This is a genomic window from Trichocoleus sp. ST-U1 (assembly GCF_039961835.1).
GTDB lineage: Bacteria > Cyanobacteriota > Cyanobacteriia > Cyanobacteriales > FACHB-T130 > FACHB-T130.
Genome location: NZ_JAMPJZ010000005.1, coordinates 1 through 115,343, shown reverse-complemented (window position 1 = coordinate 115,343; position 115,343 = coordinate 1). Strand labels below are relative to the sequence as shown.

The 115,343-nt window shown below is 47.8% G+C and carries 96 protein-coding genes, 1 tRNA gene and 2 pseudogenes (1 of these 99 running past the window's edge); 39 read left to right on the top strand and 60 right to left on the bottom strand.

Annotated features, from left to right (window positions below):
• Together NDA06_RS03830 and NDA06_RS03825 are read right to left on the bottom strand one after the other, a co-directional pair.
• Positions 1-371 carry the beginning of a type IV pilin-like G/H family protein gene (locus tag NDA06_RS03830; protein WP_190986397.1) on the bottom strand. 997 nt of this gene lie to the left of the window's left edge, so 371 of the gene's 1,368 nt are visible here — the first part of the coding sequence; its start codon is at positions 369-371; its stop codon lies beyond the left edge, outside the window.
• Between the two features lie 83 nt (positions 372-454).
• Positions 455-1,873, bottom strand: a complete 1,419-nt coding sequence (locus tag NDA06_RS03825) for a serine/threonine-protein kinase (protein WP_190986396.1) — start codon at positions 1,871-1,873, stop codon at positions 455-457.
• A gap of 25 nt (positions 1,874-1,898) precedes the next feature.
• Here NDA06_RS03825 and NDA06_RS03820 point away from each other — a divergent pair, with 25 nt between their 5' ends.
• Positions 1,899-2,036: a hypothetical protein gene (locus tag NDA06_RS03820; RefSeq protein WP_190414378.1), complete on the top strand. Its 138-nt coding sequence runs from the start codon at positions 1,899-1,901 to the stop codon at positions 2,034-2,036.
• An 88-nt stretch (positions 2,037-2,124) separates the two neighbouring features.
• Here NDA06_RS03820 and NDA06_RS03815 read toward each other — a convergent pair whose 3' ends face one another.
• Positions 2,125-3,324, bottom strand: coding sequence for a phosphoglycerate kinase (locus NDA06_RS03815; RefSeq protein WP_190986395.1), 1,200 nt, complete (start codon positions 3,322-3,324; stop codon positions 2,125-2,127).
• Between the two features lie 177 nt (positions 3,325-3,501).
• On the opposite strand from NDA06_RS03815, the gene NDA06_RS03810 reads away from it, so the two are divergent.
• Together NDA06_RS03810 and ylqF are read left to right on the top strand one after the other, a co-directional pair.
• Positions 3,502-3,924 carry a universal stress protein gene (locus tag NDA06_RS03810; protein WP_190414380.1) on the top strand — a complete coding sequence of 141 codons (423 nt, stop codon included), beginning with the start codon at positions 3,502-3,504 and terminating at the stop codon, positions 3,922-3,924.
• 77 nt (positions 3,925-4,001) lie between these two features.
• Positions 4,002-4,865, top strand: a complete 864-nt coding sequence (ylqF, locus tag NDA06_RS03805) for a ribosome biogenesis GTPase YlqF (protein WP_190433307.1) — start codon at positions 4,002-4,004, stop codon at positions 4,863-4,865.
• Positions 4,866-4,912: 47 nt separating this feature from the next.
• On the opposite strand, the gene NDA06_RS03800 is transcribed toward ylqF, so the two are convergent.
• Positions 4,913-6,436 carry a protein kinase gene (locus tag NDA06_RS03800; RefSeq protein WP_190986404.1) on the bottom strand — a complete coding sequence of 508 codons (1,524 nt, stop codon included), beginning with the start codon at positions 6,434-6,436 and terminating at the stop codon, positions 4,913-4,915.
• A 529-nt stretch (positions 6,437-6,965) separates the two neighbouring features.
• Here NDA06_RS03800 and NDA06_RS03795 point away from each other — a divergent pair.
• Positions 6,966-8,576: an adenylate/guanylate cyclase domain-containing protein gene (locus NDA06_RS03795; protein WP_190986394.1), complete on the top strand. Its 1,611-nt coding sequence runs from the start codon at positions 6,966-6,968 to the stop codon at positions 8,574-8,576.
• Positions 8,577-8,707: 131 nt separating this feature from the next.
• Here the strand turns inward: NDA06_RS03795 and NDA06_RS03790 are convergent, their stop codons facing one another.
• Entirely contained in the window at positions 8,708-8,965 is a 258-nt protein-coding gene (locus tag NDA06_RS03790; protein WP_348251681.1) for a hypothetical protein, read from the bottom strand.
• Positions 8,966-8,979: 14 nt separating this feature from the next.
• On the opposite strand from NDA06_RS03790, the gene NDA06_RS03785 reads away from it, so the two are divergent.
• Positions 8,980-10,632, top strand: a complete 1,653-nt coding sequence (locus tag NDA06_RS03785) for an adenylate/guanylate cyclase domain-containing protein (RefSeq protein ID WP_190689045.1) — start codon at positions 8,980-8,982, stop codon at positions 10,630-10,632.
• An 8-nt stretch (positions 10,633-10,640) separates the two neighbouring features.
• Here the strand turns inward: NDA06_RS03785 and NDA06_RS03780 are convergent, their stop codons facing one another.
• Positions 10,641-11,831, bottom strand: a complete 1,191-nt coding sequence (locus NDA06_RS03780; RefSeq protein ID WP_199324157.1) for a glycosyltransferase — start codon at positions 11,829-11,831, stop codon at positions 10,641-10,643.
• Between the two features lie 252 nt (positions 11,832-12,083).
• On the opposite strand from NDA06_RS03780, the gene NDA06_RS03775 reads away from it, so the two are divergent.
• Positions 12,084-12,494 (top strand): VOC family protein, encoded by a 411-nt coding sequence (locus tag NDA06_RS03775; protein ID WP_190986392.1) that lies wholly within the window; start codon positions 12,084-12,086, stop codon positions 12,492-12,494.
• Between the two features lie 52 nt (positions 12,495-12,546).
• On the opposite strand, the gene NDA06_RS03770 is transcribed toward NDA06_RS03775, so the two are convergent.
• Together NDA06_RS03770 and NDA06_RS03765 are read right to left on the bottom strand one after the other, a co-directional pair.
• On the bottom strand, positions 12,547-14,742 hold the full coding sequence (locus NDA06_RS03770; protein ID WP_190986391.1) for a pentapeptide repeat-containing protein: 2,196 nt from the start codon (positions 14,740-14,742) through the stop codon (positions 12,547-12,549).
• 176 nt (positions 14,743-14,918) lie between these two features.
• Entirely contained in the window at positions 14,919-15,269 is a 351-nt protein-coding gene (locus NDA06_RS03765) for a hypothetical protein (protein ID WP_190986390.1), read from the bottom strand.
• Positions 15,270-15,515: 246 nt separating this feature from the next.
• Between NDA06_RS03765 and NDA06_RS03760 the strand changes: the two genes are divergently transcribed.
• Positions 15,516-15,950, top strand: a complete 435-nt coding sequence (locus tag NDA06_RS03760; protein ID WP_190526312.1) for a hypothetical protein — start codon at positions 15,516-15,518, stop codon at positions 15,948-15,950.
• Between the two features lie 58 nt (positions 15,951-16,008).
• Here NDA06_RS03760 and NDA06_RS03755 read toward each other — a convergent pair whose 3' ends face one another.
• The 5 genes from NDA06_RS03755 to petB all read right to left on the bottom strand — a co-directional run bounded on the left by NDA06_RS03755 (position 16,009) and on the right by petB (position 20,222).
• Positions 16,009-16,389, bottom strand: a complete 381-nt coding sequence (locus NDA06_RS03755; RefSeq protein WP_190986389.1) for a hypothetical protein — start codon at positions 16,387-16,389, stop codon at positions 16,009-16,011.
• Positions 16,390-16,503: 114 nt separating this feature from the next.
• Positions 16,504-17,664: a glycosyltransferase family 4 protein gene (locus tag NDA06_RS03750; protein ID WP_190986388.1), complete on the bottom strand. Its 1,161-nt coding sequence runs from the start codon at positions 17,662-17,664 to the stop codon at positions 16,504-16,506.
• A 5-nt stretch (positions 17,665-17,669) separates the two neighbouring features.
• The gene (locus NDA06_RS03745; protein WP_190414391.1) at positions 17,670-18,671 is read right to left on the bottom strand and encodes a GDP-mannose 4,6-dehydratase; all 1,002 of its coding nucleotides are present in this window, start codon (positions 18,669-18,671) and stop codon (positions 17,670-17,672) included.
• A gap of 189 nt (positions 18,672-18,860) precedes the next feature.
• Positions 18,861-19,343: a cytochrome b6-f complex subunit IV gene (petD, locus tag NDA06_RS03740; RefSeq protein ID WP_190414392.1), complete on the bottom strand. Its 483-nt coding sequence runs from the start codon at positions 19,341-19,343 to the stop codon at positions 18,861-18,863.
• A gap of 210 nt (positions 19,344-19,553) precedes the next feature.
• Complete coding sequence (gene petB / locus NDA06_RS03735) at positions 19,554-20,222, bottom strand: cytochrome b6 (RefSeq protein WP_190414393.1); 669 nt, start codon at positions 20,220-20,222, stop codon at positions 19,554-19,556.
• Positions 20,223-20,403: 181 nt separating this feature from the next.
• On the opposite strand from petB, the gene ctpA reads away from it, so the two are divergent.
• The 5 genes from ctpA (at position 20,404) to trmFO (ending at position 28,683) form a co-directional block, all read left to right on the top strand.
• Positions 20,404-21,639, top strand: coding sequence for a carboxyl-terminal processing protease CtpA (gene ctpA / locus NDA06_RS03730; RefSeq protein WP_190414394.1), 1,236 nt, complete (start codon positions 20,404-20,406; stop codon positions 21,637-21,639).
• A gap of 656 nt (positions 21,640-22,295) precedes the next feature.
• Positions 22,296-25,244: an ATP-binding protein gene (locus NDA06_RS03725; protein WP_190676464.1), complete on the top strand. Its 2,949-nt coding sequence runs from the start codon at positions 22,296-22,298 to the stop codon at positions 25,242-25,244.
• Between the two features lie 126 nt (positions 25,245-25,370).
• Entirely contained in the window at positions 25,371-25,616 is a 246-nt protein-coding gene (locus tag NDA06_RS03720) for a hypothetical protein (protein ID WP_190430664.1), read from the top strand.
• 19 nt (positions 25,617-25,635) lie between these two features.
• On the top strand, positions 25,636-27,135 hold the full coding sequence (locus NDA06_RS03715; protein WP_190430663.1) for a site-2 protease family protein: 1,500 nt from the start codon (positions 25,636-25,638) through the stop codon (positions 27,133-27,135).
• Positions 27,136-27,282: 147 nt separating this feature from the next.
• Complete coding sequence (trmFO, locus tag NDA06_RS03710; RefSeq protein WP_190430662.1) at positions 27,283-28,683, top strand: FADH(2)-oxidizing methylenetetrahydrofolate--tRNA-(uracil(54)-C(5))-methyltransferase TrmFO; 1,401 nt, start codon at positions 27,283-27,285, stop codon at positions 28,681-28,683.
• A 107-nt stretch (positions 28,684-28,790) separates the two neighbouring features.
• Here the strand turns inward: trmFO and NDA06_RS03705 are convergent, their stop codons facing one another.
• The 5 genes from NDA06_RS03705 to NDA06_RS03685 form a co-directional block, all read right to left on the bottom strand.
• Entirely contained in the window at positions 28,791-28,958 is a 168-nt protein-coding gene (locus NDA06_RS03705) for a hypothetical protein (RefSeq protein ID WP_190414399.1), read from the bottom strand.
• 258 nt (positions 28,959-29,216) lie between these two features.
• The gene (locus NDA06_RS03700; protein WP_190430661.1) at positions 29,217-30,260 is read right to left on the bottom strand and encodes a UDP-N-acetylglucosamine--LPS N-acetylglucosamine transferase; all 1,044 of its coding nucleotides are present in this window, start codon (positions 30,258-30,260) and stop codon (positions 29,217-29,219) included.
• A 112-nt stretch (positions 30,261-30,372) separates the two neighbouring features.
• On the bottom strand, positions 30,373-31,026 hold the full coding sequence (locus NDA06_RS03695; protein ID WP_190430660.1) for an FHA domain-containing protein: 654 nt from the start codon (positions 31,024-31,026) through the stop codon (positions 30,373-30,375).
• Positions 31,027-31,029: 3 nt separating this feature from the next.
• On the bottom strand, positions 31,030-31,713 hold the full coding sequence (locus NDA06_RS03690) for a hypothetical protein (protein WP_190985354.1): 684 nt from the start codon (positions 31,711-31,713) through the stop codon (positions 31,030-31,032).
• A 109-nt stretch (positions 31,714-31,822) separates the two neighbouring features.
• Positions 31,823-32,746, bottom strand: a complete 924-nt coding sequence (locus NDA06_RS03685) for a hypothetical protein (RefSeq protein ID WP_206755347.1) — start codon at positions 32,744-32,746, stop codon at positions 31,823-31,825.
• Between the two features lie 164 nt (positions 32,747-32,910).
• On the opposite strand from NDA06_RS03685, the gene NDA06_RS03680 reads away from it, so the two are divergent.
• Positions 32,911-34,176 carry a glycosyltransferase family 4 protein gene (locus NDA06_RS03680; protein WP_190985352.1) on the top strand — a complete coding sequence of 422 codons (1,266 nt, stop codon included), beginning with the start codon at positions 32,911-32,913 and terminating at the stop codon, positions 34,174-34,176.
• Here the strand turns inward: NDA06_RS03680 and NDA06_RS03675 are convergent.
• The 6 genes from NDA06_RS03675 to NDA06_RS03650 all read right to left on the bottom strand — a co-directional run bounded on the left by NDA06_RS03675 (position 34,137) and on the right by NDA06_RS03650 (position 43,030).
• Positions 34,137-35,354, bottom strand: a complete 1,218-nt coding sequence (locus tag NDA06_RS03675; protein WP_190985351.1) for a glycosyltransferase — start codon at positions 35,352-35,354, stop codon at positions 34,137-34,139. The genes NDA06_RS03680 and NDA06_RS03675 overlap by 40 nt on opposite strands.
• A 290-nt stretch (positions 35,355-35,644) precedes the next feature.
• On the bottom strand, positions 35,645-36,373 hold the full coding sequence (locus tag NDA06_RS03670; RefSeq protein ID WP_190985350.1) for a PP2C family serine/threonine-protein phosphatase: 729 nt from the start codon (positions 36,371-36,373) through the stop codon (positions 35,645-35,647).
• 39 nt (positions 36,374-36,412) lie between these two features.
• Positions 36,413-38,170: an AarF/UbiB family protein gene (locus tag NDA06_RS03665; RefSeq protein WP_190414482.1), complete on the bottom strand. Its 1,758-nt coding sequence runs from the start codon at positions 38,168-38,170 to the stop codon at positions 36,413-36,415.
• A 140-nt stretch (positions 38,171-38,310) separates the two neighbouring features.
• Entirely contained in the window at positions 38,311-38,637 is a 327-nt protein-coding gene (locus tag NDA06_RS03660) for a DUF6825 family protein (protein WP_190985349.1), read from the bottom strand.
• 69 nt (positions 38,638-38,706) lie between these two features.
• Positions 38,707-40,155, bottom strand: a complete 1,449-nt coding sequence (locus tag NDA06_RS03655) for a serine/threonine-protein kinase (protein ID WP_190985348.1) — start codon at positions 40,153-40,155, stop codon at positions 38,707-38,709.
• Between the two features lie 139 nt (positions 40,156-40,294).
• Positions 40,295-43,030, bottom strand: a complete 2,736-nt coding sequence (locus NDA06_RS03650; RefSeq protein ID WP_190985360.1) for a CBS domain-containing protein — start codon at positions 43,028-43,030, stop codon at positions 40,295-40,297.
• Positions 43,031-43,188: 158 nt separating this feature from the next.
• Here NDA06_RS03650 and psbZ point away from each other — a divergent pair, with 158 nt between their 5' ends.
• On the top strand, positions 43,189-43,377 hold the full coding sequence (psbZ, locus tag NDA06_RS03645; protein ID WP_190414408.1) for a photosystem II reaction center protein PsbZ: 189 nt from the start codon (positions 43,189-43,191) through the stop codon (positions 43,375-43,377).
• Positions 43,378-43,502: 125 nt separating this feature from the next.
• Entirely contained in the window at positions 43,503-44,108 is a 606-nt protein-coding gene (gene ribH, locus NDA06_RS03640) for a 6,7-dimethyl-8-ribityllumazine synthase (protein WP_190985347.1), read from the top strand.
• 126 nt (positions 44,109-44,234) lie between these two features.
• Here the strand turns inward: ribH and serS are convergent, their stop codons facing one another.
• Both serS and NDA06_RS03630 read right to left on the bottom strand, forming a co-directional pair.
• On the bottom strand, positions 44,235-45,527 hold the full coding sequence (gene serS, locus NDA06_RS03635) for a serine--tRNA ligase (protein WP_190985346.1): 1,293 nt from the start codon (positions 45,525-45,527) through the stop codon (positions 44,235-44,237).
• Between the two features lie 135 nt (positions 45,528-45,662).
• Complete coding sequence (locus NDA06_RS03630; RefSeq protein ID WP_190427300.1) at positions 45,663-46,256, bottom strand: DUF3611 family protein; 594 nt, start codon at positions 46,254-46,256, stop codon at positions 45,663-45,665.
• A gap of 136 nt (positions 46,257-46,392) precedes the next feature.
• Between NDA06_RS03630 and NDA06_RS03625 the strand changes: the two genes are divergently transcribed.
• The 3 genes from NDA06_RS03625 (at position 46,393) to NDA06_RS03615 (ending at position 48,162) form a co-directional block, all read left to right on the top strand.
• On the top strand, positions 46,393-46,986 hold the full coding sequence (locus NDA06_RS03625) for a hypothetical protein (RefSeq protein ID WP_242028912.1): 594 nt from the start codon (positions 46,393-46,395) through the stop codon (positions 46,984-46,986).
• A gap of 188 nt (positions 46,987-47,174) precedes the next feature.
• Complete coding sequence (locus NDA06_RS03620) at positions 47,175-47,528, top strand: PadR family transcriptional regulator (RefSeq protein WP_190414485.1); 354 nt, start codon at positions 47,175-47,177, stop codon at positions 47,526-47,528.
• 100 nt (positions 47,529-47,628) lie between these two features.
• The gene (locus tag NDA06_RS03615) at positions 47,629-48,162 is read left to right on the top strand and encodes a cofactor assembly of complex C subunit B (RefSeq protein WP_190414412.1); all 534 of its coding nucleotides are present in this window, start codon (positions 47,629-47,631) and stop codon (positions 48,160-48,162) included.
• A gap of 164 nt (positions 48,163-48,326) precedes the next feature.
• Here NDA06_RS03615 and NDA06_RS03610 read toward each other — a convergent pair whose 3' ends face one another.
• Positions 48,327-48,647, bottom strand: coding sequence for a DUF3155 domain-containing protein (locus tag NDA06_RS03610; RefSeq protein WP_190414413.1), 321 nt, complete (start codon positions 48,645-48,647; stop codon positions 48,327-48,329).
• A gap of 443 nt (positions 48,648-49,090) precedes the next feature.
• On the opposite strand from NDA06_RS03610, the gene NDA06_RS03605 reads away from it, so the two are divergent.
• Complete coding sequence (locus tag NDA06_RS03605) at positions 49,091-50,590, top strand: GAF domain-containing sensor histidine kinase (RefSeq protein WP_190985345.1); 1,500 nt, start codon at positions 49,091-49,093, stop codon at positions 50,588-50,590.
• 317 nt (positions 50,591-50,907) lie between these two features.
• Here the strand turns inward: NDA06_RS03605 and NDA06_RS03600 are convergent, their stop codons facing one another.
• The 3 genes from NDA06_RS03600 to NDA06_RS03590 form a co-directional block, all read right to left on the bottom strand.
• Complete coding sequence (locus tag NDA06_RS03600) at positions 50,908-52,158, bottom strand: S-layer homology domain-containing protein (protein ID WP_190414415.1); 1,251 nt, start codon at positions 52,156-52,158, stop codon at positions 50,908-50,910.
• 336 nt (positions 52,159-52,494) lie between these two features.
• Complete coding sequence (locus NDA06_RS03595) at positions 52,495-52,917, bottom strand: TerB family tellurite resistance protein (protein ID WP_190414416.1); 423 nt, start codon at positions 52,915-52,917, stop codon at positions 52,495-52,497.
• Between the two features lie 72 nt (positions 52,918-52,989).
• Positions 52,990-54,375, bottom strand: coding sequence for a 16S rRNA (cytosine(967)-C(5))-methyltransferase (locus NDA06_RS03590; RefSeq protein ID WP_190985344.1), 1,386 nt, complete (start codon positions 54,373-54,375; stop codon positions 52,990-52,992).
• Between the two features lie 366 nt (positions 54,376-54,741).
• On the opposite strand from NDA06_RS03590, the gene NDA06_RS03585 reads away from it, so the two are divergent.
• The gene (locus NDA06_RS03585) at positions 54,742-55,890 is read left to right on the top strand and encodes a GerMN domain-containing protein (protein ID WP_190985343.1); all 1,149 of its coding nucleotides are present in this window, start codon (positions 54,742-54,744) and stop codon (positions 55,888-55,890) included.
• A 325-nt stretch (positions 55,891-56,215) separates the two neighbouring features.
• Here the strand turns inward: NDA06_RS03585 and NDA06_RS03580 are convergent, their stop codons facing one another.
• Positions 56,216-56,893, bottom strand: coding sequence for a pentapeptide repeat-containing protein (locus NDA06_RS03580; RefSeq protein WP_190676434.1), 678 nt, complete (start codon positions 56,891-56,893; stop codon positions 56,216-56,218).
• A 118-nt stretch (positions 56,894-57,011) separates the two neighbouring features.
• Between NDA06_RS03580 and NDA06_RS03575 the strand changes: the two genes are divergently transcribed.
• Positions 57,012-58,214 carry a Coenzyme F420 hydrogenase/dehydrogenase, beta subunit C-terminal domain gene (locus tag NDA06_RS03575; RefSeq protein WP_190676431.1) on the top strand — a complete coding sequence of 401 codons (1,203 nt, stop codon included), beginning with the start codon at positions 57,012-57,014 and terminating at the stop codon, positions 58,212-58,214.
• A gap of 61 nt (positions 58,215-58,275) precedes the next feature.
• On the opposite strand, the gene NDA06_RS03570 is transcribed toward NDA06_RS03575, so the two are convergent.
• Positions 58,276-59,505, bottom strand: a complete 1,230-nt coding sequence (locus NDA06_RS03570; RefSeq protein ID WP_190985342.1) for a methionine gamma-lyase family protein — start codon at positions 59,503-59,505, stop codon at positions 58,276-58,278.
• A 172-nt stretch (positions 59,506-59,677) separates the two neighbouring features.
• Between NDA06_RS03570 and NDA06_RS03565 the strand changes: the two genes are divergently transcribed.
• Complete coding sequence (locus NDA06_RS03565) at positions 59,678-60,529, top strand: acyl-CoA desaturase (RefSeq protein WP_190414423.1); 852 nt, start codon at positions 59,678-59,680, stop codon at positions 60,527-60,529.
• Positions 60,530-60,610: 81 nt separating this feature from the next.
• Here the strand turns inward: NDA06_RS03565 and NDA06_RS03560 are convergent, their stop codons facing one another.
• The 3 genes from NDA06_RS03560 to NDA06_RS03550 all read right to left on the bottom strand — a co-directional run bounded on the left by NDA06_RS03560 (position 60,611) and on the right by NDA06_RS03550 (position 62,655).
• On the bottom strand, positions 60,611-61,870 hold the full coding sequence (locus tag NDA06_RS03560) for a glutamate-5-semialdehyde dehydrogenase (protein ID WP_190414424.1): 1,260 nt from the start codon (positions 61,868-61,870) through the stop codon (positions 60,611-60,613).
• Positions 61,871-61,874: 4 nt separating this feature from the next.
• Complete coding sequence (locus NDA06_RS03555) at positions 61,875-62,291, bottom strand: hypothetical protein (protein WP_190414425.1); 417 nt, start codon at positions 62,289-62,291, stop codon at positions 61,875-61,877.
• A 292-nt stretch (positions 62,292-62,583) separates the two neighbouring features.
• A tRNA-Gly gene (locus tag NDA06_RS03550) sits at positions 62,584-62,655 on the bottom strand.
• A 261-nt stretch (positions 62,656-62,916) separates the two neighbouring features.
• On the opposite strand from NDA06_RS03550, the gene rseP reads away from it, so the two are divergent.
• The 3 genes from rseP to rpsN all read left to right on the top strand — a co-directional run bounded on the left by rseP (position 62,917) and on the right by rpsN (position 65,175).
• Positions 62,917-64,008 carry an RIP metalloprotease RseP gene (rseP, locus tag NDA06_RS03545; RefSeq protein ID WP_190429329.1) on the top strand — a complete coding sequence of 364 codons (1,092 nt, stop codon included), beginning with the start codon at positions 62,917-62,919 and terminating at the stop codon, positions 64,006-64,008.
• Between the two features lie 89 nt (positions 64,009-64,097).
• Positions 64,098-64,814 carry an endonuclease III gene (nth, locus tag NDA06_RS03540; protein WP_190985341.1) on the top strand — a complete coding sequence of 239 codons (717 nt, stop codon included), beginning with the start codon at positions 64,098-64,100 and terminating at the stop codon, positions 64,812-64,814.
• 58 nt (positions 64,815-64,872) lie between these two features.
• A complete protein-coding gene (rpsN, locus tag NDA06_RS03535) occupies positions 64,873-65,175 on the top strand; it encodes a 30S ribosomal protein S14 (RefSeq protein ID WP_190414428.1) in 303 nt (100 codons plus the stop codon).
• A gap of 63 nt (positions 65,176-65,238) precedes the next feature.
• Here rpsN and NDA06_RS03530 read toward each other — a convergent pair whose 3' ends face one another.
• Positions 65,239-65,568 (bottom strand): hypothetical protein, encoded by a 330-nt coding sequence (locus NDA06_RS03530; protein WP_190985340.1) that lies wholly within the window; start codon positions 65,566-65,568, stop codon positions 65,239-65,241.
• 186 nt (positions 65,569-65,754) lie between these two features.
• Between NDA06_RS03530 and aat the strand changes: the two genes are divergently transcribed.
• Both aat and crtA read left to right on the top strand, forming a co-directional pair.
• On the top strand, positions 65,755-66,330 hold the full coding sequence (gene aat, locus NDA06_RS03525; RefSeq protein WP_190985339.1) for a leucyl/phenylalanyl-tRNA--protein transferase: 576 nt from the start codon (positions 65,755-65,757) through the stop codon (positions 66,328-66,330).
• Between the two features lie 46 nt (positions 66,331-66,376).
• The gene (gene crtA / locus NDA06_RS03520; RefSeq protein ID WP_190433381.1) at positions 66,377-67,216 is read left to right on the top strand and encodes a cyanoexosortase A; all 840 of its coding nucleotides are present in this window, start codon (positions 66,377-66,379) and stop codon (positions 67,214-67,216) included.
• A gap of 506 nt (positions 67,217-67,722) precedes the next feature.
• On the opposite strand, the pseudogene NDA06_RS03515 reads toward crtA, so the two are convergent.
• The 4 genes and pseudogenes from NDA06_RS03515 to priA form a co-directional block, all read right to left on the bottom strand.
• Positions 67,723-69,555: pseudogene (locus NDA06_RS03515) on the bottom strand (VIT domain-containing protein); the annotation flags it as partial.
• A gap of 138 nt (positions 69,556-69,693) precedes the next feature.
• Positions 69,694-70,587, bottom strand: a pseudogene (locus NDA06_RS03510) (serine/threonine-protein kinase); the annotation flags it as partial.
• Positions 70,588-70,669: 82 nt separating this feature from the next.
• A complete protein-coding gene (locus NDA06_RS03505) occupies positions 70,670-71,935 on the bottom strand; it encodes an anhydro-N-acetylmuramic acid kinase (RefSeq protein WP_190985337.1) in 1,266 nt (421 codons plus the stop codon).
• Positions 71,936-72,082: 147 nt separating this feature from the next.
• Positions 72,083-74,701, bottom strand: coding sequence for a primosomal protein N' (gene priA / locus NDA06_RS03500; RefSeq protein ID WP_190985359.1), 2,619 nt, complete (start codon positions 74,699-74,701; stop codon positions 72,083-72,085).
• 808 nt (positions 74,702-75,509) lie between these two features.
• Between priA and NDA06_RS03495 the strand changes: the two genes are divergently transcribed.
• Positions 75,510-76,640: an RNA polymerase sigma factor, RpoD/SigA family gene (locus NDA06_RS03495; protein ID WP_190414486.1), complete on the top strand. Its 1,131-nt coding sequence runs from the start codon at positions 75,510-75,512 to the stop codon at positions 76,638-76,640.
• Positions 76,641-76,708: 68 nt separating this feature from the next.
• Positions 76,709-77,224 (top strand): GNAT family N-acetyltransferase, encoded by a 516-nt coding sequence (locus NDA06_RS03490; protein ID WP_190985336.1) that lies wholly within the window; start codon positions 76,709-76,711, stop codon positions 77,222-77,224.
• Here the strand turns inward: NDA06_RS03490 and NDA06_RS03485 are convergent.
• The 10 genes from NDA06_RS03485 to NDA06_RS03440 all read right to left on the bottom strand — a co-directional run bounded on the left by NDA06_RS03485 (position 77,189) and on the right by NDA06_RS03440 (position 90,201).
• Positions 77,189-78,010, bottom strand: a complete 822-nt coding sequence (locus NDA06_RS03485; protein ID WP_190985335.1) for a phosphate ABC transporter ATP-binding protein — start codon at positions 78,008-78,010, stop codon at positions 77,189-77,191. The two genes, NDA06_RS03490 and NDA06_RS03485, sit on opposite strands and share 36 nt — an antisense overlap.
• A 60-nt stretch (positions 78,011-78,070) precedes the next feature.
• Positions 78,071-78,988 carry a phosphate ABC transporter permease PstA gene (gene pstA / locus NDA06_RS03480; RefSeq protein ID WP_190985334.1) on the bottom strand — a complete coding sequence of 306 codons (918 nt, stop codon included), beginning with the start codon at positions 78,986-78,988 and terminating at the stop codon, positions 78,071-78,073.
• Positions 78,981-79,835 carry a phosphate ABC transporter permease subunit PstC gene (gene pstC / locus NDA06_RS03475; protein WP_242047403.1) on the bottom strand — a complete coding sequence of 285 codons (855 nt, stop codon included), beginning with the start codon at positions 79,833-79,835 and terminating at the stop codon, positions 78,981-78,983. Before pstC ends, pstA begins: the two co-directional genes overlap by 8 nt.
• On the bottom strand, positions 79,816-80,670 hold the full coding sequence (locus NDA06_RS03470; RefSeq protein ID WP_190433397.1) for a phosphate ABC transporter substrate-binding protein: 855 nt from the start codon (positions 80,668-80,670) through the stop codon (positions 79,816-79,818). Before NDA06_RS03470 ends, pstC begins: the two co-directional genes overlap by 20 nt.
• 21 nt (positions 80,671-80,691) lie before the next feature.
• Complete coding sequence (locus NDA06_RS03465) at positions 80,692-81,006, bottom strand: metalloregulator ArsR/SmtB family transcription factor (RefSeq protein WP_190414447.1); 315 nt, start codon at positions 81,004-81,006, stop codon at positions 80,692-80,694.
• Positions 81,007-81,300: 294 nt separating this feature from the next.
• Complete coding sequence (locus tag NDA06_RS03460) at positions 81,301-84,126, bottom strand: GAF domain-containing protein (RefSeq protein ID WP_190985357.1); 2,826 nt, start codon at positions 84,124-84,126, stop codon at positions 81,301-81,303.
• A gap of 364 nt (positions 84,127-84,490) precedes the next feature.
• Positions 84,491-87,112, bottom strand: a complete 2,622-nt coding sequence (locus NDA06_RS03455) for an ATP-binding protein (RefSeq protein WP_190985333.1) — start codon at positions 87,110-87,112, stop codon at positions 84,491-84,493.
• 2 nt (positions 87,113-87,114) lie between these two features.
• Complete coding sequence (locus NDA06_RS03450) at positions 87,115-88,116, bottom strand: ABC transporter substrate-binding protein (protein WP_190414449.1); 1,002 nt, start codon at positions 88,114-88,116, stop codon at positions 87,115-87,117.
• Between the two features lie 34 nt (positions 88,117-88,150).
• Positions 88,151-89,152, bottom strand: coding sequence for an ABC transporter substrate-binding protein (locus tag NDA06_RS03445; protein ID WP_190414450.1), 1,002 nt, complete (start codon positions 89,150-89,152; stop codon positions 88,151-88,153).
• Positions 89,153-89,202: 50 nt separating this feature from the next.
• The gene (locus tag NDA06_RS03440) at positions 89,203-90,201 is read right to left on the bottom strand and encodes an ABC transporter substrate-binding protein (RefSeq protein WP_190985332.1); all 999 of its coding nucleotides are present in this window, start codon (positions 90,199-90,201) and stop codon (positions 89,203-89,205) included.
• Positions 90,202-90,231: 30 nt separating this feature from the next.
• On the opposite strand from NDA06_RS03440, the gene NDA06_RS03435 reads away from it, so the two are divergent.
• Positions 90,232-90,372, top strand: a complete 141-nt coding sequence (locus NDA06_RS03435; protein WP_190985331.1) for a hypothetical protein — start codon at positions 90,232-90,234, stop codon at positions 90,370-90,372.
• A 385-nt stretch (positions 90,373-90,757) separates the two neighbouring features.
• Complete coding sequence (locus NDA06_RS03430; protein ID WP_190414452.1) at positions 90,758-90,964, top strand: glycogen debranching protein; 207 nt, start codon at positions 90,758-90,760, stop codon at positions 90,962-90,964.
• A 34-nt stretch (positions 90,965-90,998) separates the two neighbouring features.
• Here the strand turns inward: NDA06_RS03430 and NDA06_RS03425 are convergent, their stop codons facing one another.
• A complete protein-coding gene (locus NDA06_RS03425) occupies positions 90,999-92,087 on the bottom strand; it encodes an NAD-binding protein (RefSeq protein ID WP_190414453.1) in 1,089 nt (362 codons plus the stop codon).
• A 101-nt stretch (positions 92,088-92,188) separates the two neighbouring features.
• Between NDA06_RS03425 and NDA06_RS03420 the strand changes: the two genes are divergently transcribed.
• Positions 92,189-92,866, top strand: a complete 678-nt coding sequence (locus NDA06_RS03420; RefSeq protein ID WP_190414454.1) for a TrkA family potassium uptake protein — start codon at positions 92,189-92,191, stop codon at positions 92,864-92,866.
• Here NDA06_RS03420 and NDA06_RS03415 read toward each other — a convergent pair.
• Positions 92,863-94,503, bottom strand: a complete 1,641-nt coding sequence (locus NDA06_RS03415; RefSeq protein WP_190531769.1) for a sodium:proton antiporter — start codon at positions 94,501-94,503, stop codon at positions 92,863-92,865. The genes NDA06_RS03420 and NDA06_RS03415 overlap by 4 nt on opposite strands.
• A gap of 282 nt (positions 94,504-94,785) precedes the next feature.
• On the opposite strand from NDA06_RS03415, the gene NDA06_RS03410 reads away from it, so the two are divergent.
• The gene (locus NDA06_RS03410; protein ID WP_190985330.1) at positions 94,786-96,063 is read left to right on the top strand and encodes an acetylornithine/succinylornithine family transaminase; all 1,278 of its coding nucleotides are present in this window, start codon (positions 94,786-94,788) and stop codon (positions 96,061-96,063) included.
• Between the two features lie 70 nt (positions 96,064-96,133).
• On the opposite strand, the gene clpS is transcribed toward NDA06_RS03410, so the two are convergent.
• Both clpS and NDA06_RS03400 read right to left on the bottom strand, forming a co-directional pair.
• Positions 96,134-96,496 (bottom strand): ATP-dependent Clp protease adapter ClpS, encoded by a 363-nt coding sequence (gene clpS, locus NDA06_RS03405; protein WP_190414456.1) that lies wholly within the window; start codon positions 96,494-96,496, stop codon positions 96,134-96,136.
• A gap of 176 nt (positions 96,497-96,672) precedes the next feature.
• Positions 96,673-97,239 carry a hypothetical protein gene (locus tag NDA06_RS03400; protein WP_190414457.1) on the bottom strand — a complete coding sequence of 189 codons (567 nt, stop codon included), beginning with the start codon at positions 97,237-97,239 and terminating at the stop codon, positions 96,673-96,675.
• A 150-nt stretch (positions 97,240-97,389) separates the two neighbouring features.
• Here NDA06_RS03400 and NDA06_RS03395 point away from each other — a divergent pair, with 150 nt between their 5' ends.
• Positions 97,390-98,403 carry a hypothetical protein gene (locus NDA06_RS03395; RefSeq protein WP_190985329.1) on the top strand — a complete coding sequence of 338 codons (1,014 nt, stop codon included), beginning with the start codon at positions 97,390-97,392 and terminating at the stop codon, positions 98,401-98,403.
• A 52-nt stretch (positions 98,404-98,455) separates the two neighbouring features.
• Here the strand turns inward: NDA06_RS03395 and NDA06_RS03390 are convergent, their stop codons facing one another.
• Entirely contained in the window at positions 98,456-100,474 is a 2,019-nt protein-coding gene (locus tag NDA06_RS03390) for an FAD-dependent oxidoreductase (protein WP_190688643.1), read from the bottom strand.
• Between the two features lie 787 nt (positions 100,475-101,261).
• Here NDA06_RS03390 and NDA06_RS03385 point away from each other — a divergent pair.
• Positions 101,262-102,095 (top strand): DUF4142 domain-containing protein, encoded by an 834-nt coding sequence (locus tag NDA06_RS03385; protein WP_242030467.1) that lies wholly within the window; start codon positions 101,262-101,264, stop codon positions 102,093-102,095.
• Between the two features lie 213 nt (positions 102,096-102,308).
• Here the strand turns inward: NDA06_RS03385 and lnt are convergent, their stop codons facing one another.
• The 3 genes from lnt to NDA06_RS03370 form a co-directional block, all read right to left on the bottom strand.
• Positions 102,309-104,012 carry an apolipoprotein N-acyltransferase gene (gene lnt, locus NDA06_RS03380; RefSeq protein ID WP_190667480.1) on the bottom strand — a complete coding sequence of 568 codons (1,704 nt, stop codon included), beginning with the start codon at positions 104,010-104,012 and terminating at the stop codon, positions 102,309-102,311.
• Between the two features lie 23 nt (positions 104,013-104,035).
• A complete protein-coding gene (gene gyrA / locus NDA06_RS03375; RefSeq protein ID WP_190676376.1) occupies positions 104,036-106,618 on the bottom strand; it encodes a DNA gyrase subunit A in 2,583 nt (860 codons plus the stop codon).
• 241 nt (positions 106,619-106,859) lie between these two features.
• Positions 106,860-108,158, bottom strand: a complete 1,299-nt coding sequence (locus tag NDA06_RS03370) for a chloride channel protein (RefSeq protein ID WP_347277017.1) — start codon at positions 108,156-108,158, stop codon at positions 106,860-106,862.
• A 295-nt stretch (positions 108,159-108,453) separates the two neighbouring features.
• Here NDA06_RS03370 and NDA06_RS03365 point away from each other — a divergent pair, with 295 nt between their 5' ends.
• Together NDA06_RS03365 and NDA06_RS03360 are read left to right on the top strand one after the other, a co-directional pair.
• Positions 108,454-108,672 carry a hypothetical protein gene (locus NDA06_RS03365; RefSeq protein ID WP_190526198.1) on the top strand — a complete coding sequence of 73 codons (219 nt, stop codon included), beginning with the start codon at positions 108,454-108,456 and terminating at the stop codon, positions 108,670-108,672.
• Positions 108,673-108,747: 75 nt separating this feature from the next.
• Positions 108,748-109,668, top strand: coding sequence for a histone deacetylase (locus tag NDA06_RS03360; RefSeq protein WP_190985355.1), 921 nt, complete (start codon positions 108,748-108,750; stop codon positions 109,666-109,668).
• A gap of 263 nt (positions 109,669-109,931) precedes the next feature.
• On the opposite strand, the gene NDA06_RS03355 is transcribed toward NDA06_RS03360, so the two are convergent.
• On the bottom strand, positions 109,932-111,539 hold the full coding sequence (locus tag NDA06_RS03355) for a peptide ligase PGM1-related protein (RefSeq protein WP_190667493.1): 1,608 nt from the start codon (positions 111,537-111,539) through the stop codon (positions 109,932-109,934).
• Positions 111,540-111,773: 234 nt separating this feature from the next.
• Entirely contained in the window at positions 111,774-113,063 is a 1,290-nt protein-coding gene (locus NDA06_RS03350) for an aminopeptidase P N-terminal domain-containing protein (protein ID WP_190985328.1), read from the bottom strand.
• A gap of 317 nt (positions 113,064-113,380) precedes the next feature.
• Between NDA06_RS03350 and NDA06_RS03345 the strand changes: the two genes are divergently transcribed.
• Both NDA06_RS03345 and NDA06_RS03340 read left to right on the top strand, forming a co-directional pair.
• A complete protein-coding gene (locus NDA06_RS03345; RefSeq protein ID WP_190688654.1) occupies positions 113,381-113,923 on the top strand; it encodes a carboxymuconolactone decarboxylase family protein in 543 nt (180 codons plus the stop codon).
• Between the two features lie 80 nt (positions 113,924-114,003).
• Complete coding sequence (locus NDA06_RS03340; RefSeq protein ID WP_190985327.1) at positions 114,004-115,254, top strand: adenylate/guanylate cyclase domain-containing protein; 1,251 nt, start codon at positions 114,004-114,006, stop codon at positions 115,252-115,254.
• Positions 115,255-115,343 lie beyond the last annotated feature (89 nt).

The following is a 115,343-nucleotide window of genomic DNA, read 5'->3' as shown; positions in this document are numbered from 1 at the left end:
ACATAGCGTACCTGCTCTGGTGTAAATTTTTTGCCTTGATCTAATAGCTGACGCAGGGAATTGCCGGGAATGTAATCTTGCACTAATCCAAACCAAGGTAAGCCGCCGCCTGCCTGTTCACCGAGAGAAAAATAATCTTGATAGGTCGGAATTCTGGGATGGTTTAAGTTTTTCAAAACTTGAGCTTCCCGTTCAAACAGCTTGAGTTCCTCCCACTGCATTTGAGGGCTGAAAGCTAGCAATTTGACAATTACCGATTCGCTGGGTTCTGCTTCTAAATCTTCTGCCAGCCAGGTTTGACGCCCTGCATTTTGTCCCAGTTGTTGTGTGAGGTGATAACGCCCCTGTAATATCTTTTCTGCTTGCAGCATGATAATTTTACTTAGTTAGTTACTAATTGAAGGATTGAAGGATTACGAATACCTAGTTTGGGATGGTCCTTGGTCATTCGCTCCTATCTCAGCCAGTCTTGGATCTGTCGAGCTATCCAGTTACATTCAGGTTCAGTCAGGTTCTGAGCGAAACAGTATTTCAGCAATCCAGTTTCGAGAGCGACTCCTTCTAAAGGAATTGCTTCAACATTTTTGATGCTGGAAATTTTCCCCCGATGGCTAAGATATTTCAACCCAAACAATTCCCTTTTAATTACAAAGTTATCTTGATAGAATTCGATGCAATAATCTCCCCAATAGTTGAGTATGGGCCATTTCAAATCGGCGGGAATTTTCCACAATTCATTGTGTAGGCTCATCCATAGCCGACCCAAAATAAGTGTTAATAGAATGGAGAAAATGAACAAAAACATCGTAGGAAGCGATGACAACAGGGAGAGGAGCATATAAAATATTGAGAAAGCCAGCGATAACAGCACCAAACCCAGCAAAAATAGAGCGATTATGGAGGTCGCTACTAGCATTAATTTCCCTGTAAAGGCGAGAATGTCTTTAACTAACAAGATTCCCCGCCCAGGAATTTTAATTTTTAACTGAGTAGAAGACTTCCAAAGCTGAACGCGACTGCCAGCAGGCTGACGGATTTGTTGCAGGAGAGCGTTGAGAGAACGATTGGCTTTAAGGTCTTCTAGTGCTTGACGGGCAGTGCGATATCGTTGCTCTAAATCGGGTTCGGCGATCGCTTCAATCCACCGGACAAAATTGGAGTTAAGGCTAACCCTGTCGCTAAAGTGAATCCGTAAATTCTTTTGGGGCAAATCTGCCGGGGCGATGCCGGTTAACAAATGGATCAAAGTTGCCCCCAGCGCATACAAGTCGGATGCCGGAACTGCCTTTCCCCAAAATTGCTCTAGCGGCGCATAGCCAGTCGTTCCCACCACAGTGAAGGTGACTCCCTCCGCCACGGCAGAATCTTGAACTGCGCCGAAATCCACCAGATAAATTTGTTCATCTTCTCCCCAAATCAAGTTGCTAGGCTTGATGTCGCGGTGCAGCAACGGCGGGCTTAACTCGTGCAGATAGATAAGAATATTCAGCACCTCGGTGGCAATCTGCCGCACCTGGGCTTCGGTAAAGCGTTTGCCCTGTTTCAATAATTCTTGCAGGGAGGCACCGGGAATGTATTCTTGCACCAATCCAAACCAGCACAAACCAGCGCCAATCTGCTTATCGAGAGAAAAATAATCTCGATATTGGGGAATTTTGGGGTAATCGAGATTTTTCAGAACTTGCGCTTCGCGCTCAAATAGCTTGAATTCGTCCCACTGCATCTGGGGGCTGAAGGCTAGCAGTTTGACGATGACTTGTTGTGGCGGTGATGCCTCAATGTCAGTTGCTAGCCAGGTTTGACGCCCAGCATTTTGTCCTAATTTCGCTTGAAGTTGATAACGCCCTTGCAATACCTGCTGTGCTTGCAGCATCTCGCCCTTGGTTCCTTAGCGCCGTATGTACTCCAATTTAGCTAGCGATCGCTCTAAGCGCTACCGTTTCGCTACCACCCCGTCAGGTGTCCACTCTATTTCACTTAATACTGAATACAAGCGATCGCCCTCTCTTTCCCAACAAACGCGATCGCTCTGTTGAGGACGGCAGCGAAGCAATATACCCCAAAAAGCGTAGAGACGCGATTAATCGCGTCTCTACAAGAATTTTATTTGTTTACTCTTAGAACTTAGGCATCATTCAACGCCGCAATACCAGGAAGTTCCTTCCCTTCCAGCAACTCCAGACTAGCGCCACCGCCAGTCGAGATGTGGCTCATTTGTTCGCCCAAGTTCAACTGTTCCACGGCTGCCACCGAGTCGCCACCGCCGATAATGGTAGTCGTCCCGCTCTTAGTGAGATCCGCCAGAGTCCGCGCGATCGCTTCCGTTCCCTTGGCAAATTGCGGAAACTCGAATACTCCCATCGGACCATTCCAGATTACCGTCTTGCAATCAGCAAGCGATTCCTGGAAGAATTTCACCGAGTCAGGACCAATATCCAAACCCATCCAACCATCGGGAATGGCGTCAATGCTAACCGTTTGAGCATTGGCATCAGCAGCAAAATTATCTGCAAGGATGACATCTGTCGGCAATAGCAGTTGAACACCACGCTCTTTCGCCTTCGCTTCCAAAGACTTCGCCAGTTCTAACTTATCTTCTTCCACCAGCGACTTCCCGACACTTAGCCCACGAGCCTTGTAGAAGGTAAAAATCATGCCGCCGCCCAGGATCAGCTTATCGCACTTATCCAGCAGCGTTTCGATGACACCAATCTTGCTAGAAACCTTGGAACCCCCGATAATTGCTGCCAAAGGACGCTGAGGACTTTCAATCGCGCTTTGCAGATACTGGAGTTCCTTTTCAATCAAGTACCCCGCCACCGATGGGCTGAGATACTTGGTTACACCTTCTGTAGAAGCATGAGCGCGGTGAGCTGTTCCAAACGCATCATTCACATATAAATCGGCAACTGAAGCCAGTTTTTTAGCGAATTCTGGGTCATTCTTCTCTTCTTCCGGGTAGAAGCGGACATTTTCCAGCAGTAGCACGTCGCCATTTTGCATCGCCCCCACCTTGGCAGCGACATCATCACCGATACAGTCGTCAGTCTTGACAACTTCTTTACCCAACAATTCAGACAGGCGCTTTGCCACCGGCGTCAGGCGGTATTTATCATCGACACCTTTGGGACGCCCAAAGTGACTAGACAGAATTACCTTAGCGCCTTTGGAAGTTAAATCCTGAATTGTCGGCAGAGCTGCCCGAATGCGAGTATCGTCAGTAATGTTGCCATTGTCCAGCGGTACATTAAAATCCGCCCGTACCAGTACCCTTTTGCCGGATAAATCGGATGCCGATAAATTTGCTACAGTTTTCTTGGACACAGCGTAAACCTCCTAATTGCGTCTTTTTATACTCTTCACTAGCAACCGCGTGTCACTGGTCGTTTGCCCTTTTCCCTCAAAAGCTAGATAGACCAAACCAAATGCAGGGGTAAGGTTATTTCTAGCTCTCTAGCCGTCCACATTTTACAAGAGTTGGGGTTTCTACAGGAGCGTGCCATGTTCAAGACTGTTCTGTTTCCTGTCGATCAAAGTCGAGAAGCGCGCGAAGCGGCTGATGTCGTTGTGAATGTTGTGCAAAAGTATGGTAGTAAATTAATTTTGCTTTCGGTGGTAGAAGAACCCAGCCCAGAGCCAGAGGTGTCGCCGCTCAATTCAGATGCTGCAATGACATCGCCAGAAGCAGTCGCCGAACTGCTCAAAACAGCTCAAAATCTATTTGCCGATCAAGGCATCCAGTCTCAAACGATTGAGCGTCAAGGCAAACCAGCTTTTACCATCTGCGATGTTGCTGACGAAATTGACGCCGATTTAATTGTGATGGGCTGTCGAGGGCTGGGTTTGACTGAAGAAGGCATGACTGACAGCGTCACGAACCGGGTAATTAATTTATCTCCTTGTCCGGTATTGATTGTTCCTTAGTCAAAGTTTAGATTTTGGATTTTGGATTTTAGATTCAATCTAAAATCTAAAATCTAAAATCTAAAATCTAAAATCTTATGACGACTCCTTCAATTCAGTGGTATCCCGGACACATTGCCAAGGCTGAGAAAGCGCTTAAAGAACAGCTCAAGCGTGTGGATGTGGTGTTGGAAGTGCGAGACGCCCGAATTCCCATCTCTACGCACCATCCCCGCGTGCCAGAGTGGATAGGCGGCAAGGCAAAGGTATTGGTACTTAACCGCACGGATATGATTTCTCCCGCAGTCCGGCAACTGTGGACTGAGTGGTTTAGGGATCGGGGGGAAACGCCATACTTCACAGATGCCCAGCATGGGAAGGGTGTTGCAGCAGTGGCACAGGCGGCGCAGGCAGCGGGTGTAGAGATGAATCAACGAAGAAGCGATCGCGGGATGCTTCCTCGTCCAGTCCGTGCCGTTGCGATTGGGTTTCCCAATGTCGGTAAATCGGCGCTCATTAATCGTTTATTAGGAAAGCGGGTGGTAGAAAGCGCACGTCGTGCCGGTGTAACGCGCCAGCTGCGCTGGATACGCATTTCCGATGAGATTGAACTTTTAGATGCCCCTGGCGTTTTGCCTTCCAAATTAGAAAATCAGCCTGCTGCCTTCAAGTTGGCGATTTGTGATGATATTGGTGAGGCGTCTTACGACAATCAACGAGTGGCATCTGCGTTAGTCGATTTGCTCAAAACGCTCAACGCCCCCGATGCCGATTTATTTCTATTGAAGTCTTTACAGTCTCGCTACGGAGTAGATCCCACTTCGTTCGCAGGCGACGAATATCTACAAGCTGTGGCAGATGAACGTCATAAAGGCGATGTAGAGCGCACAGCACGACAGCTATTAAATGATTTTCGCACGGGTTTATTAGGTGCGATTCCCCTAGAATTGCCGCCAGTCTGAATAGCAAAAGCTCCGGACAATTAAATGTCTTGGAGTAAGAACTATTCCTATTTAGAAGGACAGGTGTTTTTTGTCCGACCCTTCCAAATCCAACCGGAGACTGGAGAATTAATTTCTATCCAGCCACCTTCTTCTTTTCCAGTGACAGAGACTTTGGTTCCTGCTTTCACAACATCCCCTGTTTTCTTTCGTCCATCCACAGAGCGGACATTGGATGAACTAAGAACAACAACACAAGTGTTTTTCACTTCATTTTTAGCTGGCGCAGTAATTTGATTTTTAGCCGTTTCAGGAGAGGACGGGACTTGACGACTTGCAAAAATTACCCCAATTGCAATGACAAAGATAGCAGTGCCTGCTCCAATTAACAGCGGCAATTTGTTAGGAGATTTAATTCCCGAATCCAGGCTAGACGGCGAACTAATCGGAGCTGGGGCGGGATTTCCAGGCGCAATTGTCACCGTGTTCTGCGTGGGGGGAGCGGTTGGTGGCGTTGCTTCATCAACGGCGCTAGCCGGAGAATCCACTGTCTTTTCCGATGAATTGCCTGTAGCAATGGTTACGGTATTCTCTGTAGGGGGCGCGATCGCCGGGGTGGAAATAGGAGCAGGGGCGTTATTGGGCGAGACGTGGGGATTGGTGCGTTCTTGGAGCGAGCGCAGTGCCTTATTTGCCGACACAGAACCGTCTTTCCAGTAACCGCGCACCTTCTGTCCCAAGACTGCGGCGATCGCTGCCGGGGAATTCGGATGGGTTAGGGAAGCAAGCGATCGCAATGCCTCGGTTGCTGACTGGTAGCGGAATTTGAAGTAGTGGCGTACCATCTGGCTCAGGACAGCGGCTAACCCATCGCTAACTTGAGCCAAGTGCCGCCAGAGAATCTCCCCGCTGTCGGGATCTTCTGCTAATTGCCTGGGATTCAGCCCGGTCAAGGCTTGGATACCAATCATGCCCAGTGCGTAAAGATCGCTGCTAGGGCGGGGTCTGCCTTGTCCCTGTTCGCTAGGCATATAGCCTGGGGTACCAATCGCAACCGTCTCATTCATCCCTTCTTGAGCGATGACGGATTGCATCTGCACCTGTTTGACGGCACCAAAATCTACCAAAACTAACTTCTTATCGGAAGAACGGCGAATTAAATTATCCGGTTTGAGATCCCGATGAATCACCCCGTTCTCGTGTACAAATTCCAGAATAGATAATACTTCAGACAGCAGTTGAATCACCTGACTTTCGCTCCACTGCTGTCCTGGTGGCAGTTCTACACTTAGAGGCTGTCCGTCGATAAATTCCTGCACTAAGTAAAACTCTTCCTGCTCCTCAAAGTAAGCTAACAGCCGGGGAATTTGGTCGTGGTTCCCCAACTTTTCCAGAGTTTCGGCTTCGCTATTAAACAGGCGTCTCGCTGTTTGTAAAAATTCGGGATTGCTAGTGGCGGGTTTGAGGTGTTTAACAACGCAGGTAGGGTTCCCAGGTCGGCGAGTGTCTTGGGCAATGTAAGTATGACCAAATCCACCTTGGCCTAGCGCCTGGATCACCTGGTAGCGCTGGTCTAGTAATATGCCTATCATGGTGTCGCTGCCCTGAGCTGAGGTAAACCGTTTAACATAATTGAGTTTTTCCAAAAAGGAAGCAGTGTTTTCCGGATGTTTCATCAGATATGCACGGATTGCATATCTGATGAAAGAGCTACCCCCTTTCAGGGAATCGCTCTCTCCCGCCGCACTCTTGATTGACTGCGTATGAAAACCGCACTTTCGCGTCTTCTCTGGTGCCCAGTTGTCAAGGCTTCGACGGTCTCGCTAAAACCTCGACCTGACATCGGGAACCAGCGAATACTATGATACTGTTGTTCAAGGAATGAGGGGTATGACCCCCCATTTATATAAGGTAAGGCTGAAGGGCGCAGAGGCATTAACGCTAAAACTCAAACGATTTGCCGATTAAGCTGCCCTAAGCGTGTAGCTTGGGCAGGGTTGCATAAATGCCTTTGAGAATGCCATAACCTTGAGGGGAAGTGAGGGAAACCAATCAAAAGCCCCTTACTTTGCTGAGTTTTTGCACGCCTCGTTCGCTTCGCTTCAAAAAGGGATAGGAGTCATGGCTGAACTCAATCTGCGTCTACGAGAGGGAGATACAGAAAGAACGATTACGGTGAATCGGGATGAATTTACGATCGGTCGTTTGCCAGAATGCAACTTGCATTTGCCTTTCGAGGGAATTTCCCGGTGTCATGCCCGCTTTTTGAAAACGCCTTCTGGGGCGTGGACAATTGAGGATATGGGCAGCAAAAACGGAACGCGATTGAATGAACGCCCTGTCATCTCGCCTCAACAGGTAAATCACGGCGATATTCTTTGGCTGGGAGATATTAGCCTGAATATTCTTTTGAGCCATCCTGCTCAACCCCATCTAACACAGCTGGTGGAACCCGTGGCTCAAGGAACCACCATCTTTCGCAATGTTCAAGAGCTGCAACAGCAGTGGATACAAGCGGAAGGGACGCTAGACGTAGTTAGCAATAAGGAAAAAGCGATCGCTCGGCTCAAAGATTTAGTGAATATCGCCAAGAATTTGAGCGCAGCTGAATCGATCGAAGCAATTTTCTACCAGGTGCAGGAAGTCGTTTTCCGCGAACTTCAAAGCATTGAGCGCTTGGCATTGTTAATTGATGTAGAGGGTTCCGGCAAACTGGAATTGCTGAATGCCGCCGCTAGAGATATTTTGGAACAACAGAATCTAACGGCAAATGGCAGTTGGATTAGCCGCACCATTTGTCAAAAGGTATTTGCCGAGAAAGTCGCAATTCAAACCGCTGATGCCCAGATGGATAAAAGGTTTGAGGGGCAACAGAGCATTTTAGTCAAAGGGATCAAGAGCGCGATCGCCGTCCCGCTTTGGGATGAAAATAAAGTAGTCGGTGTTCTTTATGCCGATGCTCATCTTTCCTCTAGCCATTGGACGAAAGGAGGCGAGGAAGACCTCAGCTTTTTTTCGGCTTTAGCAAATCTGGTCGCATCCGCAGTCCAACGTTGGCTGTTAACGCGGAAACTGAGAAACGAAGAAACCATTCGGACTCGACTAGAGCGCTATCACTCCCCTGCCGTTGTACAGCACATTATGACCCTGGGGGCCTTAGACAACGGTCGTCTCACGCCTGCCGAGGTTGATATCAGCATTCTCTTTGCCGATATTGTTGGCTTCACTGCCCTTTCGGAACGGTTGAGTCCTACAGAAATTGCCCAATTACTCAATGATTTCTTCGAGGAAATGCTACAGGAGGTTTTTACCGCTGGAGGAACGTTAGACAAGTATATTGGAGACTGCATCATGGCATTTTTTGGCGCTCCGGAACCTCAACTGGATCATGCCGACCGAGCTTTCGCCGCCGCCAAGGGAATGCTGACTCGTCTAGAGAAATTAAATGCCGCTCGAGTCTGGCGCGAACCGCTGCAAATTCGGGTTGCTATCAATAGTGGCAGAGCCGTGATTGGAGATGTCGGTAGCTCTCAAAGAGTAGACTATACCGCTTTAGGAGCAACGATTAATTTAGCCTCCCGCATGGAAGGAATCTGCCCCCCCGGTGAATGTGTCGTTAGTGAAGCCACGTATTCATTGCTGAAGCGATCCCAAGACTTGCAGACGGTAGGAGAACACCATTTCAAAGGCATAGACCGACCTGTCAGAGTTTATCAAACCAAGCGGCATTAAAGTGCTGGCTCCCCTCTGAGTTTTAGTGGAGCGAAAGGGCGGATTTTGAGTTTTCGGCTAAGACCAAGCCAAACCCTTTCTCGACGACGAAATCGAGGAGTTTATCGCTTCTCCTCACCAGCCCAAAAAATTTATTCCTCACCTTCCCCGTATCGGGGTGGGTTAGCCAGAGGTGGCAAGAGGTTGAGCAGAAGGTTAACCAAAAAGGTGCTGGGTGCGATTTCCCGGTCGTTGCGACCTATGGCAACACAGCGTATCATCTGTCGAAGGATTTCGTCAGAGTTAAGATGGTGGCAGTAATTGCCGGGAAAACGCATATATTTGTGGGTGCTTTCTTTGACTATTGCTTTGTCCAGGAGTTTTAGCAAGCCTTGTTCGCCTTGGTTCAAGGAGGTTTAGAGTCATGGCTGAACTCAAGCTGCGCCTACAAGTTGAGGAAAATGCTGAAAGCACCGTCACGGTGGATAAAGAGGAATTTATTATTGGTCGTTTGCCAGAATGCGATCTGTACTTGCCTTATTTTGAAATTTCCCGCTGTCATGCCCGGTTGTTAAATACACCGGATGGCGTGTGGGTAGTCGAAGATATGCATAGCACAAACGGAACGCGGTTAAATGACCGTCTGCTAGCAGCGCCCCAAAGAGTGAATCATGGGGATGTTATTCAGATGGGTCATGTTTTCATCCACGTTCTTTTAGCCAGTTCTCCTCAACAAAAAACTCAACTCAATCCCATCAATGCAGATCCGATCCCCGAAGAAGTGACGATTCTTCGCAATGCCAAAGAACTGCAACAGCAATGGATACAAGCGGATGATGAAGGGAGTAATATTGCGAATCCCCACAAAGCGATCGCTCGGCTGAAAGACTTGGTTGATATCGCTAGATGTCTAAATTCTGCCGAATCGATCGAAGCAATTTTCCAGCAGATACAAGAAATTGTTTTCCGCGATCTCATTAGTATCGATCGGTTGGCATTGTTGATTGATGTCGATTGTTCGGGGGAACTTGAATTACTTCAAGCAGCAGCGAGAGATATTTCTCAGCAGGAAAATCTCGCCGCAGATGGCAGTTGGATTAGCCGCACCATTTGTCAAAAAGTATTTACGGATAAAGTCGCCATTAAAACCGCTGATGCCCAAATGGATGAACGGTTTGAAGGCGAACATAGTATTTTAGCAAAAGGCATTCGTAGCGCTCTAGCGGTTCCTCTGTGGGATGAAAATCAGGTAGTCGGCGTTCTTTATGCCGATGCCCATCTTTCTTTTACCCATTGGAACAAAGGAGGAGATGAAGACCTCAGCTTTTTTTCAGCTTTAGCGAATTTGGTGGCGTCGGCGGTGCAACGTTGGCTGTTAGCAGAGAAACTCAGAAGCGAAGCCAACATTCGACACCGATTAGAACGCTATCACTCTCCTTCAGTTGTGCAGCATATTATGAATGTAGGAGGATTAGAAGGCGGTCGTCTTACCCCCACAGAAGGCGAAATCAGCATTCTCTTTGCCGATATTGTTGGCTTTACTGCGCTTTCGGAACGCTTAACTCCGACAGAAATTGCCGATTTGCTCAATAGTTTCTTTGAGGAGATGCTCAAAGAAGTTTTTGCCGCCAGAGGAACGCTAGATAAATTTATTGGAGATTGCATTATGGCATTTTTTGGCGCTCCAGAACCCCAGCCGGATCATGCCGACCGAGCTTTTGCCGCCGCTTGGGGAATGCTGGAACGTCTGGAGCGTCTGAATGCTCGTAAGTTCTTTCAACAACCGCTGCAATTGCGGATAGCGATTAACAGCGGTAAAGCGGTAGTTGGAGATGTGGGCAGCTCTCAGAGGGTAGACTATACCGTCTTAGGCGCTACGATTAATCTTGCCTCGCGGATGGAAGGAATTTGTCCCCCCGGTGAATGTGTCGTGAGTGAAGCCAGCTATTCTTTGCTCAGTCAACCGAAAGATTTGTTTCCGATGGGAGAGTACCGTTTTAAAGGTATTGACCGACCGATACGGGTTTATCAGACTAAGCGGCAGAGCGTTATCCACGATGGTATTCAGTCGGGTTAGAGATGAGATTAAACCTGGAACCCCATTTCTTGCAATCCTTGGCGGAGTCTAGCGGCTTCCTCTGGGTTGTGTTGCTCGTGAAGGGCGATCGCTTTCCCAAATGCTTCTAAACTTTCGATTACGTTCCCCATTTTCAACAGGGCAACTCCCAGATTTTGATACGCCTCTGCATAGTCTGGGTTCAGTTGAATCGCTTGGCGGTAAGCAGCGATCGCATCCGGCAAACGCCCGATTGCTTTTAATGCCATGCCTAGATTGTACTTTCCGACCGCAAAACTAGGGTCAATTTGTAAGGTCGTTTCATAAGCTTTTTGAGCATTAGTAAAATCCCCAGATGCTATCAACAAGTTGCCTAAATTGTTATAAGCCCCTAGTTTAAGTTTGGGCAGAATTGGTTGTTGAATGGCGACTTGATAGTGTGTTGCTGCTTGTGCAAGATCGTTCACACGAATATAGGCATTGCCCAGATGGTAGTGCAGCTCGTATAAAACAGAAGCGTCAGTCTGTGTTGATTTTAAGCCGCGCTTGAGGATTCCGATTCCCTTACTAATTTTCCCTGTTTCTATATAAAGCGCCCCCAATTTACAACAATCATAGGGATCGTTGGGATGGCTTGCCAGATAGCCTTCCATCGCCGCCTGCGCCCTATCGAATTTGTTTAAAGATGCGATCGCTCCCGGTTGATAGCCATAGTGCAAAATTGCGACATCCGACAGAGAAACAATCTGCCACTGGGGTTCTCGCTGCAACAATTCCGCAACCCTATCATCCACGAGCGAATGGTAAGGACGAGAAAAGCGCACGTCTGGGTGATTGCGAAATAGACGAGAAACTAGGGAATAGGGTGATTGGGATGCTCCAACTTCTTGACGAATCAGGTTGATAACGAGGTTGCGATCGCTTTCCATCGCTTGCTTCATCTGCGGCACAATTTCCGGTGTCAGCACTTCATCCGCATCCAGCACCAGCACCCAATCTCCCTGAACGTACTTCAACGACTCATTCCGCGCTGCTGAAAAGTCATTGCACCATTCAAAGTGATAAACCTTCGCCCCAAATTCTCTGGCAATTTCAACAGTTTTGTCAGTGGAGCCGGTATCCAGCACCACCATTTCATCTACCACATCTTTGACACTATTCAAGCATTGTGGTAAAGACGATTCTTCGTTTTTAACAATCATGCAGAAGCTTAGCTTCATTGGACACCATGAACTGGCTTAAGGGACTCGTGGTTATTTTAAATGCGATCGCATAAAGCTAATTAAACAGTAAAAAAAGAATTCTTTTTTTGCCTGCCCTTCGGTAGATAGGGATCAAAACTTATATATTTTTGATGTGTAACAGCATACAAAATTTCGGCTCCTGGCTAAAAATTGGATTTCCTGCTCTGAACCAACTTGCAAAACGGGAGTTTATAATACATTTGTTCTTCCGAAACAGGGTAGATTTGTATGACCCTTGGTACCTTGAATCACCTAAGCTTGACGGTTAGCGATCGCTCGAAATCGGAACCGTTTTATAACGCAATTTTGGAATTCATGGGCTACCAGCAGGTGGAGAAAAATGATGAGTTTATTATGTGGTGGTCAAAGGATGTCGGGGCAATTTTGATTTATGCTGCGAATCCAGATTCCCCGAACAAACTACACGATCGCTACTCGCCAGGACTACACCATCTTGCCTTTAACGCCGACAGCCGCGAACAGGTAGATAACTTATACAACCTGATTCTTGAACTAGGCGCTACAGTCCTCGATCCGCCAGCCGAATATAACCATTACGCACCGGGCTACTACGCTGTCTTCTTTGCCGATCCCGATGGGATCAAACTGGAATTGGTTCATATGCCCAATCTGCCCTAGATGCTTTTTTGCTCGCTGGATCTTGCGGTTTCTAGGTGCCCTTCTGCCTGATTTACTGACAGCGAGGATGACGCCCTCCTTGGTCGCAAATCAAGCCAATTTGCTTGGCATCTAAATTTTTCACTTGAGAAAAATCGACGCCTTGAACGCGAGCCAAGGATGCGGCATTGGGTGCCTCTTGAATGAATTGATCCGACTGCAAGGGTTTTGGGGCGGCAAAGGTTGCCCCCTTCAAATTAGCTCCTGCGAGATTCGCCCCACGCAGGTCTGCCGCACTCAGATTTGTGTTTTGTAAATTGGCATTTTGCAGCTGAGCCTGAGCGAGATTGGCACCAACCAGTCTGGTGGCACTGAGGTCAGCTTTTTGGAGATCGGCGTTCCGAAAATCTGCTTCTGAAAGGTCTGCTCCTTGCCAGTTGGAGTTCCTCAGCAGCGCAAACAGAAACTTAGCCCCGACAGCGCTAACTTGTCCGAGACGGGCGCTAGAGAGATTGGACTGGGTAAAGTTGGCATTCGCTAAATCTGCACCCGTCAGGCTGGCATTTTCTAAGACGGCTTGACGCAAATCTGCACTGATGAGCTTGGCACTGCTGAGGTTGGCTCCTACGAGTTGAGCATTGGCCAAATTAGCCCGATTCAAGGTGGCACGGATTAGGTTGGTGCGATTCAGGGGGACACGGCTCAAAAAAGCGCCACTGAGGTTCGCTTCTTTGAGGTCGGCTCCATTGAAGTCCGCAATCCGATCGTCAAAGGTGCCCAGACGCCCATCCTCACCGGCACCCAAGAAGCGGCTATTCCGTAAACTGGCACCTGTGAGGGAGGCTCCTTTGAAGAGAATCCCAGAAAGATCAGCTTTGTCTAGAACCAGAGTAAATGGAGCAGGCTCTTGGCGTACCTGTGCGAGGTCGGTGCGACTGAGATCGGCCTTGTGGACTTGAGTGGGGTAGATGCTGAGAATTTTAGCGATCGCGCGTTGAGTGCCCACGAGCCGCCTTGCAATCAACTGTCGCTCTACGAATCCACTTCCTTGCAGCAGCGCTTCGTCCTTTTGCAGGGAAAGATTTAAGCGCTGCAAGTAGGGTAAAGCTTCCGGACCCGTACTGACTAAGGTTTGCCCAATTGTCTCCATCAAAGCAGGTACCCTTTCTTGACCCAGCAAATCTACTAAGAAGGGAATCGCCCGCGAGTCGTCCAACCTTGCCAGCGCCAGAATAGCACTCCGTCGTTCTTCTAATTGGTTAGGGGAAGATTGACTTAACCGCTCGACCAGCGCCAAAAACACTTTGTTATTCTGTTGCTTGGACGAGCGCCAATTTGCCTGACTTTGAATGTACATTTGAGTGCCGACGAAGGTTCCCAAGACAGCACTCATGCAAGAAAAGCCGACAATTATCAGCGTCAGACTGGGGTTTTGGCGCATCCAATCCCAAAGATGCAGCGATCGCTTGGAAGAGGGTTTGGAAGATTGAGAAGTCAGGGCAATGCTTGTGATGGTTTCCCTTGCTCGCTTCGCTGGCTGTTCGGTTCCCGGCAATTGGTTGAACTGAGGAGCATTCCGCGACCGATCGGGTACAAAAGCCCTGGCTCCATCGATGACAAAGGTTCCAGCGATTCTATCGTGCAAGGTGCGACGTTCGGGATTAAACAACGCGATCGCATTTTCCCCCAGCCACATCAAAACTGACAATCCCAGCAAAATCCCCAAATCCGGAAAAGCACCGCTGTAGCGCCAAATCAGATAAGCCGTCGAAAGCGGCAATCCCCACCTGCCGACTCCCTCTCTCCAAATAGCGCGAATCAATCCTGGCGGGTCGCCTGATTCTTGCACAACTTGGACGCCTAGCCAGCGCTTGGGCGAGGTTTGTCCGGTTTTTCCCAATTTATACAGTTGCCAGCCTACGACCAGGACAGGAGCCACCAGCGCCCCGCACCAAAACAAATTGGTGAGTGGAGCAACCCGTTGGTTGCTTGCGCGCCGGGGAATTGCCAACGTTTGAGCGATCGCATCCTCGGTGGTTGCTAGCACTGGGTTGAGAGGAACGGTTTCCTGAGAGACACACGCACCAGCATTCGTACAAAACTTGGCGGCAAGACCGATGCTATAGGGAACTAAAGCACTCGCAAGCACCAGCGAGACTTCCACAATCGTGGCAGCACCCCGTCGGGTACCCAGTGGTAGTCGGTGCATCTGTATCCGCCAAGACGGGCTTTTGCGATTCGAGCTTTTTTTCACGCTTTGGGTAGCCATTCGAGCATTCCACAAATAGCAGTTAGCTGTTCGCTTCTAGCAAATTTTGTCCGGGCAGGCAACCCTTATTTTGCTGGTAAAGATCCGCATTAGTAATGAACCTGCCCTACGTCCTTAGACGACTATACCCGTCCGGAGTCCATAGTCCTCATTGCTACCCAAAAAATTAAGACTTGCTAATCGGGGGACTTGGGGGCAATAAACAGTTTGTACGCCAAATACACTAATCCTGCCAAGATGCCGAGACTAATCAGGGATGCAACTAGATACAAAACGCTTCTGATTAGCCCAAAACCAACCAAAGCCGCGACGGCGACAACAGCAACTTTACCAGCACCAGGAAGCCTTTGAAACCAGTTAGCAATTTTGTTGAACAGAGACTGAATTGATTGAGATTCTTTAGGTTGAACCTGGAGAGGTTTCCCCGGTTCGGTTTCTATCATTGGCGCGGGAGGGTTGCTCTGGTTGATTTGAGCATCTAGTTCTTGGAGTTTACGCTCCCAGTCTTGATTTTCTTGAGGATTCATCTTTTGTTTTTATAGTGAGTGACGAAAATGACGGTTACAAATGAAAAACTGACAGTCAAGCATGTATTGTCTTGGTGATTTAAACAAAAGTTTGTTTTAGCAACACCATGACTTAAAAAAGAAGAAATTTTAGCGCCCTCTCAGATACGTGACACTTTAAGAAAAGGAACACACTCGAAACACCTTTATTTACTTCTGTAGGACACTTATAGTAAGACTTCCTTAAAAAGGCAAGGGGATGACGAAATGAAGATGCTTCGCAAATGGATAGTTATTCCCACAACCTTGGCGTTAATCTTAACAGGCGCTGGGGCGGCTCGTAGTGATGCCCCAGTGTTAGAACTGTCGTCGAAGTTGTCGAACGATCCGGTCGTCCTTAACGGAGCTTCTGGCGGTCAAACAAGTAGTAATTGCGGTTATATCTCCCAAACCCCGAATCAAGTTGTTCGGGTAACGGCAGATCGGATCGATTACTTGCGCCTGAGTATCCAAAGCAGTGGCGAGCCTACGCTTCTGGTTGATGGCCCAGGAGGACGATTCTGCGTGTTGGCAGATAGTGTTTCTGGAGATAAGCCGGAGATTTCAGGAGTTTGGCTTCGGGGGGATTATAACGTTTATGTCGGAGATCGCGCGGGTGGCACCCATCCTTATACTCTATCGATTACTGGACAGACTAAATAATCAGTCATTCGTCAGTCGTAATCAATCAAAAACGAGTGACGAATAACTTGATTTTGTTCTAGTCTTCCAAAGAGCGGGCAGATACCTCAACGGCTTCAACGTCAATCGTTCCGGGAGGCGTCAAACGGTTAAAGTGTCCCTGTTCGATTTTGAGCGACTCGCCACAATTGGGGCACTGGCACTCGGTTCGATTCAAAGCTGTAAATTCATAGCTACAGACGGGACACTGGTCGGCAATGAGGTTGCGTTGCAACCACCAGCGAAAGCCCAGGAAGGCAAGGACTGGTGCGACGAGGATTAAACCTATCAGAATTAGAAAAGATTTTACCAACCAGCCAAGCCCAATCGACCCCAGCAACCAAATGATGAGCAGCAAGGTAAGCCAAGAGCCGACGCCAGAAAGCTTGAATTGAAAGGGATTGGGGCTGTTCTGGTTCACGGCAGTCTCCAACAAAAGCAAGGTAGTATGGACTACTTCCATCCTAAATCAGAATCGATTATGTCTGAGAACAGAGGCAGTTCGGCATTGATTTTTAAGCGTGCCTAATCGCATTCAAACAAGCAGATGTTTTAACTGCTGGGCAAGGGCATCTTTGCCGAACAGGGCGAGACTTTGTTCTCGCAACCACTGAGGATCGCAGCGCTGGTCGTCCCCTTTGAGGATTTCAATACAGGCATTTGCCACGGCTTCTGGATTGCGATGGGGGACGCGCCAGCCTAAACGTCCATCCTGAAGGGGGTCAGCGGAGCCATCATCGTTACCCGATAGCACGGGGATACCACAAGCCATTGCCTCTAAATAGACAATTCCGAAGCCTTCTTGGGAAGGCATGATGTAAGCATCAGCGACGCGGTAATGGTCTACCAGGTCTTCGGTGGGAACGAACCCGGCAAAGACAACCCGGTCGGCAACTCCTAAATCTTTGGCAAGCTGCGCCAGTCGGGGTTGATCGTCGCCGCGACCGATCACCAAATATTTGACTTCTGGGAATACTTGAGCGATCGCAGGGATAGCTCGAATAGTAACGTCTACGCCTTTGTAGATATCGCCCGACCACAGCCGCGCTACAGTCATCAAAACTTTGGCACCGCCAAGATTATACCGTTCGATCAATGCGGGTGGCTTCGGACCTGGAGTAAAGTAATTCCCATCCACCGCACAGGGTAGCATTTGCACTTTCTTGGGGTCTAGGTCATTCACCGCGCAGGCGCGATCGCGGCTATAGCGACTAATTGTCCAAATTCCCTCCGCCTGCTTGAGTGCCCTTCGTTCTTGATTGGCTAAGGGTTCCCAAAATTCTTTTCCGTAAGTCAGCACCGTATAGGGAATCCCCAGCGGCTGACACAGCAGCCTCACCAGGGGTGACAGATTAATATGACCGCAAAAAACATGGTGGGGACGGCGTTGTAACAGACAAGCTAGCAGTGAAGTTGCTAGCCTTAAGCGTCCCTTTTGGGGATTTTGGCTTTTGAGATAATGAAATTTGAGGTTTTTTCCCTCAAAGGGATTTGGGCATCCAACGCCATCTCGTAGCAAAAATACCTCGCCTTTGGCTTGATTTCCCAATGAGGTATAAGACTGCAAAATATCCTTAACGTAGGATTGAATGCCCCCTTCGCATCCAAAAACTTCCAGAAAAATAAATATATGGTTAGCGACTGGTTTAACAGTCGGCTCTAAATAATCTATCTTTTCTCCCACTTCAATATCCATGAATTTTAGGAGTTTTGTTCCATCTGGGCGATGGACGGCACCTCAGCACTTTGTAAACGTTCCAAGTCCTTCAACACCATTTTTTCCAAAAGACCCTCGAAGCTAACTTGCGGTTCCCAGTTGAGTTGGCGCTTGGCTTTCTCTGGATTTGCCACCAGATAGAAATGTTCATCCGATCGCAGAAACTTGGGATCGACAACGACATAACGAGTCCAATCTAGCCCCACACACTCAAAAGCAGTCGCCACCAATTCCCGAACGCTGTGTAACTGACCCGTCCCAATCACGTAGTCTTCTGGTTCATCTGCCTGCAACATCCGCCACATTGCTTCCACATGATCGCCAGCATAACCCCAGTCGCGTTTGGCGTCCAGGTTGCCCATTTCCAGGCGATCGCTTAACCCCAATTTAATCGATGCTGCCGCTAAAGACACCTTCCGCGTGACAAAATTTGGAGGTCGTCTCGATGACTCGTGGTTGTATAAAATACCGCTACAGGCAAACCAACCGTAGCGCTGTCGGTGATGTACCATCGTCCAATGGGCGTGCAACTTTGCCGCTGCGTAAGGGTTCATCGGACGAAAAGGTGTATTCTCATCTTGAGGCGACCGATCCACCTGCCCAAACATCTCGGAACTGCTGGCTTGATAAAACCGCGTGTTCAATCCAGCCAGACGCACTGCATCTAACAGCCTGGTCGCCGTACCCGTTACCAAGTCCAGCGTTCCCAGCGGGTCTTGCCACGAATCTGGGACGAAACTGGGAGCGGCTAAATTATAAATTTCTTGGGGCTGTAGTTGTTCCACTACTTCCAACAGAGTTGCGCTATCCCTCATGTCAACCGCACAAACCTCAATTTGGCTGGCGAGGGAACCCAGTTTAGCCAGACTGGATTGGCGGTGCAGCGGTACCAACCCAGCCACCCGATAACCCCGTTCCAAAAGTAAACGGCTGAGATAGTAGCCGTCTTGCCCGGTGATTCCTGTAATTAGCGCTGTCTTTGCCATGAGTTGAGTTTAACCACTTAATGTTGCGTTGGGGCTGGAGTTTGGTTCAGGCAGCTACATCCTATGTTCTTTTATACTTTGCTTTTTCGGAAGCGACCAGATAATACTTAACGCCCGTAGATGCTTCAAAAGCAGCACAAAAGCACTGCTTTTGAAACCCACAGGCGTCAAGGATAACAAATGATTGTCTTAAAACAGACCCAATGTCAGAGATTTGTCAATGGGGAAGGTGGCACCAATACCCAACCAGAGGGTAAAGAAAGTTCCGAACAGGAAAACCGCCGTGGCGACTGGGCGACGGAAGGGATTTTGGAATTTGTTAACGTTCTCAATGAAGGGAACGAGAATCAAGCCCAAAGGAATCCCTGCCATGCAGGCGATACCCAGCAGTTTATTGGGTAGAATCCGCAGAATTTGGAAAACAGGCCAGAAGTACCATTCTGGGAGAATTTCCAGAGGGGTAGCAAAGGGGTTTGCCGGTTCGCCAATCATCGCTGGGTCAAGCACAGCCAGACCCGTACACAGTGCAATCGTCCCCATAATTACTACAGGGAAAATGTAGAGTAGGTCGTTGGGCCAAGCGGGTTCGCCATAGTAGTTATGACCCATGCCTTTGGCAAGTTTTTCACGTAACTGCGGATCGGTTAGATCCGGCTTTTTTTGGGTTCCCATTGTTGTATGTGTTCTCCTATGCGTTTTGAAAGCTTTGAGCTAAGCAAGAGGCAAAGTGGTCAGGGGGTAATAGAGGGATAGATAATGCAGGGAAGAAAAATGACTTTCCCACTTTCTCTCCTCTCCCCATTGGGCGCTGGACAGGGGCTGGATATCTCCTGCCCTGCTGTAGGGACGGAGATATCCCGTCTCTACAGCACTCAGTACTCTTTACAATGGGCCAGAGATGCCTTGCTTGCGAATCATCAAGAAGTGTAGCAACATGAAGACGGCAATCAGCCAGGGCAGCACAAAGGTATGCAGGCTGTAGAAGCGTGTCAGAGTGGCTTGTCCAACGCTGGTACTTCCGCGCATCAGCTCGACGATTTGATCGCCGACCAAGGGAATCGCAGCAGGGACGCCAGAGACAATCTTAACGGCCCAGTAACCAACCTGATCCCAAGGAAGTGAATAGCCGGTGACGCCGAAAGAAACGGTGATCACAGCCAGAGTGACACCCGTTACCCAGGTCAACTCGCGGGGCTTTTTGAAACCGCCGGTGAGGTAAACCCGAAAGGTGTGCAAAATCATCATCAGCACCATCATGCTGGCAGACCAGCGGTGGATGGAGCGAATCAGCCAACCGAAGTTGACGTCCGTCATCAGGTACTGGATGGAGGAAAAAGCCTCGGTGACGGTCGGCTTGTAGTAAAACGTCATGGCGAATCCAGTGGCAAACTGGATCAAAAAGCAAGTCAGTGTAATTCCACCCAGGCAGTAGAAGATATTTACGTGGGGAGGCACATACTTGCTGCTGACGTCATCGGCAAGCGCCTGAATCTCCAGACGCTCCTCAAACCAGTTGTAGGCTTTTGAATCAGTTACCTGCTTAGAAAACATGAACCCAGAGTTCCTAAAAATTTATTGCTGTTTTTGACACGAGCCAACCCCATGAGACAGTTTTCCGCTCTTTTCGGGGGCATGAAGCTGCAATGGGGATCGGTAGACACCGCGATAGAGAGAAGTCTAGGCGTAGCCTCTACAAAAAATGTAACATAGCCCGAAAGGGGGATTCTGTGTCATGCACAAACGAGTGTTAAGGGTTGTATTCGTACTAATCATACAAACTATCTTTACGTTAAGTTGGTGGACTTCGCCAGCGATCGCTTTAACGGAGGAACAGCAGCTTTTATCGGAAGCATGGCGAATTGTCAACTATGCTTACGTGGATGACAGTTTCAATCAACAAAACTGGTGGATGGCTCGTCAGAAGGCGATCAAGCAGCCTCTGTCTAATCGTGAGGCGACTTACACGGCAATTCAAAATATGCTCAAAACTCTGGAAGATCCGTTCACGCGGTTTTTAAAACCCGACCAGTACCGAAGTTTACAGGTGAATACTTCCGGAGAGCTTCAAGGGGTGGGACTGCAAATTGCTCTTGATGCCGAGACGGGCGAGTTGCAAGTGGTGGCACCGATTGACGGTTCGCCTGCTGCGAAGGCGGGAATCCGATCGCGCGATCGCATCCTGGAAATTGATGGCATCCAGAGTGCCCAACTGACCCTCGATGAAGCCGCCGCGAGGATGCGGGGCGCTGCGGGCACAGAGGTAAGGCTCCTGATGCAACGGGAGACAAAAACGCCTGAAGAAATTACGCTAGTGCGATCGCGAATTGCCCTCAACCCCGTTTATGCAGTCTTAGATTCCAGCAGTTCTCGCCTCCCGGTGGGTTACATTCGCCTGAGTCAGTTTAGTGCCAATGCCCCAACTGAGCTGGCGAATGCCGTCACCAAGTTGGAGAAACAAGGGGCACAAGCTTATCTGCTCGATTTGAGAAATAATCCAGGAGGGCTTTTGCAGGCAGGCATTGAGATTGCGCGGATGTGGTTGGATGAAGGCACGATTGTCTATACGGTCAACCGACAAGGCATTCTGGGCAGTTTTGAGGCGTCTGCACCAGCTCTTACCCACGCTCCTCTCGTTGTTTTAGTGAATCAGGGAAGCGCCAGTGCTAGCGAGATTCTGGCTGGGGCACTTCAAGACAATGGTCGTGCCCAATTGGTAGGCGCTCGAACTTTTGGCAAAGGCCTAATTCAATCTTTGTTTGACCTCTCAGATGGGTCAGGATTGGCAGTAACGGTTGCCAAGTACGAAACGCCAAACCATCACGATATCAACAAGCTTGGCATTACGCCAGATCGGGAAGTGCCTCTGGAGCCAATTACGCTTGACCAGGTGGGTACGGAAGCAGACCAGCAATACAAAACGGCGTTGGAGGTGTTAACCGCTAATGCGGTCGTTGCGGATGCGGCTTGATTCAGGAGTCAGGGCTGAGGGCTGAGGACTGAGGACTGAGGGCTGAGGAGTTAGGACTGAGGACTGAGGGCTGAGGGCTGAGGAGTTAGGAGTTAGGACTGAGGAGTTAGGAGTTAGGACTGAGGAACTGAAGAGGCACAGGTGCTTCAGGGGCAGATGGATTGAGAGAATTCTTGCTTAGTGCTTGGTCCGTGCTTGGCACCGAACACAACGACTATAAACATTAACGGATATCGCCTAACGGCTGATAATAACAGCCTTCAGTTTTTTTATTTCTGTTGTGAGTAATACCAAAATCGCAAAAAAAGAAAATCTAGATAAAACTTAATAGTGCATTTACCGAAGCGAGTGCAGTAAGTTTGATTCCACAATGAAAGAGCAGTGTAAATTGGGAATCAAGCAATGCTCGGCTTGAGTGGAAATAGATTCTAGAAAAATCTGAGGCTGAGTGGGTTTTAACTGCGATCGCACGGGCCCATGCGATTGCTTAATTTTTAAGGCACGCCTACCACTGGTGAGAGTTTTTACCCCTAAATATAGCGATCGCGCTCATGGTTTTCCTGGCAAACGATCTTAGATACTCTATCAGTCGGTCAACAGTTTTATCTGTTGCCCACTCATTGCTGAAGTTTTTAGCTTCACAACCAGATTCCAGAGTGGTACTCATCGCCGGGGGTAAGTCTGACTTTACTCCGAGCGACCTGTGCCCGGAGAGACAATCAAAAGGAGCGCGGTGCGGGTATGCATCCCCAGAAGCAGGTGCTTTGGGCTTGCCGGAGCTACTGACCCCGCCCAACTGTTTTTTGAATCTGGCAATGGGGAAGCCATCAGCAACCCATTGCGAGAATAAATGTGAGAATCAACACAGATGGTTGCCTTGTTCGTTGAAGCTGCGGAAGTTAACTCGAACCCTTAGCTCAACTCCAGAGACTCAAAGCAAGGTGCCCTCGTTGGTAATTTTGGGACTGGGCGATCGCTTCAATGTGATGTTGCACAGCTACAAAACCACTGAGAATTCTGAACTAAACGCCAATCCTTACGAGCTGTGTTTTGGCTTCGATCCGGCGATTGTGGGCAGTATTTGCGCCGAAATTTCTCGCGGGTTGCACTTAACCCCAGAAATCTCCCCTCTTTTCGAGCGAGCCATTGCCGATTGGTTCCCTCAACCCAATCTCCCAGCTTTGCAGAGCGAATTCACATCAACGCTGGTGAGTGCTATCTTAACCAGTCAAATTAGCACTCAGACTCCAGAAAAAGCAGATACAAATGCTTGTAGCAGTGCTGGGGCGAGTTTAATCGGCAATCCTACAACCGACATTCAGATTAAAACCGCCTTGTTGAGGGAGCCGGGAATCCAGGCGCACCTTGTCCAACCCCCCATTCCCCAGGCTGTAGTGCCGAGTTGGCAACAGCCAGAAAAGTTACTCCAAGAACTGCTACGAATTAGCTGGTCAAGCCAGGGAGCGCAGGTAATTTTGCAGCGTTCGGCGGTGTTGATTCAAGAGACTTTTGGGGTTAGTCGGTGTTTAATTGCGTTCTATAGCGCCAAAGATGAGCGTACCTTGTGGAGTGCGATCGCCCACGATTCATCTATCCCCCTTTCGGCTCGGCAAACTCACGATCCTGAATGGGCAAACATCGAACAGTGCCTTCTCAAACATCATCAGGGCAATCCTTGGGCAACTGAGCGAAACATTGGCTCAACGGCTGCCGAATCTATCTTTTTGACCTGGTTGCATACACACCCGCAGAAAATCGAGCCGCGAGAGATGGCATCTCTACACGGTGCGTCTGGACTGGTTGGTTTGCTACTGCTTGAGCAATGGGATGAGAAGCGGGAGTGGCAACCGGGAGAGCGGCAATTACTGCATCTGGCGCTGCAATTGGTAGAGCGAGGACACAACCTGGCGACGCTTTACCAGCAAGCGGAGGAACGAATTACTCATGCGGCGCTATTAAATCGGCTGGTTGCCCAAATCCGGGCTTCTTTAGAACTGTCCCATATCTTTGAAACGGTGACGCTGGAACTGGGTCATCTTTTGGTGGCAGATCGATGTTTGATTTTTCAGTATTTAGAGGAACAGCAGTGTTGGAAGCCGCTGACTGAATATCGCGCTCATGCTGATATCCTCACAGCCATGAACTTGATCGTTCCCGATCAAAAAAACTGTTGTTCCAGAACGCTGCGAAATCTACAGGTTGTCCAGGTGAGCGATACGCGCTTAGTGGATGACCCGATGAATCGCTCTTTGGCGGCAAAATATCCGGGCGCTTGGTTAATGGTGCCAATTCACCGACAGCAAAAGATTTGGGGCTGCTTAACCTTCGCTCAGGATCAATTTCCCCGTTACTGGCACGAGTCGGAGTTAAGATTTATCACGACCGTTGCCGACCAACTAGCGATCGCTATCTACCAAGCAACCCTTTACCAACAAATTCAGGCGCAAAACCAAACCCTAGAAGCCTTGGTACGAGAACGCACCGCTGAGCTGGAAAGTTTCTTTGATGCTCACCCAGACTACATTTTTGTGGTCGAGCGCGAGAATCTCCGTCTGCGCTTTTGCAATCATGCTTTTGCTCAAAGGATGGGGTTTGACAACCGATATGCCGTTCAGGATCGGTCGATTCTAGAATGCTTCCCGCCTCTGATTGCTAAGTCGTTTGCCAAACAAAATTTGCGGGTTTTTGAATCGGGAGAAACGCTACACGAACAGGAAACCCTAGTTTTCCCAGATGGGATTCACCACTTCGACACTTCCAGAGTGCCGTTGAAGCACTCTAATGGTGAGGTTTATGCTTGCTTGGGGACTTTCCGTGAAATTACGGAGCTAGTGGAGACGAAGCAGGCGCTATCTCTGAGAACCGAGCAGTTGCAAGATGCCTTGACTGCTGCGAATGCAGCTTCTCAGGCGAAAACTGAGTTTCTAGCAACCATGAGTCATGAATTGCGGACACCGCTCACATCTGTGATTGGGATGTCCTCCGCTTTAATGCAACCGTATTTTGGCGAACTGAGCGGAAAACAGAAAGAATATCTCAAGATTATTCACAATAGCGGACAGCACCTGTTGCAGCTGATTAACGATATTCTCGATTTATCTAAGATTGAATCCGGTAAGGCGTCTTTAACCCTCAGTCAGTTTTCTCTGCGTCAGGTAGGGATTGAAAGTTTGGAACTGCTGCAAGAAAAGGCTCAAGTCCAACAGGTGAAGCTAACAGGGGATTTCGCTGAGTTGCCTCCCGCCGATGAATTTTGGGGGGATGAACGGCGCGTGCGGCAAATCTTGCTGAATCTACTCTCGAATGCGGTAAAGTTCACACCACCAGGGGGTGAGGTATGGCTGCGGATGCAGTGTGAAAGTAACCAGGCGATGATTGAGGTGGCAGACACGGGAATTGGGATTCCGATGGAGAAACAGCATCTTTTGTTTGAGGCGTTTCAACAAATTGATAGCTCTCTGCATCGGCAGCACGAAGGGACTGGGTTGGGATTGGCTTTAACTCGCCAGTTGGTGGAGATGCATGGCGGCACGATTAGCTTCCATTCAGAGGTAGATGCGGGAACGGTATTCGTGGTTTATCTTCTAGCCCAAAATCCAAAGTGAAGGGGTGAGAGAGAATCGGTCGCAAAGAATCAATAAAATCTAGCGACATCTAGCGACTCTCGACTTTGTTTTCGGCAAACCTTCAAAACAATCGGTCGGGATATCCCCTGGGTTTTCTACAATGGAATGGGGTGTTCCATCCGATGTGTCCCGATTGGGTGGAGATGCACAAATGGTGTTAAGGATGGTGTCAAGGATAGCCCGTTAAAGTTTTACGTGCTGGATGCGGCTGTTCCTTCGAGGGGTTATAAGTCGGGATGGTGGCGCTGTATTCTGGAGAATCTGCTTGCACTTTGCTCTTTTAAGCAATTGGCTGGCACGTTAATTGCCAATCTGGAATGGCTAATTGCTAGCCAGTTAATTCTCCTGTAGACCAATTCAGATTTAGATCATGGAACTCTGGTTGCTCCTACTGTTACTAGGACTGTTTACTTACTTCATCGTGAAGCGCAGTGTTGCCAGCATCACCCGAACCCCAATCTGGCTTTTGTGGATGGTGATGATGACACCGGCATTCATTTGGAGTGCCTGGATTTTGGTCTACGGTGAAGATAAGCGAATGCCGCCAGCTTTGGAGATTGCCCCGTTTATCATTTGCCCGATATTGTACTGGCTGCTGATTCAGTGGGGGCGTCGAGATTTTACCCCGCCGCCAAAACCGCAAGAAATGGTGGCGGAACAAGCTCAGAATCCATCTGAGGTACAGCCTGTTTCTGCTAGCGACGCAGGAAGTACTGTCCGTCCGATTGATAAAACGGAAGAAACGAATCTTCGCAATTGCTTTCCCTGGTCTATCTATTACCTCCAGAACATCGATTACCGACCCCAAGCGGTAATTTGTCGCGGCAAGTTGCGAACGAATCCGGAGGTGGCGTACCAGACAATTCGGGAGAATATTGAGAAATTATTTGGCGATCGCTTCTTTGTTGTCTTTCAAGAAGGTTTGAATGGGAGTCCGTTCTTCGCACTGGTTCCCAATCCCCAAGCTCACTCGCAGGCACAGCAGCAAACCGAACCTTTAAAACGACCGGCTTTAGCCTTAGGGCTGCTGCTTGTAACTTTGTTTACCACTACTTTAGTTGGGGTGGAAATTTCAGAAGTTTCTAACGCCGCACTGCAATCTAACCCAGCTTTGCTGTTAAAAGGACTGCCCTATGCTTTGGCATTGGTGGCTATCTTAGGCATCCACGAACTCGGTCATTACCTGAGTGCCCAATATTACAAAATTCGCACCACGCTGCCTTACTTTATCCCCGTTCCTTTTTTCTTGGGCACATTTGGAGCGTTCATTGGGCGGCGATCGCCCGTACCCAGTCGCAAAGCGTTATTCGATTTGGGCATTGCTAGTTCCGTCGCTGGTTTTTTGGTGACGTTACCGCTATTGTTTTGGGGATTAGCCCACTCGGATGTGGTTGCTGTGTCGGAGCAGTCGAGTATCTTAAACTTCACTTCTTTGAATCCCCGGTTTTCCCTGTTATTAACTTTGCTAAGTAAATGGGCTCTGGGATCTGAACTGACAGCAAACATGGCAATCAAGCTTCACCCAGTGGGAGTGGCGGCTTATATCGGTTTTATCTGGACAGCGTTTAAGTTGATGCCGGTAGGACATCTGGATGGCGGTCACATTGTCCATGCCATGTTTGGACAACGAAATGGGGCGATGATTGGTCAAATTAGCAGACTGTTGATGCTGGGATTGTCTTTAGTTCAGCCAGATTTGTTTATTTGGGCAATATTCTTATTCTTGATGCCAGTTTCTGATGAACCGGCGCTGAATGATGTGAGCGAACTTGACAACAAGCGCGATCTCTGGGGATTGTTAGTTTTGGCGCTTTTAGTGAGCATTCTATTGCCAGTGCCAGGAAATCTCGCGCAGTTGTTGAAGGTTTGATTCAAATAATTGAGTAAACGGTAATTGGTAATTGGTAAAAATTTTTAAGGGAGACGCGATGAATCGTGTCTGAGTTATGAGTTGTGAATTCAAGAATTTTCTTGTAACTCATCACTCTCATTAGCCATTAGCAAAGGAATAAGAACAATGGAAAAACAGCCGATTCAGGTGATAGGTGGTGGTTTAGCGGGGACGGAAGCGGCGTGGCAAATTGCGAATGCGGGTGTGCCAGTGGTGCTGCACGAAATGCGACCGTTACGGTTTAGCCCCGCCCATCACTCCGAACACCTGGCAGAATTGGTGTGCAGTAATTCCTTTGGGGCAATGTCGAGCGATCGCGCAGCCGGTCTTTTGCATGAAGAATTACGTCGTCTTGGCTCAATGATTATTAGTAAAGCCGACGAACACGCGGTTCCCGCTGGGGGTGCCTTGGCGGTGGATAGGGGCGTATTTAGCCGCGAATTGACAGAAATCCTCGCGAATCATCCCCTGATTGAGTTACGACGCGGTGAATTGCGCCAAATCCCCACAGAAGGCATTGTCGTCCTCACCAGTGGCCCGCTAACCAGTCCCGATCTGGCTGAAGATTTGCAGCAGTTCACGGGCATGGAATACATGAGCTTTTTCGATGCCGCCAGCCCGATTGTGGTGGGAGAATCGATTAACCGGGATGTGGCTTTCTTGGCTTCTCGTTACGACAAGGGAGACGCGGCTTATCTCAATTGCCCGATGAATCGGGAGCAATATCTCCACTTTAGGCAGGAACTTTGTAAGGCTGAACAAACGGAACTGAAAGACTTTGAGCGGGAAACGGCTAAGTTTTTTGAAGCTTGTCTGCCGATTGAAGAACTGGCGCAGCGGGGGGAAGATACGATGCGTTATGGCCCGTTGAAGCCGGTGGGACTGTTTGATGCCCGTAAAGGCGATTTCCGCGCTCCAGAAAATCAGTCGCAACGTCCTTATGCGGTGGTGCAGTTGCGTCAAGAAGATAAGGTGGGGCAGTTGTGGAATCTGGTAGGATTTCAGACGAATTTGCGCTGGGGCGAACAAAAGAGAGTGTTTCAGCTGATTCCAGGGTTGGAAAATGCTGAGTTTGTGCGGCTGGGCGTGATGCACCGCAACACGTTTATTAATGCGCCCCAACTGTTAAAACCTTCTTTGCAATTCCACAAACGCGCCACGTTGCTTGCGGCGGGACAGTTGGTGGGGACTGAGGGCTATACGGCAGCGGCGGCGGGTGGCTGGCTGGCAGGGACGAATGCGGCGCGGCTGGCTTTAGGCAAAGATCCGCTAACGCTACCAGGAACGACGATGATGGGGGCGTTGTTTGAATTTATTAGTTCGGCGTCATCAAAGCATTTTCAACCAATGCCGCCTAATTTCGGAATTTTGCCGGAACTGCCGACTCGGATTCGCAATAAGCAGGAGCGATATGGAGTTTATCGCGATCGCTCTTTTGCCGATTTAGCGAGTTGGAAAGCTGCGGCTAAATTGCTCGTTCCCAAGCTGAGCTTGGAACGAGAAGCAACAAGCGCTTCCATTGAATAAGGAACGGGGATTTAATTAACCTCCCATTTTGCATAGGGAGATGGCGCTGCCATCCCCTACAGAATGGGGATGAGTGTACGTGATTTAATCCACCTTCCTCAGTAGCATTAAGATCCCATGAGTCCGAAATAATAACTTGCAGCAACCACGAGAATTGTTAATACTCCGATTGTCGTGCTGATAAGAAATTGCTTAGAGGTTTTTTGATTAAGCTCCTGTTTACTTTCACCTTGCTCAGTGGTAGCCCCACGATTGGTTGCTTCGTTAGTTTTCATGGTTGTTAATGGTTTATGGTTATTTAGTACCCAGTTTGCTACAACTGCCAGAAACTTCATCTAACTTAAGAATTATCAAATAAATGTATACAGCGATACTTAATAGCTTTATACTTAGTTGTCTAACAAGCAGAACTGGTTGCTTAAGAATTGAATTTAACAATCTTTTGCTAAGGCTTTTTTAGGCTTTAAATTACCTAAAGCAGCTTGTACAAATGATTTTTTGATAGTATATTTTTATAATGGAAATCTGTGCGTTCAGGTAAATTGTTTCTCAATTAGCCGTACTGCCTCTACAGCACCATTAGGATAATCCGCAGGGCGATTGGATACCTGATTTTGCAGCATTGCCACAGTCGCGATCGCGTCCTCAATCTCTTCAACACAGTAGGCGCATCGCAAAGCCCTAACCTTTTGACGGTCATATAGTCGCTTAAAAGCAAAAGCAACTAACGGGACGCCTACCGCAGCACATTCATGAACCGTGTTATAACCAGCGCCGCCAACAACGACATCAGCAGCTGGGAGGCATTCAATTCCTGGCGAATGAGACACCCAGAACTGCGGCGGACATCCCTCTGGACAGACGGGTGCTAAGACACGCACCGTTGCCTCTGGAAACGCTGCATCTAGGTGAGTTGATAACTTACCAAAGAAAGATAATTCGGAAGCTTGTCCAGCGGCACAGACAAGGATAATCTTTTTTCTAACCTCCGCTGGTGGGGTTTGTTTGTGTAGCTGCGACTTACAATCGCCAGGTTTATGACACAAAGCATCAAGACCAAGTAGCGATCGCGCCTTTTTTCTATCTGGCAGTTCCTCAGCATTGCGAATTAACCAGGGACTGGTGTAATAGACAATTGGTAAATCTGCTAGCGGCGAATCTTCTCCATCTCCCGGCACAATAACCGCATCAAAGTTTTCTTTAACAAAAGAACGCAACTCAAAACGGTGAATATAAGCTGGGGTGATATCGCGGTGAACTAAAATTCGGGGAATGTGCTTTAACTGGGGCAAAATATCTGCCAACTCACCACCCAACCCGCGAGGAAAAGTATCGACAATTAAACAGTCGTACCGGGTGTTTAATAAAACATCCCGCACTTGTTCGCAAGTCGCCCCAAAACCAGCGTCAGGTGCAATGATTTGCACATCGCAACCCTCACCGCCCAAGTAAGTTGCATAAGGGGTATTCGTAAGAATTTTGACGTAATGGTAACGGGTAGCCATTCGTCCGAGAGATAAGCTACGGGTAAGATGTCCCCAACCGCCTCCCAAAGCATAAATTAACCAAATTGACATTTTTGGAGTTTTCAACGCAAAGAACACAAAGGTAAACGCAAAGGTACGTTAAGGAATCGTTTTTTCTTGGTGTGCCTCTGCGTTATCTTTGGCGTCCCTCTGCGTTAAAAATTTAACTTGCCCCCATATCCATCTCAAAATCGGCATCCATTTCCCCTTCTAGACTCATATTGTCTGCTTCGGTGAAATCGACATTGCCAGTTTCCGGGTCATAATCATAGCGATCGCGGTTGTCATAGTAGTTGCTGCCCCAATAACCGCGATTGTAGTTACCATATCCAGAGTAATAGGAATAATCGTAGTAATAGGGGTTATTATCTGGGTAACTACAATAAGGACAGCCAATGTTTGTAGTGCGTCCGCAGCGACGTTTGAAGAGAAATCCCACCATGCGATCGCATTCTCCACTTGCACCGATTCCCGATGAACTGGTAGTCTGGCTGCTGCTGGGATTGAGTTGAATTTCGTAGGGGCCAATTTGCAAGCGATCGCCATCGATTAGCGTACTACTGGGCAACCGGACGCTGTTAATTAAGGTGCCAGTACTGCTATTTTGATCGACTACGATTAACTCGCCATTCGCTACATCAATTAGAGCATGATATTCAGCCACTTGCTCGTTGGCTAACACAATTCTAGCAACCCGATTGCCATCAATTTCTTGGGGCATTGAGGCAAATTCTCGGCCCAAGGCGACAGGCGTTTCTAACATGGGTTCTCGTCTTTCGCCGGTGGCTGGATCTATCCAACTCAGTTGAATTTGCAAGGATTATTTCCCTCCCGAACGATTAACTGCGTAAGCTAAAGCGGCTTTTTGTTCTTTGCTTAAAACGTCGAACCCGAAGCTAGCGATCGCAATTGCGCTTACCTGAGATTTTGTAGAAAAAACTGGTTTGTCGGCTGCATTGATCAGAGAAGTTTTACCATTCTTTACTTTCACCTTGTAAAGCGACTGTTTATCCGGTGACTCAACCTCAAAACCGTAATCTCGCGCTTTAATTCTGTAAATTTCTTTATCTGTCGCATCTTCTAACTTGTAATCTCCATCATTCTGTCTTCGCAAAACATACAATTCTTTTGTTTGATCTGCATTCTCAATCTTCCAGTAACCCTCTTTGGTTACAACGTAGCCTAAAACTTTATCGGCAGGATTCTTGATTTTTACTTTCCCCCCACCATCAACATTAAATCGAGCTAACTCTTTGTCTTTCCCATCAAGGTATTTAGCCCCATCCGCCTCTGGTTTCAAGGCAAAATCTTCCGCACCCCCCTCTTGTTTAAATTTTATCTTCTCGGTATTAGTCGCCACCGCTGACGGATTATTTTGGGCAATTGGAGATGTTTGCGGGTTAGATGTTGTAGATACTTCTGGTGCCCGCTTAACAGAATTACTACAAGAACCTAGCAGGATTACCGCTGCCAAAGCTAAGCCGGAAAAAAATGTTTTATTCATGTTATTCATTGTTCAAGTTTCCACCAAAATCCTTTCTTTATTTAGTAACAGTTTGCATAATTAATGTTCCGGATTTTTGCAAACAAACTAAATATGTTTTTACTTTTACTTACTTTGCCTTAGATAACATCCGAGCTAAATTTAGAACTTGATACAGGCTGAGAAACATCATCGTGATAGTTTGATACAATGTTTCTTCGTTCCAAGGCATCGAAGGTGGCATTTTCACGACTAAGTTTATTCCCTTATCCGTCACTCTCATCCGTTTTACCTTAGTCAGTTTTGGAATTTTTACTGCATTCACAGCTTCATTGTTCAGAACTTTGATTGCCCCGTACCGTCGTTGCGGATAAGTTAAATCCACACTGATATCTAATCCCTTGGCTTTCGATTTCGTTTTGTATTTTGATTTGCCGCTTCTAGAAGTTTTCCATCCATAAGCGGTCTGATTTAGCTCAGAAGTTGTTAATACAAAACGAGTTTTATCTAAAAATTGTCCTTCCATTTTTAGCCAATCATCTTGGAAAATATCTATTTTAAATCCTGATTTCGAGGGATGGGCAACTGTTTTAATCTGCTTAGATTTTTGATGGGCTGGACTGAGATCTAAATGAACACTGACCTTAGCTTCCTTATCCATATCTCGCTCCAGCATTTCCAAAATTTTTTCCGTTAATGCATAGCGATGATTTGGTAAATTTAATCGGCTATATTTACTCCTCCTTATTCCTGCATAAATCGCTACGATCGTACATCCTAATCCAACAAACAATAATAAAATAGTTACAATATTTCCAAATAATTGAAGCCCATCTTCCATCTCTCCTACAACTATCATTAAAATGAACGCTATAACAATTGAAGTAATCGCACCAATAACACATTTGGTTGCTAAACTTCCAAACTCTGTTTGCTTTGCCTCCGAGGCTCTATCTAGGGTTGCCATTTCCCTTAAGTCTTTGACAATATCAGAAACAGCAGCCGTCACCGAATAAGTCAGAGATTTGCGAAAGGTTTCTAAATTTATTGACATTTGTAATAAAAATTCAATATCAATGAATCGGGAATTACTGAAGGTAGCGATCGCTTACCTAAAATCACACTCAAACGCTTTGATAACAGATACGTTCTCGGAAGTGGTAATTATCGTTACAAAAAGTTAGAATCTTAGGGCAAAATTGAGTCATAGTTTAGTTGATGAACGATTCTAGAATAGTTTACGTTTCTTTTGATACCGTACCAGCGCCCAAGGGAGCCGCAATTCATATTTCTGCTTTTACTCAAGCTTTGGCAGATGCTTTTGGCGACATTCAGCTAGTGACAGTTTCCCCGACAGCCTACGCAGTAAATCAGAGGGAATCACCTCATGTTATCCAATCCATGTTACCTGCGCTAGGAGATACGTTAATTAATCGAGTGCTTTATTTTCGCGCGATGCTGGGCAATTGGTGGCAGAATCAGTGGTTTGAGACAGTGCATATCCGTTCTATTTATGAAGGATTTCCCATTGCCCTGAGCAAAGAAAAATTATGTAAGTATTTAATTTTTGAAGTTAATGGATTGCCATCCATTGAACTCAAATATCGCTATCCAGCAGTGGCAGAAGATCGGGAATTATTGCACAAATTAAAGGCGCAAGAAAAAATTTGTTTAGAAGCATCAGATTTAATTTTAACGCCTAGTTCCGTAACCAGAGACTATCTCCAAACAAGAGGGGTTCCCGGCTCAAAAATCCGCGTCATTCCCAATGGAGTTGATTTAGATATATTTACTTATCGTCCTTCAAAATTTAGGGATGCCGAGTATCCAAATCTTCCCTATCAGGACAAGGAAACGCCACTCCTACAGATTGAAAATGATTCAATAAAGACTCAGCCTCGATTTCAGGTGTTATATTTTGGGACATTTTCCCCTTGGCAAGGGATTAATCTTGCTGTTGAAGCACTGGCACTTGCTGACCGGGATTTTTCTACTCAATTAACAGTCATTGGACAAGGTCGCGACTTTCAGATTTTAGCCTTAAAACAGCTAGCTTTAAAACTAGGAGTAGCAGAGTCTCTCACGATTTTAGACCCTGTATCGCAAGCGGAACTCGTCCAAAAAATTCATGCATCTGATGTAATTTTGGCTCCGTTGACGCCCAATGACCGAAATCTGGTTCAGGGTTGTTGTCCTTTAAAAATTTTGGAAGGAATGGCGACAGGTACGCCGGTAATTGCTAGCGATTTACCTGTGGTGAGAGAATTGGGTGTGGATGGGGTACATTTCCTGCTCGTCAAACCAGGTTCTGCAAAGGAAATTAAAGATGCCTTGCTGAGGTTAAAAACAGAACCGGAATTGGCAATAAACTTAGCAAGGAATGCCCGTCAGCAGATTGAGAATGATTACACTTGGAAACACGCCGGTGATGCTTTGGTAGCAGCTTATGAGGAACTTGGAATTAAACGATCGATAACAGTTTGAAGCCGCTGATTTTCATGTTTTAGAGAAAATTCAGCGAGAATGCGATCGCGCCCTGCCCTCCCAATCTGACGCCTAGCACTTGGAGCTAAATCCAAGCACTCCAGCACCGCCTCACCCAGTCGATGTAACTGGGAACGAGGCAGCAAAAAGCCACTTTTTCCATGCTCAATGATCTCTGGAATCCCACCCGCATCGCTGGCAATACAGCAACAACCACAGGCGATCGCTTCTAGCAGCGCATTCGGCATCCCCTCCCATACAGAAGGTTGCAGATAGACATCACACAGCCGCAGATGCCCCGCTACCGCCGCAGGACTCGCTAAATGTCCGGTAATAATCACCCGCTTGGCGTCTTCTGGATGCTGAGTCGCATAGAGTTGTAGTGCTGCTTCTTGAGACGCCCGCACTTCCCCGATAATTAACAAACAGGCAGGACGTTGGGCGCGGACTGTGGTTAAGGCATTCAGAAGAAACTGCTGCCCCTTCTTTTCTCGTAATTCCCCGGAAAATCCCAGTACCGCTTCATCAGGAGCAATGCCTAAAGATGCTCTCAGAAGGGATGATTCATGAGTTGCGCCAATAATGGGGGGCGAAAATACCCGCTCGTTGACGCCATTTTTCAAAACCATCACATCATCCCGCTGGGCGAGTAGCTGAATCTTTCGTGCCATATCAGCACTCACCGCCGTAATCAAACCGGCATTTAACAACGTCCATTGCAGTCGCGCAAAATCTCCCGGTGGAAACATGGCTCGATCGATATCATTCCCACGGGCGCTTACCGTGCTGGGAAGGCCATTTGTCGCTGCAAACCAAGTAGCTAAGAACCCACTGGGGAAGACATAGTGCCCCCAAACACCATCGTACCCACGGCACTGATGCAGCCAATCGAGGACGTTAAGCGTATGAGGCATCGTCATATCCCAGTGGCGATATAGCCCCACCCGATAGACTTTGAGATGTTTGATAGTTTGGAAATTTTGACTTTCGGCGTGCCTAGTTGCCTTGCTAGCTACGTCTGAACTCTGGACTTCTCCCGGTTGCAAGTAACGACTCCACGCCACAACGTCTACTTCAATGCCCAACTGGCAGAGGGCGGCGGCGATGCGTCCGGCGCTACTCGCTAACCCGCCAATATCTGGGGGAAATCGTTCCGTGAGAAAAAGAAGACGTCTCAAGGGACTCTAAAGAATTGCTACTAGGACTGTTTAAAGTCTAAAGTCTAAAATGCGATCGCTCAGTTGTGAATCTGATTCCCTTAACGTTTTGTCTAACCTAGAGGGATTTCGTTTAATTCAGGAAAAATTTGAAAAACCCAGGATCTTATTCCCTTTCTGCGAACGAGTTATTCAGCGCTCAACGGAATGAGACAGCTAATCCCCATTGGCGGCGATTAGGGGCAGGGAGCCGCAGGCGATGGTGGCGTGAGTTTTTTAAGGACGGGGAATCACCTAACCGCTATTCCTGCTCAGTCGCCCCCCTCAATCGCTACCAGCACCACTGTAATATTGTCTCTGCCCCCTTTATCTTTAGCGGACTCGACAAGGGCGTCGGCTGCCTTTTCCAAGGAAGTAACCTTGAGGTGAGTTGCAATCAACTGATCCGAGAGTTCTTCTGTGAGTCCATCGCTACACAGCAGCAGTCTGTCGCCTGCTTGCACATCCAGCGGTTGGATCTCAATCAGACGCAAATCTTTACGACCCAGACACTGAGACAATACGTGACGCCACGGGTGCATTTTAGCTTGTTCGGAAGTCAGCTCCCCAGCTTTCATCGCCCGTGCCACCCAAGTATGATCCTCAGTGATTTGCTCTAGAGTTGCCCCTCGCATTCGATAAAGGCGAGAGTCCCCCACATGAGCGACCCAAGGCTGCTGTTGGCGAAACATCACTACAACGCCTGTCGTGCCCATATCTGAGCGTTCTGGATGATTCGCTTGATCTTGTAAAATCGCCTGATTTGCATCCAAGAAGGCTTTTTCTAATAACACTGGGCAAGTCTCGTCGGAATGCCAATGCTCATCTAGATAGGTGTAGATAGCCTGAGTGGCGATTTGGCTTGCCTCCTGGCCTCCTGCATGTCCTCCCATGCCATCAGCAACTATAAAAAATCGCCCATCAGGGTCGATATGGTAGTCATCTTGGTTAACGGGACGAAGAAGTCCCGCATCAGAGAGGCCCGTGGAGCGAGGAATCATATATTGTCTGCTGGCAACAGCAACTTTACTTTACCCGAATCAAAACATCCGATCAAATCGGTCGAGGCGCATGAGCAAGCGAATGAGGACAAACGCGATGGCAGATGCCCCCAGAGCAACCACGACTGCCAACCCGACATAACCCTGAACGAAGAGGATGGTGGCTGACAGAGTGAAGGCACTGATGAGCAAAGTATAGTTCGTTCCTAACTGAATACTGCTCATTCGCCGAAGAATGCGATCGCTCTCAATAGAGCGCACTCGAATTCGCAGGTCGCCCTGCTCTAATTTCTCAATCGTATCCTCAATCCGCCTGGGCAAACTCAAAGCCGTACTGCTAACTTGAGCCGCTTGCCGTCCTAATTCATTCAAGAAGCTACTACTACTATTACTGCCATTACTATCTGCCATAAGCTGCATTGCAAAGGGTTTTGCAACCTCCATAAAGTTAAATTCCGGGTCTAAGCCTTTTCCAACCCCTTCTAAAGTTGAGAAGGCTCGCATCACAAAGGTAAAAGTCGCCGGAAACCGAAAAGGTTGGTCGTAAGCAATTTCATAAAGGTCTTCACTAATCTGACTCACCGATTGGTTTTCAAACGGCTTGTCCATAAAGTGATCCAGCATATACTGAATCGATCGCCGTACGGGTCCCATATCATCAACCGCTGCCAGCGCTCCCATTTCGACGAGCGAATGCATCACTCGGTCGCCATCTTTTTGGGCAATGCCAAACAGCGTTTCCATTAGTTGCTCGCGAATGTTGGACTTAATCCGCCCCATCATGCCGAAATCATAGAAAATTAGGGCACCTTCGGGACTGACTGCGATATTGCCAGGATGCGGGTCGGCGTGGAAGAAGCCATCGTTGAGCAATTGTTGCAGGTAAGCTTTAGCACCCAGATGAGCCAGTTCCTTTCGATCTAGCCCTGCTGCTTCTAGCGCTTCATAGTGACTAATTTTGATGCCCGGAATGTACTCAAGAGTGACAACCCGTGGCGACGTATATCGCCAGTAGACACGCGGCACTTTTACCCAATCATAGGCGCGGAAGTTGCGGCGAAACGTATCGGCATTGCTGCCTTCATTCAGGTAATCAATTTCTTCCCAAAGAATTCGGCTGCACTCCTCATAGATTCCCAGCCAGTCACGACCCCGACCCCAGTCGGGATGGTTTTGAAAGAAACGGGCAATTCCTCTAAGAATTTGCAAATCAACCGTAAACAGCTGCCGCAGTCCGGGTCGTTGTACCTTGACCACGACTTCTTCGCCGCTGTGGAGAGTTGCTTTATGTACCTGTCCCAAGCTAGCAGCCGCCAGGGGAATCGGGTCAAAAGTGCGGTAAAGCTGCGAAACTTTCTTGCTGAAGTCCTTTTCAATCAACACCTCAGCTTGTTCGTAGCTAAAAGCAGGCACTTTGTCTTGCAGCTTAGAAAGTTCCTCCACATACTCCACAGGGAATAAATCGGCACGGGTGGAGAACAGCTGCCCAACTTTAATAAAAGTCGGCCCTAGGTCTAAGAACGTCTCTCGAATCCAAATCGCTTGTGCTCTGCGTCTGTGGGCTTGTTTTTCCTCTGTAACTCCGCCCGGATAGCTCCAAGATTTGTTGTAGCGCCAGAGCTTAAACAATAAGGTTAAAACAAACCCCCAAATATCTACGAAGCGCCGTTGATGGGAGTAACTTTCACGGTTCCACCGATAAGCCTTATCCTTACGGGCTTTATCAGCGGCACGCTGGGCACTCGGCGTGCTAGCCGCGTATCGCTTCAGTTTAGAGTCATTAGGATAGGCTGACACTCGGATTCCTAAGTCTGTTTTTTCAAGTAGTTGGCGCGATCGCAGTTGAGTGTGTGAGTTTTGGATAACTAACAACTCACAACTGAACTTTTAACTGAATTCCCCCTCAGCACGCGAACAGAGCGCTGCGCTCTCAGGATTTATACTGAGCTGCTGCGATAGCGTTGTAATTCGGCGCGAAAGCGAGCGACTTCTGCCCGAAGTTCATCAATCGTCGCTTGCAAATCTGTTGTTTGGGTGCCTTGAGGCACAATGCTGGTAGTGGTTCGTCCTCGCATCACCGTTTCAGCTTGGGCGTCAGAGCGTTCGGTCACTCGTGAGGTGAAGTGCCGCAAAGACTCCCGTTGTTCGGCATCAAATTTGCCGAGTTCCGAGAGAGCATTGGTGACGGCGTTTTCTACCTGTTCATTCAGAGCTTCTGCAACCGCTCTGCCGACAAAAAAGGCATGAACTACAGGATTAGTCATGAAAAAATCTATTTGTGCGTCCGTAACAAATTATAACTTGCTTGCTCTCAATACTACCTACAGCCTAGGTTACAGCTTAGGCTTTGCCAGTGTATCTGGCGAAGGGGGCGCGGGTGCGACAACAGCAGGCACGGGTGATAGCAGATTAGCGCTGGAAGTGGGCGCAGGGGTGTCTGAGATGGGCCAGTCATCGCGGGGTGGAAAAGATTGTTCTGTGTGCAGGATAGTAGACCCTGGGCCCATTGCTCCATTCAAGCGAACCGCCAAACCGAATCCCGCACCTGTACAGGTAGCGATCGCAGCGGTCATCATCAACCCTCTGCCTAGTGTCAGTTTGGGAAACTTTAAGTTTTGTAAGCTAGGAAGGTTCGCTGACGAGCCAAGCTTTGTAGAGACGCGATTCATCGCCTCTGGAATCTTGAAACTCTCTAGCGAGATTTTCAGTTTGGCAAAGGCAATCGGGAAGTTTGCTCGTATCGCTGTTTTGAGTTTTTTCGGGGCAGCACTCACTTTGGCTAGTCGAGTTTTGTAGGGGCGGGTTTTGCCCGGTCGCTTCACATCCTGGCTAAGATTCCAGTTCACTCCGCTAGCAAGCGATATCTTCGGTTTCGTGTTGCTGGCTGGTTGCGGCTTTTGGGGGGCAGGCTGAGATTTGGGGATTACAGGGCGACGAGCCGTTTGGGTCGCGCGGGGAGCCTGTGGAGCCTTGCTAGCTGGCAACAGGGAGAGCCAATCTTCTACTTTTTGGGGACGCTTCTCGGCTTTGATTTCTAAGCCACACAAAATCGCAGCGATCGCAGTCGGGCTGAGTTTGGGTTGAATTTCCCGTAAATTTGGCAGAGGGATGCGATCGCGTAACGGTGCTGGAACCGGCGGTTGACCCGTCAGCAAGCAATACAAACTTGCTGCTAAAGCATAGACATCTGTCGCTGGGGTGAGTTTTTCCTGGGAAAAATATTGTTCGATTGGCGCATATCCGGGATTTAGTAAACTGGCTTGGGTTTGCGTCACTCCCGCCGTCAATTCAGCACAAAAACCAACGTCAATCAGCACAACATCATCAGTTCCTTGACGCCGGATGATGTTTTGGGGTTTGACATCTCGGTGCAGTAACCCTGCCTTGTGGATAACCGTTAAGGCACTGCCAATTTGACGAATATAGCCAAGGGCTTGGGCTTCTGGCAAAATCTGACCCGCTGGCAGCGATTCAGCTAGGGTCTGCCCCGGTATGAACTCCATGACGATGAAACATCGCCGGGATTCCTCAAACAAGTCGAGAACCCGAACCAGGTGAGGATGCTTGCAGCGAGCAAGGCGACGTGCCTGGGTGAGAAATTGCTGCCCAAACCGCTCAAAATCAGGATGAGTCCGCAGACTGTCGTTGAGGGTTTTGATGACGACCGCTTTCCCCGACTGAGTATGAGTCGCCCGGTAGGTGATCCCAAAGATACCTTGACCCAGTGGGGCGTCGAGGACGTATTTGCCGTTCTTCAGGACTGCTCCAGCCGTTAAGTTCATTAAAGATTTGTTACAGTTTTCCCAACTATGCTACCGTCTTGGTACGAATTTTGAGTCCCAGGAGGGAGGGAAGCGGCGGTTGATTACCGGGCTTACTTAGGGCGGGTGTTTCCGCTCCTGGATTTGACTCTTAGCCGCTTCAAAGTGGATAATACTCTGCCAAAAATTTTTTAGCATCAGCGCGATCGCGGATTTCTCCATCCAGCGTTGCTGCCAACAGACGATCTAACATGGGTTTAAATTCACGCCCCGGTTTGTAGCCGAGGGCTTTCAAATCATTGCCGTTTAATATCGGTTGAACATACGCCCAGATAGTGAGATATCGCCAAATTAGCCGCCGAATCAGACGCGAATTTTTGACAGCAATCAAAATCAACGTAGGCAATTCGTACCGTCTCAGCAACACGACAATTTGACTCGGTCGGTGACATTCGGGCAAAAATTTCACCACATCTGCTCGATCCCGATCGAGTTGCTCTAATCGTTCGATACTATCTGTCGGTAATTGAAGATTGATTGCCACTTTCGCGCGATATTCGCCAGCGAGGTAGGCAATTAAAATTTCTAGACGCATCTGCCAATGATCGAGGGTTTTCTGGGGATCAAATCGGCGCAGACACCGATCTAGTAAACGCACCTGCTTCCATAATGGCTCATCTAACTCTAGCGTGGGATGGAGGCACCGCAACGCCCCCAGATCGGCAAGTAACTGCAACGCGGGTTTCCAGTAGGGCGCTTGGAGGATGTATTTGAGTTCTGCTTTCAGCCGTGTTTGTAGCGCTGGGGCTTTGCTATTTTCAGAGAGCGATCGCTCGTAAATTCCACTCTCTAGGGCATAGCGGATATATCCTTCCGTTTGCGGTTCAATCTGAAATCCCAGGCGTACTGCAAACCGCACGGCGCGATAAATGCGCGTGGGATCTTCGATAAAGCTATTGGCATGGAGGACGCGGATTTGGCGCGATCGCAAATCGAGCATTCCGCCAAAGAAATCCAATAATTCACCTGCGCGGGGTGGCGTCAGTCGCATCGCCAAGGCGTTAATGGTGAAATCCCGGCGATACAAATCTTGGCGAATCGAACTCGCTTCGACTTCTGGATTCGCGGCTGGGTAAGGATAAAACTCAGTTCGAGCCGTCGCAATATCCACCCACAGAGAGTCTAGGACTGGGTCATTGTGCCACAGTAGCGCCGCTGTTTGAAATTGACCGTGGACTTCCAGACGGGCATTTGAGTAGGTTTGTTGAAGTGCTTTCGCCAGTTCTACTCCAGCGCCGACATCCGCCGAACGGTGAAAACCATCTACTACCAAGTCAATATCTGAAAGCATCAAGATTTCATGGGGATTGGCGAGCAGTAAATCCCGTACCCCTCCGCCAACCAGATAGAGATGCCAGCCGCGTTGTTCTGCCTGCTGGGAGGCTCTGGTGAGAAATTCCCACAAGGGAGGTGCAAGGCGATCGCGCAAAATATCGGTTAGGGGTTGATGAGCATTCGGAATTGATAATCGGGAATTGGGAAGGGAATTTTTTCTCTCGTCATCTGTGATGAATGCTCCATTCCCTCTTCCCTGATGCAACTGCCGCAAAACATCGGTGCGCGTCACCATTCCCACAAGTTGCCCCTCCTGCAATACCGGCAATCGCCCGATATCGTAAGTCACCATAATCGATTCAATCTCTGGCAAAGACGTATCCGGGGTAATCGTCTTCAGATTGTTCGTCATATAGCCTTTTACCGGCGCATGACTAAAGCCATGATGCAACGCCAGATCGATATCCCGCCGAGAAACAATCCCTACCAGTTGGTCTTCGGAATTCACGACCGAAAGACCGGAATGCCCATAACGTAATAAAATTCTCTGGGCTTGCTCGATTGTCGTGTCAGGGCGAATCGTCCGTACTGGCGATGACATCAGTTCCCGTGCGGTCAGCGGTTGGGGAATTTGGTCTTTTAGCTCACTGACGAGTCGATCGAGAGTTGTCTGGGGATCTACCCCCCGCAGTGTCACCGACGCCGCCTGGGAATGCCCCCCGCCCCCCAGCGGTTGAAATAATTCATTGAGATTGGTGCCTTCAATACGCGATCGCCCAATGACCGTAAATCGCTCTTCACCTCCATCCCCCACGGGATACGCCGCAGCGAGTAGCAAGGCATCGCTTTCGCCCAGATCGAGCAGTCGAGTCGCCAGCGTTGACAAACCGGGAACGTAGTCAGAGGTTTTGAGCAGCACCCAAGAAACGGTATAGCCGCACGTTGTCGCTCTTTGCAACTTCTCCAGCGCTTCTGTCAAGAGTTCCTGCAATTGGGGCGATAAACCCGGCTCAACATAATCGGCAATTAAGCGCAAGCTTGCCCCTTGTTCCATTAACCAAGCCAACGCGATCGCATCTCTTGCCGTCGCCCCTTCATAAGTTAACGATCCCGTATCGACGTGGATTCCCAACGCCATCACGGTTGCCTCAGAAGGCGTCAACTGGATGCCTTCTTGCTGGAGTTGCTCGGCAATCAGCGTCGTAGTTGCACCGACTGGCTCAACTTGGGTGCGGGTAGCGGGAATATCTCCGTCCCCGTCTGGGTGATGGTCGTAGACGACAACTTCCCATAAATCCGGTAAATCCAGCCATTCACACGCCTTTCCCACGCGATCGCGCTTTTGAGTATCCACAACGGCAATCGACCGAATCTGCTCTGGGTTCACAGCGCGACGCTCAATCAGCGCATACTCATCTCTATGCAAGGCTAAAAAATCCCGCACTGCTGGATGGCAACCGCCGGTCAGCACGACCCTAGATCCCGGCTGGAGACGGGTTAGCCCCACCGCTGCACCCAAGGTGTCAAAGTCCGCTGTTGTATGGCACAAAATCACATTCATCATTATGAGTCCTTAGTCATTAGTCCTTTGCCCATGACCCATAACCAATGACCCATGACGAATGACCAATGAGTGTCGATTTTTGATACGGTACTACTGTATAGAATTGCGGCTGAACTATTTCTATCCAGCCCATTGCTGTCTTGGGAGAAGAGAAAATGACAATTTTATTTCAGTTGGTACTAGGTGCTTTAGTCTTTTTATCATTCGTCATGGTCATTGGGGTTCCAGTTGCCTATGCCACTCCTCAGAACTGGGACCAGTCTAAGCGCCTCCTTCTTTTAGGATCTGGAGTTTGGATTGCTCTGGTATTTCTGACAGGTGCCCTAAGCTATTTGGTAGTTTAAGGATAGTCAGAGTCAGTCATCGGTCAGGGTTCGATGGTCATCAGTCCACTGCACCCGACTCAGGACTAAAGACAAATGACTGATGACTCAAAACAACTGACAAAAAGCTTCTTATATCTAAAATCATGGCAGTTTTCGAGGGAACGTTTACTCAGACTCAACCCCTACGGTTTGCGATCGTCATCGGTCGCTTCAACGATTTGGTGACGACTAAACTATTGGAGGGGTGTCAAGATTGTCTGAAACGCCACGGCATCGATGTCAATCCTCAAGGCACTCAAGTGGACTATGCTTGGGTTCCTGGGAGTTTTGAGGTGCCTTTGGTGGCTCACCAGTTGGCACTCACGCGCCGATATGATGCTGTAATTTGCCTGGGTGCAGTCATTCGGGGTCAAACTCCCCACTTTGATTATGTCGCCTCGGAAGTCTCCAAGGGAATTGCCAATGCTGGGTTTCAAACGGGTGTGCCGATCATTTTTGGCATTTTGACAGTAGATACGATGCAACAAGCCTTGGAAAGAGCTGGCATCAAGAGTAACAACGGCTGGGGCTATGCGATGAATGCTCTTGAGATGGCAAGCTTGATGCAGCAGATCAAAGGGAATGCCGGTGGCGCATCCTACGGTAACAATGCGGTTCATACAGTGACCACTCAAGCACTGCCAGTTTCGCCGAACCTGGCGATTTCTCCAGAGTCAGCAGTTGAACGCAACGCATCTGATTCTCTTTGATCCTTGCACTGAGAGCCAGGTGCGCTGGAGCTGGGGCGGGGTTTTCCCGCCCAGAGCCGCGAATTTAGAAAGATTGATCTCTAGTCCTTCATCCCACCCTTCGGGAAGGGCAAAGCCCGATATCCTTCATCCTTGCCCTAGCACTTCTCGTCCCAAGTAAGGTTGCAGCGCTTCTGGTATCTTGATAGTCCTATCGGGTTGTTGATAGTTCTCCAGAATCGCTGCCATCGTGCGCCCGATTGCCAATCCGGAACCGTTCAACGTGTGGACAAATTGGGTGCCTTTTTTTCCAGCTTCTTTGAAACGAATGCTGCCGCGCCGCGCCTGAAAATCCATAAAGTTGGAGCAGCTAGAAATCTCGCGGTATTTCTCAGCAGACGGCAGCCATACCTCTAGGTCATAGCACTTTGCTGCCCCAAACCCTAAATCCCCAGTGCATAACTCAATGACGCGATAAGGCAACTTCAACGCCTGTAAAATTGCCTCGGCATTTTGTACCAACGATTCATGCTCTGCGACTGAATCGTTCGGATGAACAAGTTTCACCAACTCGACTTTATTAAACTGGTGCAGTCGAATTAGCCCCCGCGTGTCTCGTCCGTAGCTACCCGCTTCCCGGCGAAAACAGGGAGTATAAGCACAGTGATAGATAGGCAGCTGCGACGCCTCCAAGATTTCATCTCGATAGAGATTTGTCACCGGCACTTCAGCAGTGGGAGCTAGCCACAAGTCATCTTGAGCGCATTTGAAGCTTTCGTCAGCAAACTTGGGCAGCTGACTTGTGGCGGTAAGAGATTCGCTGTTGATCAGAAAGGGGGGAATAACTTCTACATATCCAGCCGCGATTTGCCGGTCGAGCATGAAGCTAATTAAAGCTCTTTCCAAGGCAGCACCGGCACCAATTAGCGTGACAAAACGACTTTGTGCAACTTTAGCGGAGCGCTCAAAGTTGAGAATTCCTAGTTGTTCGCCGATTTCCCAGTGAGGGAGAATTTCGGAGTTTTGAGGCAAGTATTCATCGCCCCAGCGGCGGACTTCTACATTCTCTTCTTCACTTTTACCAATGGGTGTGGACTCACTGGGTAAGTTAGGAAACGATAACAAGAGGGCTTCTAACTCGGCTTTTAAAATTCTTTCCTCGGGTTCTAGTTCGGCAATCCAGGTTTTGATTTGGTTGCCTTCTTCCCGCAAGGCTTGGATTTCTGAGCCGTTGGGGTCGCTCCCCGATTTAATTTTTTGACCGACTAATTTGCCGATTTCGTTCCCACGAGCTTGGAGTACACTTCGCTTTGCTTCCAGTACCCGTTGCTGCAAAGCTCGCTGCAAAATCGGCTGTATGTCATATTGCCCGATCCCGCGACGATTCAGGCGCTCTTGTACACCTTGTGGATTTTCCCGTATCTGCTTGAGGTCTAGCACAGATTTTTTCCAGCTTTTTTTGCCAATTAATCAGAATACACTGCGATCGCGCGATCGCGATGATACAGCCGAGAGTCTGTATGCGCTCTCAGCCTTCTTTACTTGCTGATGCCGCAATTCGACCCTTTGCCTCCATTACTGTCGGTTGATGCGACTATACAACCACAAGGAAACAACAATCCCGGCAAAATGAGCGGTAATTGTATGTGTATTCGCCAGCACCACAAAAATATCTAAAGGTTGAATCAACCGATTAATAAATTGGGGATCGTAGATGGCTACCCCACCTTGAGCCTGAGCCAGCGACTTTGCCAGCAGAGTGCCGGTAATCGCTTCTGCGCCCAGAACTGCTAATAATAATCCCCCTAAACTAACGAGTAATCCAAACCTTAAAACTTTAATCGTATCTGCCTTTTTCGGGCGGAGGTTGGGATTAGGATCTTTTAGCTGTATGCCCAAACGGGTGTAACGCCAAGCTTGATAAACACTGAAATACAGCACTAAAAGACCGCAAACTGCAAAAAAGATACTGCCACCCGTCCCTGGGCTAGCAGCGGCAGCGCCACTGGCACGCGGCTGGGCGGCGGGGATGGCAAACAAGAAAATTATGCTCGAAACAACGGCTAGGACTAACTGAACCCAGAAGCCAGCCCAGCCAGCGATCCGAAAAGAGCCAGCGATTCGCTGTAGAGCTGAAGGAACGGGAGATGAATCGAACTGTTCTCGCATAAATTGATTTTAAATCGGTTTAATTCCGGATTTATCTATAAACAGAGCGTTTTGTTGAACAAGTAATGCAATCCCAAATTTATACGGTAATCTTCCTAACCACCAGTTTGAGGCAATGGGGCAGCAAAATTCAAAGATGTTTAACCTCTGGAGAACTTTTAACCCAATGGAGCCGTCTTTCTTTCGAGAGCAGGCTTCTAATTTACTTGGCTTTGATGACGGCCTGCCATTTCCAGAGCAGCCCTCTCGAAGTGGAAGCAGCATGATGAAATTCCTGCAACCAAATCTCAGGAAGCATTTACTCTCCGTCGCTTATGCAGTTGCTTTGGTAGGTAGTTTGGCAGCCTATCAAAGGACGGTGATACCGAAACCGCTTTCGGTAGCGCAAAAACATTGGGCAGCGATCGCTACGGAAAACCCGGAGCGAACAGTCACGCAATACAGTGACAATGCCATTTTAATGCGCTCCTATGGTGTTCTGGACGAAGTCTATCAGGGGAAATCCATCTACCCAGCCTGGGAAGAATTCTTCTCAAAGTACAAAATCCAAGATTTCCAGGTTGTTAAACAACAGCAACGCGATCGCGCTGTCGAAGCAGTCATCACGATCTATGCCAAGTCTAAGCACGGAACCCCTGTTGTTTTGTCGCTTTCCTACCAGGTGCAATTTGATAAGGATGGCAAAATCATCCGTGAAGTCTGGCAGGCCAACCCAGAATTGAGTGTCTAAAATTGATGGTATCGTTCTGTCATTTTGCCAGCTGACATCACGCGCTGCTTTTGATCGTTCGCGGTCTTAATACACCAGTGATAGCAGCCTTGTTTGGGGTGTGTTTTCTGATTGATAAAGGCATCGTTAGATTGGGGAAACCGATCCTAATCCAATTTATTTGGCTGGGAGTTCAGTGAATTATGCAGATGAAATTTGAGGATATTTATCAGTTTTTTCAAGACCCTCCTCCCACTTATCTCAACAAGGAACTAGCGGTGTGTTATGTCCTTTCAGTTTTGATGAGCGGAGAATCCTATGGAACAGAACTCATCGGGCGACTAGAGAGTGAATATCCTACCTATCGGCTTTCTGATACCGTCTTATACAGCGCCTTAAAATTTCTGGAAGACCAAGCCGCTATCACAGGGTATTGGAAAAAAGTGGAAGGCAGAGGAAGACCTCGTCGAATGTATCAAATTCGCCCAGAGTGTCTGGAACAGGCTCATGACCTAGCTCGCCTTTGGGATGAATACACAATGAGAGAATCTCAAGCCATCTGAGCCAATCCCAAAGAAGCTCTCTTGCGATAGGCTATAGGTTATAGGCGATCTTGTATCTCTTGGACAAGAGCCTATTTTCCATTGTCCTATCTAAAAATTCGTGAATACGACAATTCTCTTTTCAACATTTCTGCTAACACTGTTGTTAGCAGTCGGTCTATTTTTCTTTATTCGAGCCTCCGCTAAGGATCGAACGCAACAAGTGAAACTGATTGCGGAGCAACCAGAAGAATCAATTTTAATTCAATTGCAACAATATTTCGATCGGCGTGCTTACCGGATTGCGGCGGTGGATGCAAAGCAAAATCAAGTTACATTCCAAGGCTTTGTCCGCCCCAGCTGGTTTTTGGCAATTTTTCTGAGCTTATTAGCTTTTTGTGGCTTTCTTTGTTTGGCGTTAGTTTTAGCAATTTTATTTCCCCCATTCGCTAAAATCTTTCTAGGTTTGGTTCTCCTTTCACCAGCCGCTGGCGTTTTTTACTGGAAAAAAGCTGGACGCAGCGAACAAGTTTCCCTGAAGGTGGAAACATTTGCAGGTGTCGAAAAAGAGACCAGAAGTTTAATAACTGTCATCGCCCATCGTGATGAATTGGCTCAATTGCAACAGGAACTCCAATTAAAGCCTTGCGAATGACAACTCTCTCGCTGAAAACCTTAAAAAATTCCAAAACCTGGTCAGTTTGTGAATCCAAAAGAATTTTAATTATGAGGAAAAATTCAAAATTCCCCCTATAAAACAATAGGGGCGGTTCGCGAACCGCCCCTATAACCGAGTTTTCACGTTTAATGCCTAAAACTTCAGCTGCTACGAACAGCGGCGAGGGTAGGCTTTTCCACAGGATTGTCGATTATCCTAAGGCTAGGAAACAGAAAATGATTTTCTTCAACATATTGGGCACCAAATAGCCCCTTTTCCGCCCAAAAGTACCGATCTGTGGTGTGTTCGTTCCGCTTCACGAGCAGCAAAGCAGGCGGAAGGATTCCTTCGGTTTGAATAAACTTTCGCGCGGCGGTGACTGGTTTATCTTCGCCACTTTCAATACTATACTGAGGGACATGCTCTAAAATTCTACGTCCTTCCTGGCGACGGCGACTTTTCCGCTTGCGTCTTCTAGCCAACCTCCTTACCTCCCCTTTAATTCTGACAGTTGTAATGATAGATACAAAAACCGTCGCAAGTATATCGGTTTGAGTTCAAAATATCAACCGCTTTTTACCGATTGATACAAACATTACAGCCCTCAGAAATTAAAATCGACAGCAGCAGAACGGGCAATAGACGCTATATATGCAAGCTTGTCTAAACTTGAGCCTAGATATAGCGTATAAAGGGCTATATTTATTCGACCTTGACAAAATTTAGCCAGTTTGGAAGCAGTTTTGTAACCAAACTATCATGAAAGCTCGCTAAAATTTTTGTAATAAAAAGAAACAAAAATGAGGTCTTTGCACGACCTTTGCCGCTTCAGCGCAATTGCGTGTCAGGATCGACGGAAGAAAACCCGATCCGATAAATGCAATTTTCCTCGCTGTCAAGTACCCAAGTATAAGCGAATGTGTCTATGTCTACCAGTTCAGAATTTATAACTTTGTGCCAATCACAAGTAGCACTATTAACTCAAGGACTGGAAGCTGCCTTGAGTGTTGTGTATTTAACGGAAGAACTGGTAGAGGGCGTCCCAACTAAGCTAAGGCCGGTTGTTGCTTACCCACAGACAGCGGTGGAATGGGAAACGGATGAGATTTCGGCTTTGGGATTTTCCGATCGACCGTTGGCATCCATTCCTCGGTTATTGTCAGCGGCATCTCCGGTTTCTCAGGAGTCCGATGCGGTTTCTGAGACGGGTTCAACGGAATCGGCGGCTGAAGTCGGGAAAGAAGAAACGATTGATGAATTGCAGGCAAAGGCGGGGACATCGCCCCTCCAGCGATCGCTCTTCGCCGATGCTGACCTGAGTAGCTCCTCGCGCCAAATTGTGGTGCCTTTGTTGCATGAAGGTGTGGTGATGGGGTTGCTGGTGACAGCTCGTGAAGATAGACCTTGGAACCAGCGAGAACGAACCGCGATTGAACGGATTGCCGATACACTGGCGAGCGCTTGTATTCTGGATCGGCGTTCCCAATGGTTTGAGCAGCAACTGAGTCAGCAACGTCATCTTCAGGCTCAACAGCGCGATCTCATGGACGATCTGATACATCAGTTTCGCAATCCCATGACCGCCTTACGGACGTTTGGCAAGTTGCTCCTCAGACGATTGGTACCCGGAGATGCGAACCGCGAAGTTGCCAACAGCATCGTGCGTGAAAGCGATCGCTTGCAAGAGTTGCTTCTACAGTTCGATCGGGCAGTGGATATGGACGAAGGAGAGTTAGTGCCTTTGTACGGGCAAATCGCGGATCGTTCTTACGATGCAGTTCCCGTGCCGATTGCCCCGTCTTGTCCGCTTCCCCCAAAAGATGAGGATTTAGGAAATCTCTACTCTCCCTTAGGATTGGAGCCTCAGACAATTCCGACGAGAGCGCTGGCGTTGGAATCCTGCTCGGTGGCGAAAGTTTTGGAACCGCTAGTGGTGACATCCAGCGCGATCGCCCAAGAAAAAAATCTGGATTTATTGGCAGAAATTCCTCCGAATTTGCCGCCAGTACAAGCCAATGCCAAAGTGCTGCGCGAAGTGTTAAGCAATCTGATTGACAATGCTTTGAAGTATACCCCGGCGGGTGGGCAAGTTTACATTCAGGCAGGAAATCGACGACATACTTCTCAAGGAGATTTTCAGGCGATCGCAATTAGCGATACTGGCCCTGGCATTCCCGTGCAAGATAAAGAACATTTGTTTGAGCGACATTACCGAGGCGTTCAGGCAGAAACTGAGATTCCGGGGAGTGGATTGGGTTTAGCGATCGCGAGAGATTTAGTAGAACAAATGCAGGGCGAAATTGAAGTCATTAGCCCCGCCGAACGCAACTGGCTCGATCGCAGTATTCCCCACACTCAAGGACCCGGAACGACCTTTATTGTCTGGTTACTAACTGAAGCCTTAAAGGGCGAAGATGAAGTTTGATAAGTTGCTCTTACATTTATTTGTATTTGAGCTGGTAATGGGTAATCCGATTACTTATCTAGGGCGATCGGTCTGCATGGTATAGCACTCATCAATGATTCGTGAAAACGAGATGCCCGACTTCCTGGAGAAGTTGGGCATCTGAACTGCTGGCATCTCACAACTTAAATAGGATTGTGATAAGACGCCATTTAGAATTAAAAACCCGATTTCTTCTAGAAACCGGGTTTAGAAAATACTTATTTCTTTGTGCCTATCTGCTTAAAGAATGAAGCAATCAGCAGTCAACTAGAATTGCACGCTTCATTCTGCAAATATTACTGCTCTAGCACTAACTCGTCATTTAACCGCAGATTCAGATCCGTATCCGGATCAATCGCAATCAGATCCACTCTATCCCGACCGAGGAACAGTCCGATGAGTCCACCAATTCCCAGACCGCCCAAGACTTCTTCGGTAGCGATCGCTTTGTCACCCGTCACAGCAGAAACCGCAGCAGCAGCAGCAGCACCTAATGCGGCATTCTTGAGGATACCACCAACGCTAGTACCTTTAGTAACGGATTCGGTTTTGGTAATGGTTTGAGAAGTAGCATCGATAGCCACCCGTTGACCGTTCGTGAAAACCAGTTCCTTCGCTACAAACTGAGAGCCTCCCTGAGCCGGTTGCAGTTCACCGACCACTTGGCTGCCAGAGGGGATTAGCACCGTTCCATCAGATGTGGTGATATTTGCTGCTACCGTTAGCGTCAGCGGTGCTCTTTCGTCCTTTGTAACCAGAATTTTTTCTTTCTCGTACCTAACTGGAATAGTGGTTCCAGCCGGAATCGCGACTGTCGTGTCCTCTGGCGGTGTGTCGTTGAGAGAGACAATATAGGGCGAGTTAATTGCCGCTACTTGTCCAGAACTCACCAATGCCTGATAGATGAAAGCTGCTACCTCCGCTCTGGTGGCATTCCGAGTTGGATTCAGCGTCTGGAGAGTCGGATAGTTCACCACAATGCTCTTTTCTGTTGCCGCAGCAATGCTACTGCGAGCATAGGTAGAGATGGAAGAAGCATCGTTATACACTTGCAAATCAGCCGATACGGGATTGCTGGCAGTGTAATTCAAGCCATTCGCCAAGGAAACTAGAACTTGTTCGCGGGGAATATTTTGTGTAGGTCTAAAGACGTTACCGGGATAACCCGACAAAAATCCCATTTCGTAAGCTTCACGAATAGCCGAGTATGCCCAGTAGGTCGATGAAAGATCCACAAAATTAACAGCATTGCGGATTTTATTCTTGTTGAAGGCCTTACGAACCATCGCCGCGAATTGGGCACGAGTCACCGGATCGTTGGGTCGAAACGTACCATCAGGGAACCCGGCAATTACATCACGTTGTGCCAGTTCTTGAATAAAACTAGCAGCCCAGTAGCTTGAGGATACATCACTAAAATTGATAGCTTGAGCAACAGCTGGTGCCGGTGACATAATTGTTTCTACTAGGGGAGCCATCGAACCTGCCGACATTCCCAGCATTAGTAGTAAAGCTGTTCCAGATTTCAAGCGCTTTAAGTTAGACATTGAGAACTTCTCCACTTTTCGCATTCCTTTGATTATTTAGACCTAAGATTACCTGATAGGTTCCTAGAAATTTCAATCTCAACAAATTTATTTACTGCCGTGACAGATTATAGAGATATAGACAGTTTCAGCGGAAAGTTCTGGACTGCCTAAGAAGGAAAGACGCATATTTTGCAAAAATAGTTGCTTGTTGTAGAAAAAATTGGCTTCCGGAGCCTCTAGAAGCCGATCACAATATAGATTGGGAATGCAAAAAAAAGGCACGCTATGTGTAGCGTGCCCTAACTTGTGGAATGATGATGTCAAAATTCGGGTCTTTATCTATTAGTCTTAAAGCTAGTTCTGATGGTCAACCCACCGACGGTAGAGTTTTTGAATCGCTTTGAGGACAGGACTAGGGGCTGACTTCTGAGAGGCACTGTTGGGATCTAGAAGCTGTAATCGAGTCAGGAGTTTAGCTTCCTCAATCGCTACCTCGCCATCGCTATAAATTAAAGCGCTGAGGGCTTCGATGAGGCGCTGGTAATCGTCGGTGCTGGGGCGATCGCCTAAATAATCTTGCACCCAATTGTAGACCTCGCTTGGGCTTACAGCTACGAGTTCATACAACAAAGGCTGAATCTCTGGATCGTCAGCAATGCCCTTTTCCTTCGCCACTCGCTGAAGATATTGCCGTTCCTCTGACTGAATTTTGCCATCAATCCAAGCTGCGCCGATGAGAATTTTAACAAGCTGTTTAACACTAGAATTGGCTACCATTGGCTTTTTCCTTATTTCCCCTAACAGATTAATCCATCAGCAGATTTCTGCAACCACAACTACCATAGAGGTTTAGCTATTTTTCTTCTGTAGCCGCACCATAAAGAATCCATCCATTTGATGCCGGTGGGGCCAGACTTCGATCCATCCAGCAGGGGTAGTATAAGCTGCCGCTGGTGAATTGGGGTTGGGGGGCAAAATCTGCCACTGGGGGTAACGCTCTAAAAAAGCGCGAACAACACCTTCATTCTCCAATGGATGCAAGGTACAAGTTGCATAAACCAGAATGCCATTCGGTTTAACCCAGGTAGCCACTCGATCTAATAGTTCGCCTTGCAGAATTGAAAGTTCCTGAACTGTCTGTAGAGTTTGCCGCCAACGGGCGTCAGCATGACGATGTAGCGTCCCCAGTCCAGAGCAGGGGGCATCGAGTAATACCCTATCAGCTTGATTAATAAACTGGGGTAGGTTGCGGCTGTCCCCCTCCTGAATTTGAATCGAGTGCAAACTTAACCGTTTGGCATTTTCTTGCAGTTTCCGGAGACGGGAAGCAGTCTTGTCACACGCCCAAACAGTTCCCCGATCTTCCATCAATTCTGCGATGTGCGTTGTCTTTCCCCCTGGTGCTGCACAGGCATCAATGACTACTTCGCCCGGTTGGGGATCTAGCAGATAACTGACTAGCTGGGCACTACTATCTTGTACCGTCCACCAACCTTCGCTAAAACCAGGTAAATTTTGAATTGCACCTGTGCCACCAGTTAGCCTCAAAGCTTGCGGTAGATGGGGCACGCGACTCACTGAGATATCCGCAGCTTGCAGTGCTGCCTCAACTTTCTCTATCTCAGCGCGAAGGAGATTGACCCGCAAGTCAATTGCTGGGGTTTGGTTCATCCATTCACACAGCTGTTCCGTTTCTTCTAAACCCAGACGTTCTAGCCATACTTCAATAATCCAGTCGGGATAGCTGTGTAAGATGCCTAATCGTTCAACTGGGTTTTTTGGCAGATGTAGCGGGTCAGATTCTAAGTTCTGAACTTCCCCTCCCCGGTTCCCCTGCTTTTTGCCTTCCGCTAGACGAATATACTGTCGCAATAGACCATTGACAAAGCCGGAAAGCCCAGAAAATCCGTTTTCTTTGGCTAATTGCACGGTAGTATTCACAGCTGCCGACACAGGAATTCGGTCTTGATAACGAAGTTGATATAAGCCTAGATGCAGAATTGCTCGGAGGTCTAGGGGTTGTTGGTGGGCTTTCTTTTTACCTAGATGGTCGATGAGTGCATCGAGCGATCGCTGTCTTCTCACACTCCCATAAACTAACTCTGTCACTAACCGCCGATCGGTAGCACTTAAGTCTGCTTGGCGCAGCAGTCGGTCGAGTGCTACGTCAGCAAAAGCGCCTTTACGGTGGACATCTCGAAGTGCCAGAAATGCTATTTGACGAGGATTTTGCATACTAAATAGTATGCGTTAGCAGATACATTTGGAAGCATTGCTGTCTCACTTTGACTCAGCCGGTTTCTCTTTATGTTTTCATTAAAACAACGATTTACACGTTCCCTTCAACTGTCTGTGTCACTCTCTTGATTGTCCCAGCGACCGCCACAAGGCTTCAGGAGACGCAGAAAACTCCTGTTAGCCTTTCAAACCCCATTTTTTCTCAGACAGAACGTCTCTGCTTTTTCTGGAAACAACTCACAAGGGCTTGTTTCCACTTAATGTCACTCCAAGTATTGACACACCACCTCACCAGTTTTCTGCTGACGGCTTTCTACAGTAGAGAACGTAAGTAATTAGTCATTCATCCATCTCAGAAACAAAATGTACCGCATCCGTAAATCAGCTTTATTTTCTTTTTGCTTGTTATTAATAGTTTCGGGTATCAGTGCTTGTGACACTCAAGTTACAGATGCCGCACCCTCCTCAGAAACACCCAAAGTCGTAACCGAATCATCAACCAAACCCTCGACCGAACCAACTCAGCCCCAATCAAGCTTAGAGGTATCTTCTTCAGAAAAAACCGCTCAAACTAAACAAGCTGTTCAAAGCAGCTTCGAGCCGGTGAAAGCAACTCCAAAAAAGGTAAAAGTCTTTTTTCCTAAAAACCCCCAAAGCGGGCAAGATTTCACTTATGTTGAGCCAGTTTGGCGAACAACAAACAGTCCGAGTACAGCCCAGTTTGCCATTGAGCAATTAATCGCAGGGCCTACAAGTCAGGAAAAAGCTCGTGGTTTAATCGACCCTATTGAATTCAAGGGCAGTTCCAACTGCGGCAAAGATTTTACGATTTCCATCACGAATGGAATTGCTAAACTGAAATTCTGTAAGTCGGTAATTTCAGGAGGTACTGGAGATGATGCTCGTCAAAAATTCTCTATTAATACCACCCTTAAGCAATTTCCAACTGTCAACTCAGTTATTATTCTGGATAGAAACGGCAAATGCTTAAACGATCAAAGTGGCGAGAATACTTGTCTAAAGAAAGCCGAAAAACTGACAACTGAATCGGGGCTATCGATTGACGGACTTGGGTCAGTTAAAATTAACATGACTGTTGCTGAGGCATCAGGCGTTGCTGGGACTCCAATCGTGCCATCCCGGCAAAATCCCAATCGCGTCTGTGACTATTACAAGCCAGCAAATGGGCCTGAGGGTGTTACTTTCATGGTCACTCAAGGTCGTATCGCTACGGTAGAAGTTGAAACCAATAAAATTACCACTGTTCATGGTATCAAAGTTGACGATACAGAAAGCACGATTAAGTCTGCCTATCCCGGACAAATTCAGGTAAGTCGTCTTCTCAACAGCGAAAAAGGTAAAGCCTGGGTCGTTCAACCAAGCAGCTTTGCTAACAAAGACTTCCGTCTCGTTTTTGTCTCTCCGAATGGCGAGACTGTATCGCGCATGATTGCTGGTAAAGTTCCAGAAGTTAATTATGCAGAAGGCTGTCTTGATGTTCGCCCTGGTTGATAGGGTTTTAGTGTAAATTTGTTAACCCAGCTACCAAAACTAGCTGGGTTTCGCGTTTTAGTGGAAGGTGGGAGAGCGATCGCGCTTTTTCCCATCTGCCAAAAGTAAAGATTTAAGAAGTTGAACCGCGAAGATGCTGAAGATGCTAAGGACGCGAAGGAAGAGAAATAAAGAGCGATCGCGCTTCCATTTTTCTCCATCTGCGCCTAGCTGAGATAATTCAGTTTTTGTAAAACTCTAGCGCTATATCAGCAAAAACCCTCTGATGAACTGACCAGAGGGCTAAAAAGGCTAATTATTAAGGAATATTGAACTTACTGAATAACTAAGGTTTGTAAATTCTACCATTAGGCATCTTTGCCCCAGTTAGGTCAGCTCCTGTCAAGTCCACCCCACCTAATTTGGCCCCTTGAAGATTCGCTCCCATCATGTTTGCCTTGCTGAAATTTACTCCGTTCAGATTAGCTTCACTGAGATTATCACCAGTCAAAGCTACTTGATGTAAATCCGGTTCTAATAGCTCAAGTAAATCCTGTTTGCTCAAAATCGGCGTAGCTTGGAACCAGCCACCCCCAGTTAGGTTAGTCTTGACTAAAGCTACTAAGTCTTGCTTGCTCAACTTGATCCCACTCAAGTCTACGCCGCTAAGGTTGACTCCTTTCAGGTTGGCTCCAGTTAGAGTTGCCCCACTGAAATCTGCGCCACTCAGATTAGCTCCACTAAGTTTGGCTTGAGTAAGATTCGCTCCGCTAAGATTTGCCTCTGTCAAATTTTTACCCTGTAGGTTTGTGTCTGTCAGGTCTTTTTCACTGCGGGTTTTACCTTCAGATTTTACTAATACTGTTCCTCGATCTCCTTTCTGATCGCAACCAGTGACAATCCAACCACTGCAATCATCGGCTCTAGCCTGCTCAGGCGAGCTTATCATGCCGACAATCAGAAGCAATGTAACTAGGCAAACCGAAATTAGTTTTTTGGCGGGTTGAAAAAACATGTCTTGCATGGCAGTTCTTCTATGGAGCTGGTGTTGAACAAAACTGGCAAAAAGCTGTGAATCTTGGCTGGCAACCTCTAAAGTATTGTGGGAGGAGCCACCTTAGTTTAAAAGCCGAAACTTAATAATGACCTCAGTAGATTCCGCAAACCATAAAAAAGCCAAAGCCCTCAAACCCTCTAGCCGTCGCCCTGCTAAAGAACTCTGTAGCGAGTGTGGGCTATGCGACACATACTATATTCACTATGTCAAGGAAGCGTGTGCATTTCTTAATCAGCAGATAGCGGAACTAGAAGAAGAAATCCACGGAAGAAGCCGCAATCTGGATAATGCCGATGATTGGTATTTTGGGGTTAGTCAAGAGATGATGGCGGCGCGTAAAACTGAGCCAATCGAGGGGGCGCAGTGGACGGGAATTGTCAGCACCATTGCCATTGAAATGCTCAATCGCGGCATGGTTGAGGGCGTTGTCTGCGTCCAGAATACTAAGGAAGATAGATTTCAGCCGATGCCGATAATCGCTCGCACGCCAGAAGAAATTCTGGCAGCGCGGGTGAATAAACCAACGCTGTCGCCTAATCTTTCCGTTTTGGAGCAAATCGAGCAATCTGGGATGAAGCGGCTGTTGGTAATTGGTGTTGGTTGCCAAATTCAAGCATTACGAGCCGTTGAGAAGGAACTGGGATTAGAAAAGCTTTACGTTTTGGGTACGCCCTGTGTCGATAATGTTAACCGCGCCGGGTTGAAAAAATTCTTGGAAACCACTAGCCGTTCCCCGGATACAGTGGTGCATTACGAGTTTATGCAAGATTTCCGGGTTCACTTCAAGCATGAAGATGGCTCTACGGAAATGGTGCCTTTCTTTGGACTGAAGACAAACCAGTTAAAGGATGTTTTCGCTCCTTCTTGTATGAGCTGCTTTGATTATGTGAATTCTCTGGCAGATTTAGTCGTAGGTTATATGGGCGCACCCTTTGGCTGGCAGTGGATTGTGGTGCGGAATGACACTGGCAAAGAAATGCTGGATTTGGTGCAAGATCAGATAGACACGCAGCCAGTGATGTCCCACGGAAACCGCAAAGAAGCGGTACAACAAAGTATTCCCGCTTACGATAAAGGCGTTACTCTCCCGATGTGGGCGGCAAAGCTGATGGGAGTCGTGATTGAAAAAATTGGCCCCAAAGGTTTAGAGTATGCCCGTTTCTCAATTGATTCCCACTTCACCCGCAATTATTTGTATGTGAAGCGCAATCACCCGGAGAAGTTAGAGGCGCACGTACCAGAATATGCCAAGCGAATTGTCGGGCAGTATAAATTGCCGGAATCTTGAAGGTTTCGCGCCAAGACGCAAAAGCGCAAAGTTTTTCTTGGCGTCTTGGTGCGAAATTATTCTAAGCTGGCCCCACAGCTTCAATTGCGGCTTCTAGCGCGATCGCTACATGAGTCCAATGGGTTCCCCCTTGAGAAAATACAACGTATGGCTCTCGCAGCGGCCCATCGGATGACAATTCAGAGGTGCTGCCTTCAATAAACGTACCTCCAGCCATCACGAGCTGGCTCTCATATCCCGGCATATCACCGGGTATGGGATCGACATAGGAATCGATAGGCGAGTGCTGTTGAATGGCTCGACAAAAGGCAATCATCTTCTCACGCGAACCCAATTTGATGGCTTGAATCACGTCTCGACGGGGTGCCATTGGTAAAGGATTCACTGCATAACCCAGCCGATCGAAAACGTAAGCCGTCAGGTGATTTCCTTTCATGGCTTCCCCGACCATTTGCGGTGCGAGGAACAATCCTTGGAACATCAGGCGATGTTGATCGAAACTGGCACCGCCACTACTACCAATCCCGGGTGCAGTCAAACGACAGGCAGCGGCTTCTACTAAGTCTGCCCGCCCCGCAACATAGCCGCCAGCGGTTACGATAGTACCACCAGGATTTTTAATCAAAGAACCAGCCATTAGATCGGCACCGATAGCGGTGGGTTCCTGTTCTTCAATAAATTCCCCGTAACAATTATCGACAAAGCAAACTGTGTTGGGATTTTGTTGTTTAACCAGGAAAACAATTTTTTCGATGTCGGTAATCGAAAGACTGGGACGCCAGGAATAGCCGCAGGAACGCTGGATTAAGACGAGACGGGTGCGATCGCTAACTCCTGTCGCCAGCGCTTGCCAATCAATAATTCCTTCTTCCGTAAGAGCCAATTCTTTGTAACTAACGCCAAAATCAAGTAAGGAGCCTTGGCCTTGCCCACGCAAACCAATAACTTCTTCTAGCGTGTCATAGGGGGCACCGACCACTGCCAGCATTTCATCTCCAGGACGAAGAACGCCAAATAAGGCACAGGCGATCGCATGAGTACCGGACACAAACTGCACTCGAACCGCAGCAGCTTCGGCACCCATCACGTCCGCAAATACCCGATCGAGCGTCTGACGCCCTAAATCATCGTGACCGTAGCCGGTGACACCAGCGAAATGGTGCGCCCCCACCCGATGGTGACGAAAGGCTTCCAGCACTCGTTTAAGATTTTGCTTGACTGTTGCGTCAATTGCGGAAAAAATCGGAAACAGTACCTTTTCTGCTTCCTGTAGCTGTTGAAAGCTGTTCATCAATACCTGGAGAAAGAGATTTCTTATTTATTTTAGATTTTGGAGCTTTTGGCAATGTAAAAATTTGCATTTCCAGTAAAAGCAGGGCAAACAAGCCGCCCTTACAAGACCAAGATCAAAATCCCAAATCCAATAGCAGGTTGGGCTGCACAATTTTTATCAAGGTTACTGCATGACTGTTGCGACCACAACTAAAGATCAAGAACAGGTGAGACAAGACTCGCCTCTCCGTCCTGATTGGGTCATTATTATCTACATGGCTGCGTTACACATCGCAGCGCTTTTCGCCCTATTTCCCAGTAACTTCAGTTGGGCTGCGGTTGGTGTCGCCGTCTTTTTCCACTGGGTAACGGGTGGCTTGGGAATTACGCTGGGATTTCATCGTCTGGTAACGCATCGTAGTTTCCAAACCCCTAAGTGGTTAGAATACTTCTTTGTTCTCTGCGGCACCCTTTCCTGCCAAGGAGGTCCGATTAACTGGATAGGCATACATCGCCTCCATCATTTGCACTCGGATGAAAACTTAGATCCTCATGATTCCAACAAAGGTTTTTGGTGGAGTCACATGGGCTGGATGCTTTATCAAAACCCTGCGGATACAGACATCCCTCGGGTTACTAAAGATATTTCTGGCGATCCGGTTTATCAGTTTTTACAAAAATATTTCATTCCCATTCAGGTTGTCTTAGGTTTAATTCTTTACGCCTTGGGCGGTTGGCCTTTTGTGGTTTGGGGAATTTTTGTTCGGATCGTTGCAGTGTTTCACTGCACTTGGTTTGTCAACAGTGCAACGCATAAATTTGGCTATCGCACTTACGAATCTGAGGATCGCTCGACTAATTGTTGGTGGGTGGCTTTACTCACCTATGGCGAAGGTTGGCACAACAACCACCATGCTTTTCAATATTCCGCTCGACATGGCTTAAAGTGGTGGGAAATTGACCTAACGTGGATGACCATTCAATTTCTTCAGTCGCTCGGTTTAGCCTCAAAGGTAAAACTGGTCGAAGAAAGTAAACAATAAACAGTAAAAAGGCAAAAGAAAGCGGAGAGAAGGATAAAGGATGAAGCAGTTTTTCCCTTCATCCTTCTCTCTTTTGCCTTTTTAGTTGTGTCCCTGCACGACGTGCTTAACGGTGGTAAAAGATTCTAAGCCAATCGGCCCTCGGCGATGTCCTTTTTGGTTAGACATTCCCAGAAATAAGGAGTCTCCGCCCTTGGGGTTACGCGAAAATCGGGGAGAAGAATTGAGATAGACTGAGGCACTATTAACGCCGAGAGCAAATTGGCGGCTTTCTTGATAGGATTCAGAAACTAGACAGTCGGCGTGACCGCTGCTGTATTGATTAATACAAATAATGGCTTCCTCGATACTCTCTACCAGTTTAAAAGCCACAATCTTATCAAGATAGGCTTGACTCCACTCTAATTCATCAGCTAGTTTCAAATCTGGAAATTGTGTCACCAAATCCCTATCTCCTCTGAGCTGAAACCCTTTTTCCTTTAGGCTGTTCCAAAGCATCGTCAGAGATGAAGGTTTGCAAGCCGGATGAATCAAAACCTTTTCAATCGCATTAACAGGGTCTGGCTCGCTTTGATGACTGTCTAAAATTGCGTTCCGAGCCATCTCTAAGCTACCCGTAGGCGACCAATAGAGGTAGCAGTTTCCCATCGCCGACTTCAAGACGGGTGCAGTTGAGAGCTGGATCACTTTTTGGACTAAACTAGGGCGACCATAGGGAATCACCAAATTAATGTATCGGTCTTGAATGACTAAATCCCGAATGGAAGCACCTTGCTCTGATGGTAGTAGCTCCAGACAACCCGGTGGCATACCTGCTCGTTCTAAGGCTGATTGTAAAACTTGGGCAATGACTGTATTCGAGTGACTGGCTTCACTTCCACCTCGGAGAATCAGGCTGTTGCCAGTTTTCAGACACATCCCGGCAGCGATCGCTCCTAGCTCCGGAAAGGCTTCGTAAATCAATGCAATGACTCCCAGCGGCATTAGCTGAGAGTAAGTTTGCGAGTGTTCTAGCTGATAAGTCGCGTTCATCACCCGCCGGATCGGATCGGACAACTCAGCTAACCGTTGCAAAATGTGGATGGTGGTTTGCAGCCGCTCAGGTGTCAGCTTCAGCCAATCTAAAATCAGCTCATGTGCTGCCATTTCGCGACTGGCTTCCAGATCCAGGGTGTTTGCTTCCAAAATATCGTCTAAGGATCTCTGAAGTGCCTGCGCCATCGCGGCGACAGCACGGCTGCGCTCTACTCCCTTGGTAGTTGCCAATTCCAGGGAAGCTTCATAAGCGCGACGAACAGCGTTCATTGGGTCGGGGGTCGGAGTAATATCGTTGATTGCCATTGGGCTAACGTCGGTGAGTCAGCCAGATGATCAGCGCTGGCACCAATAGCGCCAACACGCTCACCATCGCACACAGCACAATAATGATACCAGGAGGGGCGGGAGGTGAAATCTGAGCTAAGCAAAGCCCTGCGATCAGTACCACCGCAATGATTCCTAAGGAAACAGGTAGGTAGCTGTCCCCAAGCCCTGGATGAGCAGTACTCCAGCGATGACCCGTCCACCGCCACGATCGCTTGTAGGGATAGCTTGTAGACAGTTGTTCGATCGCATACCCACTCTCTTCAACCACGAAGATTTGCTGACAGCGATCGCAGCCAAACGCTTCTGTCAGCGTAATCGGTACTAAACGCCCTCTACGTCGGCATGGGCACGGGTAATCGTTATTTAAGTCAATCTTCTGATCTTTCTGAGATGGCACAAGCGCTATTTAAACAAAGATATGAAAGTGTTAACTTAAGATTTTCGGAACCGGGTTCGTCTGTTAGACTTTTTTTAGTTTGCACCTAGCAACCGCTTTTGTTCGGACTGGGTACGACTGAATGCCTTTAAAGACACAGACAATCTAGGCGAATTTTAACACTGTAAACCTTTGCCTAGAAATGCTCCGACTTATAGATAATCAGATATTTCCTCTCTACCTCTGAAGACCTACGCCTGGAGAAAGAGCTACTTCTTATATGATTTTAACCTTATATGATTTTAACCAGAAGAGCGGGTAACGCGATTCGAACGCGCGACATTCACCTTGGCAAGGTGACGCTCTACCACTGAGCTATACCCGCAAAACTTTATCTTTATCTAGATTCTCAAAATTTTCAGCATCTGTCAACTATCTTTTTTAATCATTTCATTAACCACCCAATGAAATTTGAAGTTAGCGAGAGTGGGAGCGCTTGGTGAAGCGATTTCTGCGGGGAGGCGAGGAAGGAATTCCTGACTCTGTATTTTGATGCTTTCCGGCTCCTCTTCCCTGAACTCACCCAGCTTCCGGACGCAACACCGTAGAATGAAGAAGTATGTAGTTAGTTGAATTAATTATTAATATGCCTGTTTTTGCGGCGATCGCAGTCTTAGCGCTTTTGATTGTGGTACATGAGCTGGGTCATTTCATGGCAGCTCGTCTTCAAGGAATTCACGTCAACCGCTTCTCCCTCGGTTTTGGCCCGATCCTCTGGAAGTACCAGGGACCGGAAACCGAATATGCCATCCGGGCTTTTCCCCTAGGCGGATTTGTCGGTTTCCCTGATGATGACCCCGACAGTGATATTCCTCCAGAAGACCCTAATCTATTACGCAACCGACCCATTCTCGATAGAGCCATTGTCATTAGCGCTGGTGTCATCGCCAACTTGCTATTTGCTTACTTACTGCTAGCGACTCAACTGGGTCTAGTGGGCGTTCAGGAATTTAATTATCAGCCTGGTGTCCTGGTTCCCCAAGTCGCCTCAGACGTAAGTTCTGCTGCACTCAAGGCTGGCATCAAAGCAGGAGACATTATTCTCTTAGCAGACGGTCAACCACTGAAAGCCTCCAAGGAAGCCATTCCAAAGCTTATGGAGGTGATTCAAAACAATCCCAACCAGCCGATCCCCCTGAGCGTTGAACGTCAAGGTCAAATCATTTCCCTGACCGTGACACCGCAACCCGGAAGCGACGGGAAAGGTCGAATCGGTGTCCAGCTAGCTCCTAGCGGCAAAGTAGTGCGTCGGCACCTCAAGAATCCTGTAGAAGTTTTGACCACTGCGGCTACGAAGTACCAAGAATTTGTCGTTTTAACGGCTCAGGGCTTTGTACAACTGATCAGTAACTTTGGCGAAACAGCAGATCAGGTTGCTGGGCCGGTTAAAATTGTCGAACTTGGTGCCAGTATTGCCAAGTCAGACGCGGCGAATCTGTTTCAGTTTGCTGCCTTGATCAGCATTAACCTTGCGATTATCAACATTTTGCCGCTACCGGCTCTCGATGGTGGTCAGCTAGCTTTCTTATTGATTGAAGGCTTGCGGGGTAAACCGTTGCCGACTCAAATCCAAGATGGCATTATGCAAACTGGTTTGATGTTGCTTCTGGGTTTGGGAATTTTCTTGATTGTTCGAGACACTGCTAACCTGGAGTGGGTTCAAAAACTCTTGCAATGAACGCAGTTATCTATCGTTTTTAACAATGGATAACTGACCTGTACGGGCGCAGGGTCATGCGCCCCTACCAACTAGACAATTGACGATTTATGAACATTACCCGTACATGGTCAGTTAAGCAGCAGCGTGCTTTGGAGATTTTGATTCGCCTGAAGCGATTGTATCCAGACGCACCCTGTACGCTGAACTACGAGACGCCGGTACAGTTATTGGTCGCAACCATTCTCTCCGCTCAATGTACCGATGAACGGGTGAATCAAGTAACTCCCTCCTTATTTTCTCGGTTTCCCGACGCCCCAGCTTTGGCAAACGCTGATATTGCTGAGTTGGAAACCCTGATCCGTTCAACCGGCTTTTATCGCAATAAAGCTAAAAATATTCAAGGTGCCTGCGTCCTGATTGTGGAGAAATTTAAAGGACAGGTGCCAAAACGAATGGAATTGTTGCTGGAATTACCAGGAGTAGCGCGAAAGACGGCGAATGTCGTTCTGGCTCACGCTTACGGCATCAATCAAGGCGTGACAGTGGATACTCATGTGAAGCGCCTCAGCTACCGATTGGGTTTGACAGAACATACAGACCCAGTGCGGATAGAGCGAGATTTAATGAGACTATTGCCCCTAGAGGATTGGGAAAACTGGTCAATTCGGTTGGTCTATCATGGTCGGGCAATTTGTAAAGCCAAAAATCCGGTGTGCCATGCTTGTGTCCTTGCGGATTTGTGTCCTTCTGCTAATTTGTCGCCCTCAGATTCTGTGAATATTAGCCTCGCCACATCTCCTCAAATTGTGGAAGCTTCTAATTGATACCATCCGCTAGAATGGAGAATGGTGTCTTTATTGCTGGAACAAAGTAGGATAATTCATGGCTAAAAAGAGCATGATTGAGCGGGAGAAAAAACGCCAGAAGCTGGTAGATAAGTATGCCGCTAAGCGTGAAACGTTGCAGGAAGCATTTGAGAATGCAACAACCCAACAACAGAAGCTGACGATTCATCGGCAGATACAGCAACTGCCGCGCAACAGTGCGCCCACACGACTGCGGAATCGCTGCTGGGTGACTGGGCGTCCTAGAGGCGTATACCGGGATTTTGGTCTGTCTCGCAACGTTATGCGGGAATGGGCACACCAAGGCCTGTTGCCGGGAGTTGTCAAGTCTAGCTGGTAGTCTTTAGTCTTTAGTCTTTAGTCTTTAGTTGATTGCGTTTGACCAATGACTATTGACTATTGACTATTGACCGCAACAGCGGTCGATGCCAAGACTGTCTAAGAGCAATTCACTGACCGCATTCGCGATCGCAAACTCGCTATAAAAACTTCTGGAAAAATCAAACGCCTGCATCTCTGTCAGAATGGCAATCACCAGGGAACCCAGGTCGTTTTCCCCTTCCATCCGCTGGCGGACATAAATCTGGGAAGCTCGTTGGGCAATCTCTTGATTGACAGCCTCTGGAATAAACTCTTCATCGAGCCACTTGTGTAATGCGCTTTGCAGCCATTTGCCCTCCTGTTGAGGATCTTCGGCTGGTGGTAAGGTGATCGGTGGGATGGGTTGAGACATTTTCACGTATCAGCTTTTCGCTTCTCAGCTTTTAAATTTCAGATGCCGACTCAATGATTCTAAAAGTTGGGGCAGTATTTTAGATATTAAGGTGGTATCTCATCAGGACATCTATGCAGCCATTTGTGGCTGTCAGAGATATACATAGATCGGATAATACGTCATTAACCCGCTTGGATTGAGTGCATGGAGTTTGATATTCCCACCATTATTCAGGGGTATGCCCAAGGCTACTTCCTGATGGCGGATGACGACAATGGCTTGGGATGGTATTCCAGTCGTCAGAGAACACTCGTTCCCCTCGATGAGCAGTTTCGCTACCCGAAGTCACTGCGGCGTGTTCTCAACCAAGAACGCTTTACTGTTGCCGTCAATCGGGATTTCCAGGGTGTAGTGGCTGGGTGTGCGGATCGAGAAACAACGTGGATCTCCCCAGAACTCCAAGAGATTTATTTGGCACTCTATGAAGAGGGTTGGGCTTATAGCTTCGAGACTTGGCAAGGAGAGGAACTGGCTGGGGGAATTTTAGGACTTGTCATCGGGGGCGCGTTTATTGGGGAATCTATGTTCTACCGGATTCCAGAGGGGTCCAAGGTGGCAATGGTGAAGTTGGTGGAAAGATTGCGATCGCGCAATTTTGCTTTCTTTGACGCCCAAATGATGAATCCCCATTTAGAGCGCTTTGGTGCCTACATCATTGACGATTCACAATATCAAGTCCTGTTACGGAAAGCGTTGCAGCGTCGGTGTTCTTTAGTATAGCCGCAGCCAGCGGGTGTGTCCTACCGAGCAAAACTTTTATCGAATCATGAGCAGGCTAAAACTTGTCAAAGACTTGAAATTCTGGTTGATAGCGATCGCGGCAGGCTTAATTACAATTCATCTTACTTTGACTTGGAGGAGTGGCAATACTGAATTGCTGAGTACAAGCTTCTTATTTTGGGCTGCGGTATCATCTCTACTTTGGCAGAAACGGGACGGATTAGAGCTGAAAAGCGACGCTTTTTCTAGCATTTTTGGGTTCGCACTGATTAGTTTGGTACTTTTTAAAAGTCTTTACCCCGGCTATGGTTTTACCCTTCATGTTACACCTTTAATTTCAATGCTGGGCTTGGGTTTAATTGCCTCTGGGGTTAAAGGATTAAAGCAGTATTGGCGGGAATTGCTACTCCTGGCTTTTTTCGTCTTAAATCAAGAATTAATATTGAAAGTTTTCAATGTATCTTTATTAACCGCTAAACTTACATCTGTTATTCTTTGGTTTTTAGGATTCCCCGTTGTGCAGCAAGGGGAGATTTTAAGTTTGCCAACTGGGTCTGTACAAATTGGCGGAGCTTGTGCCGGTGTAGGTACTATCCTTCAGCTATTGGGGTTAGCTTTAGTTGTTTTACTCATTTTTCCAACTAAATTAAAGGAAAAGATTTTATTACCATTCGTTGCTGTCATCGTAGCCTTTACGCTAAATGGGATACGGGTGGCTTTGATGACGGTTTTGGCAGGGTTATCAAATAAAGAAGCTTTTGAATATTGGCATCTTGGTGATGGTTCTGTAATCTTTTCTATGATTTCTGTATTTATTTTCGGATTAATTTGTCGATTTTGGCTGTTAAAAGCAGGTAGCGAGAAGGAGAATTCTGTAGAATTTTAATTGCAGCTATAGCAGTCCTGTAATGATGTGTGAAAGCAAGATCCCCGACAACTCTTACGAAGTCGGGGATCGGAAAGATTGGAATCCCACAACTAAAACAGGATCGCTATATTTTTGGCTGCTGAAGCTTAATGTAGCGGTAAAAAAGTGAACTGGGATTAATTTCGAGGCGGAGTGCTTTTCAAACCCTTCAACCGCTTCCAGGCAAAGTACATCCCCAGCATGAGAACAGCTAAAATGTTGCCTAAGATTTGGCTGGGTTCGGGTACTGGATCAGGGGCTGAGGATTGAGTAGATGGCTGTGCTGGGCTAGATAGCGGCACGCTGTTGGCTGCTGACGGTGCTGGCTGGGAAAAGGGCACTTTGCTAGCTACAGGTTTGGTAGCTACTAGCGCTGGCTGGGAAAAGGGCATTTTGCTAGCAGTAGGTTTGCTAGCTACTAACGCTTTACTAGGTGGTGGCGCTTGGCTGAGTAGCGGCACGTTACCGTTTTGCCGAGACGTTGCTTCGGCGTTCATACCCTCTGGCGTTTCTACCGGCACTTGCACCTGCTGAGTTTTCTTGGGATCGACTCGCACTTCTTCCGTGACAGCGACAAAGGAGGTGTATTGCGACAACAACCGATAAGCTAGCGCGGTATCAGTAACGGCTTTGACATTATTTGGGTTTTCACCAGCATAGATTTCATTCATCAAATCTTTAATCCGGGCGCGTCCCCAAAGTTGAGCGATCGCGCTATTGCCACCGCCGTCAAATTCAATCGGTAACTTCTTCTCATAGCGTTTGCCACCCGCGACGATTCCAGTAATTCGCAAAGTTCCCTTAGCGCGATCGCCTTTGCGTCCAAACAACACCAAAGGCTGATTGGCAAACAAATCAGGGGGTTTGGTCGGATAGATTTGCGGTGCTTTTCCACTCCCTTCCCAGTTCACTTCAATATTCGTTAGTACGGGATTATTGATTTGTTGGGAGAACTTTTCGACAACTTTTTGGGCGGATTCCCTAGGGGGAACGACTTCTGAAGTGCCCCGTCCTTCCTCTGCCAAACGATCGATCAAGAAGCGGTTCACTGAAGAACCAACACCGAAACTATAAAGACGATTTCCCGGCTTCAGCCGCTTTTTAATTTCTGCGATCGCTTGCTGGTCTTGATCGATCAAACCGTCAGTAATCAAGACAATACTCCGCAGGCGTCCTTCTGGCGCGGCGGGGAAATTCAACACAGTTTGAATGCCATTAAATAACTCGGTGCCACCGTTAGCATCTAGGCGATTGATATAATTTAGGGCTTTCTCACGGTTTTGCGGCGTATTCGGTAAAGGTATAGGAGATAGCTGCGTCGCGCTATCGGAAAAATCAACAACATTAAAGGTATCGCCGGGGTTGAGTCCATTGATAAACCGGCGCATCAGTTCCTTTGATTGCTCAATTGGCGGTCCACTTTGAGAGCCAGAAGTATCCATGAGAAATACCACATCTTTGGGTACAATCTCATTACTTTGATATTCCACGGCTGGAATTAAATAGGTGGCAAAGTGACCGCCGCGTTCATCCGCCTCTGATAATACTGTGGACTGGGTTTGGGCACTCGATACCTGATAACGTAAAATCAGGTCTTTATTCGGAATTGCGTTTTCCTTGCTCAATTCAACCCGCATGATGCGACCATCTTGAGTGGTACGGATTTGATGAGAAGGCGATCGCACTTCTTTGACTGGCACCCCGGCTTCTATTTCTACTGTTACGCCAATATCTTGCCCAGAACGGCTTCCGGCTGGTAACGTCGGCGGATTTATCTGCGAAGTGTCGGTAAGGTTTGTATTGCCTTGATTATTCGTTGAATTTCCTGAGCTGTAACGTGGTCCTACCACCATTGGGAAGACAAATTCATAGTTACCTTTTTCAAACTTCAGGCTTTCACTGTAGCGAATTGTGACATCGATTTTTTCGCCTGGTTTGATGTTAGCCAAGGACTGAGTAAAAATATTGTCTCGTTCTTGGTCTAATAATGCAGCAGTTTTTCCTTCTTGTTTGGCTTGTTCGTAAATTTGCTTTGCTTCTTCGCGTTTTTTGATGACGCCTCGGATGATGCGATCGCCTACTTTTATTTCCATGTCATCCACTGCCGCTTCATCGGGGAGTGGAAATTTATAGACAGCTTCTAAGGGATTATTAAAGGGATTTTCAAAGGTCTGCGTTACCTCCACCCGCGACACATTCCCTGTAACTTTCGCTACCACTTCCGTATGTTTCAACGGAAACACTTGCTGCTGTCCATCCACAATGGCGAATAAGCTGCCTTCCGTCAGAGATGGTTGTTTCTCAATTTGCTGAGTCACCATCTCTACCACAGGCGAAGCTAAGTACCGCACTCCCGCATATCCAAACAATAGGAAGGCACCGGCTATCAGCCATTTTTTCTTAGAATTACGTTTAGTAGTTGGGAGCGATCGCCCATTCAAATCTTGCAACACTTCATCTGCTGATTGATAGCGCCGCTTCGTACCTGTTTGCAGCATTTTGTCGAGAATGCTACCGAACTGTTTACTTACTGGTGTCTTTAGAAAATGTCGCCAAACCCAGGTATCTTCACTCGTATCGCTCAGATCGAAAGGAGGAATTTGAGTGAGCAAATGGATACAAGTAACACCCAAACTATACACATCGCTGGCAAAAATCGCTTTCCCTTTTACTTGTTCGGGAGCCGTATACGCAGCAGAACCGATGACCGTTCCGGTTCTGCCTAGCATCGTCTCAGTCGCATACTTTGCTGCGCCAAAATCGACTAACACGAGTTTGCCATCTCGACGGTTGCGGATGATATTTTCGGGTTTAATATCCCGGTGAATCATCTGTTGACTGTGGACAAATTGCAACACTGGCAGCAAACTTTGCAGGAGTTGCCGAATTTCTACTTCTTTAAACGGCCCTTTTTTGGTTAATTCTTGAGCTAAGTTTTCTCCATCGATAAACTGTTGCACTAAATACTGATGGTCATCTTGCTCAAAATATGCCAGCAGTTCGGGAATTTGATGATGTTTCCCAACAACCTCTAAGCGAGTTGCCTCTTGACGGAATAACTCTGCTGCTTTTTGGCGATTATTAGTTCCTTGTTGTTGAGGAAAAAACTGTTTAATCACACAGCGCGGTTCCGATGGCTGGGATATATCCACAGCCAGGAAAGTTCTCCCCATACCTCCTTGACCAATCGGTTTAATCGCACGATAGCGATCGCTCAGCAGTAATTGCGATCCGCAACTTTCGCAGATTGCGGCATTTCCAGGATTTTCTGGCTGCTTACAATTAGGATTCAGGCAATAACACCGACGTCGATCGTGAGCTGTGCTTTTTTGAGGCGGGAAGGTCGTCATAGCAGCCCTTTTTCAAAACCGTTCACGCCATTCTAGCCATTTCATTTCTAAAATTAATATGAAGAATCGGCTAGAAACGCTCTCAGCGCAAGGTTTTGAGCTTTGTAGGAAGATAAACTTCTCCAAGTAGTACGGCAGAAGTTGCGCCGGTAACTTGGGGAAGATTGCCAGGGATGCCTAACTGACGCCAATATGCCAAAACAGCGAAAGCGATCGCTTCTTTGAAATCAGCATTCACACCTGCTTCATCCGTTGTCAACACTGGCACGGGTTGCAAAGTCGCTTGTAGGCGCTCTTTTAAGTAGAGGTTGCGGCTACCACCGCCACACAATAACACCTCGTCAGGCATCTGCGGCAGGAAAGTGCGGTAGCTATGAACAATTGACGCAGCAGTGAGTTCAGTCAGCGTTGCCAGTAGGTCAGCGCTACTCAACTCATAAGCAGAGGCATCTGCGATACACTGCCGGAGATAGGTGTAGCTAAATAGCTCTCGACCCGTTGATTTGGGCGGTTGCTGCTGGAAGTAGTCTTGATGGAGCCATTGCTCTACTAAATTGTTGCAGATTGTGCCTGCTGCGGCCCATGCTCCATCTTGATCGTAGGTTTTGGCTCCATTTGTTAAATACTGCACCGCCAGGTCTAGAAGCGCATTTCCCGGCCCGGTGTCCCAGCCTCGAATATTTTCTAGCCAGCTGCCCCGACGCGCCGGTAGGTAAGTGACATTCCCGATACCGCCAATATTTTGGACACATCGGTACTTGTCAGGGTGGCTCAATAAATAAGCATCTACTGCTGGCACCATAGGCGCACCTTGTCCACCGGCGGCAATATCCGCCGCCCGGAAATTACTTACTGTGGGAATGCCCGTCAGGTGGGCAATCAAGGCACCCCGACCTAATTGCAGGCTGTAACCTAAAGGAGTGCTGAGGATGGATGACTGAGGACTGAGTGAAGGGTCGAGGACTGAGGACTGAGGACTGAGTGAAGGATTGAGGATAAAAGATGAAGTCTCTTCTTTTCCCTGTCTCCCCTGCTCTGTGGGCGGGCGATGAAAAACAGTTTGTCCGTGAGAGCCAATTAACTCGGCTGGGGGGTTGCCATTTTGAATGTTTTGGGCTGCTTGAGCGAAGGTGGAAGCGATCGCATCATCTAATTGGGCAAATTCTTCCATTGACAAGGATGCACCGCCACAAACCTCTAGAATTTGCTTTGAGAGCGCATCTGGATAAGGATAGGTGGCTCCTGCTAGTAGAGTCACTTTTATATCTAAGTCTTTACCAGAAATTTCTACTAAAGCGGCGTCAATACCATCTACCGACGTGCCGCTAATTAAACCAATTACACGCATAATTCAGAGAAATTAAAAATTATAAGGTACGGAAATCGCACAGCTGGCAGAAGAACGCGCTGAACGCTTGGCAGAACGGTTACGAGCAATGGCATCAACCCTCGATGAATTAGTGTGAGATCGGAAACCGGGTTTCTGGCTTGGGGATTACATCAAATTCAGCGGGTCAACGTCTATTGTCAAGCTGACCGAGGACGGGCAGAGGAGGCGCAACTCGTTGAAATCTGGTAATTCTGGCAGCGAATTAGGCGCAAACTTGAGCATAATCTGCCATCGATATCGGTTCGCCACTCGTAAGATGCTCGCCGGTGCTGGCCCTAACACCTCATACATTGGGGTGGTGAGATGAGCATCTGAACTGCTATCCCCCTGGGGTGTATTGGAAGCTAGCCCCGCAGCTAGCATCTCGGCAGTTTCCTGAACTTCTGCGGCATCGGTGCTGCTTAGCCGCAACAAAATAAGACGCCCGTAGGGGGGATAATTCAGCGCCTCTCGTTGTTCTAACTCTGTCTCGATGAAAGATTGATACTGGTGACGCCGTACTGCTTGAATGACGGCGTGTTCCGGGGAGTAAGTTTGAATAATGACTTGACCGGGATCGTCGCCGCGACCGGCACGACCTGCAACCTGCGTTAGGGTTTGAAAGGCTCGTTCGGATGCCCGATAGTCGGGTAGATGCAGCAACCCATCCGCAGCAACCACTCCTACTAGTGTCACTTGGGATATATCCAGCCCTTTGGTGAGCATTTGAGTCCCAATTAACAAGTCGGCTTCTCCGTTGGTAAAGCGTGTCAGCAGGGTGCGATGAGCGCCTTTGGTGCGGGTGGTGTCGCTATCAAACCGGATATAGCGTAACTGAGGGAACTGCTGCGCTAATTCTTGGGCGACTCGCTGGGTGCCACTACCAAAAAATTTCAGGTAGGGGGAACCGCATTCGGGACAAGATTGAGGATGCGATCGCACAAAATTACAGTAATGACACCTCAATAATTCAGCGGCTTCTTCATGGGTGTGGTGATACGACAGCGAAACATCGCAGTGAGGACACTCAATTACATACCCACAGCTGCGACAAGAAACAAAGGTACTATGTCCCCGCCGATGAATAAATAAAATTCCCTGTTTCCCCTCATCTTGCAGCTGCTGCAAGCCTTCCTGAAGCGACCGACTAAAAATTGAGCGATTCCCTTGCTGCAACTCTTGGCGCATATCCACCACTTCTACCGGCGGTAGAGGGCGAGATTGGATGCGTTCTGGCAATGAGAGGTAATGGGTAAGCGCGTTTTGAGTTGGAGAGACGCGATGAATCGCGTCTGAGTTTTGAGTTGAAGCGGTTAACTCCGGACTCGTAATGTTTAGCCAGGTTTCTAGGGAAGGGGTGGCGGAACCTAAGACGAGGGGGCAGTTTTCCAACTCGGCACGCCAAGTAGCGACCGTACGGGCGTGATAAGTGGGTGCGGGTTGGTCTTGCTTGAAGCTGGAGTCGTGTTCCTCATCCAACACGATTAGCCCTAGGCGTGGCAGTGGGGCAAAGATAGCGGAACGGGTGCCAATGACGACTTGGGCTGCACCCGCCAGCATTTGCCGCCAAGTGTCGTAGCGTTCGCCATCGGAAAGGGCGCTGTGATAGACGCAGACTTTGTTGCCAAAACGGGCGCGAAATCGGTCGGTGAGTTGGGGTGTCAAACCAATTTCCGGGACGAGGACGAGGGCAGATTGTCCCCGTTCTAAGATGGGGGCGATCGCTTGTAAATACACCTCTGTCTTCCCGGAACCCGTGACTCCGTGCAACAGCACCTTCGCAAAACCGGATAAAGACGCGATCGCTTCTAGCGCCTCAGATTGAGCCGGTGTTAATGCTTTCGGTTGATCCCCAGCCAAGAGCGGTTCTGCGGAAGTCCGCAACATCTCCCGTTCTTGAATAACCACGCAGCCTTTTTGCTCCAGCGTCTTGATGGTGGATGAACTGGCGTTGCAGATTTGCAGCAACTCCGTCAACAACAAATCGCCGCCGCGCCGCCGCAGCACTTCCAAAATTTCCCGTTGGCGCTGCGTCAAGTCGAGGGGAAAAACATCAGCAACCAGCGTCACAGCCTTCTGCAACTTCGGTCGCTGGGTTCTGGGCGGTTCCAGGTAACTTTCGACTAACTTCGCCCGCAGTAACTCCCGGATGGCTCGATACGCTCCTCTAACTTGACGCTGGAGGTAAACGAAGCTGTAGTCTCCAGAGGGTTGAGCTTGCAGAAGTTCCAGAATCTTACAGGCAGTTGGACTCAGGTAATTAGCATTTCCCGCTTGTCCGACTTGTCTCCCCTCTCCTTCTCCTTGGGCAAGGCGGAGGCGACGCTGCGATCGCCCCAGTAATCCCGGCGGTAGCGCGACTCGAATTACCTGAATCAGCTGGGTGTAGTAGTATTGGGCGACTTGGTTCAGCAGTTGCCAGTAGGTCGGCGGGAAAAACCCAGCACTGACCACATCCTCCACATCCCGAATTTTGGCTGGGTTCAAATCTGGCGGCGGTGCATCGCAAATCCGAATCGCGATCGCTCCCAAAACTTGCGCCCCAAACGGTACGCTCAGAATATCCCCCGGCTGCACTTGCAACTGGGCAGGCAACCGATAGGTATACAACCGCTTCTGCGCTTCTGCTTCTGGACAATCCACCAGCACTTCTATCCATCGATTCTGTCCAGAATCAGACTGGTCGTAGGATGCTCTACTCTCCAGCACAATGCCCGAACGCCCGACATTGGGATTTGACGACATATTCCCCCTCTCCCTTGGCAGCCGGATACTACAGCCAGCTTTCCAGACCGCCATGCTTGTCGCTTACTGTAGACCTGTTAATTTTAGCTGGCTGTAGACGCTTGAGAGACTTGAAATTCAACAACATCCCAGGTCGCAACCAAGAGGATAGAAGTTAGGATACAAATATCTCGCTTGGATGCTTGTATGTGAGTATACTTGCTATCCTCTATCTATTGTGCAGAGCGCGGATGCCTACTTTCTCCCTATCGATAGAGAGGAAAGCTCACAAGTATATGAGATCCTGTGTGAATAGCATGGGAAATTTAAAAAACTTTAAACTTTCCTTAATTAGGAGCCAGAAAAAATGGAAAGAAACCCCAGACTTGGCATTGATTTAAGTTTAATTTAATTGAAATTTATCTACGGCATCACAGCTGACGGCAAGCTTCTAATAGACTAGGGCATCACCTTCATGTTTCCTGATTTTTTCTTAAGACGCATACCCAATCTAAAGCGCTTCTAGATTCTGTAATCGAGAAATGTAATCAGGAAAACAATCAAAAAACTATTTTCTGGTAGCCTTAAAAAGCTATTTGTAAATTGAAAGGTTGAATAAATTTTGAGTGTTCCAAAGCGGGTACCCGATCTGGTGTTGCCACGAGCGGATAAATGAAGCTCAAAATTAGCAAAGAATGCAGACAGTAAAAATAAAGTTGACCCTTGAGTCTATGCTCGTAGAGCCTGTCTTCAGTCCGTCATGGATATGTACAAAGAGAGCATCCGTTCCCATCAACTCGCTTTATCCAATACCGACTCAGACCTTGCTATGAATATTGCTGACTTGAACCGAAGCGACGTGGAATCTACATCCGATCGGGATTTTGTAGATATTACCGACCAGCAAATGGAAGAAACCACTGAAATAGAAATCGTCAGTGTTGAAGATGAAATTTCAGACGAAATTGATAAATTAGCCGGTGGTCGCCCCTCTGAATACCGCAAAACTGTCTCCGATGATACTGTAGGAGCGTTTTTTAAGGAGATGGCACGCTATCCCCTTCTGAAACCAGATGAAGAAGTCGAGTTAGCCCATCGCGTCCAATATTTAGTCAAGATAGAAGCGCTCCAAGAAAAATTACAAAAAGAGTTGGATCGCGCTCCCACGAAAGCAGAACTGGCAGCAGCAGATGGGCTTTCGGAACGGCAGATGGAACATCAACTGTATCGCGGACGGGTGGCGAAACGGAAGATGATTCGCTCGAACCTGAGATTAGTTGTTTCTATTGCTAAACGATATTTGAACCGAGGTGTTCAATTCCTCGATTTAATTCAGGAAGGGGCGCTGGGATTAAATCGCGCTACAGAAAAGTTTGATCCCGACAAAGGTTATAAGTTTTCTACCTATGCCTATTGGTGGATTCGGCAAGCAATTACGCGAACCATCGCGAACGATGCCCGAACAATTCGATTGCCGATTCACATTGTCGAGAAGTTAAATAAGCTCAAAAAAGCGCAGCGAGAACTCAAGCAAGAACTGCATCGCAATCCGACAGAAGAGGAACTGGCGCAATCTTTAGATATTGAGGCTTCGCAGTTGCGTCAGTTGCTGCAACTTAGAAGGCGATCGCTTTCTCTCAACCATCGCATCGGGAAGGGAGAAGAGACGGAACTGATGGATCTGCTCGAAGATGGTGATAATCAATCTCCTGAAGAGCAGATGAGCGAAGCCATGATGCGCCAGGAAATTTGGGAAGTGTTAGGCGACGTTCTCACCGATCGGGAAAAAGATGTTATCTCTCTGCGGTATGGTTTAACCAGCAGCGAACCCTACACGTTAGAAGAAGTGGGCTGTCTATTTAATTTGTCCCGCGAACGAGTGCGTCAAATTCAAAGTAAAGCGATGCGGAAACTGCGGCGTCCCCAGGTTGCCAAACGCTTGAAAGGATGGCTCACCTAAAAGTTGTTGGCGATCGGTAATTAGTCATTCGTTTTATGATTGACCAAACGATCGCTGACTGATGACGAATGACTACTGAATTGATTTTACGTCCAGCAGAGCCTGGAGATGCGTCGGTGCTATTTGGGCTAATTAAAGCACTCGCGGAATATGAGAAACTCTCTGACGCTGTCACAGGCAATACGGACGCCCTGAAAGAGCATCTGTTCGGTTCTAAGCCTTATGTAGAGGCAATTCTAGCAGAATATGCGGGGCAAGCCGTGGGGTTTGCCCTGTTTTTTCATAACTATTCCACCTTTCTCACTAAGCCGGGAATTTATCTAGAAGACTTGTTTGTACTCCCAGAATATCGGCGTCAGGGGATCGGGAAAACGCTTCTCACCCACCTCGCTCAGTTGGCTGTATCTCGCGGCTGTGGGAGATTGGAGTGGAGCGTTTTAGATTGGAATGAACCGGCGATCGCATTTTACGAACGCATGGGTGCTGACGTTTTGCCCGACTGGCGGATTTGCCGCGTTACGGGCGATTCTCTCATGAGTATGGCTGCACTAACCCCTTCTGCCAGTGACGTAGGCAGCCGTTAACGGGTGCTGGGGAGATTCAAACATCTGGGTAACTGAACCGGATTCGATCAATTGTCCAGCGCCATCCTGAACCCAAAACAGTGCCACATCATCCGCAATCCGCTTTGCCTGTGCCAAATTGTGAGTGACAACCAGGACTGTATATTTGCCGCGCAGATTAACGATTAAATCCTCTACGACTTCACTAGAAAGCGGATCGAGGGCGCTGCAAGGCTCATCCATCAGGAGAACATCGGGTTTGAGGGCGATCGCTCTGGCGAGACATAGCCGTTGTTGTTGTCCGCCAGAAAGGGAAAGGGCAGGAGATTTCAGCCTGTCCTTCACCTCATCCCACAAGCCGACATCGCGCAAAGCATCCTCGACAATTTCATCGATTTTTTCTCGATTTCTAACTCCGTGTTCTCTAAGCGGAAATTCAAGATTTCTGATAATGGAAAGTGGGAAGGGATTGGGTTTTTGAAATAGCATTCCTACCCGGCGACGCAATGAAATCACATCGATTTCTTGCACATCTCGCTCCCCCAGCAGAATCCGCCCTGTTAACCGACAGTTGTTGGTTAAATCGGTAAGGCGGTTTAGACAAGTGAGAAAGCTTGTTTTGCCACAACCGGAAGGGCCAATTAGGGCTATAATTTCACCCGATTTAATAGAGAGAGTGACATCTTTAAATCCGGGTTTATTCGCGTAATAAAGGCTTAAATTCTCGGTTTTGATTTCTGGGGCATTACTGGGAAGTGAGGCTGAAGTTTTCTCTTGAATTCTAATTTCGCTTGTCGTGTGTTTCATGAAGAATTTAAACTGTAAAGACGCGAAGTACGCAAAAAAAGAACGCGAGGTAAGCTTGGTTTACGCTACCCAAATTCGGGATTGCCGAAACCGTTCTGCTAGCCAAGAGATTGCAGCATTAATGAGTAATAGAAAGCTGACTAATACGAGAGCAGAGGCGTAGGCATTTGGTTCGCCGCCAGAGACGTTCATAGCGAGATCGTAGATGTGAACCGAGAGCGATCGCCCGGAATCCCACAACGACTCTGGCATCCGATCGACATAACCGCTGGTAAAGATTAAAGCAGCCGTTTCAGCGATCGCTCTTCCCAAACCTAACAGCAACCCCACAACTAATCCAGGCATTGCGGCTGGTAGCAGTAACTCCCATAATGTGGCTGTACGCGAGAGTCCCAGCGCCGCCGCCGAACGTCGATAGTCATCTGGTACGCCTCGGAAACCTTCCTGGGTTGAGCGAATCAAAATCGGCAGCACCATACACGCCAGCGTCAACCCACCGGAAAGAATCGAAAAGCCCATTCCCAAAGTTTTGCAGAAGAAAGCGTTCCCAAAAAGACCAAAAACAATTGAAGGGATGCCTGCTAAAACATCCAAACTCAGTCGCACTAACCGCCCCAAAATACTCTCATTTGAGGTAAATTCAGCCAGTAATATCGCAGTCCCCACTCCCAACGGAATTGAAACTGCCATGCATACTCCTACGATTAGCGCGGTCGAGATTAAAATGGGTGCGATTCCTCCATCTCGTCCAGCATTATTCGGTGCAGTTGTCAAAAATTCCCAGCTAATTTGACCGATACCAGAAACAAAAATATTGCTCAATAGCCACAACAGCGAAGCTGTTATTAAAGCGACAGATGCCCAGACGATTGCAGTCGGAAGCAATTCAGAAGAAGGCAAACAATTAAAAGGCGAAAAATTGTTTTTTTCTTGCACCTTTTGTTTTTGTAAGTTTGTCTTCTCAAAGGATTCACTCATAAAGATGCCTTTGATTAATCATTTCGGCAGCAACGACTAAAACCACAATCATCGCCATCAATATCAACCCGCTGACAAACAAGGCGGCGCGGTGATTTCCCACGGCATAAGCCATTTCTAAAGCAATATTTGCTGTTAACGTCCGCACTGGCTCAAATACACCTTTTGGGACCTGCACGACATTACCGCAAACCATTAACACCGCCATTGTTTCGCCAATCGCCCGTCCCGTTTCCAAGATAATCCCCGTTAATAGCCCTGATTTTGCTGCTGGAAAAACCACACCACGCACCATTGCCCAGCGTCCCAATCCCAGCGCCGCCGATCCCCGCAGATAATCTGCGGGCACGTTGGCAAAGGTGGCATCGGCTACTAAGGCAATGGTGGGCAAAATCATCAGGGTTAGGATTAAAATCCCGGCTAATAAACTTGGTCCCGGTGGGTGAATCCGCCCAATAATTGGCACCAGCACGACTAAACCCCAAAAGCCATAAACGACTGAGGGAATCCCTGCTAAAAGCTCAATTAAGCCTCGGTAAATTTTGGCTAATGCGGGAGGTGCATAATAGTGGCAAAAAACTGCTGAGAGAATCCCTAAAGGGGTTGCGATTAGCACAGATCCCGCCGTCACAAATAGCGACCCCCACAACATCGGCATTAGGTTAAATTCTTCGCTAACTGGATGCCAGGAGGGGTCTTTGAAGAAGCGTGTCAGTCCGATATTTTGCAGGATGGGTAAGGTTTCCCAAATCAGGAATAGCAGGATTAAAAGCGCGATCGCGCCCGAAATAATCGCCATTCCCCGCAACATCCAGACGAGGATGGCTTCATTTCGCGACTGGGACAAAATACTGCTCCTTCACAATGTCTTGCACATCTTGAGAACGGGCAAAATCAATAAATTCTTTTTGCAATCCGGCGGGTGTGGTTTTTGTTACCAAATTAAGAGGGCGAGAAATCGGAAATTTACCGTTGCTGACGTTAGCAATAGAGGCGTCTACTCCTTCTATTGGCAACAGTTTGATTGGAGTATTGTGAGTAGCACCATATTCGCCTGAACCAATAGAGACATAAGCGATCGCGTTGGGATTCCCTGCTACGGTTTTGATTCCTTGTTCGTTATCGCCAATCACCACATCGGCACGAATATCGGTTGTCTTTAATTTGAAGTGGTCGGCAAACAGTTCCAGCGTAGATCGACCCTCAGCTTTATTGACCACCGTAATTGGGGCATCTTTCCCGCCGACTTGTTTCCAATTATTGATTTTGTCGGTGTAGATATCGACAATTTGCTTGTCCGTCAGATTTTTAACTGGATTGTCTTGATTGAGAATGACCGAGACGCCATCGTTAGCAATCATAAAAGCTTGCAAATCCTTCTCGCTGTCTTTGAGGCTTCGGGAAACCATCCCAATATCCGCCACCCCCTGGCGGGCATCTGCGACTCCCCGCGAAGATCCGCCCGTTTGCACGTCAATCCGGACTCCCGGATGTTGAGTTTCATAGCGCTTGGCCATCTCAGCCGCCAGAGGTGCTACCGTACTCGATCCCGTCAAAACCAGCTTGCCTTGTAACTTATCGGATGATTGGGTTGCCCCTTCTGGAGGCTTCCCGCAAGATTGCAGCCAAAAGCAGGCAGCTAACCCTAGAGAAAGCGGCGCAAGCATTCTTAGATTCTTCATCAGTTATGTAATTGAAGTTTTTTAGGTGTTGGAATCAAACGAAACCAGGCAACATCCCAAGTCAATCGCCCGACCAGCATTTGTCCTCTGGATTGCAGGATCTAGCTGATAAAGCACCGCCTTGCCATCTCGCGTCGCTGTCACAAAACCCTCTTCTCGCAAAACTTTTAGATGATGCGATAGCAAACTCTGTTGCAAGCCCAGCACCGCATTCATCTCGCCAACGTGCTTAGGGCCACTCATGAGCAGTTCTAAAACCTCAAGCCGCGTTGAATCTGCCAAAGTTTTCAGTTTTTGGGCACAAAAGGACTGCGATGAGACTTTTTGGGTACTCATGGATTCACCTGTGTGAAGTTGGGAACCAACCCAGGCTTGCCCTGGATCGAGATTGATATTAACTTATATTTATATCAATAATTGTTTATTAATTCTAGCTTAATTTTTTCTTAACCGATGCTGAGGATGTCGGGAAAATTCAGATTTTTCACTTGAAAAACCAAACCTCCTTCCCTGCAAGGAAAGGAGGTTTCCGAGTACAAGGCGTTCTATAGCGCTCCTAAATGATTCCTAAAGGCGAGATCCCCGACTTCTTGGAAAAGTCGGAGGTCTGAACCGCTGGCATCTTAAAACTCAAATAGGATTGCTATAGCAGCTTTGTGCTAACTGGCGATTCAGAGGAATTTCTATCCAGAACTCAGTACCCTGACCGGGTTGAGACATACATTTAAAGGAACCGCCGTGTTTTTCTACCACAATCTGGTAGCTAATGGAAAGTCCCAGACCCGTGCCTTTCCCAACCGGCTTGGTGGTGAAAAAGGGATCGAAAACTTGGCACTGCACGCCTGGACTCATGCCAGGGCCATTGTCACTAATCTGAATGACAACGCGGGGGACACCCGCTGGGTTGTCCTGCATCAGAAAAGTACGAATGGTAATCTGACTGGGTAAGTTTTTAATTTCTTCTAGCGATCGCGTTTCATCGCGTTGCTCTAGAGCGTCAATGGCGTTACCGATCACGTTCATAAAAACTTGATTCATCTGACCGGCGTAGCACTCGATAGGCGGTAAGTCTCCATACTCTTTCACCACGTCGATCTCGGCATGGTCTGGCTTGGCTTTGAGTCGATGTTGCAAGATTAACAGAGTGCTGTCGATGCCCGTGTGGATATCGACAGGTTTCCGCTCAGCCTCATCCAGCCGGGAGAAATTGCGTAAAGACAGAACGATCTGGCGGATGCGATCAGCTCCAACCTTCATTGATGAGAGCATCTGCGGAAGATCCGAAGTCAGGAACTCGATGTCAATCGCCTCTGCTCGATCCACAATTTCAGGATGAGGATTCGGGTAATGGCGTTGGTAGAGTTCCATAAGGTTGAGCATATCTTGGGTATACTCATCAACGTGGCTGATATTGCCGTAGATAAAATTAACCGGATTATTAATTTCGTGAGCGACACCGGCAACCAGTTGACCCAAACTCGACATTTTTTCGGTTTGAATTAGCTGGCTTTGGGTTTTCTGCAACTCTTGGAGGGCACTAGAGAGTTGTTCTGCTTGCTGCTGGGTTTGCGCGAGTAATTCCGCTTGTTGTTGGTAGAGTTCGGCTTGCTGAATCGCGATCGCAGCTTGATCGGCAAGTTGTTGTAGCAGATCGACTTCCTCCGCCTTCCAAACTCTTGGCGCATGACACTCATGGGCAACCAGTAGCCCCCACAATTGCTCCCCTCTGCGAATCGGGACGACTAAATTGGCTTTCACCTGAATCTGTTCCAAGAATTCGACATGACAAGCTTGCAAAGAAGCTTGATGCACGTCGTTCATTGCCCGAACCCGTCCCCCCTGGTATAAGATTGCGTACTCTAAGGGAAAGCAGTTCTCGTCATATACCTGCCCCAGAATCGATTTGGTATTGCCCGTGACCTCTTCGACAACCACCTGGCCTTGCCAACGCCGGGTGAACTGGTAAACGATCACTCGATCTGTATCTAACAGGTTTCGGACTTCGCGCACGATGGTTTGCAGGATTGTTTTTAGCTCCAAAGTGCTGCGGATTTGGTCGATGACTTGCTTAAGAACGCTTGCCCACTCCAAAGATTGTTGTAACTTGACTGTACGCTCTTGGACTTGACAATCGAGGTTGGCATTCAGACGCTGCACCTTTTGGTACAGTCCATACTGCTCAATCGCCATTGAGAAGCAATCGCCTAAAGTATCAGCGAGTTCAATCTCTTCCGGAGTCCATTGGCGCGATTGGCCTCTTTTTAGCTGTCGCCAAAGTTCAAAAGATTTCCGGGGATGAATTTGTCGCGCATCCGGGTCAAAATGCCCAGCCCATAAGGTTTCTGTGTCAATTTCATCTCGAAAAATTGTCAAGTATCCGACCAACTGTTGACGGTGTTGGAGGGGTACAATCAACACGCCTCGAATCAAAGTAGATTGAAATACAGTTTCAATCGATTGTAAATACGTTTGTTTATACAAGTCAGCGATCGCAATGATGCCACTACTACCCCTAGTATTTGCAGTAGCGACAGGGTTTAAATTTGCTCCGCCTTTTAACCATTCTTGCCACAGAGGATGCTGCTCAATTAAAACGGATGAGGCAGGTACTGCTACCACTCCCGGTTCTACGAGCTTCAATTGATCGCCACAGGTGTACACTATCGCTGACAAGCCAGTAGTTTCTGGGGCGATGTACAGTCTGCCACCCGAACCTTGCAGCGCGCTAACGGTTTCCTCCAGGGCGGATTGCAGCTCAATGGTAGGGAGTGTATGCAGCAGGGTAGCGACACGGTTAAGCGTGACTTCCCGCTGAGCTTTTTCGCGGGTTTGGGTGAGTAAAGTAGATTGAGCGATCGCAATCGATACTTGATCCGCTACCATCTGGACAATTTCCAGTTCCCGTTCTGAGATTACTTGCGGTTGCGAGTAGTGACCGACTAAAAGCCCCCACAAGCGATCGCCATGCAGAATCGGCACCACCAGAGAAGACTGCACGCCCATTGCTTTGAGATATGCCACATGGCAAGGGTCTATAGGGCGATAGTGGATCTTTCTGGTTTCTAGGGATTCTCCGGTTTCTGGAGAATCCATTAGCGATAAACCAATGAGTCCTGACGCAACATTCACAATCGAACGCAGACGCACTTTCTGATAGAGTTCGCGTGCTTGGGGAGGAATGTCATCCGCTGGAAAGTTCAAACCTTTTAAAGACGGAAGGCGATTTTTATAAATAAATTCGGCAATCACTTCTCCACTTTCATCAGCATGAAACCGATAGACCATGACTCGGTCTGCTTCTAGTAACGAACTGACTTCTGCCACCGTTGCGATTAAAATTTCTTGTAATTCCAAGGATTGACGAATCCGGTTAGTGATTCGGTGCAGCAATCCTTCCCGCTCTAATTCTGACTGTAATTCTGGCTTTAAAACTTGCGTATTTTTACTGATGGTCATTTTTTCATCCACTACGCTTATAATATTTGTGCCTTTTTCCGCACTGTATCTATTTTCGGTGTACTGACTAAGTTCAGCCATACGTGAAAATATGGAACTTTTTTTAAAATTAGTTTCTATACCAATCTGAAATAATTCGTGAAGGTGCGATTCCCGACTTCGAGAAAGAAGTTAGGATCTGAAGGTTTGTCTCACAACTAAAATAGGATTGCTATATATATGTTTTCGAGCGAGTTTGAAATCGGGTTTTAAAATAATGCTGTAGATTTAGGGATTTTTTAGAAAATGAGTTGCTAAAATTCTATCCAGCTAAGGTTTCTAACTTTCTCGTCAGTGCGATCGCGCTTGATGAAGATTTGTTAGCTTAAACTCTAATTGGAATCTTGATAGCAAACTCAGCCCCTTGACCGGGTGCTGAAGTACACTCCAACTGTCCCCCATGTTTTTCGGTTACAATTTGGTAGCTAATCGCTAGACCCAGTCCAGTCCCTTTGCCAACGTTTTTCGTTGTGAAGAAAGGATCGAAAAGTCTTGACTGAACCTCAGTTGAAATCCCTGAACCATTGTCAATTATTCGGATTTCTACTTGATTGTTCCCTGCGACTTTGGTGCGAATTAAGATGGTAGCGGGATTGCCTTTAATTTCTTCGATCGAGCGTTTATGATTAAACTCATCGAGAGAATCAATTGCATTTGTAAGTAAATTCATAAACACTTGATTCAGTTGTCCGGCATAGCATTCTACTAAAGGTAAGTTGCCATACTCTTTAATCACCTGAATCTCCGGATGTCCCGGCTTATCTTTTAATTGATTCTGTAAAATTACTAGCGTATTCTCAAGACCCTCATGAATGTCAACGGCTTTCATCTCCGCTTCATCTAAACGGGAGAAGTTTCTTAGAGATAGAACAATTTGACGAATCCGTTCGGCTCCAAACTTCATGGAAGATAGAATTTTCTGAAAATCAAGGAGCAGGAAGTCGAGTTCGACTTCTTCGATATAGTCTTGAATTTCCGGGGTAGGATTGGGGTAGCATTGTTGGTACAACTTTAAGAGTTTGAGCAAATCTTCCAGATATTCATTGGCAGGAGTGATGTTGCCATAAATGAAGTTGACTGGATTGTTAATTTCATGTGCAACTCCAGCCACCAGTTGACCCAAACTAGACATTTTTTCAGTTTGAATTAATTGAGTTTGAGTTTGTCTCAACTCAGATAGAGTTTGTTGTAACTCTTGAGCTTTGTCTCGGTATTGGGTTTCAGCCTTTTGAATTTCTTCAAACAAGCGGGCATTTTCTAAAGCCGTGGCGATTTGTCCGGCGAGGGTGTTGAACGTCTCTAGATCCGTTTGACTGAAGCGATCGCTTTCCTTGTCTTGAATGTCCAGCACTCCTAGTAGCGCCCCACGAGCGACTAAGGGCACCACTGCGGAAGAACCCATTTGGATGGGTTTCAAGTCTCCTGCTAACCCTGCACTGTCCTGTTTATCCACCCAGATCGTTTGCTGCTTTCGGGCAGCAAGGGCGACTAAGCTGCGATCGTCAAGAGACAGACAGGCGCTTTCATCATGCCCAAGCATACCCTGATTGCCAGAGTCAGCCCGCCGGATGAGTTGATTCGTTGTTTGATCTAACAGATAAATTTGCACGTAGTGCAAGCCGAAGCGATTCTGCATTAGGGCGATCGCTTCGCGCAACAGCTTTTCCGGGTCTATAATCGCTTTTGACAACTCGCTGACGGCAACCGTAACGTGTTGACTAACTTCCAGTTCGCGGGTACGCTCTTCTAGGCCTTGAAGCAATTTACCGACTTGTTCTGCCATCCCATTGAAACTCAACGCTAGCACCCCAATTTCATCCTTTGATTGGATAGAAGTACGAGCATTGAGGTTGCCAGCAGTGAATTGAGTCACTGTTCCAGTGAGATTAATCAGTGGCTTAGCCAGTAGTTCTCCGATCGTAATCGCCGCGATAATGACTACACCTGCAATAATCGCAGCCAGCAACAGCGTGTCGCGGGCTTGGGCTTCGATAGGCGCTAGAAATACCGCTTTCGGTTGGACAAAAACCACAAACCACGGTCGCGTCTTTAGCTTGGTAACTGCTGCTGCGTTCGGCTCGTTGTTTGTAGAGGATAAGGCGGTTGTAAAGTAAGGGGATGTTGCAGCGTTATCTAGACCTTGCTCAAAATCAGGCAAATTTGTCGAAAAGTCTGCCGTTTTCCCCTTGGGCAACCGTCCTTCTGCTTGCAGAGCCTTCACTTTAGCCGGTGGGAGTGGTGCTACCGATTTAAAATTTAACTCAGGTGCGTTTCCGTGAGCTAAACGAATATGGTTTTCGTCTAGCAAAATCGCAAAGGAAGCGCTTCCTCTCACTAGGTCGGTATTTTGGCTAACCAATCGCTGGACAGCAGCAGCGTTATAACGGATACGTAAGACACCGATAGTATTTCCCGACGCATTTCGTACCGGACTACTGAAGTACAAACCGATCTCATTAGTACTTGGAGAAAACACGATGGGCGAGACATAGGGTAAGCCAGTTTTAAACGGTCGCTGAAAGTAATTCTGGTCAGATTTATCTGTACCGATATCTGGTGTATAAGTATCAATTACATCTCGCCCCTGACTATCGAGCAGCGCGTAGGACGAGATATTCAAAGTATCTTTACGGCTGAGCGAACGTAAAGCGCCCTCGACTTCTGAAGCGATACTTTGTCTCTGGTTAGCAGGTAAACTTAAGTACTTGGCGAAGACTGGCAACTGAGCTTCAACCCGGACAGCATCCAGATTCGAGTTTATAAAAGCATCTATACTCAGGGCAGTTTGAGAAGCAGATGTTAAGAGGGTTTGGTTAGCATTGTTCGTCAGCGTCTTTTGTGTGGCTCGCTGATTCAAGAAGGCTAGTAATGCTAAGGGGAGCAGTGCCACACCCAGGAAAGAAAAAATCAGCTTAGTGCGTAGGGTATAAAGTTGGAGCTGTTTCACAGTCAATTTACCTTTTGTAACTGCTGCACAAAGGACGGATCGATTAGTTTTTGAATATCCGGCGCAGCGCTTAGCCCTCCGGTACGAGTATAAAAGTCGGCGTACAATTTGGCTGTATGATACAGCGACTCTGTTGTTGAACCTGGAGTAAATGCCTTTAAGTTGTCTTGCAAATTAGACAACTGGATGCCATCTGTTGAAATAATTTCAGGTTTGATATTGAGGGTTTTGGCAATTATTGCTTTGCTTTCTTCTGGATTCGCTTTCCAGTAGTCTTGGGCTTGGAACCAAGCGCGAATAAATGCCTTTATATCTTGAGGGCGATCGCGTAGCACATTGCTGTGAAACACGATGACATCTGGAATTAACCCAGGAGTCTGCTTACTGGTGAATAGCACTTTAGCCCCAGATTTGACTGCTTGAGACAAATGGGGTCCCCAGGTTTGTCCTGCTTGAATTTCACCACTTTTTAAGAAAGCTGGAATTGCTTCCGCTTCTATATTGACTAAGCTGACATCTTGAGTAGAAAGACCTTTCGTTTCTAGTATCTTAGTGACAAACAGTTCTCCAAAATCATTTAACTTAGTGCCGATCCGCTTACCCTTCAAATCAGCCACGCTTTTTATATGGCGCTGAGCTACCATTGCGTCAGCACCCGCTGATTGATCGGTGACTAAAACAATTTTTGCATCTGGGTTTTGCCCAAGCCTACTCATAACGCTACCTAATGGCAGCGCAACCCCATCATTTTTATTAGCACTGAAGTTAGACAGGGGTAGGAGATAGTTTTCTGAAAAAATGGGTTCGACTTTAACACCCTGCGCTTGGAAGAATCCTTTTTCTTGGGCGATCGCCATCGGAAACTGTCCAGCCCAAAGATTATAGCTGACCCTAAGAGGCAAAGACTGTGGGCTGGAAGTTACGGTTGTCGTGCCATTGCAGGCGGTGATTAGCACAATGCTGAGTAATACAAGAGATACAAAGCGTAGCAATCGAGATTTCATGCTAAAACCTGTTGATGTGTGTGACTGAATACGGTCAACTTCCTGGCTGCAACTGCTGCACAAAAGACGGATCGATCAGTTTTTGAATATCTGGCGCAGCGGTTAACCCTCCAGTGCGAATCGAGAAATCGGCGTACAATTTGGCGGTATGGTACAACGACTCTTCTGTGGAACCTGGAGTAAACGCTTTTAAGTTTTCTTTTAAGGTGGACAGCTGAATGTTATCGGTTGAAACGCTCTCCGGTTTAATCTTCAGCCGCTTAGCAATCAGTGATTTGCTTGCTTCTGGGTTGGCTTTCCAGTAATCTTGGGCTTGGAACCAAGCTCGGACAAATGCTTTTATCTGTCCAGGGCGATCGCGTATTACATTGCTGCGAAATAAGATGACATTCGGAATCAACCTAGGTGTTTGCTTACTGGTAAATAGTACCTGCGCTCCGGCTTTCACTGCCTCTAATGTGTAGGGATACCAAGTTTGTCCGGCTTGAATATCACCGCTTTTTATGTGTGCTGGAATGGCTTCCCCTTCTATATCGACTAGCGTCACGTCATCGGTAGTAAGACCATTGCTCTCCAGCATCTTGACAACAAACAATTCTCCGTAGTCGCCTAACTTCACGCCGAGTCGCTTGCCCTTCAAGTCAACCACACTTTTAATATCACGTTGCACCACTACGGTATCAGCACCAGCCGATTGATCGGTTTCCAGGACAATGTGGATATCTGGGTTTTTCCCAATGATGCTCATCACACCACCCAATGTTACGATGATGCCATCATATTTACCTGCACTAAAATCAGAAACAACTCCTAAATAGTTTTCTGAATACACAGGTTCAACTTCCACCCCCTGTTCTGCGAAAAATCCTTGTTCTGAAGCAATCTCCATTGGGAAATATCCAGGCCACAGATTGTAGGCAATTCGCAGTGGTGGAAGCTCAGGTTTAGAGGTTATAAAGGTTCTGCCATTGCAGGCTGTAACCAGGAAAAGGCTGAGCAAAAAAAGAGATGCGAAGCGGAGAAATCGAGATTTCATCTTGAAAAACTGTTGATGTTTAACTGCATGGAATAACGCTTTTTTTCTCGTTAATTTCCTGCCTGCGACATCTGCACAAAAGAAGGATTAATCATTTTTTGAATATCTGGCGCGGTGCTTAATCCTCCGGTGCGAATATAGAAGTCGGCGTACAATTTGGCGGTATGGTACAACGACTCGGTTGTAGAACCAGGAGTAAATGCTTTTAAGTTGTCTTTTAAGGTGTACAACTTGACACCCTCAGTGGAAATTTCTTCAGGTTTGATGGAGAGCGTTTTCGCAATGAGTGCTTTACTTTCTTCGGGATTTGCCTGCCAGTAATCTTGTGCTTGAAACCAGGCGCGAATAAATGCTTGAATGTCTTTTGGGCGATCGCGTACTACTGAGGAGCGAAACACGATTACACTCGAAATTAAGCCGGGTGTGTCCTTACTGGTGAATAATACTCGCCCTCCAGATTTGGTTACTTCAGATAAGTACGGTTCCCAAGTATGTCCCGCTTGAATATCCCCGCTCTTAAAACGTGCTGGAACCGCTTCTCCTTCTACGTTGACTAGGGTCAAATTATCGCTAGTCAAACCATGTTTCTGGAGCATTTCGCTGACAAATAATTCTCCATCACCTAACCTGACTCCGAGGCGCTTGCCTTTCAAGTCAGCGACACTTTTAACCTCTGGGCGAACTACTATTGAGTCAGAACCAGCCGATTCATCAGTTGCCATCGCAATCTGTAAATCCGGGTTTTTCTCAATGATGCTCATCAAGCTACTTACTGTGATGGCAACTCCATCATATTGTCCAGCACTGAATTCAGACACCGATTCTAGAAAGTTTTGGACATAGACGGGTTTGACTTTGACCCCTTGAGCTGTGAAGAATTCTTTTTCTTGAGCGAGCGCGATCGGAAACAGTCCAGGCCATAGATTGTAGCCGACGGTAAGGGGCTGAGTCTCTTTCTGGGAAGTCACCGTTGTCGTGCTATTACAAGCTGCGATCAGCACAATGCTGAGCAAAAAAAGAGACACGAAGCGGAAAAGTCGAGATTTCATAGAAACTATTTTTGTGACTTAACTGGGGTTATGCTGCCTTTTATCGCTGAACCGATTGACAGCTTTACGAATGTTCGATCCCAACTCTTGGGCTTCTATTGGCTCAAAGCCTTGTCATCGTTGGTTTTTCTCTCGCTAACTCAGGAGTTGAGCGATCGCCGACAAGGATGACCTGCAATGATTAGAGTTTGCATCAGTACCCTTCTTAGAATTCCCGATTTTCTTCAAGTTTTCACTATTTGTTCTATAGCTTTAGTGGAGGGTGTAGGGAGAAAAGCAAATCGATTCCTTAGCGCCAGAAAGCGAACAAATGTAAAACACCTTGGCGTTGCCATTGAATTTGCAGGATGTGACAACGCAACTTGGTATAAGTATTAAATCAGCACCAATCAACAGATTGCTCTTTCCCAGCGCGAACTGACAAGTCAGCGCTAGGCTAACGCCTCGCTTCGCTGTTTTCATGCCCAAAGGGCTGTATGCGATCGCAGCCCAGAGGTAAGCGTTTTTTGTCGAGATGCAAGCAGTCTATGCATTTAAAATTCAGGGAGAATGCCCTATGACCATTTGGGTGAACGAACAGATCGACCCGTCTGGGATGATTCATGCCTGTATTGCCTGTTGTGATGAAGCGCAGGCACAAGATTGTCATGAATCCTACCAGCAAAATTTAACCGATTTCCAAAAGGAGTCGGGTTGGATTGCCAGATTGCGGACGGTTGATTCTTGGGATGAGGTGCCAGTGAATTCCCTGAAACTGGATTAATTAAAGCGATCGCTAGGTAGAAAAACTGATTGGGTTAGGTATGCTTGGGCGGACGCAGCTTCCCAGAACTAATGGGAATGAGGATTTGGCTGAGGATTCGCAGTTGTTCTGCTGTACCCATGCAAATGAGCAAATCTCCCGCCAGTAATTGAGTTTCTCCCGTGGGACCCCCGATGAGGGTGCCATCGGCGCGACGAATGGCGAGAACTAAAGCGCCCGATTGCGATCGCAACCGGGCTTCTCTTAGGCTTTGTCTCACAACGGGACAACTTTGAGGATCGATCAGGAACTCTTCCATATAAAAAGCTCGATCGGTTCCCGTCAGGATACCATCCACAAAGTCCATCACCTGGGGTCGAAGTGCTGCTGCTGCCATGCGCCTGCCGCCAGTAATATAGGGGGAAACCACGGCATCAGCACCGGCGCGTTGCATTTTTTGCACCGCTTCTTCTGTACTTGCCCGCGCGATCGCTCGAATGTTTGGATTGAGCGTTTTCGCCGAAATCACCGTATAGAGATTTTCTGCATCCGAAGGCAGCGCCGCCACCAGACAAATCGCCCGTTCAATCGCTACCCTGTGAAGCGTGTCATCCAGTGTCGCATCGCCTTGCACCGCGATATAACCCAACTGTAGCGCCTCCTCTACCGGCTCCATCTGAGAGTCTATGGTCACAAACGCAATGCCTTCCGCCTTAAACTCTTTAGCAATCTGACGCCCGGTGCGTCCAAAGCCACAAAGGATATAGTGTTCGTTTAAAGAATCTACCAAACGCCGCCGCTGCCTCAGTCGTCCTCCCTCTTGAAAGTAGCCTTGAATCAGGGCTTCTGTAAACCGATTGACGATGTAACCGATGCTGACCACGCCTGTTAAAATCAGGGCGATCGTAAACAAGCGACCGCGATTACCCAGCGGATTAGTTTCTCCATACCCCACAGTTGCTAGCGTGATCACAGTCATATAGGCTGCATCTGACCACGACCAACCCTCCACCAGCTTGTACCATAAAGTGCCGAGCAGGGCGACACCAAAGAGTGCGATCGCACCGCCAATCAACTCTTGACGAAGGCGTTCATATTTTTGCTCAAGTGCTGTCCGATCGTTGCTTACACTGCCTGTAGTCACCTAAGTCAATTTTAGAAAAAAATGTGGAGGATACCCTCGCAGGATAACCGCTCTCGACTTGTAAAGTGAAGCACAGAGTCAATATTCTTAGAGAGACAGCTATGTTTGTACTCATTGGTGGAGCCGGACTTGTTGGGTTGGATTTAGCGCAACGGCTGGTAGACCTGGGGCATACCGTCGCCGTAATTGATATCGATCCAAGTGCTTGCCGGTATGTCCGCGAACAAGTCGGCGCAATGGCATTTGAAGGCAGTGCGGTCAGTACCGAGGTGCTGCTAGAAGCCGGTATTCACAAAGCTGATGCCGTCGCAGCCGTTCTCCGTCATGATGCCTTAAATCTAGCAATGGTCACGCTTGCTAAACACTACGGCGTTTCCCATATTGTGAGTCGAGTGCGCCACCGTGATTTTGCCGAACCCCTACGCATTGTCGGGGCTTCTCATATCATCAGTACCGTTGATTTAGGAGTTTCTACAATGGTGAATGCGATTGAGTATCCGCAAGTAGAATCAATGATGCATTTTGAGCAGGGTCAAATTGAAGTTTTAAAACTCTCGATTCCCCAAAAGTGCTATGTTGTCGGTCTTACCGTTGCTGAAATCGCTCAAGAACCCCAATTTCCTACAGGCTCTTTAATTATTGGTTATCAATCCCATCCCCACATGGATTTAGAAATTCCCAACGGAAGTACAGTATTAGAGCCAGGAGCGACGATATTAATGGTGACGAAGCCAGGGTCATTACATCAAGCCATTGATTTTATTAATGGTTGTGCCTAATCATCTTCTAGTTTCATCAGTTGTTCATCAATTGTTTTTATTCGCCCTTGCACAATTTCCTCAGAGAGAATTCGCTGCCGGATCGCCTCATTTAGCGCCCCTTTTTCTGCCAAGAGTAATCGTCGTCGAATGGCGTCAAGTTTTGAGCGATCGCCTTCAACTAATTGTCCCGGACGACGATTATAAAGATTCCGCAGCGCTTTTTCTGCCCCGGCAACTTGCACCTGATAAACGGCTCGCATTTCTTCATAAACACTTTTTGGCAAAACCCCTTTTTTCAATAGACTATCCAATTCATCTTGAGCTGCCTTAGAAGCAATTAACTGAGCCTGCAATTCCTCAATTTGTTGGCGAGAATCTGAGAAGCGAGAGAGTTGCAACCGGCGTACAAACCAAGGTAAACTTACGCCCTGCCCTACGAGAGATAACAACACCGCACCAAACACTAAAGCGATCAACTGCTCTCGCCCCGGTAGTGTTGTAGGTAAGCTAAGGGCAAGAGCCATTGAAAGAGAGCCTTTGATATTACCTAAAAACAGGACGTGCTGCCAGCGCAATGGAATCGGACGGTCAAACCAACGCACTCCAGCCAACAGCGGATAGACAGTGAGGACTCGCGCAATTTGGTAAGCCAAAACGGCAAGCAGAACCGCTGGCAAAGTCCTCCAGAATGTCACCGGGTTTATTTCTACACCAATCAGCAGAAAAATAAAGGTATTGACTGCAAAACTGGCATAGTCCCAAAAACTTAACAACGCGATCCGATCGGAAGCAGACGTGCTGCGAGAAAGCCCAACGTTCCCGAAAATTAATCCAGCTACAACCACAGCCACAGCACCGGATACCCCTAAAGATTGCCCGATTTGAAAGGTTCCTAATGCAACTGCAACGGTTAGCAAGAGACTGCTAAGGGGATCGTGTAAACGAAGAAATACAGGGATGCTTAAATAGCCCAAGACTAAGCCAACGAGACTGCCTCCCACGGCAACAAATAATAGTTGTTGGATTCCTTCTAATACTGTGAGCGAACCTGTCGAATACACTGTCAGAATCAGGTTAAATGAAACTAGGGCGGCAGCATCGTTGAAGAGGGTTTCTCCTTCAACGATCGTGGAAAGCCGGGAGGGTACAGGTATCTCCTTAAAAACGGCAATCATGGAAACCGTATCAGTGTTTGCGAGAATAACTCCAATTAGTAGTGCCGGTATCCAATCTAGCCCTAGCCCAAATTTCAACAGAACGGCAATAATCGCCGAGGAAAGTACCGCCCCTGGACCCGCTAAAAGGGCAATTGGTTTAAACGTGCTTCGGAGACGGCTAACATCTGTATTGATGCCAGCTTCAAAGATGAGAATTGGCAGGAAAAGATTCAATACTAAGGAAGGATCGAGTCCAATCCGGCGAGAAAATAGTTCCGTGATTGGTAAACCTGCCAACACTAAACCCGTGACATAGGGAACGCGAAGCCGCTGTGTCACCAGGGCAACAACTGTGGCAATTAGCAGGAGAATAATCAGAATTGGGACTAACTCTGCAATGTTTGCTTGAGGCTGCTGGTTTGTTTGGTTAAGATTACCGAGAACAAACGGCTGCGGAAAGCACCAGACGGGGAGTTTTGCTAAGGATAAAAGATGCATCATCTGATTTAGCTGATTGGGACAAACAAAAATGAGGAGCGATCGCAACTTAAACTTTCCCAAAATCATCCTGTCAGACGAGCCGATTGGATCAAGTGCAATGCTCGCGGTCAATCTTAGACTCAACCTGGAGTCGCGTGGACGATGTTAACCGCCTCAGCTAACCTTTCGCAAGTAAGCCTGTTTCTGTTTTCTCAGGGTTTATAGTTCCCTTTAAACAGAACTTTTTGAAAATTCCCTTTAAGATTGCCAAATAAGGATAAAAAATTTCAGGAGTAAGCAGTGAGTCTAGAAACTCTGGTTGAAAATTCCTCAATTCCGGCAGAGTCAGGCGTGTCCGTCCCGTATGACCCAGAAGGCTTTGACGCCTCGGTGATGAGTACCTACGGGCGCTATCCCCTAGCTTTAGAACGGGGTGCGGGTTGCCGCCTGTGGGATAGCGAGGGGCGCGAATATCTGGACTTTGTTGCCGGGATTGCCACTTGTACCCTCGGACACGCTCACCCAGCTTTGGTGGAAACCGTAACTCGCCAAATCCAGACGCTGCACCATGTCTCTAACTTGTATTACATCCCGGTACAAGGGGAATTGGCAAAATGGTTGATCGACCATTCCTGCGCGGATCGGGCGTTTTTCTGCAATTCCGGTGCTGAGGCGAATGAAGGGGCAATCAAACTGGCTCGGAAATATGCCCACACGGTCAAAGGGATCGAAAAGCCGATTATTTTGACGGCCCACGCCAGCTTCCACGGGCGCACGTTGGCGACGATTACCGCTACAGGTCAACCGAAGTACCAGAAAAATTTTGCCCCGTTGATGCCTGGTTTTTACTATGTGCCTTACAACGATATTGGGGCGATCAAGAATGCGATCGCTACCCTTGATGAAGGCGATCAAGGTGTCACCGCAATTATGCTGGAAGCCTTGCAGGGAGAAGGTGGCGTGCGTCCCGGCGATGTCAAATACTTCCAAGAATTGCGGAAAATCTGCGATGAGAACGACATCTTGCTAATTTTAGATGAAGTGCAAGTTGGCATGGGTCGCAGCGGCAAGTTCTGGGGATACGAGAATTTGGGAATTGAGCCGGATATCTTCACGTCTGCCAAGGGATTAGGCGGTGGCATTCCCATCGGTGCAACCTTGTGCAAGAAACATTGTGATGTTTTTCAGCCGGGAGATCATGCTAGCACTTATGGCGGCAATCCTTTTGCCTGTTCGGCTGCGTTAACCGTCTGTCAGACGATAGAACGGGATAATATTCTGCAAAATGTACAAGATCGCGGCGAACAATTACGAGCTGGATTGAGCGCGATCGCATCTAAATATCCCGACCAAATTAGTGAAGTGCGTGGCTGGGGTTTAATCAGCGGCATGGAGTTGAAGGCAGAGATTGATTTAACTTCAGCAGATGTTGTGAAAGCAGCGATCGCCGACGGCTTATTGTTGGTACCTGCTGGTCCCAAAGTGATTCGATTTGTGCCGCCGCTGATTGTCTCTGCTGAAGAGGTAGACCAAGCGCTGCAAGCCGTTGAACGGGCAATGGCAACCGTAACCGCGTAGGAAATCGGAAAGTTTTGAGTTATGAGTGTTGAGTTTTGAATTAAGATGCTAACTCAAACTCATAACTCTTTTAAGCCGCCTCTAGAGGAGCCATTGTCAACCCAGCGCGACTGAGTTGCTCGTGGTAAAGTTCTGCCTGCTCTTGGGGACCCACCCAAACAATCGCTTGACCTTCAAAGTGGATTTGATAGGTGTGTTCCCAAGCGAGATCGCTTGTCATGTCAGGGATATACTTCACCAAACACTCGTGAACGTGTTCAAACGTATTGAAATCATCGTCTAACACGATCACTTTGTAATTAGGATATAACTTGCGGACAACTTGACTAGATCGTTCAGGAGTCTGAACAGGAGCTTGAATCGGTGCAGCGGCGGTCGGTAAAGTTATACCGGAGGCGATCGCGCCAACAGCGGCTGAAAGTCTCCTAGTCATAAGGCAGATTGCGAAAAGACCTTAACAAAATTAATTTACAAGTATTTTGCTCTATTTTAACAATCCTGAATCCCCGAAAGTAACAGGTTAAGTCAGAATCATCTTCGTTTCCTGTGACAACCAAGCAAAACCAGAGCGGGATTTGGTGCAAAGTTTTGGCAAAATGTCAACAAAACCTAGAAACCCTCTACCAGGAATTGTTCAAAGCGTTGTATAAATCCAACCGCCAGCTGTACCAAAGGCCATCCGACCAAACAAATTAACGCCGAATTGCGAGTGCTGATATCTAACCCTTGGCGGACTGCTACAATCACAGCCAGCAAACTCCAAACGGCTAGCACCCGCTCAAGTGGTTGTCCGAACAAAGGAATCAGCGTTAAGAAATTCAGCACTTGCGGAGCATAGGCAAAGCCAATCGGAATCATCAAATCCCTATAGGTAACGTGATTTGGTTTTCGCCACTCCCCAATCTTCCAAATGGTAAGCGTCCAGAAATAGTAGCCTCCCACAATGCTCATCCCATCAATCAGAAGCGCCAGCAGCATTACGGGCAGCGTTGCCAGGTTAATTAATAAAATAACAGCACTACCCAAAGCATGGGACAGTGCTGCTAAAATCACAATAGTTTGGGCAATTCGATAGGTTTTAGGCGTATTTCGAGCATTTTCATAAAAATTTCCATCTAAAGCAAGTGCATTCCAAAGGGTCGTGCCCAAGCTTACTTTTGATTCCTCGCTGCTCACGTTGAATCCTTACTACTCACGATTGATGACAACTTTGGATAGGATACTGCGTCAGGGATGCCCCAGGGAGCCAATCACCAAAAAAATTCACTTCCTGACCGAAATTAATTGACGTTAAGACAGTAACAGTAAGCAACTAGATATTCTTGAATGCTGCGATTGATTTGGCGGATACTTGTATGGCTTCGAGGGGGAACCTTGAAGCTGTTGCTCCTAGCGGTCTTTATACTCATAATCTGGGGTATTACTTCGCCAGTCGGGACTGTAGTATGGTGGCTGGAACAAGGAGCAGAAACTTTAGGTTTGAAGAAAAACCAAAGCTCGATCTTGCCACCCAACAATGACTCAAATCCTGATGCCAAATCCTCCCCAATCAATTGTTACATTGTGTTTTTGACAGGAGTAGGAGATTTTTCTGCCAATGAATTAACACCGGGGGAAGAAGTCTTTTTAGACCGGATTGTTGAGAGTCATCCTAACTGCGTAGCTGTAGGAGATGTTTTCCCATACTCAGCGGAGAACAAGGGTCTAGGAGGACAGCGGTTATTAAGTCCCGTATGGCACTTTGCGAATCGAAATGGTGGGATGGGAATCGCCAGCGTGTTGATCAAAATCCGCAATCTCTGGCGATTTGCGATTTCCGCCGATCCTCGCTATGGCTCTATTTATAATCAGGGGATTGCCAATGCCATCATCGAGCGAATGAATGGTGGGAAGCCGATTTCCCGCACAGAGAGTAAACCGCTTGACATCATTCTCGTTGGAACGAGTGGTGGTGTACAAGTTGCCTTGGGTGCGGCTCCCTATCTGAACCAATGGCTACATCCAAAAATCACTATCGTCTCTGTGGGTGGGGTCTTTAATGGGAGGTCGGGCTTTCAGGCGGCTCGTTTCTATCACCTGCGAGGTCGTCGAGACTGGGTTGAGGATCTCGGCGGTATTGTCTTCCCCTCTCGGTGGCTGTGGAACGTGAGTTCCCAATTTAATCAAGCTCGTTTGCAAGGACGTTATTCAGCCCGGAGCAGCGGCTCCCACGCTCACGATGGCCCTGAAGGTTATTTTGGTCTAGAAGTTGCTAAGCCGGAGGACATGACTTATGTAGAGTTAACCCTCCAAGAGGTGAATAAACTTCCTATTTGGTCGCTAGAGAAGCCAGCAAAGTAGTCATTGCGAATCGGGAATGGCTATCCAATTAGCCATTCCCGATTCACAAATATCACTTCCAATCTTCCCAATTCTGGTTGAAAATTGAGGTGTCTGGAAAGACAGTCGGATTGTTATTCTTATCCAATCGACGTTTCAGCGCTTCTAGTTGTGGTTCGGCGCGTGGCAGTTCATCCACTAGCTGATAAGGCGCGATCGCATTTTCTAAGGCAAAAGCGGCTGTTGTTCCAGCAGCAGCCCCCGCCGACCATTCAAAGGAATGCACTCGATAGGCAGCGGCGGCAATATGACTGGTCGCAATACTTTTCCCTGCCACGAGCATATTGTTGATTTTTTGGGGAATCATCGCTCTGAGAGGGATTTGGAACGGATAAGCTTGACCTGCACCCCGTCGTTCACCTTCCCGTTCGGTGTTTCCTGGAGCTTCTGCGGGGCTTTGGGTCATGCAAGGATGGAAGTCGATGGCATAGTGACCAATGCCTACAGCGTCGGGATAGATGGTGGAACGAGTGCGCCGCATGACTTGTTCCGGCGGCTTGGTGCCGCTCAGTACAGACGCTACTTCCAGTCCTGCAAGCGATGCCTGTAGTCTCCGATAGGTATCTGGTGACAATGTTTGACGGTAGTAGTCGTCTTTGTAGTTACGGCGAGAAATATCAATTTCCCAAATGCTAAAACCTTGAGGATAAGCCAAGGTGGGGCGTCCAATAATTCGCCGTCCTTCCCGCATATAAGGATACTTAGATAACCCATGCACCGTTCCCATTGGGGAATCTAACCCACTCAGGTAACGGTTATTGGGTTTCGCCTGCTTAACTCCTGGGCCAAGTTGAGAGTCGGTGGTTCCAGCAACCAGCCAGTGAAAATATCCCAGCGCGTTTTCCTCGCCTTTGCGGAGGGTTTCGGTTCGCAATCCTCCCATCCATTCTCCAGGCTGTAGCTGTCCAGCGGCTTGCAACTGGTCGCGAGTGTAAACTAAGTTATCTTCGGCGTTTCCGGGGCGGTAGTCGTTGCCCCAAGTCCAGTTCTGCATGGAGATGTCGCCGGGAGTGGGTCCCGTATAGGAGAGACCCCCGAATTTGGTCGTTTCTCCAGCTTTAGGACTCCAAATCCGCCGGTAGGTGAAGACTAGCCCAAAGTCCGCCAGTCGCTTTAATTCATAGCTGTAGTAGGGTTCATATTGAGAATAGAACGGTGGCGGGGTATGGGTTTGTGGTTGTTGGGTTGCCTCCATTGCAAAGGTGTAGGTAAAGCCTTGGGTGCAATAGCGATCGCCCGTTTCACTTGAAGAAGAAGGTTCCAGGTAAGAACGGGGGTCGATACCTAGCCGGTAGGGAACGTCAGCCAGGGCAATCAGTTCGCCGGTTTCTGAGGCGTCAACCACGTACCAATTTGGGGCTGCGGGTGCTGGCTTTTTCGCTGGCTGGGGTACAAAACGGACAATGGTTTTTTCAAACTGAGGCGAGTTCTCGTAGCGATAAGAATCCTCAATCGTTTGCGATAGCGGCAGCGTGTTGAGAGGAGATGCGCCTTTAGCTGGGCGATGCTGGATAGCGATCGCACCTTGAATCAAATTGCCCGCTTGGTCGATATTCAGTTCTTTGATTACCGTCGAGGGAAACCATTTCAGCTTGCCTCTGCCTCTTTTGGCAGCATCTTGCAATTGGTCGTACAGCAGTTTGTGAGCATCGCGGGGAAGAAAGCAGGATTCACTAACCCAACAATCGCCAGGATTGAGTTCTCCATATTTGCGATTGATTCGCTGTCGCAAGTCCAGGTAGCCGCGAGAATATAACAGCTTTTGCCGTTGGGTAGGGCGTTCATCCAGTGCGGAAGTTCCCTGTGCGGAAATTTGTCCTCCTACCCAGTCGGTAATTTCCGTGAGGCAAACGGTTCGCCCCGCCAATAAGCCTTCGTAGGCAGTCGCCGCACCGGAGAGTCCCCCTCCAACGACCAAGATTTCACACTCCACTGTTTGATCTGGGTTTCTAGGGGGTGCTGCCAAAGCAATTGGAGTGAATGATTCTAGCAATGTTAAGCCTAGAGTCAGGCTAAGGAGCGATCGCTTCATGTTTAGACGTTTCAGCTTCTACGTATATCTAGCTAGCTCTCCGACGCTACCACTCTCAAATTGTTCATTGCAAGCTTTTCTGGCGGCAGTCAGAACAAGCGATCGCTCTAGCCTATCCCGAAAAGGCGATAAATATTCCTCTACTCGAATCCCCCTGTTGAATTAGATGGCGATTCAAGTCAGCATCTGCACTTTTCTATAGCTAGCAGTGCAGCTAATTCCCGCTATTGGTAGTGCTTCGGATTTTGATTGCAGTAGCGCTGCGAATAAATCCTAATTTCCTAAGGACTCGCTGAATAAGCCTCTACCTAATGAGATGTTTTTAGTTCTGAAAATCCCTTACTTTAGCCTAGTTTTTAATTTCATTATCCTGTATAAAACCGAACAAAAATAGATTGCATTCATTTTTATTCTAAAAAACAAATATCGATCGAGATTTAGTTGCAATTTAGAGCAAGCTAGAGATCGCATCTGATAGACACGGCGCTGTAATATGTTTTTTGGAATTTCCAGTGAAGCTACAAAGTAATCTTTAGCAGCAAGTAGGGTTTTAAAGAAGGAATTGATACGATTAGCTCTCTCGGTAAGCAAACATATCTAAAGAGAGAGGTAGTTGAAGAAAGATTAAGCAGTATTAGTAGATGTATACCTGCTCAGATGTAAATGATCGCTGAGTTGAGAAAAAAAATTTAGTGCATCAAGACTTTCCTGAATTTGTTAGCTCTTTTTTGGCTAACGAACCTACGGTCAGCCCTAGCAAACAAAAGCATTTCCTGGAGATTTAACCATGATGAAACGAACAACAGCAACTGCTGCCCTTGTAGCAGTTGGATTATTTACGTCTCTGGGCTTCTCAGCCGTAGCTCAGACCACCCGCCCCGTAACGCCATCAACCCGACCGGCAACGCCGTCAAACCGACAGGCAACGCCATCACGCAACAGCCAGTTGACTGCCCTAGATAGGCAGTTTATTATGGACGCCGCCCACGGGGGAATGGCAGAAGTACAACTTGGGCAACTGGCGTTAGAAAAGTCAACCGACCCGAATGTAAAGCAGTTCGCGCAGCAGATGATTCAGGAGCATACACGGGCGAACCAAGAGCTGATGCAGTTAGCGGCTCAGAAGGGAGTCACGCCTCCAACCACTCCGGGGCCAAAGTATGAAGCGGCAATGATGCGGCTTCAGCAGTTGTCTGGAAAGAGCTTCGACCAAGCCTATATGATGGAGGGCGGGCTGAACGGTCACTTGGAAAGTGCCGCAGTGTACCAGCGTCAAGTTGGACTGGGACAAGATCCCGATCTAAAAGCATTTGCTAACAAAATCTTGCCAAGGGTGCAGGGTCATTTAGAAATGGCTGCGTCGATGACAGGTGCCAGGGTGGCTGAGACAGACAATGCGATGCCTGGAATGCCTGGAATGTCTGGGATGCAGATGAACCGAGGGACGCAGATGAACCGAGGGACGCAGATGAACCGGGGGATGCAGATGAACCAGGGGACGCAGACAACCCCGAATATGCAGATGAACCGGGGAATGCAGACAACTCCTGGGACACAGATGACTCCTGGAACACAGACGACCCCAATGCAGATGAACCGTGGGACGCAGATGAACCAGTAACATTGAACCAGTAACATCGGGCAATACTATAGAGCGATCGCATTTTCCTACGGGAGAGTGCGATCGCTCTTGTTTGTAGAGACGCGATTCATCGCGTCTCTACAAACAAGGTTATTTAATCTACCATCCCAAGATGGTTTTAACGGAGGGAGCGATCGCTATTCTTTATGACTACACTAAGCGAAAAATAAACGGGTAGCGGTAGGGTTGCCATCATCTTCCACGCTGATTATCTCGCCAGAAGATAGTGAAGAACCAAGCGATCGCTCCCAACACCAACAAAACGGGTGTTAACCAATCGCCCCAACGCACATATAAAGTCTGTGTTTGTCGTCGATAAATTGTGGCTACGTGTAGCTGGTAAGTATTCATTTTAGATATCCACAAGGTTCTCCCGTGAGGATCTATCACGCCAGAAAATCCAGTATTCGTAGCGCGGACAGCCCAGCGATCGCTTTCGATTGCCCGCATCAAATCTTGAGCGTGATGCTGAGCCATCATTGAAGAGGTGTAATGGGCATCATTAGACGCTGTGAGGATAAATTCCCCACCCGCAGCCGCCTGACGCCGGAACAGTTCAGGAAAGGCGGAATCATAGCAAATACCCACAATGGCGCGTCCAAAGGGTGTATCAAATATTTGATTTGTTTTGCCAGGAATTAAGTGAGCATCGAGAGGAGAAAGTTTATCAATTAGTTTCCCTAAAACTTTTTCAAAGGGAATAAATTCCCCTAAAGGCACTAACTTGGTTTTGTCGTAGCGACTAAAAGTTTCACCAGTACCCGTAATCGTATAAAGACTATTTGTATAATCATTTCCCTCTTCCCCAAAGGTTCCTACCCAAGCAACTACACCTTTATCCAAAATTGCTTGTAAGAAAGAATCTCGAATCCAACTGGGTTGCGTCCATTGGACGGGTAATGCTGTTTCTGGTATTAAAACAGCATCAACTCCCTCGTCCGCTAAAGTTTTGTAGCCGCTGGTATAGCCTTCGATTGCACGACGCCAGCCAATCGGATCGAATTTGAGTTTATTGGGAATATTTCCTTGAATAATTCCTACTTTTAATGCAGTTTGGGGAGGTTGAATCAAGGGACGGCTATACAGCCCAAATCCGATTAGATGTAACGCTACTAATAACCCAGCCGCAATGCTTAAATAACCTGGATGAAGAACGAACCGCCCTAGCGAAGCCATGCGCGTTAGCGCTTTAGGCGCAGAGGACGCAGAGGAAGGAGTGGAAAAATCTGTTTCTTCTCTATGTCTTATGTGTTGTTTGCGGTTAATCCATGCTTCGGCAATTAAGCCATTAACGGCTACAATTGCTGCGGTTACTGTGTTCGGGCCAGAGATTTTACCAAGGTGCAAAATAGCTAGATTGTGAGGACTTTGGGTATAAGAAAGGGAAGTCCACCATAGCGATCCAGAACCCCAAAGACTTTCAAGTCCGCACCACAAAGCAACGCCAATCAAAAGACGAAGAAAGGATGAAGATGTTTTGCTTTCTGGCTTGCAGAGGAAAGCCATACCAGTTGCCCAAATTGCAACTAATCCGGCTCCCCAAAGGGTGATGAAAGTCCAACAAAAGAATGCGATCGCTAAACTTGCCAGCCAGGGAACCCCCAACCATGTCATCGGGTGAATCCCGGTAATCCAAGATAAAGCAACGCCGTGATAGCCAATCCCCCACGCCAAACCAATTAAAAAGGGAGAATTAAAACTAAAAAATGAAGAAGTTTCTCCTCCTTTTTTAAGCTTCAATTCTCCCTTTTTAACGATTAAAATCCACAGAGGGGCTAAGGCAATCCAAGCTAGGGGCCATGCTTGGATAGGAGCTGTTGTCACCCCCATCAAGATGCCACCTACCAGAGAAATTAAAAATGCAGAATTAAAAATTAAAAAAGGTAGTTTCTTCATTTTTAATTTTGCATTTTTAATTTTTAATTCTCTACTTCTTCCTCATCATCAGTCGAGTCAGTCGAGTCAGTCGAGGGGGGTACTAATGCAACAGCAGCGATCGCATCATCTTCATCCAGGCGTTGCACCCGGACTCCAGTTGCCATCCGGGATTGCAGGGAAATCGCATCGGTTGCTTGACGGATGATAATGCCTCGGTTCGTCACCATCATTAGCTCATCGCCTTCATTGATCACCCGCAATGCAGCGAGTCGATCCTTCGGCTTCCGAAACTTTGTGGCGACTAACCCCATCCCGGCGCGATTTTGCAGGCGGAATTGGGAAACCGGGATTCGCTTACCGTATCCACCCATTGTAATCGCCAACACCCACGGCCCTTGACCATTGGTGATAGGGGCGTCTTCACTGGTTGCTTCCAATGCTTCCGCTGCTTCCGACTCCTCACTCTCGACGATCTTCGCAACCACCTGACTTGGCAAGATATCCATGCTGATCAGCTCATCCGCATTGCGGAGAGCCATTGCCCGAACGCCTCGCGTGGCGCGACCGAGGGGACGCAGTTGCTCGTGATTGGTTCTAAAGTGAATTGCCATTCCTTGTCGCGATCCAATGATGATGCTGTCATCGGCTCTCGCTCTTCGCACCCACCGCAACTGGTCGCCTTCTTCCAGGGAAATCGCAATCAAGCCATTTGCCCGAATATTGCCGAAAGCAGACAGTTCTGTCTTTTTGATGTAACCACCCTTGGTCAGCATCACCAGATATTCATCGCTGGTAAACTCTGTAACCGGCACGATGGAGGTGATTTTCTCGTCTCGCGGGATGGGCAGCATTTGCACAATCGGGATACCCCGCGCCGTGCGAGACGAAGCTGGGATTTGGTACGCCTTGAGGCAGTAAACGACACCGCGATCGCTAAAAAATAGAACGCTATCGTGGTCGCAGCAGGTGAGGAAATGCTCAACGCCATCATCCTCTTTCATGCCAGTGCCTTTCTTCCCTCTCGTATTGCGGCTTTGCGCCTCGAAAGTGTTGACTGGCATCCGTTTGATATAACCCTGCTCTGTTAGCAGAATTAAGGCTTTTTCGTTGGCAATTAAATCGGTGTCATCAATCTCACCTTCCGCGTGTTCGATGGTGGTTCGTCGCGGTGTTGCGAAGGTAGTTTTGATTTGCGACACTTCATTTTCAATGATTTCCAGGATGCGACTTTTGTTCGCCAAAATATCCTGCAAATCGGCAATTTGCGCTTGTAACTCTTCGTGTTCTAAGCGAATTTTTTCAGCTTCCAGTGCTGTCAGGCGTCGCAACTGCATCTGCAAAATCGCATCCGCTTGCGACTCAGACAACCCGTAAGTCTCCATCATTTCCGCTTTGGCGGTTGGGGTGTCGGCGGCTCTGCGGATTAGCTCAATCATTGCATCCAGGTGCAACAGGGCAATCAGCAGCCCTTGCAGCATATGGTCTCGCTCTTCTGCTTTCCGCAATTCGTAGCGGGTACGACGGGTGATGCACTCAATCCGGAAATCTAGGAAAACGGTCAGGAATTTCTTGAGACTGAGTAACTGGGGTTCCCCATTTACCAGCGCCAGCATATTCGCCCCAAAGTTTGCTTGGATGGGCGTTTGCTTGTAGAGGTTATTCAGGACAACGCGGGGATAAGCGTCTCGCCGGAGTTCTACGACAATCCGCATTCCATCGCGATCGCTTTCATCCCGAATATCGGCAATTCCCTCTAACCGCTTCTCATTCACCATTTCGGCAATTTTCTCAATCAGCGCCGCCTTATTCGTTTGGTAAGGCAACTGAGTGATAATGATTGCTTCCCGGTCAGGACGCCCCCGATGTTCAATGGTTTCTATTTGGGCAACGCCCCGCATTGTAATCGAGCCGCGCCCAGTCGTATAGGCTTCCTTAATCCCAGAAACTCCCAGAATTTGTCCGCCTGTCGGAAAGTCTGGGCCAGGAATATACTGCATCAACTCCAGGTCAGTAATTTCTGGATTGTGGATCAAGGCGATCAATCCAGAGATTAACTCTCCCAGATTGTGCGGGGGAATGTTCGTTGCCATTCCCACGGCAATCCCGGAAGAACCATTGAGCAACATCTGGGGAATGCGTGCGGGTAATACCAGCGGTTCTTGCTGGGAACCATCGAAGTTATCCCCAAAATCTACTGTTTCCGCTTCAATATCCTGGAGGAGGGCAACCCCTGTGAGGGCTTGCAAGCGGCATTCGGTGTATCGCATTGCCGCTGGTGGATCGTTGTCCACCGAGCCGAAGTTGCCGTGTCCGTTAATCAGCGGGTCGCGCATGGAAAAATCCTGCGCCATCCGCACTAGGGCGTCGTATACCGCTGTATCACCGTGAGGATGGTATTTACCCAGCACTTCCCCCACCACACGGGCACATTTGCGGAAAGGTCGATCGTGGGTAAGACCCAGCTCATTCATGGCGTAGAGAATCCGCCGGTGTACAGGTTTCAGACCATCCCTAGCGTCTGGGAGTGCCCTACCAACAATTACGCTCATCGCGTATTCCAGGTAAGACCGGGACATCTCGCTCCCTAAATCCGTGGGGATAATCCGCTCCGGGGAAGTGGTCATACTGTGAAAAAGCTCCAAAAGTATAGAAAAATGGCAGATAATATGCAAAGGCTTGCAATAACTTCCGCCTTAATTCCAAATAATGACAAATTCTATTAAAATTTTATCACATTTTGGTCTTTCTGGGTCGTTAGTTCCGGCTTAATTCCTAATGATTAATGGCGAATCGTTTGTGGCTAGTAATGCGTTTTGCTATTCGCCCCAAACCATCCAGAATTAATAATCTTTTAACTGACTTTGGTTACTCAGCGATCGCTTCTTGCTGCGTTTTGAGTTGAGCCGTAATCAGAGGTGCTTTGGGAGCCAGAAAAAAGCCAATCAAACTGGCAAACAAGACAGGCGTTAACGGACTGATGTTCGTTAGTTTCGTCAACAGTAAAGTTGTACTTACGGGCGTCCGCGTTACCGATGCATTGAAAGCCGCCATGACGCAAATCATGGCAAGGGCAGGATTCAGTCCCGGAATCAATAGGGCGATCGCTTTGCCGATACAAGCACCCGTGAAAAAGATCGGGATGATAAACCCACCCCGCCAACCACCTGTAACCGTAATGGAAATCGCCACCATTTTGGCAATCGCTAGGGTTAACAAGAAAGCGATTGAAAAATCACGCTCGAGGACTTCTGCTAACTCTTCGTGTCCAAAATAACGGGTGAGGGGGAAAAGAGTCGCTAAAATGCCCAATCCTAAACCAGCAAAAGTCGTCCGTACATAAATGGGACCGGGAATTCGAGCTAAAAGGCGATCGCATCCTCGAAAAATGCTCATGAACAGCCATCCGGCTATGGCTCCAATCACTCCGTACAGGATCGCCATCGCAAAATCATCAATGTTGTCGAGAGTGTACTGGGGAAAATGCCAAGTTGGGGCAATCCCTAGTTTGGTAATTGCCGCAAAAACTAGATAACTCGCGCAACTCGCCACAATTGCTGGCAGAATTGCTTCGTAATACTCCAAAACGTGTTGATGATGCAAAATCTCTAAGGCGAACATGGCACCGCCCAGAGGTGCGCCAAATAAAGCAGTGAAGCCCGCCGCCATCGCCGCTAAACTCATCGATCGCAGGTCTTCCCCCTGCAAATTCAAGCGGTCAGCGACCCAAGTTCCCAAGGAGCCAGTGACTTGTACCAGCGGTGCTTCTGGGCCAGCACTGCCCCCAGCCGAGATGCTCAATAGGGACGCCAGAATCATCGAGGGATTTTTGGTCGCATCCAGGCGTCCGCCGCGAAAGTGGATATTATCAACAAGTACGGCAATTTCACCGGGATTCCCTAGAAAATAAATCACCAAGCCGATTAGCAACCCGGCAAGTGGCATCACCAGCAGTAGAGTCGGCCCTTCAACCCGGTTAAGGATGTGAATCAAGAACTCCAGAACGTTCCAGTACAACCCAGCGAATAAGCCACAAGCAGTACCGAGAACCGTCCAGCGTAAGACCCAGCGTGAAATCATCAGAGGATTTCGCTTTGCCAAGCCAAAAAGTTGAGGAAATCTCCAGCGTTGAGTGCGATCGGGGGGGTTGGGCTTTTTTGGTGACACTGCTATTTCCTCGCTATTGCAGGTAAAAGAGTTTTCTCCTCCGCCCAGACTCCGCAATCGGGCGTAAAAGTTATACTTTTTTATTCATAAATTGAATCATAAGATACAAAATTTTGAGGTTAGTTATGAACAACTTATCTACGCGATAAGTTTCTGTTGGATGATCCAGGAGAAGCGAGAGAGGACGGATAAGGCAGACGGCATTTTAAAATTTAAGCCTCAAGACAGTGTATGTCTCCCCACGGAGGAGTTTAAGCTGAGTCACGGACAGTTAAACCTATTTGGGTAAATATATATGAGCGCTGAACAAGTTTCTCAAGATGAAGAGATGAACGAACAAGAAGAAGCACTAGACCCAGAAGTGAAAGAAGCGATCGCTAAGATCAAACAGCCTCCGTCAATCAACGAAACTCTGTTGAATGTAGAGCCAGGTGAACTGAAGAATAACCCGGCGGTGGCACCTCAAATGTACAACGAAGGTGAAGATTTGAGGGATGATTTGAAACGGGATTAAGCAAGGTGCAGATAATGCCAGAAAGCATTGATGCTGCCTATGATTGATCCTGGTGTTGCCAACCTTTCTCGGACTATGCTGCCTGTAATCTACTCAGATGAGTTTCTCGATCACGACACGGGTCGATCCCACCCAGAACGACCCGCACGCCTGACGGCAATTGTGAACGCTTTAAAAGCTGCGCCTTGGGCAGCTCAAATTGAATGGCAGCTGCCAACGCCAGTAGAGAACCGTGCGATCGCGCCGATTTTACAACAAGTCCACACTCAACAACACATTGAGAAAGTCCGGCAGATTGCCCAGAATGGTGGCGGATATTTGGATGGTGGCGATACCCTCGTTTCCCCTCGGAGTTACGATGTGGCAATGCTTGCAGCCAGCGCGTGGCTGGATGGGGTAGATCGCGTCCTCGCTACCAATAACCCAGCTTTTGTGCTGGCACGTCCCCCCGGACACCATGCAGAACGCAATTATGGCATGGGGTTTTGTTTATTTTCCAATGCAGCGATCGCAGCCTACTACGCCCTCGAACAACCCAGCATCAATCGCGTTGCTATCCTCGACTGGGATGTTCATCACGGCAACGGCACGCAAAATATTGTAGAAACCCACCCCCAAATTGCCTACTGTTCCTTGCACCAATCTCCTTGCTATCCCGGCACCGGACAAGCTTCCGAACGCGGTATCCACAACAATGTGCTGAATTTCCCCATGTTTCCTGGCAGCACAATCACTGAATACCAACCGCTTTTTGAGCAGAAGATTGTACCCTTTTTAACCAATTTTCAGCCAGATTTGCTGATAGTCAGTGCTGGTTATGACGCGAATGCAGATGACCCATTAGCTAGTATTAACCTGCAACCGCAAGATTATGGGTTATTTACCGATTATTGTCTGCAAGTAACTCGTCGCATTGTTTTTGGTCTTGAGGGCGGTTATGACCTCTTATCATTAGCGAAATCTGTTCTATCGACGATTGAGCGATGTTTAGTATAGGCTTTTGGCGCTCAGTTTTTGCCGCTTAAAATAGGACGCAGGACTGAAGGGTGAGGACTGAGTAACTAATCGTTTAAAGCACCATTATTTAGCGATCAAGAAAAAAGAGTTGTTTCTATTCTGGCGCAGCCCAAAGAAATTCTCGTGTGATTATTTCCAGTCTCAATGGCGTTAAGGAAATATACTTAGTCCTTGCTTTGCACTGCAACGCTTAACATCACTTTTATCTGAGTCAGTCAAGCGTTGCGCTAGCTCCACACTCTTTAACTCTTTCCACTCCAAGCAATCGGAGGACTGGGATAGGATGCCGAGTAAGAAGCACTAGGGCGAGTTTTCGTTTCTTCGTCTAGGACTTTCACAACTTTGTTGTAAATTTCTTCTGCCTGTTGCAGAGAATCACCAATGCTGGTTAATCCCAGCTTGCCGAACTCGGAAAGACAACCCATGAGATGGAAAACGGTGCCGGTTTCTGTACTGGTATCAAAGTGCAGCCGTTGGTGGGCAATAATATCCATCAAATCATTCGGCAACAGCCCTACATAACGTTCTTTTTGGAGGTTGTCGGTAGCAACATAGTATTTTGGGCGACCTTGTTGGCTATAGAACAAACCCGTGGAACTGTCATAGCGACCGTTGGTTAAAAACTTGAGGGTCATAAACGGGTGAGTCGTCCCGCCTTTCCGCAGATTGATTTCAATCGCTTGGATATCCCACTGTTCCCCAGATTTTTCGGGGTGATGGCAGGCAATAAAGTCCACCCCAAAGCGTTCTAAAGCTCCTTTTTTTGCCAAATTTCGCCCCACACGCAATCCTAAATCCTGCAAGCGCAGGCGGTAAGCTTCATCGGCGGGGAAGTTGCAACCGAGATAAATCTGACCATCTGGGCCACCCAGAATTTGGTCGTGCGTGGAGAGAATTTCTACCTCTCCATTGGGGTCAATGCGACCTTGAACGCTAGGCGATCGCTTATGCTCTCCTTCAATAAAAGCTTCTACAATTGCCCCTAACTCTGGGATACGGCTGGAAAAATTTTCCCAAGTTTCTGCCTTGGCTTGAAAGCTCAAGGAAGAAAAGCGATCGCTGATAGCGGCAACCCTTTCGGTATGGGAGGCTTCTCCGGGTGCTACATTTTTGATCGGTCTGAGATCCAGTAGCGCATTCCCCTCGCCGGAAAATCCTTCATTGAGTTTGACAACCATCCGCTTTAACTGGGGTTGGCGTTCCCATAATTCGGCTGCGGCTACACCCAAGTCTTCTGCATTCCAGACACTGTCGCTGCCATCGGGATGAGGAACCCCACACTCGGCAAAGATTTTCCGGCTGCCGCTTTTGGTGCCCCAGGTGAGTAAATCGGGGTCGAGCGCCAGAAGGGGAATGCCCATCTGTACTGCCAAATCTCGCTCTAGCAAGGTCGAGTTATAGCAAATCATGTAAGATTTTTCGGGGCGCAAGGCTTGCCGCATCCGCTCCATCAAGCGAGGGCGCTCTAAAATCTTCTGAGTCAGAGGTTTGGCTGAGGAATCGTAGGTAGAAAATAGTAACAAGCGATCGCGAGCATGAGAAAACGGAATTCCTGGCAACAGCTGCAAGTAGTAATCAATCACAATTGGCGGTAACGGCTGTGAAGTTACATAAATCAGCCGCGTGCGCGGGTGTCGCAGGCGAATTAAAGAGAAGAGCAGCCGCTCTTCATAATTGAGAAAGCCCTGAATTTTAAGTAGTTCCCGCTGGTCAAGGCTGACCGAAGGAATCACTAAAATATCGTAGTCATCGCTGTCGAACAAATCGACTCCCTGCCAGCGATCGCGCAGTTGGGCTTGAAGCAGTTGAAACTGCTCCGCCTGCTTAGAGGAATTCTCTACACCTTGCATTACCATAGACCTCCGCCTTGCTCCCAACGCTGCCCCTATCAGCGATTTTACCCAGATCAGGGGGAAAATATGGGCTTTGCGACACAAAACTGTAATTCTGCTTGACTGATGGCGCGAGTTGGAAACAAACAAACAGATTCCGCCTCGGCTGTTTCCAAAAAAAAGATACCCTCACTAAACCCGTAGATTTGAGGATAATGAGGGATTTTGATGAAGTTTAAAGTTTAATCCAATCTACTTGGGAACCCCCGCCGTCAGTACCTCATGTCCTGATTCAGTAACTAACACATCATCTTCAATGCGGATACCAATCCCACGCCACCTATCATCAATTGCAGGTTGCCCCTCGGCTGGTTCTACATCCAGTCCAATATATAGACCCGGTTCCACTGTTAGCACATGACCGGGTTGCAAACTCTGCCAAACTTCTTCCCCGTGCTTATAAACACCAGCATCGTGGACATCTAAACCCAGCCAATGTCCGGTGCGGTGCATATAAAAGGGTTTATATTTCTCCTCTTTGATAATTTCTTCAATATCACCCGCCAGAAGTCCCACATCGATTAAACCTTCGACCAAAACACGCACTGCCGTGTCGTGACCTAAGTTGTAGGGATTTCCGGGTTGAACTTGCGCGATCGCCTGTAACTGCGCTTCTAATACAATGTCGTAAAGTATCTTCTGCTCTGTCGTAAACTTGCCCCCGACCGGAAATGTGCGCGTGATGTCGCCGTTGTAGTAGTCGTAGCAACAACCCGCATCAATTAGCAGTAACTCGTTATCCTGCATCTGCCGATTATTCTCAATGTAGTGCAGTACGCAAGCATTCGCGCCAGAGGCAACAATTGAGGGATAAGCTGGCCCCATTCCACCCCGTTTTCGGAAGATGTGTTCTATCTCCGCCTGCACTTCGTACTCGTAACGCCCCGGTTGAGCGAATTCTCGCGCCCAGTTGTGAGCTTCTGCTGAGATGTCAGCCGCACGACGCATCAATTCTATCTCGGCTGGACTCTTCACCAGTCGCATCCCATGAAGCACCGGATTAGTATCTTCAATCGCAATGGGTCCCGTACCCCGCTTGGGATAACCCGCCATCAACCGCTGCCAGTGGGTGAGGATAGTCTCATTAAAAGCGCGATCGCGTCCCAAATGATAATAAATCCGGTCGGCTTTTTCTAAATACTGAGGTAGTTTCTCATTTAGTTCTGCAATCGGGTAAGCTTCATCCGCCCCATAGAATTCTTTTGCCTTTTCCACCCCGACCCGATATCCCGTCCAAACTTCCTTCTCTCGTTCCTTCGGCTGGACAAACAATACAAATCGGTGTTCTGCATGGTGGGGCGCTAAAACTGCCACCGCCTCTGGTTCGTTAAATCCAGTTAAGTAATAAAAATCACTATCTTGCCGAAAAGTGTACTCAACATCGTTGTGCATGACAGCCACTGGGGCACTCCGAAAGATGGCAGTGCCGTTGCCAATTTTCGCCATCAACTGCTCGCGACGCGCTGCGTATTCTGCTTGCATAATCTCAACTACGTATCTTTGTTTTTCTAGGTGGTCGAGTCAATCAAATTGACCAATATATTTTCAAGGTTATACTATGAGAGATTTGGTAACAAATCTTTATAGGGTGTACTCGAATACAACTCAAATTAAAATTTTCTGAATCGTTAGCGATTTTTTCAGGGGATTGGCTGCGCGATCGCTAATGACTGGATTCGACGGAACGATACTCCCGATCGACTCTTGCATCTATTAAATGAGAACAAAAATATTTCAGATAGCAAAAAAACCGCTTCCATCTCGCTTAGCAATTTTACAAACGAATGATAGAGGCAACTATGACTCGCTTCCCCCTTCAAGAACAAGATGAAGTCACAGATTTAAAGGTCAAAACAGTATATAACGAAATTTTGTCTGAATTAGGGTTTGGCATCATTCCCAACATTTTCAAATCAATGGCGATAAATCCCGGTGTGCTGGAAGCGAATTGGAAAAAATTCCGCGCTACCATCCTGCAAGGAGATGTGCCCCGCACCCTGAAGGAAATGGTGGGAGTTGCCATCTCTCAAGCTCACAACAGCCCCTATGCCCTCAACGTTCACTTGCATGGATTATCTGCTCTAGGAATGAGCGAGGAAGTTCTCCGGACATTGGTTTCAGACTTTGCTGCCTGTCCCCTCCCCAAGCGCGAAAAAGCAGTCATTAGTTTTGGCTTACTTGCCGGGACTAAACCCCAGGAACTGACCGCAAAAGATTACCAAAATCTCCGAGAGTTGGGGCTAGATGACTCAGAAATCTTCGAGATTATTGCGACTGCTGACTTATTTACCAGCATAAATCGATACACAGATGCGATCGCTCTCGAAATTGACCAATTGTAAATTGCCAGTTTTCTCGTGAGTCCGTATTTTCTTGAGAATGTCGTTCGTTAAATTTCAGGAAAAACAGAATCATCCCAATAATGGGCAATACCCATGACTCTTTCCCTCCGTTTGATAGTAGCAATGAGCTAGAAAAACAAGCTCGCGAACCACTACTGCTGATAGCCCGCCGTCTGCTTGCGGAAGCCCAAGCTCTTTCCAGCCGCATCGCCGCTGTCAATGAAATTGCGACAGCGATTAACCGTACCCTGGATATAGACGAGATTTTGCGGGTTGTTGGTAAACAAGCTAAATGGCTCTTGGATTTCGAGCATTGTAGTGTCTATATCTGCACCGATACCAGTTCTTGCCGCCTCGTAACCCTATTTGGCGATCCTGTAGAGTTGACTGCCACGATTGTCGCAGAGGACAGCCCTTTAGGTCGTGCAATGAAAACAGGTCAATCGCAACTGATTCGAGAAGGCTCTCCATCTGTTTTTCTGCACTCTTATGCTTCCCAAATATTCGTCCCCCTACAGAGCGATCGCCAAGTCATTGGTACTATCAACTTTGCGACTACCCAAGCCCACGCTTACACACTGGAAGATTTACGCATTAGTTATTTACTAGCCTTGCAAGTATCGGCAGCAATTCGTAACGCCAGTGGCTTCGCCCAATTAAATCAGCTATATGCCCAACTAGAGGCAGAAAAACGCAAATCTGAGCAACTGTTACTGAACGTACTTCCTGTACGTGTAGCCGATGAATTAAAACGCACTGGCAGAGTTAAACCCGTGCATTATGACTCTGCCTCAGTATTGTTTACCGACTTTAAAGATTTCACTCAATTAGCCGAACAACTCACTCCCGAAGATTTAGTCAATGAATTAGATTATTGCTTTTCTTGCTTCGATATGCTTATTGAAACTCACAAATTAGAGAAATTAAAAACAATTGGTGACAGTTATATGTGTGTTGGAGGAATTCCCACTCCTAACCGCACTCATGCAATTGATGCTGTACTAGCCGCCTTACAAATTCAAGCCTTTATGCAATGGCGGCGGCTCGAAAAAATCAAAAATAATCATCCCTATTGGGAAGTCCGCATCGGCATCCACTCAGGACCCTTGCTAGCGGGTGCGATTGGTCATAATAAATTTTCTTATGATGTTTGGGGCGATACGGTTAATACTGCCTCCAGAATGGAATCCTGTGGAGTTTGTGGCAACATTAATATTTCAAAAGCCACGTTTGAGTTAGTGAAAAATTTTTTTGATTGTGAATATCGGGGAAAAGTCAATGCAAAAAATAAGGGTGACATTGATATGTATAGCAACCGCCAAGATAGTTAGGACGTAGAGTAGAGATCACCTGTTGTCCTGAAGTTATTCAAGCTGCTCATGGCAAACCCCTATAGTTATGACCTGCGTCAGAAGGTGAT

Bases quoted from the DNA above. Each gene is read 5' to 3' on its own strand.
- NDA06_RS03745 (WP_190414391.1), bottom strand. From the start codon at position 18,671: ATGGCAAAGACAGCGCTAATTACAGGAATCACCGGGCAAGACGGCTAC.
- lnt (WP_190667480.1), bottom strand. From the start codon at position 104,012: ATGAAGAAACTACCTTTTTTAATTTTTAATTCTGCATTTTTAATTTCT.
- NDA06_RS03605 (WP_190985345.1), top strand. From the start codon at position 49,091: ATGTCTACCAGTTCAGAATTTATAACTTTGTGCCAATCACAAGTAGCA.
- petB (WP_190414393.1), bottom strand. From the start codon at position 20,222: ATGTTTTCTAAGCAGGTAACTGATTCAAAAGCCTACAACTGGTTTGAG.
- NDA06_RS03365 (WP_190526198.1), top strand. From the start codon at position 108,454: ATGAGCGCTGAACAAGTTTCTCAAGATGAAGAGATGAACGAACAAGAA.
- NDA06_RS03560 (WP_190414424.1), bottom strand. From the start codon at position 61,870: ATGGCAATCAACGATATTACTCCGACCCCCGACCCAATGAACGCTGTT.
- psbZ (WP_190414408.1), top strand. From the start codon at position 43,189: ATGACAATTTTATTTCAGTTGGTACTAGGTGCTTTAGTCTTTTTATCA.
- pstA (WP_190985334.1), bottom strand. From the start codon at position 78,988: ATGAGTGAATCCTTTGAGAAGACAAACTTACAAAAACAAAAGGTGCAA.
- NDA06_RS03660 (WP_190985349.1), bottom strand. From the start codon at position 38,637: ATGACTAATCCTGTAGTTCATGCCTTTTTTGTCGGCAGAGCGGTTGCA.
- NDA06_RS03470 (WP_190433397.1), bottom strand. From the start codon at position 80,670: ATGAAGAATCTAAGAATGCTTGCGCCGCTTTCTCTAGGGTTAGCTGCC.
- NDA06_RS03440 (WP_190985332.1), bottom strand. From the start codon at position 90,201: ATGAAATCTCGACTTTTCCGCTTCGTGTCTCTTTTTTTGCTCAGCATT.
- NDA06_RS03355 (WP_190667493.1), bottom strand. From the start codon at position 111,539: ATGCAAGGTGTAGAGAATTCCTCTAAGCAGGCGGAGCAGTTTCAACTG.
- NDA06_RS03590 (WP_190985344.1), bottom strand. From the start codon at position 54,375: ATGCAAAATCCTCGTCAAATAGCATTTCTGGCACTTCGAGATGTCCAC.
- nth (WP_190985341.1), top strand. From the start codon at position 64,098: ATGAACATTACCCGTACATGGTCAGTTAAGCAGCAGCGTGCTTTGGAG.
- NDA06_RS03490 (WP_190985336.1), top strand. From the start codon at position 76,709: ATGACTACTGAATTGATTTTACGTCCAGCAGAGCCTGGAGATGCGTCG.
- NDA06_RS03595 (WP_190414416.1), bottom strand. From the start codon at position 52,917: ATGGTAGCCAATTCTAGTGTTAAACAGCTTGTTAAAATTCTCATCGGC.
- NDA06_RS03715 (WP_190430663.1), top strand. From the start codon at position 25,636: ATGGAACTCTGGTTGCTCCTACTGTTACTAGGACTGTTTACTTACTTC.
- NDA06_RS03720 (WP_190430664.1), top strand. From the start codon at position 25,371: ATGGGGTGTTCCATCCGATGTGTCCCGATTGGGTGGAGATGCACAAAT.
- NDA06_RS03690 (WP_190985354.1), bottom strand. From the start codon at position 31,713: ATGAATAAAACATTTTTTTCCGGCTTAGCTTTGGCAGCGGTAATCCTG.
- NDA06_RS03780 (WP_199324157.1), bottom strand. From the start codon at position 11,831: ATGAAGCTAAGCTTCTGCATGATTGTTAAAAACGAAGAATCGTCTTTA.
- NDA06_RS03775 (WP_190986392.1), top strand. From the start codon at position 12,084: ATGACCCTTGGTACCTTGAATCACCTAAGCTTGACGGTTAGCGATCGC.
- NDA06_RS03625 (WP_242028912.1), top strand. From the start codon at position 46,393: ATGTTTAACCTCTGGAGAACTTTTAACCCAATGGAGCCGTCTTTCTTT.
- clpS (WP_190414456.1), bottom strand. From the start codon at position 96,496: ATGACTAGGAGACTTTCAGCCGCTGTTGGCGCGATCGCCTCCGGTATA.
- NDA06_RS03700 (WP_190430661.1), bottom strand. From the start codon at position 30,260: ATGTCAATTTGGTTAATTTATGCTTTGGGAGGCGGTTGGGGACATCTT.
- NDA06_RS03705 (WP_190414399.1), bottom strand. From the start codon at position 28,958: ATGAAAACTAACGAAGCAACCAATCGTGGGGCTACCACTGAGCAAGGT.
- NDA06_RS03340 (WP_190985327.1), top strand. From the start codon at position 114,004: ATGGGCAATACCCATGACTCTTTCCCTCCGTTTGATAGTAGCAATGAG.
- crtA (WP_190433381.1), top strand. From the start codon at position 66,377: ATGAGCAGGCTAAAACTTGTCAAAGACTTGAAATTCTGGTTGATAGCG.
- petD (WP_190414392.1), bottom strand. From the start codon at position 19,343: ATGGGAACCCAAAAAAAGCCGGATCTAACCGATCCGCAGTTACGTGAA.
- NDA06_RS03390 (WP_190688643.1), bottom strand. From the start codon at position 100,474: ATGAAGCGATCGCTCCTTAGCCTGACTCTAGGCTTAACATTGCTAGAA.
- ylqF (WP_190433307.1), top strand. From the start codon at position 4,002: ATGACGACTCCTTCAATTCAGTGGTATCCCGGACACATTGCCAAGGCT.
- NDA06_RS03785 (WP_190689045.1), top strand. From the start codon at position 8,980: ATGGCTGAACTCAAGCTGCGCCTACAAGTTGAGGAAAATGCTGAAAGC.
- NDA06_RS03810 (WP_190414380.1), top strand. From the start codon at position 3,502: ATGTTCAAGACTGTTCTGTTTCCTGTCGATCAAAGTCGAGAAGCGCGC.
- NDA06_RS03820 (WP_190414378.1), top strand. From the start codon at position 1,899: ATGTACTCCAATTTAGCTAGCGATCGCTCTAAGCGCTACCGTTTCGCT.
- aat (WP_190985339.1), top strand. From the start codon at position 65,755: ATGGAGTTTGATATTCCCACCATTATTCAGGGGTATGCCCAAGGCTAC.
- NDA06_RS03570 (WP_190985342.1), bottom strand. From the start codon at position 59,505: ATGAACAGCTTTCAACAGCTACAGGAAGCAGAAAAGGTACTGTTTCCG.
- NDA06_RS03620 (WP_190414485.1), top strand. From the start codon at position 47,175: ATGAAATTTGAGGATATTTATCAGTTTTTTCAAGACCCTCCTCCCACT.
- NDA06_RS03460 (WP_190985357.1), bottom strand. From the start codon at position 84,126: ATGACCATCAGTAAAAATACGCAAGTTTTAAAGCCAGAATTACAGTCA.
- NDA06_RS03750 (WP_190986388.1), bottom strand. From the start codon at position 17,664: ATGGATATTGAAGTGGGAGAAAAGATAGATTATTTAGAGCCGACTGTT.
- NDA06_RS03385 (WP_242030467.1), top strand. From the start codon at position 101,262: ATGATGAAACGAACAACAGCAACTGCTGCCCTTGTAGCAGTTGGATTA.
- NDA06_RS03345 (WP_190688654.1), top strand. From the start codon at position 113,381: ATGACTCGCTTCCCCCTTCAAGAACAAGATGAAGTCACAGATTTAAAG.
- NDA06_RS03680 (WP_190985352.1), top strand. From the start codon at position 32,911: ATGAACGATTCTAGAATAGTTTACGTTTCTTTTGATACCGTACCAGCG.
- NDA06_RS03450 (WP_190414449.1), bottom strand. From the start codon at position 88,116: ATGAAATCTCGATTGCTACGCTTTGTATCTCTTGTATTACTCAGCATT.
- ctpA (WP_190414394.1), top strand. From the start codon at position 20,404: ATGCACAAACGAGTGTTAAGGGTTGTATTCGTACTAATCATACAAACT.
- NDA06_RS03795 (WP_190986394.1), top strand. From the start codon at position 6,966: ATGGCTGAACTCAATCTGCGTCTACGAGAGGGAGATACAGAAAGAACG.
- NDA06_RS03435 (WP_190985331.1), top strand. From the start codon at position 90,232: ATGCTGCCTTTTATCGCTGAACCGATTGACAGCTTTACGAATGTTCGA.
- NDA06_RS03650 (WP_190985360.1), bottom strand. From the start codon at position 43,030: ATGAATGTGATTTTGTGCCATACAACAGCGGACTTTGACACCTTGGGT.
- ribH (WP_190985347.1), top strand. From the start codon at position 43,503: ATGGCAGTTTTCGAGGGAACGTTTACTCAGACTCAACCCCTACGGTTT.
- NDA06_RS03430 (WP_190414452.1), top strand. From the start codon at position 90,758: ATGACCATTTGGGTGAACGAACAGATCGACCCGTCTGGGATGATTCAT.
- NDA06_RS03765 (WP_190986390.1), bottom strand. From the start codon at position 15,269: ATGAATCCTCAAGAAAATCAAGACTGGGAGCGTAAACTCCAAGAACTA.
- NDA06_RS03580 (WP_190676434.1), bottom strand. From the start codon at position 56,893: ATGCAAGACATGTTTTTTCAACCCGCCAAAAAACTAATTTCGGTTTGC.
- NDA06_RS03505 (WP_190985337.1), bottom strand. From the start codon at position 71,935: ATGCGTGTAATTGGTTTAATTAGCGGCACGTCGGTAGATGGTATTGAC.
- NDA06_RS03485 (WP_190985335.1), bottom strand. From the start codon at position 78,010: ATGAAACACACGACAAGCGAAATTAGAATTCAAGAGAAAACTTCAGCC.
- rpsN (WP_190414428.1), top strand. From the start codon at position 64,873: ATGGCTAAAAAGAGCATGATTGAGCGGGAGAAAAAACGCCAGAAGCTG.
- trmFO (WP_190430662.1), top strand. From the start codon at position 27,283: ATGGAAAAACAGCCGATTCAGGTGATAGGTGGTGGTTTAGCGGGGACG.
- rseP (WP_190429329.1), top strand. From the start codon at position 62,917: ATGCCTGTTTTTGCGGCGATCGCAGTCTTAGCGCTTTTGATTGTGGTA.
- NDA06_RS03445 (WP_190414450.1), bottom strand. From the start codon at position 89,152: ATGAAATCTCGATTTCTCCGCTTCGCATCTCTTTTTTTGCTCAGCCTT.
- NDA06_RS03825 (WP_190986396.1), bottom strand. From the start codon at position 1,873: ATGCTGCAAGCACAGCAGGTATTGCAAGGGCGTTATCAACTTCAAGCG.
- NDA06_RS03600 (WP_190414415.1), bottom strand. From the start codon at position 52,158: ATGTCTAACTTAAAGCGCTTGAAATCTGGAACAGCTTTACTACTAATG.
- NDA06_RS03670 (WP_190985350.1), bottom strand. From the start codon at position 36,373: ATGATTCCTCGCTCCACGGGCCTCTCTGATGCGGGACTTCTTCGTCCC.
- NDA06_RS03415 (WP_190531769.1), bottom strand. From the start codon at position 94,503: ATGCATCTTTTATCCTTAGCAAAACTCCCCGTCTGGTGCTTTCCGCAG.
- NDA06_RS03530 (WP_190985340.1), bottom strand. From the start codon at position 65,568: ATGTCTCAACCCATCCCACCGATCACCTTACCACCAGCCGAAGATCCT.
- priA (WP_190985359.1), bottom strand. From the start codon at position 74,701: ATGTCGTCAAATCCCAATGTCGGGCGTTCGGGCATTGTGCTGGAGAGT.
- gyrA (WP_190676376.1), bottom strand. From the start codon at position 106,618: ATGACCACTTCCCCGGAGCGGATTATCCCCACGGATTTAGGGAGCGAG.
- NDA06_RS03465 (WP_190414447.1), bottom strand. From the start codon at position 81,006: ATGAGTACCCAAAAAGTCTCATCGCAGTCCTTTTGTGCCCAAAAACTG.
- NDA06_RS03800 (WP_190986404.1), bottom strand. From the start codon at position 6,436: ATGATAGGCATATTACTAGACCAGCGCTACCAGGTGATCCAGGCGCTA.
- NDA06_RS03685 (WP_206755347.1), bottom strand. From the start codon at position 32,746: ATGTCAATAAATTTAGAAACCTTTCGCAAATCTCTGACTTATTCGGTG.
- NDA06_RS03655 (WP_190985348.1), bottom strand. From the start codon at position 40,155: ATGAACTTAACGGCTGGAGCAGTCCTGAAGAACGGCAAATACGTCCTC.
- NDA06_RS03350 (WP_190985328.1), bottom strand. From the start codon at position 113,063: ATGCAAGCAGAATACGCAGCGCGTCGCGAGCAGTTGATGGCGAAAATT.
- NDA06_RS03770 (WP_190986391.1), bottom strand. From the start codon at position 14,742: ATGGCTACCCAAAGCGTGAAAAAAAGCTCGAATCGCAAAAGCCCGTCT.
- NDA06_RS03585 (WP_190985343.1), top strand. From the start codon at position 54,742: ATGTACCGCATCCGTAAATCAGCTTTATTTTCTTTTTGCTTGTTATTA.
- NDA06_RS03630 (WP_190427300.1), bottom strand. From the start codon at position 46,256: ATGCGAGAACAGTTCGATTCATCTCCCGTTCCTTCAGCTCTACAGCGA.
- NDA06_RS03395 (WP_190985329.1), top strand. From the start codon at position 97,390: ATGCTGCGATTGATTTGGCGGATACTTGTATGGCTTCGAGGGGGAACC.
- NDA06_RS03565 (WP_190414423.1), top strand. From the start codon at position 59,678: ATGACTGTTGCGACCACAACTAAAGATCAAGAACAGGTGAGACAAGAC.
- NDA06_RS03360 (WP_190985355.1), top strand. From the start codon at position 108,748: ATGCTGCCTGTAATCTACTCAGATGAGTTTCTCGATCACGACACGGGT.
- NDA06_RS03495 (WP_190414486.1), top strand. From the start codon at position 75,510: ATGAATATTGCTGACTTGAACCGAAGCGACGTGGAATCTACATCCGAT.
- NDA06_RS03575 (WP_190676431.1), top strand. From the start codon at position 57,012: ATGACCTCAGTAGATTCCGCAAACCATAAAAAAGCCAAAGCCCTCAAA.
- NDA06_RS03420 (WP_190414454.1), top strand. From the start codon at position 92,189: ATGTTTGTACTCATTGGTGGAGCCGGACTTGTTGGGTTGGATTTAGCG.
- NDA06_RS03760 (WP_190526312.1), top strand. From the start codon at position 15,516: ATGAAGATGCTTCGCAAATGGATAGTTATTCCCACAACCTTGGCGTTA.